Origin of the sequence: Pseudomonas sp. OG7 (genome assembly GCF_014192825.1) — a bacterium.
GTDB classification, from domain to species: domain Bacteria; phylum Pseudomonadota; class Gammaproteobacteria; order Pseudomonadales; family Pseudomonadaceae; genus Aquipseudomonas; species Aquipseudomonas monteilii.
In genome coordinates this window covers 1-115343 of record NZ_JACHYK010000007.1, presented here as the reverse complement: position 1 = coordinate 115343, position 115343 = coordinate 1, and the positions used below count along the sequence as shown (strand labels likewise).

At 62.7% G+C, this 115343-nt stretch carries 92 protein-coding genes and 5 pseudogenes (1 of these 97 running past the window's edge); 52 read left to right on the top strand and 45 right to left on the bottom strand.

The window, feature by feature from the left end; translation table 11 throughout:
• The 5 genes in view from folD to FHW75_RS18025 are tightly spaced (at most 12 nt apart) and all read left to right on the top strand, a layout consistent with a single transcriptional unit that may run on beyond the window.
• Window positions 1–448, top strand: the 3' end of a protein-coding gene (folD, locus tag FHW75_RS18045) for a bifunctional methylenetetrahydrofolate dehydrogenase/methenyltetrahydrofolate cyclohydrolase FolD (protein ID WP_019099480.1). Its footprint begins 464 nt before the window's first position; the window shows 448 of its 912 coding nt (coding positions 465–912); its start codon lies beyond the left edge, outside the window; it ends in the stop codon at window positions 446–448.
• Window positions 430–1671 (top strand): FAD-dependent oxidoreductase, encoded by a 1242-nt coding sequence (locus FHW75_RS18040; protein WP_019099481.1) that lies wholly within the window; start codon window positions 430–432, stop codon window positions 1669–1671. Before folD ends, FHW75_RS18040 begins: the two co-directional genes overlap by 19 nt.
• A 12-nt stretch (window positions 1672–1683) precedes the next feature.
• Complete coding sequence (locus FHW75_RS18035; RefSeq protein WP_027608877.1) at window positions 1684–1989, top strand: sarcosine oxidase subunit delta; 306 nt, start codon at window positions 1684–1686, stop codon at window positions 1987–1989.
• Window positions 1986–4889, top strand: a complete 2904-nt coding sequence (locus tag FHW75_RS18030) for a 2Fe-2S iron-sulfur cluster-binding protein (RefSeq protein ID WP_183674191.1) — start codon at window positions 1986–1988, stop codon at window positions 4887–4889. The genes FHW75_RS18035 and FHW75_RS18030 overlap by 4 nt, the downstream gene beginning before the upstream one ends.
• 3 nt (window positions 4890–4892) lie before the next feature.
• Window positions 4893–5516 carry a sarcosine oxidase gene (locus FHW75_RS18025; RefSeq protein WP_019099484.1) on the top strand — a complete coding sequence of 208 codons (624 nt, stop codon included), beginning with the start codon at window positions 4893–4895 and terminating at the stop codon, window positions 5514–5516.
• Here the strand turns inward: FHW75_RS18025 and FHW75_RS18020 are convergent.
• Window positions 5513–6397 carry a LysR family transcriptional regulator gene (locus FHW75_RS18020; RefSeq protein ID WP_025752695.1) on the bottom strand — a complete coding sequence of 295 codons (885 nt, stop codon included), beginning with the start codon at window positions 6395–6397 and terminating at the stop codon, window positions 5513–5515. The two genes, FHW75_RS18025 and FHW75_RS18020, sit on opposite strands and share 4 nt — an antisense overlap.
• Before the next feature lie 146 nt (window positions 6398–6543).
• Between FHW75_RS18020 and FHW75_RS18015 the strand changes: the two genes are divergently transcribed.
• A complete protein-coding gene (locus FHW75_RS18015; RefSeq protein WP_019099485.1) occupies window positions 6544–7563 on the top strand; it encodes an alpha/beta hydrolase in 1020 nt (339 codons plus the stop codon).
• Window positions 7564–7603: 40 nt separating this feature from the next.
• On the opposite strand, the gene FHW75_RS18010 is transcribed toward FHW75_RS18015, so the two are convergent.
• From FHW75_RS18010 to FHW75_RS27220, 3 genes are read right to left on the bottom strand one after another with little or no spacing between them, the layout of a single operon-like run.
• A complete protein-coding gene (locus tag FHW75_RS18010) occupies window positions 7604–7990 on the bottom strand; it encodes a hypothetical protein (protein WP_232104702.1) in 387 nt (128 codons plus the stop codon).
• Window positions 7977–8375: a polymorphic toxin type 44 domain-containing protein gene (locus tag FHW75_RS27225; protein WP_371104791.1), complete on the bottom strand. Its 399-nt coding sequence runs from the start codon at window positions 8373–8375 to the stop codon at window positions 7977–7979. The genes FHW75_RS18010 and FHW75_RS27225 overlap by 14 nt, the downstream gene beginning before the upstream one ends.
• Window positions 8350–9039 carry a PAAR domain-containing protein gene (locus FHW75_RS27220; protein WP_409347968.1) on the bottom strand — a complete coding sequence of 230 codons (690 nt, stop codon included), beginning with the start codon at window positions 9037–9039 and terminating at the stop codon, window positions 8350–8352. The genes FHW75_RS27225 and FHW75_RS27220 overlap by 26 nt, the downstream gene beginning before the upstream one ends.
• Before the next feature lie 227 nt (window positions 9040–9266).
• Between FHW75_RS27220 and FHW75_RS18000 the strand changes: the two genes are divergently transcribed.
• Complete coding sequence (locus tag FHW75_RS18000; RefSeq protein WP_019099488.1) at window positions 9267–9989, top strand: pirin family protein; 723 nt, start codon at window positions 9267–9269, stop codon at window positions 9987–9989.
• Window positions 9990–10041: 52 nt separating this feature from the next.
• Here FHW75_RS18000 and FHW75_RS17995 read toward each other — a convergent pair whose 3' ends face one another.
• Window positions 10042–10335 (bottom strand): DUF1330 domain-containing protein, encoded by a 294-nt coding sequence (locus FHW75_RS17995; protein ID WP_019099489.1) that lies wholly within the window; start codon window positions 10333–10335, stop codon window positions 10042–10044.
• Between the two features lie 78 nt (window positions 10336–10413).
• Here FHW75_RS17995 and ribBA point away from each other — a divergent pair, with 78 nt between their 5' ends.
• The 8 genes from ribBA (at window position 10414) to FHW75_RS17955 (ending at window position 19849) form a co-directional block, all read left to right on the top strand.
• Window positions 10414–11535, top strand: a complete 1122-nt coding sequence (gene ribBA / locus FHW75_RS17990; RefSeq protein WP_016711175.1) for a bifunctional 3,4-dihydroxy-2-butanone-4-phosphate synthase/GTP cyclohydrolase II — start codon at window positions 10414–10416, stop codon at window positions 11533–11535.
• Between the two features lie 263 nt (window positions 11536–11798).
• Window positions 11799–12824, top strand: coding sequence for an ABC transporter substrate-binding protein (locus FHW75_RS17985; RefSeq protein ID WP_019099490.1), 1026 nt, complete (start codon window positions 11799–11801; stop codon window positions 12822–12824).
• Window positions 12821–13738, top strand: a complete 918-nt coding sequence (locus FHW75_RS17980; RefSeq protein WP_016711177.1) for an ABC transporter permease — start codon at window positions 12821–12823, stop codon at window positions 13736–13738. Before FHW75_RS17985 ends, FHW75_RS17980 begins: the two co-directional genes overlap by 4 nt.
• A gap of 5 nt (window positions 13739–13743) precedes the next feature.
• Window positions 13744–14553 (top strand): ABC transporter permease, encoded by an 810-nt coding sequence (locus FHW75_RS17975; protein ID WP_010954645.1) that lies wholly within the window; start codon window positions 13744–13746, stop codon window positions 14551–14553.
• Window positions 14554–14572: 19 nt separating this feature from the next.
• Window positions 14573–15721 (top strand): ABC transporter ATP-binding protein, encoded by a 1149-nt coding sequence (locus FHW75_RS17970; RefSeq protein WP_019099492.1) that lies wholly within the window; start codon window positions 14573–14575, stop codon window positions 15719–15721.
• Window positions 15722–15818: 97 nt separating this feature from the next.
• Window positions 15819–17126 (top strand): substrate-binding domain-containing protein, encoded by a 1308-nt coding sequence (locus tag FHW75_RS17965; protein WP_183674189.1) that lies wholly within the window; start codon window positions 15819–15821, stop codon window positions 17124–17126.
• 166 nt (window positions 17127–17292) lie between these two features.
• Complete coding sequence (locus tag FHW75_RS17960) at window positions 17293–18354, top strand: TerC family protein (protein ID WP_019099494.1); 1062 nt, start codon at window positions 17293–17295, stop codon at window positions 18352–18354.
• Between the two features lie 142 nt (window positions 18355–18496).
• The gene (locus FHW75_RS17955) at window positions 18497–19849 is read left to right on the top strand and encodes an SPFH domain-containing protein (protein ID WP_019099495.1); all 1353 of its coding nucleotides are present in this window, start codon (window positions 18497–18499) and stop codon (window positions 19847–19849) included.
• A gap of 69 nt (window positions 19850–19918) precedes the next feature.
• Here the strand turns inward: FHW75_RS17955 and FHW75_RS17950 are convergent, their stop codons facing one another.
• Window positions 19919–21151 carry an acyl-CoA dehydrogenase gene (locus tag FHW75_RS17950; protein ID WP_019099496.1) on the bottom strand — a complete coding sequence of 411 codons (1233 nt, stop codon included), beginning with the start codon at window positions 21149–21151 and terminating at the stop codon, window positions 19919–19921.
• Window positions 21152–21291: 140 nt separating this feature from the next.
• Here FHW75_RS17950 and FHW75_RS17945 point away from each other — a divergent pair, with 140 nt between their 5' ends.
• Entirely contained in the window at window positions 21292–22218 is a 927-nt protein-coding gene (locus FHW75_RS17945) for a LysR family transcriptional regulator (RefSeq protein ID WP_019099497.1), read from the top strand.
• Window positions 22219–22405: 187 nt separating this feature from the next.
• The gene (locus tag FHW75_RS17940) at window positions 22406–23560 is read left to right on the top strand and encodes a cysteine desulfurase family protein (RefSeq protein ID WP_019099498.1); all 1155 of its coding nucleotides are present in this window, start codon (window positions 22406–22408) and stop codon (window positions 23558–23560) included.
• 60 nt (window positions 23561–23620) lie between these two features.
• Here FHW75_RS17940 and FHW75_RS17935 read toward each other — a convergent pair whose 3' ends face one another.
• Window positions 23621–24274, bottom strand: coding sequence for an oxygen-insensitive NAD(P)H-dependent nitroreductase NfsB (locus FHW75_RS17935; RefSeq protein WP_019099499.1), 654 nt, complete (start codon window positions 24272–24274; stop codon window positions 23621–23623).
• Between the two features lie 103 nt (window positions 24275–24377).
• Between FHW75_RS17935 and FHW75_RS17930 the strand changes: the two genes are divergently transcribed.
• The 5 genes and pseudogenes from FHW75_RS17930 to FHW75_RS17915 all read left to right on the top strand — a co-directional run bounded on the left by FHW75_RS17930 (window position 24378) and on the right by FHW75_RS17915 (window position 30843).
• Window positions 24378–25301, top strand: a complete 924-nt coding sequence (locus tag FHW75_RS17930; protein WP_019099500.1) for a LysR family transcriptional regulator — start codon at window positions 24378–24380, stop codon at window positions 25299–25301.
• Window positions 25302–25518: 217 nt separating this feature from the next.
• On the top strand, window positions 25519–27762 hold the full coding sequence (locus FHW75_RS17925; RefSeq protein WP_183674187.1) for a TonB-dependent receptor: 2244 nt from the start codon (window positions 25519–25521) through the stop codon (window positions 27760–27762).
• A 78-nt stretch (window positions 27763–27840) separates the two neighbouring features.
• On the top strand, window positions 27841–30288 hold the full coding sequence (locus FHW75_RS17920; RefSeq protein WP_183674185.1) for a TonB-dependent siderophore receptor: 2448 nt from the start codon (window positions 27841–27843) through the stop codon (window positions 30286–30288).
• 8 nt (window positions 30289–30296) lie between these two features.
• Window positions 30297–30380, top strand: a pseudogene (locus tag FHW75_RS27215) (ABC transporter ATP-binding protein); the annotation flags it as partial.
• Window positions 30381–30546: 166 nt separating this feature from the next.
• Window positions 30547–30843 (top strand): chorismate mutase, encoded by a 297-nt coding sequence (locus FHW75_RS17915; RefSeq protein ID WP_027608870.1) that lies wholly within the window; start codon window positions 30547–30549, stop codon window positions 30841–30843.
• Between the two features lie 56 nt (window positions 30844–30899).
• Here FHW75_RS17915 and FHW75_RS17910 read toward each other — a convergent pair whose 3' ends face one another.
• Window positions 30900–42266: a peroxidase family protein gene (locus tag FHW75_RS17910; RefSeq protein WP_183674183.1), complete on the bottom strand. Its 11367-nt coding sequence runs from the start codon at window positions 42264–42266 to the stop codon at window positions 30900–30902.
• Between the two features lie 543 nt (window positions 42267–42809).
• Here FHW75_RS17910 and FHW75_RS17905 point away from each other — a divergent pair.
• From FHW75_RS17905 to FHW75_RS17890, 5 genes and pseudogenes are all read left to right on the top strand, one after another.
• Complete coding sequence (locus tag FHW75_RS17905; RefSeq protein WP_019097807.1) at window positions 42810–44546, top strand: type I secretion system permease/ATPase; 1737 nt, start codon at window positions 42810–42812, stop codon at window positions 44544–44546.
• A gap of 6 nt (window positions 44547–44552) precedes the next feature.
• The gene (locus FHW75_RS17900; protein WP_016711195.1) at window positions 44553–45893 is read left to right on the top strand and encodes an HlyD family type I secretion periplasmic adaptor subunit; all 1341 of its coding nucleotides are present in this window, start codon (window positions 44553–44555) and stop codon (window positions 45891–45893) included.
• A 1-nt stretch (window position 45894) separates the two neighbouring features.
• Window positions 45895–47223, top strand: a complete 1329-nt coding sequence (locus FHW75_RS17895; RefSeq protein ID WP_019097809.1) for a TolC family outer membrane protein — start codon at window positions 45895–45897, stop codon at window positions 47221–47223.
• 49 nt (window positions 47224–47272) lie between these two features.
• Window positions 47273–47368, top strand: a pseudogene (locus FHW75_RS26845) (diguanylate cyclase); the annotation flags it as partial.
• A gap of 87 nt (window positions 47369–47455) precedes the next feature.
• Window positions 47456–48124 carry a bifunctional 2-polyprenyl-6-hydroxyphenol methylase/3-demethylubiquinol 3-O-methyltransferase UbiG gene (locus FHW75_RS17890; RefSeq protein WP_183674181.1) on the top strand — a complete coding sequence of 223 codons (669 nt, stop codon included), beginning with the start codon at window positions 47456–47458 and terminating at the stop codon, window positions 48122–48124.
• Window positions 48125–48153: 29 nt separating this feature from the next.
• On the opposite strand, the gene quiC is transcribed toward FHW75_RS17890, so the two are convergent.
• A complete protein-coding gene (gene quiC / locus FHW75_RS17885) occupies window positions 48154–50061 on the bottom strand; it encodes a 3-dehydroshikimate dehydratase QuiC (RefSeq protein WP_183674179.1) in 1908 nt (635 codons plus the stop codon).
• Window positions 50062–50349: 288 nt separating this feature from the next.
• On the opposite strand from quiC, the gene FHW75_RS17880 reads away from it, so the two are divergent.
• Entirely contained in the window at window positions 50350–51723 is a 1374-nt protein-coding gene (locus tag FHW75_RS17880; protein WP_016711199.1) for an MFS transporter, read from the top strand.
• Between the two features lie 35 nt (window positions 51724–51758).
• Here FHW75_RS17880 and FHW75_RS17875 read toward each other — a convergent pair whose 3' ends face one another.
• The 5 genes from FHW75_RS17875 to FHW75_RS17855 form a co-directional block, all read right to left on the bottom strand.
• The gene (locus tag FHW75_RS17875) at window positions 51759–53171 is read right to left on the bottom strand and encodes a DOPA decarboxylase (RefSeq protein WP_183674178.1); all 1413 of its coding nucleotides are present in this window, start codon (window positions 53169–53171) and stop codon (window positions 51759–51761) included.
• Window positions 53172–53252: 81 nt separating this feature from the next.
• The gene (locus FHW75_RS17870; RefSeq protein ID WP_183674176.1) at window positions 53253–54197 is read right to left on the bottom strand and encodes a LysR family transcriptional regulator; all 945 of its coding nucleotides are present in this window, start codon (window positions 54195–54197) and stop codon (window positions 53253–53255) included.
• Between the two features lie 152 nt (window positions 54198–54349).
• Entirely contained in the window at window positions 54350–55060 is a 711-nt protein-coding gene (locus FHW75_RS17865) for a YebC/PmpR family DNA-binding transcriptional regulator (RefSeq protein WP_019097814.1), read from the bottom strand.
• A 97-nt stretch (window positions 55061–55157) separates the two neighbouring features.
• Window positions 55158–56549 carry an FAD-dependent oxidoreductase gene (locus FHW75_RS17860; protein WP_027614995.1) on the bottom strand — a complete coding sequence of 464 codons (1392 nt, stop codon included), beginning with the start codon at window positions 56547–56549 and terminating at the stop codon, window positions 55158–55160.
• A gap of 14 nt (window positions 56550–56563) precedes the next feature.
• Entirely contained in the window at window positions 56564–57880 is a 1317-nt protein-coding gene (locus FHW75_RS17855; RefSeq protein ID WP_019097816.1) for an MFS transporter, read from the bottom strand.
• 243 nt (window positions 57881–58123) lie between these two features.
• On the opposite strand from FHW75_RS17855, the gene FHW75_RS17850 reads away from it, so the two are divergent.
• The gene (locus FHW75_RS17850; protein WP_025752728.1) at window positions 58124–58993 is read left to right on the top strand and encodes a LysR substrate-binding domain-containing protein; all 870 of its coding nucleotides are present in this window, start codon (window positions 58124–58126) and stop codon (window positions 58991–58993) included.
• Window positions 58994–59058: 65 nt separating this feature from the next.
• Window positions 59059–59430: a DUF2784 domain-containing protein gene (locus FHW75_RS17845; RefSeq protein ID WP_183674174.1), complete on the top strand. Its 372-nt coding sequence runs from the start codon at window positions 59059–59061 to the stop codon at window positions 59428–59430.
• Here FHW75_RS17845 and tam read toward each other — a convergent pair.
• Window positions 59420–60202, bottom strand: a complete 783-nt coding sequence (gene tam, locus FHW75_RS17840) for a trans-aconitate 2-methyltransferase (protein WP_019097818.1) — start codon at window positions 60200–60202, stop codon at window positions 59420–59422. The two genes, FHW75_RS17845 and tam, sit on opposite strands and share 11 nt — an antisense overlap.
• A 184-nt stretch (window positions 60203–60386) precedes the next feature.
• Here tam and FHW75_RS17835 point away from each other — a divergent pair, with 184 nt between their 5' ends.
• Window positions 60387–60566: a hypothetical protein gene (locus tag FHW75_RS17835; RefSeq protein ID WP_025752729.1), complete on the top strand. Its 180-nt coding sequence runs from the start codon at window positions 60387–60389 to the stop codon at window positions 60564–60566.
• Window positions 60567–60569: 3 nt separating this feature from the next.
• On the opposite strand, the gene FHW75_RS17830 is transcribed toward FHW75_RS17835, so the two are convergent.
• Window positions 60570–61982 carry an amino acid permease gene (locus tag FHW75_RS17830; protein ID WP_019097820.1) on the bottom strand — a complete coding sequence of 471 codons (1413 nt, stop codon included), beginning with the start codon at window positions 61980–61982 and terminating at the stop codon, window positions 60570–60572.
• Window positions 61983–62307: 325 nt separating this feature from the next.
• Between FHW75_RS17830 and FHW75_RS17825 the strand changes: the two genes are divergently transcribed.
• On the top strand, window positions 62308–63732 hold the full coding sequence (locus tag FHW75_RS17825; RefSeq protein ID WP_019097822.1) for a PLP-dependent aminotransferase family protein: 1425 nt from the start codon (window positions 62308–62310) through the stop codon (window positions 63730–63732).
• Between the two features lie 46 nt (window positions 63733–63778).
• Here the strand turns inward: FHW75_RS17825 and FHW75_RS17820 are convergent, their stop codons facing one another.
• Window positions 63779–64063 (bottom strand): type II toxin-antitoxin system RelE/ParE family toxin, encoded by a 285-nt coding sequence (locus FHW75_RS17820; protein ID WP_183674172.1) that lies wholly within the window; start codon window positions 64061–64063, stop codon window positions 63779–63781.
• A gap of 119 nt (window positions 64064–64182) precedes the next feature.
• On the opposite strand from FHW75_RS17820, the gene FHW75_RS17815 reads away from it, so the two are divergent.
• The gene (locus FHW75_RS17815; protein WP_019097824.1) at window positions 64183–64725 is read left to right on the top strand and encodes a WYL domain-containing protein; all 543 of its coding nucleotides are present in this window, start codon (window positions 64183–64185) and stop codon (window positions 64723–64725) included.
• Between the two features lie 9 nt (window positions 64726–64734).
• On the opposite strand, the gene FHW75_RS17810 is transcribed toward FHW75_RS17815, so the two are convergent.
• Window positions 64735–65457 carry a hypothetical protein gene (locus FHW75_RS17810; RefSeq protein WP_016711212.1) on the bottom strand — a complete coding sequence of 241 codons (723 nt, stop codon included), beginning with the start codon at window positions 65455–65457 and terminating at the stop codon, window positions 64735–64737.
• A 77-nt stretch (window positions 65458–65534) separates the two neighbouring features.
• Window positions 65535–65831 carry a DUF3077 domain-containing protein gene (locus tag FHW75_RS17805; RefSeq protein ID WP_019097825.1) on the bottom strand — a complete coding sequence of 99 codons (297 nt, stop codon included), beginning with the start codon at window positions 65829–65831 and terminating at the stop codon, window positions 65535–65537.
• Between the two features lie 198 nt (window positions 65832–66029).
• On the opposite strand from FHW75_RS17805, the gene FHW75_RS17800 reads away from it, so the two are divergent.
• On the top strand, window positions 66030–66653 hold the full coding sequence (locus tag FHW75_RS17800) for a glutathione S-transferase family protein (protein ID WP_060497248.1): 624 nt from the start codon (window positions 66030–66032) through the stop codon (window positions 66651–66653).
• A 52-nt stretch (window positions 66654–66705) separates the two neighbouring features.
• Here the strand turns inward: FHW75_RS17800 and FHW75_RS17795 are convergent, their stop codons facing one another.
• Window positions 66706–67875, bottom strand: coding sequence for an MFS transporter (locus FHW75_RS17795; protein ID WP_019097827.1), 1170 nt, complete (start codon window positions 67873–67875; stop codon window positions 66706–66708).
• 94 nt (window positions 67876–67969) lie between these two features.
• Between FHW75_RS17795 and FHW75_RS17790 the strand changes: the two genes are divergently transcribed.
• Window positions 67970–68881, top strand: a complete 912-nt coding sequence (locus tag FHW75_RS17790) for a LysR family transcriptional regulator (RefSeq protein WP_016711216.1) — start codon at window positions 67970–67972, stop codon at window positions 68879–68881.
• 6 nt (window positions 68882–68887) lie between these two features.
• Here the strand turns inward: FHW75_RS17790 and FHW75_RS17785 are convergent, their stop codons facing one another.
• A complete protein-coding gene (locus FHW75_RS17785; RefSeq protein WP_019097828.1) occupies window positions 68888–69373 on the bottom strand; it encodes a hypothetical protein in 486 nt (161 codons plus the stop codon).
• A 409-nt stretch (window positions 69374–69782) separates the two neighbouring features.
• Between FHW75_RS17785 and FHW75_RS17780 the strand changes: the two genes are divergently transcribed.
• The 5 genes from FHW75_RS17780 to FHW75_RS17760 all read left to right on the top strand — a co-directional run bounded on the left by FHW75_RS17780 (window position 69783) and on the right by FHW75_RS17760 (window position 74400).
• A complete protein-coding gene (locus tag FHW75_RS17780; RefSeq protein ID WP_019097829.1) occupies window positions 69783–70028 on the top strand; it encodes a hypothetical protein in 246 nt (81 codons plus the stop codon).
• A gap of 58 nt (window positions 70029–70086) precedes the next feature.
• Entirely contained in the window at window positions 70087–71118 is a 1032-nt protein-coding gene (locus tag FHW75_RS17775) for a 5'-nucleotidase (protein ID WP_019097830.1), read from the top strand.
• Between the two features lie 120 nt (window positions 71119–71238).
• Window positions 71239–72009 carry an SDR family NAD(P)-dependent oxidoreductase gene (locus FHW75_RS17770; RefSeq protein ID WP_183674170.1) on the top strand — a complete coding sequence of 257 codons (771 nt, stop codon included), beginning with the start codon at window positions 71239–71241 and terminating at the stop codon, window positions 72007–72009.
• A 284-nt stretch (window positions 72010–72293) separates the two neighbouring features.
• Entirely contained in the window at window positions 72294–73571 is a 1278-nt protein-coding gene (locus tag FHW75_RS17765) for a bifunctional O-acetylhomoserine aminocarboxypropyltransferase/cysteine synthase (RefSeq protein ID WP_019097832.1), read from the top strand.
• Between the two features lie 64 nt (window positions 73572–73635).
• A complete protein-coding gene (locus tag FHW75_RS17760; protein ID WP_019097833.1) occupies window positions 73636–74400 on the top strand; it encodes a hypothetical protein in 765 nt (254 codons plus the stop codon).
• Between the two features lie 29 nt (window positions 74401–74429).
• Here the strand turns inward: FHW75_RS17760 and FHW75_RS17755 are convergent, their stop codons facing one another.
• Both FHW75_RS17755 and glsB read right to left on the bottom strand, forming a co-directional pair.
• Window positions 74430–74885: an anti-virulence regulator CigR family protein gene (locus tag FHW75_RS17755; protein WP_019097834.1), complete on the bottom strand. Its 456-nt coding sequence runs from the start codon at window positions 74883–74885 to the stop codon at window positions 74430–74432.
• Window positions 74886–75027: 142 nt separating this feature from the next.
• Window positions 75028–75936: a glutaminase B gene (gene glsB / locus FHW75_RS17750; RefSeq protein ID WP_025752741.1), complete on the bottom strand. Its 909-nt coding sequence runs from the start codon at window positions 75934–75936 to the stop codon at window positions 75028–75030.
• Window positions 75937–76148: 212 nt separating this feature from the next.
• Between glsB and FHW75_RS17745 the strand changes: the two genes are divergently transcribed.
• On the top strand, window positions 76149–77186 hold the full coding sequence (locus FHW75_RS17745; protein ID WP_025752742.1) for a sensor domain-containing diguanylate cyclase: 1038 nt from the start codon (window positions 76149–76151) through the stop codon (window positions 77184–77186).
• A 66-nt stretch (window positions 77187–77252) separates the two neighbouring features.
• On the opposite strand, the gene FHW75_RS17740 is transcribed toward FHW75_RS17745, so the two are convergent.
• Window positions 77253–78122 carry a DMT family transporter gene (locus tag FHW75_RS17740; protein ID WP_025752743.1) on the bottom strand — a complete coding sequence of 290 codons (870 nt, stop codon included), beginning with the start codon at window positions 78120–78122 and terminating at the stop codon, window positions 77253–77255.
• A 121-nt stretch (window positions 78123–78243) separates the two neighbouring features.
• On the opposite strand from FHW75_RS17740, the gene FHW75_RS17735 reads away from it, so the two are divergent.
• Entirely contained in the window at window positions 78244–79626 is a 1383-nt protein-coding gene (locus FHW75_RS17735) for a PLP-dependent aminotransferase family protein (RefSeq protein ID WP_084296744.1), read from the top strand.
• Between the two features lie 8 nt (window positions 79627–79634).
• Here the strand turns inward: FHW75_RS17735 and FHW75_RS17730 are convergent, their stop codons facing one another.
• Window positions 79635–81758, bottom strand: a complete 2124-nt coding sequence (locus FHW75_RS17730) for a PAS domain-containing sensor histidine kinase (protein ID WP_025752745.1) — start codon at window positions 81756–81758, stop codon at window positions 79635–79637.
• Between the two features lie 117 nt (window positions 81759–81875).
• Between FHW75_RS17730 and FHW75_RS17725 the strand changes: the two genes are divergently transcribed.
• Window positions 81876–82019: a hypothetical protein gene (locus FHW75_RS17725; RefSeq protein WP_019097838.1), complete on the top strand. Its 144-nt coding sequence runs from the start codon at window positions 81876–81878 to the stop codon at window positions 82017–82019.
• A 121-nt stretch (window positions 82020–82140) separates the two neighbouring features.
• Window positions 82141–82488: pseudogene (locus FHW75_RS17720) on the top strand (NUDIX domain-containing protein); the annotation flags it as partial.
• A gap of 58 nt (window positions 82489–82546) precedes the next feature.
• Here FHW75_RS17720 and FHW75_RS17715 read toward each other — a convergent pair.
• The 3 genes from FHW75_RS17715 to FHW75_RS17705 all read right to left on the bottom strand — a co-directional run bounded on the left by FHW75_RS17715 (window position 82547) and on the right by FHW75_RS17705 (window position 86536).
• Window positions 82547–84121 (bottom strand): aldehyde dehydrogenase (NADP(+)), encoded by a 1575-nt coding sequence (locus FHW75_RS17715; RefSeq protein ID WP_019097840.1) that lies wholly within the window; start codon window positions 84119–84121, stop codon window positions 82547–82549.
• 89 nt (window positions 84122–84210) lie between these two features.
• Window positions 84211–85200, bottom strand: a complete 990-nt coding sequence (gene araD1 / locus FHW75_RS17710) for an AraD1 family protein (protein WP_016711231.1) — start codon at window positions 85198–85200, stop codon at window positions 84211–84213.
• A 40-nt stretch (window positions 85201–85240) separates the two neighbouring features.
• Window positions 85241–86536, bottom strand: a complete 1296-nt coding sequence (locus FHW75_RS17705) for an MFS transporter (RefSeq protein ID WP_019097842.1) — start codon at window positions 86534–86536, stop codon at window positions 85241–85243.
• A gap of 185 nt (window positions 86537–86721) precedes the next feature.
• On the opposite strand from FHW75_RS17705, the gene FHW75_RS17700 reads away from it, so the two are divergent.
• Complete coding sequence (locus tag FHW75_RS17700; protein WP_019097843.1) at window positions 86722–88455, top strand: IlvD/Edd family dehydratase; 1734 nt, start codon at window positions 86722–86724, stop codon at window positions 88453–88455.
• 415 nt (window positions 88456–88870) lie between these two features.
• Entirely contained in the window at window positions 88871–89593 is a 723-nt protein-coding gene (locus tag FHW75_RS17695) for a FadR/GntR family transcriptional regulator (RefSeq protein ID WP_016711234.1), read from the top strand.
• 452 nt (window positions 89594–90045) lie between these two features.
• Here the strand turns inward: FHW75_RS17695 and FHW75_RS17690 are convergent, their stop codons facing one another.
• From FHW75_RS17690 to FHW75_RS17680, 3 genes and pseudogenes are all read right to left on the bottom strand, one after another.
• Window positions 90046–90708: an HD domain-containing protein gene (locus tag FHW75_RS17690; RefSeq protein ID WP_183674168.1), complete on the bottom strand. Its 663-nt coding sequence runs from the start codon at window positions 90706–90708 to the stop codon at window positions 90046–90048.
• A 186-nt stretch (window positions 90709–90894) separates the two neighbouring features.
• Window positions 90895–91370: pseudogene (locus tag FHW75_RS27015) on the bottom strand (hypothetical protein); the annotation flags it as partial.
• Window positions 91371–91428: 58 nt separating this feature from the next.
• Window positions 91429–91785: pseudogene (locus FHW75_RS17680) on the bottom strand (hypothetical protein); the annotation flags it as partial.
• A gap of 181 nt (window positions 91786–91966) precedes the next feature.
• On the opposite strand from FHW75_RS17680, the gene FHW75_RS17675 reads away from it, so the two are divergent.
• Both FHW75_RS17675 and FHW75_RS17670 read left to right on the top strand, forming a co-directional pair.
• A complete protein-coding gene (locus FHW75_RS17675) occupies window positions 91967–92878 on the top strand; it encodes an HNH endonuclease (protein ID WP_025752750.1) in 912 nt (303 codons plus the stop codon).
• Window positions 92879–93486: 608 nt separating this feature from the next.
• Window positions 93487–94899 (top strand): site-specific integrase, encoded by a 1413-nt coding sequence (locus FHW75_RS17670; RefSeq protein ID WP_183674166.1) that lies wholly within the window; start codon window positions 93487–93489, stop codon window positions 94897–94899.
• Here FHW75_RS17670 and FHW75_RS17665 read toward each other — a convergent pair.
• From FHW75_RS17665 to FHW75_RS17605, 13 genes are all read right to left on the bottom strand, one after another.
• The gene (locus FHW75_RS17665; RefSeq protein ID WP_183674164.1) at window positions 94882–95286 is read right to left on the bottom strand and encodes a helix-turn-helix domain-containing protein; all 405 of its coding nucleotides are present in this window, start codon (window positions 95284–95286) and stop codon (window positions 94882–94884) included. The genes FHW75_RS17670 and FHW75_RS17665 overlap by 18 nt on opposite strands.
• A gap of 115 nt (window positions 95287–95401) precedes the next feature.
• Complete coding sequence (locus tag FHW75_RS17660) at window positions 95402–96691, bottom strand: carbohydrate porin (protein ID WP_232104716.1); 1290 nt, start codon at window positions 96689–96691, stop codon at window positions 95402–95404.
• A 131-nt stretch (window positions 96692–96822) separates the two neighbouring features.
• Window positions 96823–98142, bottom strand: a complete 1320-nt coding sequence (locus FHW75_RS17655; protein ID WP_183674161.1) for a cytochrome c — start codon at window positions 98140–98142, stop codon at window positions 96823–96825.
• A gap of 8 nt (window positions 98143–98150) precedes the next feature.
• On the bottom strand, window positions 98151–99917 hold the full coding sequence (locus tag FHW75_RS17650; RefSeq protein ID WP_183674159.1) for a GMC family oxidoreductase: 1767 nt from the start codon (window positions 99915–99917) through the stop codon (window positions 98151–98153).
• A gap of 17 nt (window positions 99918–99934) precedes the next feature.
• On the bottom strand, window positions 99935–100657 hold the full coding sequence (locus FHW75_RS17645; RefSeq protein ID WP_183674157.1) for a gluconate 2-dehydrogenase subunit 3 family protein: 723 nt from the start codon (window positions 100655–100657) through the stop codon (window positions 99935–99937).
• Window positions 100658–100899: 242 nt separating this feature from the next.
• Complete coding sequence (locus FHW75_RS17640) at window positions 100900–101922, bottom strand: LacI family DNA-binding transcriptional regulator (protein WP_183674155.1); 1023 nt, start codon at window positions 101920–101922, stop codon at window positions 100900–100902.
• Window positions 101923–101992: 70 nt separating this feature from the next.
• The gene (locus FHW75_RS17635) at window positions 101993–102892 is read right to left on the bottom strand and encodes a DoxX family protein (protein ID WP_183674154.1); all 900 of its coding nucleotides are present in this window, start codon (window positions 102890–102892) and stop codon (window positions 101993–101995) included.
• Complete coding sequence (locus FHW75_RS17630) at window positions 102889–103431, bottom strand: heme-binding protein (RefSeq protein WP_183674152.1); 543 nt, start codon at window positions 103429–103431, stop codon at window positions 102889–102891. Before FHW75_RS17630 ends, FHW75_RS17635 begins: the two co-directional genes overlap by 4 nt.
• 67 nt (window positions 103432–103498) lie before the next feature.
• The gene (locus FHW75_RS17625) at window positions 103499–103993 is read right to left on the bottom strand and encodes a heme-binding protein (protein WP_232104715.1); all 495 of its coding nucleotides are present in this window, start codon (window positions 103991–103993) and stop codon (window positions 103499–103501) included.
• 153 nt (window positions 103994–104146) lie between these two features.
• The gene (locus FHW75_RS17620; RefSeq protein WP_183674150.1) at window positions 104147–105334 is read right to left on the bottom strand and encodes an L-dopachrome tautomerase-related protein; all 1188 of its coding nucleotides are present in this window, start codon (window positions 105332–105334) and stop codon (window positions 104147–104149) included.
• 35 nt (window positions 105335–105369) lie between these two features.
• Complete coding sequence (locus FHW75_RS17615) at window positions 105370–106758, bottom strand: MFS transporter (protein WP_183674148.1); 1389 nt, start codon at window positions 106756–106758, stop codon at window positions 105370–105372.
• A 55-nt stretch (window positions 106759–106813) separates the two neighbouring features.
• A complete protein-coding gene (locus FHW75_RS17610; RefSeq protein ID WP_183674146.1) occupies window positions 106814–108019 on the bottom strand; it encodes a mandelate racemase/muconate lactonizing enzyme family protein in 1206 nt (401 codons plus the stop codon).
• 119 nt (window positions 108020–108138) lie between these two features.
• Complete coding sequence (locus FHW75_RS17605; RefSeq protein ID WP_183674144.1) at window positions 108139–109185, bottom strand: LacI family DNA-binding transcriptional regulator; 1047 nt, start codon at window positions 109183–109185, stop codon at window positions 108139–108141.
• A gap of 233 nt (window positions 109186–109418) precedes the next feature.
• Between FHW75_RS17605 and FHW75_RS17600 the strand changes: the two genes are divergently transcribed.
• The 4 genes from FHW75_RS17600 to FHW75_RS17585 all read left to right on the top strand — a co-directional run bounded on the left by FHW75_RS17600 (window position 109419) and on the right by FHW75_RS17585 (window position 114686).
• Window positions 109419–110135 (top strand): gluconate 2-dehydrogenase subunit 3 family protein, encoded by a 717-nt coding sequence (locus tag FHW75_RS17600; protein ID WP_183674142.1) that lies wholly within the window; start codon window positions 109419–109421, stop codon window positions 110133–110135.
• A 69-nt stretch (window positions 110136–110204) separates the two neighbouring features.
• On the top strand, window positions 110205–111980 hold the full coding sequence (locus FHW75_RS17595; RefSeq protein WP_183674140.1) for a GMC family oxidoreductase: 1776 nt from the start codon (window positions 110205–110207) through the stop codon (window positions 111978–111980).
• A 10-nt stretch (window positions 111981–111990) separates the two neighbouring features.
• A complete protein-coding gene (locus FHW75_RS17590; RefSeq protein WP_183674138.1) occupies window positions 111991–113298 on the top strand; it encodes a cytochrome c in 1308 nt (435 codons plus the stop codon).
• A 137-nt stretch (window positions 113299–113435) separates the two neighbouring features.
• Window positions 113436–114686, top strand: coding sequence for an amidohydrolase family protein (locus FHW75_RS17585; protein WP_232104764.1), 1251 nt, complete (start codon window positions 113436–113438; stop codon window positions 114684–114686).
• Window positions 114687–114804: 118 nt separating this feature from the next.
• On the opposite strand, the gene FHW75_RS17580 is transcribed toward FHW75_RS17585, so the two are convergent.
• Window positions 114805–115343: DMT family transporter (locus tag FHW75_RS17580; RefSeq protein ID WP_183674134.1), on the bottom strand; the 539-nt coding region annotated here is incomplete at its 5' end.

Sequence of the window (115343 nt, the reverse complement as noted above, 5' to 3'; positions counted from 1 at the left end):
CACCTGTGGCGAACTGCGCGGCAAGCACGCGGTGGTGGTGGGCCGCTCGAACATCGTCGGCAAACCCATGGCTGCCCTGCTGCTGCAGGCCGACTGCACGGTGACGGTGGTGCATTCGCGTAGCCACGACCTGCCAGCGCTGTGCCGCCAGGCCGACATTCTGGTGGCAGCCGTAGGCAAACCGCGCTTGATCGGTGCCGACTGGCTGAAACCCGGCGCAGTGGTGATCGACGTCGGTATCAACCGCATCGATGAAGGCGGCCACAGCCGCCTGGTCGGCGATGTCGACTTCGCTGCCGCCCTGCCACAGGTGGCCGGCATTACCCCGGTGCCCGGTGGCGTCGGCCCGATGACCATCGCCTATTTGATGAAAAACACCCTGCTCGCCCTCGACCTGCAGCAACAGGCCGCCCACCAGGAGCGCACCGTATGCCTTTCGCCCTGCTGAAATACGGCCTGAGCGCCGACTACCCGGTGGAGGTCGACCTGCCGCCACCGTGCGAACTCAAACCGCGCTATGACGTGGTGATCATCGGCGGCGGCGGCCACGGCCTGGCCATCGCCTACTACCTGGCCAAGTATCACGGCATCACCAATGTCGCCGTGCTGGAAAAGGCCTACCTGGGCGGCGGCAATACCGCGCGCAACACGGCGGTAATCCGCTCCAACTACCTCACCAGCGAGGGCGTGCGCTTTTATGCAGAATCGGTGCGCATGTTCCAGAACCTGTCGAACGAGTTCGATTTCAACATCATGTATTCCGAGCGCGGCCAGCTCACCCTGGCGCACACCGACGCTACCGTGCGCGCCTTCCGCCAGCGCGCCGAGGTCAACAAGCACTTTGGCGGCCGGACCGAAATGATCGACCGCCAACAGATTCGTGAACTGGTGCCCAGCCTCAACCTCGACCCCGGTCACTTGCCGGTGCTGGCGGGCCTATGGCACATAGACGGCGCCACCGCACGCCACGACGCGGTGGCCTGGGGCTACGCCAAGCAGGCGGCCAAGCGCGGCGTGGAAATCCACCAGTTGACCGAAGTACAGGACCTGCTGATTCGCAATGGCCGCATCGAAGCGGTGAAGACCAACCGTGGCACCGTGCAGTGCGGCTGCGTGGTCCAGGCCGTGGCCGGCGCCAGCTCGCTGTTGATGGCCAAGGCCGGCATCCGCGCACCGATCCACACCTACCCGTTGCAAGCCATGGTCACCCAGCCCTTCAAGCCGTTCCTCGATCCGTTGGTGAGCTCCTCGGCATTGCACTGCTACGTGCAGCAGACCAGCCGTGGCGAGATCGTCTTCGGCGGTGGCTCCGACCCGTACCCGCTGTACAACACCCGCTCCACCCTCGACCTCAAGGAAAGCCTGCTGGCCCACGCCATCGAGATGTTCCCGTTCATGGCCAACGCCAAGCTGATGCGCCAGTGGGCCGGGATGACCGACATGACCCCGGACTACAGCCCGATCATGGGCCTGTCGCCGGTCGACAACTACTACCTGGACGCCGGTTGGGGCACCTGGGGTTTCAAGGCCACGCCCATCTGCGGCAAGACCATGGCCGAGCTGGTCGCCAGCGGCGGCAAAGTACCCGAAATGATCGCGCCCTTCGCCCTGGAGCGCTTCAGCCGCTTCCAGCAAGTGAACGAAATGGGCGCCACGGCGGCCAGCCATTAGGAGCACACGACGATGAAGATCCTGACCTGCCCCTTGAACGGCCCGCGCAACATCAGCGAGTTCACCTACGGCGGCGAGTTCAAGCACATGCCCGACCCGGCCAGTTGCAGCGATGCCGAGTGGGCCGACTATGTGTTCAACAGTGACAACCTGGCCGGGGTGGTGACCGAGTGGTGGCTGCACAACGCCTCCAGCTACTGGTTCCTGGCCGAGCGTCACACGGTTAGCGACCAGGTGCTGCGCACCTTCGACCCGAAAGCACTGTTCGACCGCCGCGTCGACTTCACCCCCGCCGCCAGCCCGGAGATTACCGGATGAACAGCCACACTCGCCTCCCCGCGCCCATGGGCCTGCTGATCGACCGCGAGCGGCCCGTGCGCTTCCAGTTCGACGGCCAGGCCTGCGAGGGCTTTGCCGGTGACACCATTGCCAGCGCCCTGCTCGGCAATGGCCGCTGGCTGCTGTCGCGCTCGTTCAAATACCATCGCCCACGCGGCCCGCTGAGCATGGCCGGGCAGGATGCCAACACGTTGGTGCAGTTGCCTGAAGAACCCAACGTACTGGCCGACCTGGAGGCCGTCCGCGAAGGCCAGGTGGTCGAAGGGCAGAACTTCAACGGCAGCCTGCAGCATGACCGCGACGCCTACCTGGGCAAGTTCTCGCGCTTCATGCCGGTGGGCTTCTACTACCGCTCGTTCTACAAGCCCAAGGGCATGTGGAAAGTGTGGGAGCCGCTGATCCGCAAGAAAGCCGGCTTGGGCGTGCTCGACCTGGGTTTCAAACCGCACTACTACGACAAAGCCTATCTGTTCGTTGACGTGGCCGTTATCGGCGCCGGCCCTGCTGGCCTGCGTGCGGCCCTGGACGCGGCCAACGCCGGGGCCAAAGTGCTGCTGATCGAACAACAACCGGTGCTTGGCGGCTCGCTCACCTACGCCCGCTTCGACATCGCCGGCACCCGCGCCGCCAACCTGCGTCAAGAGCTGCTGGCCGCCGTCGAGGGCCACCCGAACATTCAGGTGCTGCTGGAGGCTACCTGCAACGGCTGGTTCACCGACAACTACCTGCCGATAATCCAGCACAAGCGTCTGTACAAGGTGCGCGCCACCCGTTGCCTGGTGGCAGCCGGCTCGTTCGACCAGCCGGTGGTGTTTCGCAACAACGACCTGCCGGGCGTGATGCTGACCAGCGCTGCCCAGCGGCTGATGAAGCTGTACGCGGTCAAGCCGGGCCAGCGCGCGGTCATCCTCACCGGCCACGATGACGGCTACCTCGCCGCCCTCGACCTGCAGGAGCAAGGCGTGGCCGTAGCCGCCGTAGTCGACATGCGCGCCGCGCCGGCCGATGACGCACTGGCTGCCGAGCTGAAGCGCCGCGATATCCCCGTACACCTGGGCAGCACCGTGTATGAAGCCCTGCATGAAGCGGGCATGCGCCATGTCAGTGGCGTGGACATTCGCCCGATCACCGGCCAGGGCAAGGTCGGCCCGCACGGGCTGCGCCTGGCGTGCGACCTGCTGTGCATGTCGGCGGGCTACATGCCGGTATACCAGTTGCTGTGCCAGGCCGGTGGCAAGCTGGCCTATGACGTCAACCGCGACGAATTCGCCATCAGCCATTTGCCGGCCGGGCTGGATATCGCCGGCTCCGTGAACAGCCGCCACGCGCTGGCCAACGTGCTGGCCGATGCCATACGCGGGGCCGCCGACGCAGTGACAGCGCTGGGCCTGCAAGCACCAGCCCTGTCGGCGTTCGGCGCCGAAGCCAAGGTCAACTTCCCTTGGCCGATCTTCCCCCACCCCAAAGGCAAGGATTTCGTCGACTTCGACGAAGACCTGCAAGTGCGCGACATCGTCAACGCTACCCGCAGCGGCTACCGTGACGTGCAACTGGTCAAGCGTTTTTCCACGGTCGGCATGGGCCCTTCCCAGGGCCGCCACTCGGCGCTGCCCACGGCGCGCCTGGTGGCCCAGGCTACCGGCCGCAGCATCAGCGAGACCGGAGTGACTACCGCCCGGCCACCGTTCCAGGCAGAAAAGCTGGCACATGTCGCCGGCCGTGCCTTCGACCCCTATCGGCAAACGCCCATGCACCGCCGTCACCTGCAAGCCGGGGCGAAGATGATGCCGGCCGGCATCTGGCAGCGCCCGGCTTATTACGGCAAACCCGAAGACCGCGAGCGGTGCATGCAGGAAGAAGCCCGCCATGTGCGCGAAAAGGTCGGCCTGATCGACGTGTCCACCCTGGGTGGCCTGGACGTGCGCGGCCCGGACGCCGCCGAGCTGCTGGAGCGCCTGTACACGTTTGGCTTTGCCAAGCTGCCCATCGGTCGCACCCGTTACGCGCTGATGACCAACGAGCACGGTGTGGTGATCGACGATGGCGTTTGTGCGCGCCTGGGCGAGCAGCACTTCTATGTCACCGCCACCACCAGCGGCGTCGACCGCATCTACCAGCAGATGCTGAAGTGGAATGCGCAGTGGCGCCTGGACGTGGACATCACCAACGTCACCGCCGCCCTGGCTGCCGTCAACCTGGCCGGGCCGCTATCGCGCCAGGTGCTGGCCAAGGTGTGTGACGATGTCGAGCTGTCGGCCGAGGCCTTCCCGTACCTGGGCGTCCGGCAGGGCAAAGTGGCTGGCATCCCGGCGCGCATCCTGCGGGTCGGTTTCGTCGGTGAGCTGGGCTATGAAGTGCATGTGCCGTCTCGCCATGCCGAGCGCCTGTGGGACGCCCTGATGCAGGCCGGCGCGGGCCTGGGCATTCGCCCGTTCGGCGTCGAGACCCAACGCCTGCTGCGCCTGGAAAAAGGCCATGTGATCATCAGCCAGGACACCGACGGCATGACCCACCCCGCAGAGATCGACATGCAGTGGGCCATTGGCCGCAAGAAACCGTTCTTCGTCGGCAAGCGCTCCATCGAAATCCTCGAAGCACAGCCGCTCAAGCGCAAGCTGGTCGGCTTCACCCTGCCCAAAGGCAGCCCACAGCCGCTGGAGGGGCACCTGGTGCTGGACGGGCCGGACATCAGCGGCAACGTCACCTCCTGCGAGTATTCGCAAACCCTGGGACAGATCATCGGCCTGGCCTATGCCGGCGCCCACCAGGCCACCCCCGGCATGCACATCCCGATCCGCGTGGAGGGCGGCGCGACGGTGCATGCCAAGGTGGTGCAACTGCCGTTCCACGACCCCGACAACCTGCGCCAGGAGCTCTGAACCATGACCCGTTTGCAAGCCAAAGCGTTTATCCCTCGCAGCCCGCGGGCCGAGCTGTTGCACGCCTGCGCGTTGACCGACCTGACCGAGGTGGCGCGGGTCGGCTTTCGCGGCGTCGACAGCGCCGCCTACCTGCAGCAACGTGGCTACCGGTTGCCACAGCAACCGAACCAGGCCGTGCGCCAGGACGACGGCGGCTGGGTAGCGCGGTTGTCGCAGACCGAGTACCTGCTGCTGGGCAGCCTGGCTGACGAAGGCGCGCAAGTGGCTGCCATAGAGGCCGAGTGGGTGCAGGATGGCCAGCGCAACTACCTGCTGCCGCGTCAGGACAGCCATGCCTGGCTGCAGCTGTCAGGGCCACATGGCAGTGCGGTGATGGCCAAGTTGTGCGGCGTTGATCTGCGTTTACAGGCATTTCCTATCGGCGCCGTGGCGCAGACCTCGGCGGCGCGGCTCAATGTGATCGTGGTGAATGTGGGGAGTGAAGAGCGGCCGGGGTTGCAGCTGTTGTTTGATCGGGCGTCGTTGGCGTATTTCCGTGAGGCAGTCCTGGATGCGATGGATGAATTCGAAGGTGGGCTGATCGAGTTGGGCGCGTTGCTGGGCGAAGTGCTGGCGCAAGCCTAAAGCTGCACCAACCGTTCACGCAGGAAGTCGACAAACCCCTGCACCGGCCGCGCCACCTGCCGGTGCTGCGGGTACACCGCCGACAGCTGCAATGACGGAGGCGTCCACGTTTCAAGCACACTGAGCAGCCGCCCGTCCGCCAACGCCTGCCCAACGATGAAGGTCGGCAGATAGGTAACCCCCATCCCGGCGATGGCTGCATCACGGAGCAACTCGCCGTTGTTCGCACGCATCCGCCCGGCCACCTGAATCGCCTGCGCCTTGCCGCCCTGGCGGAACTGCCACTGCACCTGACGCGAATGCCCATAAGGCAGGCAGTCATGCCCTGCCAGCTCGTCCGGTGCTGTCGGCACGCCCCGCGCTCGCAGGTAATCCGGGCTCGCGCAGTACACCCGCTCGACACTGGCGATGCGCCGCGCAATCAGGCTGGAATCCTCCAGCGCGCCAATGCGCAGTGCCAGGTCGTAACCCTCGCCGATCAGGTCCACGGCCCGGTCACTCAGGTCTACCTCCACATCCACCTGAGGGTGCAATTGCAGGAACTCGGTCAGCAGGCAACCCAGGTGCGCCATGGCGAACGACAGCGGCGCGCTCAGGCGCAAGGTGCCACGCAAAGCCTGGGCCTGGCCGCTGATGTCGTGCTCCACCTGCTGCACTTCACCCAGCAGGCGCAGCGCCGACTGGTAGTAGTGCTGGCCCAGCGGCGTGGCGTCCAACCGCCGGGTAGAGCGGTTCAGCAGGCGCACGCCAAGGCGCTCTTCAAGCTGCATCAGGCGCCGGCTGACCGATTGCTTGGACATCCCCAGCCGGTCGGCGGCGGCGGTGAAACTGCCGGCTTCCATGACCTGGGCAAAAATGCGCATGTCTTCGTAGGGGTTCATTGTCTCGCTCATAGTGACAGTCAAACGCTTTATAGCGGCTTTTTCCCGCGAGTGCATCTGCCTAATCTACGCACAAGTCGCAGCGATGGCCCGGCAGGCCAGGCAAGACGCCCATTACCAACACTTGCATAGAAAAGGATTCGCTCATGAACATTGTCCACAAAGCCCTCACCGCTTCCCTTCTGGCCCTGTCCGTCTCCAGCGCCTTCGCCGCTGGTAGCCCAGGTGTCGAGCAACACACCCAGGCCTTCCTCCAGGCCCTGGAACAAGGCGGCGGCAAGCCACTGGAGCAACTCAGCCCGAAAGACGCCCGCGCAGTGCTCACCGGCGCCCAGGCTTCGGTCAAAGTCGACCTTTCCGGTATCGAGGTAAAAGAGCGCACCATCCAGGCCAACGGCGAGTCGATCAAGCTGCAAGTGGTACGCCCGGCCAACGTCAAGGGCGACCTGCCGGTGTTCATGTTCTTCCACGGCGGCGGCTGGGTGCTAGGCGATTTCCCGACCCACCAGCGGCTGATCCGCGACCTGGTGGTCGGCTCAGGTGCGGTGGCGGTCTATGTGGACTACACCCCATCGCCAGAAGCGCACTACCCGACGGCGATCAACCAGGCCTATGCCGCTACCCGTTGGGTGGCCGAGCATGGCAAGGAAATCGGCGTTGACGGCAAGCGCCTGGCCGTGGCCGGCAACAGCGTGGGCGGCAACATGGCCGCGGTGGTAGCACTCAAGGCCAAAGAGGCCGGCACCCCTGCCCTGCGCTTCCAGTTGCTGCTGTGGCCGGTGACCGATGCCAGCTTCGAGACGGCATCGTACAAACAGTTTGCCGAAGGGCACTTCCTGACCACCGGGATGATGAAGTGGTTCTGGGACAACTACACCACCGATGCCAAGGCACGGGACCAGATCTACGCCTCGCCGCTGCGGGCCAGCAGTGAACAGCTGAAAGGGTTGCCGCCAGCACTGGTGCAGACCGCCGAATTCGATGTGCTGCGCGATGAAGGTGAGGCGTATGCCCGCAAGTTGAATGCGGCCGGCGTGACCGTGACTTCGGTGCGCTACAACGGGATGATTCATGACTATGGGCTGTTGAACCCGTTGAGCCAGGTGCCGGCGGTGAAGGCGGCGATGAGGCAGGCGGGTACCGAACTTAAAGTGCATCTGCAGTGAGTCGATAAGCAAAAGACCCGCCTAGGCGGGTCTTTTGCTTCTATTGCGGAAATGGCCCGCAGGCTTCAATGGATCTGCCATCGGTGCGGCTATCTATGGCACCGTCCGCCCCGATGTAGATATCGATCCTGGGCCACTTGGGTTTGGCCCGAATGCAGTGCCACTTTCCACCGTTGTTCCAATCGAGCTGCATGAAAAATTGGTCGTTCGGGAAGATGTGGCCGGGGCCGCCGGTGGTTTCACCTGGGTAGATCTCACCTTTTGATATGTCGTGCTGAACATTCAAGATATAGCCAAGGCGACCCTGGCCTTTGTCAGAAAAATGAAAACTTACCCAGGGTGTGGCGACATACCAAAAGACGATTGGGGCGAGCATTATCGCAACCACCCAGCGCCAGAGATGCCGTTTCGGTTTAGTTGCAGACATGATCACGTACGCTACCTCCCCAGCTTGACAGTGGCAATGCTAATACCTCTTCCATGAGCACCTTTGCCGTAATCCCACCGTTTGGGTGCTGCGTATACAGTTTGATGCCAATACTGATGGAAACACGATCGCCTATATCATCCCAAGCCCGCATCCCGTCGATGTCTGCGTAGCGACGAGGCCCATCTTGTTCATCCCAATCTTGAACCTTCCGAATGCTGTCTGATGCAATCTGCTCAAGCCCGGCACCATCCAGAAGAACACTTTCTGAAAGGCCCCCCGCCCGCCCTACATAGCCATAGTGGATGTTCGACCAGATGTCGTAGTAGTAGTCGACTTCACCGTGTTTATGCCAAACCCTACCAAACCGGTGTGCGATCGCCACCTTGTGATCCCAGGGCCTGTTCTGACCAACCCTCTGTCCAAAGCGCCATCGCGGCAGCAGTGTTACCCACCATCATTGCTTGAAAGTCAGGCGGCAAAAGACGTGCATACCAAGGCAGCTTTTGAAATTTTGCATGTTCCTCTGTCGCGTCAAAGCTGGTTAGCTTCCGCATTTTCAGCACGGATGGGTGTGTGATGTTGCGATTCATTTCTCCAGCAATGTAGCTGGCAACCTGCTCCATCATGTCAGGATGTTTGCAGATTACGGGCTGCGGTTTTGCTTCTGATAGCGAAGCTTTCAAGGGGGAAGTGGAGCCGGCTTGGCCTGATGTTGCCGCCTGGCTTGTCTGCTGTGCCGCCGAGGGGCTTGCCGCCAAGCCACGTCCCCCCATGGCCACGACACGGTTACTACCCTCTGGACAGCCACACTTGACCAGCGCCCCATCTACCACAGCTGGTTTTCCTTCGATGTTGAAGAACGGGACTCCCTCAACAATGACGCCGGGCCTCTTGCAATTCGGGCACTCAGTGGTGATATCTCCCAGCCTCAGCGCCCGCTGGTTGTTCGCGCGGTAGTGGGTGCTGCTGGCAATGCACACCGCACCGGTGGTGGTGAGGTCGCCATCGAGTGCCTGTCCTTTGCCGTGTATCGATACACGTGTCATAAGTAGCTCCCTGCATGGAAAGTCTGGAAGCTATCACCCATGCAATGGACGGGAACCGATCAGTCCCCAAAACAGAAATGTCCTACAAAAGGCCATGTCCGACTGTCACTTGTCACGAGACAGTAATTCAACACCAACACCGTTTTTCCAACATTCAGGTGACAGTAAAGTTATCTCCATCAACAGCACGGCAGCCCTCCCGGCCCCGGCTTTCAAGGAGAATCACCATGCTCACCCTACGCAACGCCCAAGACCGTGGCCTGGCCTTCCACGGCTGGCTGAAGTCCTTCCACACCTTCTCGTTCGGCCATTACCGCAACCCGGACGAGCAAGGTTTCTCCGACCTGCTGGTGATCAACGACGACCGCGTCATCGCTGGCAAGGGCTTTGGCCAACACCCTCACCGCGACATGGAAATTTTCAGCTACGTGCTGGAAGGCGCGTTGGAGCACAAGGACACGCTGGGTACCGGCTCGGTGATACGCCCGGGCGATGTGCAACTGATGAGCGCAGGCCACGGCGTGGCCCATAGCGAGTTCAACCACAGCCAGGCGCAGCCGGTGCACTTTCTGCAGATCTGGATCGTGCCGAACGTGCAAGGCGCAACACCGCGTTACCAGCAACAGCATTTCAGTGCGGAGGAAAAGCGCGGCAAGCTACGCCTGATCATCTCGCCGGACGGTGCCGAGGGGTCGTTGCAGGTCAGGCAGAATGCGCGGGTGTATGCCGGTTTGTTCGACGGCGACGAACGCGCCACGCTGACCTTGCCGGAAAACCGCCATGCCTATGTGCATGTGGCCCGGGGCAGCATCGAGCTCAATGGGCAACTGCTGAATGAAGGGGATGGCGTGCGGGTCAGGCAGGAACAGGTACTTGAGCTGGGCAATGGGGTAGATGCCGAGGTGCTGGTGTTTGACCTGCGTCCGCATGAATTGCCAGGTATGCCTTGAACCGAGTCGGCCCTTTCGCAGGTAAAACTGCGAAAGGGCCGACAAATGCAACTCAAGCCTCGAACCCCTCCACAATGATCACCTCGGCCTTGGCCACGCCCTGGCGATGGCTGCAGGCCTCCTGATACAGCTCCGACCGGTAGCACGCCACCGCCTGCTCGTACGAATCGAACTCGATCACCACGCTACGCTGAGGGGTATGCCGCCCTTCCATCGCCTCGCTGCGCCCGCCACGGGCCAGGAAGCGGCCGCCGAACGCCTTGAAGGCAGCCGGGGCGCGCTGGGTGTACTGCTGGTATTGCTCGGGGTCGGTCACGTCCACATGGGCGATCCAATAGGCCTTCATGCGCTGCTCTCCTGTTACGGCGATATTTGTGTATGATGGTATACCATAAAAATCACCCCACCACAGTGAGCGTGCAACATGGCTTTCAACACCATCGAGGAACTTCTCGAGGACTACCGGCAAGGCAAGATGGTCCTGCTGGTGGATGACGAGGACCGGGAAAACGAAGGCGACCTGCTGATCGCCGCCGAGCGTTGCGACGCCCAGGCCATCAATTTCATGGCCCGCGAAGCGCGTGGCCTGATCTGCCTCACCCTGACCGATGAACATTGCCAACGCCTGGGGCTGGAACAGATGGTGCCCGCCAACGGCAGCGTGTTCAGCACGGCGTTTACCGTGTCGATCGAAGCGGCCACTGGCGTCACTACCGGCATCTCCGCCGCCGACCGGGCACGCACCGTGGCCGCGGCCATGGCCCCTGACGCTCGCCCGGAAGACCTGGTGCAACCCGGCCACATTTTCCCCCTGCGCGCCCGCGAAGGCGGCGTGCTGACCCGTGCCGGCCACACCGAAGCCGGCTGCGACCTGGCCCGCCTGGCCGGCTTCAGCCCGGCCTCGGTGATTGTCGAAGTGCTCAACGACGACGGTACCATGGCCCGCCGCCCGGACCTTGAAGTATTCGCCGCGCAGCATGGCATCAAGATCGGCACCATCGCCGACCTGATCCACTACCGCCTGAGCACCGAGCAGACCATCAAGCGCATCGGTGAACGCGAGCTGCCGACCGTGCATGGCACCTTCCGCCTGGTCACCTATGAAGACCGCATCGAAGGCGGCGTGCACATGGCCATGGTCATGGGTGATATCCGCCGCGAGCAGCCGACCTTGGTGCGAGTGCATGTGATCGACCCGCTGCGCGACCTCGTAGGTGCCGAATACGCCGGGCCAGCCAACTGGACGTTATGGGCGGCCTTGCAGAAGGTGGCCGAGGAAGGGGCTGGTGTAGTGGTGATCCTGGCCAACCATGAATCCTCCCAAGCCCTGCTGGAGCGCGTACCGCAGCTGACCCAGCCGTTGCGCCCTTATCAGCGCGGGCAATCGAAGGTGTACTCCGAAGTGGGCACCGGGGCACAGATTCTGCAGGACCTGGGCGTGGGCAAGCTGCGCCATCTGGGGCCTCCGCTGAAGTATGCCGGGCTGGCGGGATATGAACTGGAGGTGGTGCAGAGCATTCCCTTCGAGCCCGGGATGCTCGGCTGAAAACACATAAGCATCTGATTTGGCGGGGCCCTGCGGGGCCCCGCAGCGTTTCTGAACGGGCGGAGTGATGGCCGGTCGCCTCATACCTCTTGCCAAAAGTTTGGAATACCATAATATGATATCCCGTAGACCTTGAATCTGCAGGCCGGCACCTACAATTACAAACGGCCACCCAGACACTTTGTTTTAGCTGCTCCCCGAACACTGTTGGCGGGCGCACCACAAGCCCCGCCTCGAATAACAAAAGCAACGAGGGCGTAACCATGCTGTTGAGCAAACGTGTAACCGCAGTGCTGTCCGCCAGCCTGCTGACCCTGGCCTGTCAAGCCGCCGTGGCCGCTGACAGCCTGAATTTCGTCAGCTGGGGCGGTACCACCCAGGACGCCCAGAAAGAAGCGTGGGCCGTCCCCTTCACCAAAGCCACCGACATCAAAGTCGTCCAGGACGGCCCAACCGACTACGGCAAGCTCAAGGCCATGGTCGAAAGCGGCAACGTGCAGTGGGACGTGGTCGATGTCGAAGCCGACTTTGCCCTGCGTGCCGCCAGCGAAGGCCTGCTGGAACCCCTCGACTTCAACCAGATAAAACGGGACAAGATCGACCCGCGTTTCGTTTCCGACCACGGCGTTGGCTCGTTCTTCTTCTCCTTCGTGCTGGGCTACAACGAAGGCAAGCTCGGTGCCAACAAGCCGGTTGACTGGACCGCGCTGTTCGACACCAAGACCTATCCCGGCAAACGCGCCCTGTACAAATGGCCGAGCCCTGGCGTGCTGGAACTGGCCCTGCTGGCCGACGGCGTAGCGCCCGACAAGCTGTATCCGCTGGACCTGGACCGCGCCTTCAAGAAACTCGACACCATCAAGAAAGACATCGTCTGGTGGGGCGGTGGCGCTCAGTCGCAACAGCTGCTGGCCTCGGGTGAGGCTTCGCTCGGCCAGTTCTGGAACGGCCGCGTCTATGCCCTGCAGCAAGATGGCGCGCCAGTGGGCGTGAGCTGGAAACAGAACCTGGTCATGGCCGACTTCCTGGTCATCCCCAAAGGCGCCAAGAACAAGGACGCGGCCATGAAGTTCCTGGCCAACGCCAGCAGCGCCGAAGGCCAGGCCGAGTTTGCCAACAAGACTGCCTACGCACCGGTGAACGTCGACAGCGTGTCCAAGCTCGACAAAGACCTGGCACCGAACCTGCCCACTGCCTACGCCCAGGACCAGGTCACCCTGGACTTCGCCTACTGGGCCAAGAACGGCCAGGCCATCGCGGCCCGCTGGAATGAGTGGTTGGTCAAATGAAAGTCGCCATCAACGCCCTGCATAACGCGCAAGGTGCCCCCACGGGTACCGGCGCCTCGGGTACCGCCCCACGCCGCGCCAGCCTGAGCCAGCGCTGGAAGGGCAGCCGCAACCTGCTGCCGGCCCTGCTGTTCCTTGGCCTGTTCTTCTTCGCCCCGCTGGTCGGCCTGTTGCTGCGCGGGGTGCTGGAGCCAACGCCGGGGCTGGGCAACTACGAGCAGTTGTTCGCCAACTCGGCCTACGCACGGGTGCTGTTCAACACCTTCTCGGTGGCCGGCGTGGTCACCCTGATCAGCGTGCTGCTGGGCTTCCCGCTGGCCTGGGCAATCACTCTGGTGCCCAAGGGCTGGGGCCGCTGGTTGCTGAACATCGTGCTGCTGTCGATGTGGACCAGCCTGCTGGCACGTACCTACTCGTGGCTGGTGCTGCTGCAAAGCTCGGGGGTGATCAACAAGGCGTTGATGGCCATGGGTATCATCGATACCCCGCTGGAAATGGTGCACAACCTCACCGGCGTGGTGATCGGCATGAGCTACATCATGATCCCGTTCATCGTGCTACCGCTGCAGGCGACCATGCACGCCATCGACCCGATGGTGCTGCAGGCCGGTTCCATCTGCGGCGCCAGCCCATGGACCAACTTCTGGAAGGTGTTCCTGCCGCTGTGCCGCTCGGGGTTGTTCTCCGGGGCGCTGATGGTGTTCGTGATGTCGCTCGGTTACTACGTCACCCCGGCGCTGCTGGGCGGGGCACAGAACATGATGCTGCCCGAATTCATCATCCAGCAGGTGCAGTCGTTCCTCAACTGGGGCCTGGCCAGCGCCGCCGCCGCACTGCTGGTGGTGATCACCCTGGTGCTCTTCTACCTGTACCTGAAGCTGCAGCCGGAATCCCCGGTTGGCAACGCGAGGTAACCGCCATGCTCCTGTCTCCCAATGCCATGGGCCGCCCGCTGCGCACGGGCCTGTACCTGACCACCGGGGTCATTGCGGCCTTCCTGCTGCTGCCGGTGGTGTTCATCGTGTTGCTGTCGTTCGGCTCGTCCCAGTGGCTGGTGTTTCCGCCACCGGGCTGGACCTTCAAGTGGTACGGCCAGTTCTTCTCCAACCCGGAGTGGATGGACGCCGCGCTGGCCAGCCTCAAGGTGGCCGTGCTGACCACCATTGCCGCCGTGCTGCTGGGCCTGCCCAGTGCATTCGCTTTGGTACGGGGCCGCTTCCCGGGCCGCGAGCTGCTGTACGGGCTGTTCACCATGCCGATGATCGTGCCACTGGTGATCATCGCCGTGGCGGTGTACGCCCTGTTCCTCAAGCTCGGCTACACCGGCACGCTGTTCGCGTTCGTGGTCAGCCATGTGATCGTTGCCCTGCCCTTCACCATCATCTCGATCATCAACTCGCTGAAACTGTTCGACCAGTCGATCGAGGATGCCGCGGTGATCTGCGGCGCCTCGCGCCTGCAGGCCATCTTCAAGGTCACCTTCCCGGCCATTCGCCCGGGGATGATCGCCGGCGGCCTGTTCGCCTTCCTGGTGTCGTGGGATGAAGTGGTGTTGAGCGTGATGATGGCCAGCCCCGACCTGCAGACCCTGCCAGTGAAGATGTGGACCACCCTGCGCCAGGACCTCAGCCCGGTCATCGCCGTGGCCTCGACCCTGCTGATCGGCTTGTCGCTGCTTGTGATGTTCATTGCCGCCGCCTTGCGCCGGCGCACCGAAACAAACGCCTGAGCGCGCGGAGAAAACAACAATGAGTGCAGTGATCAAAGACAACGCGCCCGGCAAGACCCTGGTCAGCCTGCGCGGCCTGAACAAGCACTACGGCGATTTCACCGCCGTGGACAACCTCGACCTGGAAATCCAGGACGGCGAGTTCCTGACCTTCCTCGGCTCCAGCGGCTCGGGCAAATCCACCACCCTGTCGATGCTGGCCGGCTTCGAAACGCCCAGCAGTGGCGAGATCCTGGTCGATGGCCAGTCGCTGGTGAACGTGCCGCCACACAAGCGTGATATCGGCATGGTGTTCCAGCGCTACTCGCTGTTCCCGCACCTGAACGTGCGCGACAACATTGCCTTCCCGCTGGCCATTCGCAAGCTCGACGCGACCGAAACCGCCAAGCGCGTCGATGCCATGCTCAAGCTGGTACAGCTGGAAAAGTTCGCCCACCGCAAGCCTTCGCAAATGTCCGGAGGCCAGCAACAGCGTGTGGCCATTGCCCGGGCGCTGGTGTACGAGCCGCGCATCCTGTTGATGGACGAACCGCTCGGTGCGCTGGACAAGAAACTGCGCGAAGACCTGCAGGACGAGCTGCGCCAGCTGCACCGTCGGCTCGGCATCACCATCGTCTACGTCACCCACGACCAGGAAGAAGCCATGCGCCTGTCCCAGCGCATCGCCATTTTCAGCCATGGCAAGATCGTCGGCCTGGGCACCGGTTACGACCTGTACCAGAACCCGCCGAATGCCTTTGTCGCGTCGTTCCTGGGCAACTCCAACTTCCTGCGTATCAAGGCCAGCAGCAATGGCGCGGGCAGTTTCGAGGGCCAGCCGGTGGCCATTCGCCTGACCCCGGGCCTCACTGCCTCGCAGGATGCCCTGATCATGGTGCGCCCGGAAAAAGCCCTGGCCTTGACCGCCGAACAGGCTGCACGCGAGCCGCTGCCGGCGGGCTGGAACGAAGTCAGTGCCAAGGTTGGCGAAGTGCTGTTCCTGGGTGAGAGCCAGACCTGCCATGTGGTGACGGCGGGTGGTACCGAACTGACAGTGAAGGCGCTGTCGGCTGCGGGTATGCCTATGCAACCTGGCGACAGCGTGAAAGTGCGCTGGGCGGTGGCGGATGCATGTATCTATACCGAGTGGGCCGAAAGTGATTTGAGCAAGTCGGCCGGGGCGCATTGAGATCGCGGGGGCCGCTTTGCGGCCCCTACCACTGTCACATTATCATCACGCCACTGTCGTAATCTGCCGGCCAACTCTATGCCATAGGCCACCCGGCATGCTGCGCCTGCTTGTCTTGCTGCTCACCCTGCTACCGCTAGCGACCCCGGCCGAGCCCGCTCACCTGCGCGTCCAGGGCTCCAACACCATCGGCGCCGCCTTGCTGCCGGCACTGGTGCAGGGGCAATTGCGTGCGCAGCAAGCCACCGCCATCCAACAGCAACCGGGCAACGTCGCCAACGAGACCGTAATCACCGCGCAGGACGATCATGGCCAGCCAATACGCATCGATGTTGCCGCTCACGGGTCCAGCACCGGTTTCATCGCCCTCGGCCGTGGCCACGCCGACCTGGCGGCCGCCTCGCGGCCGATCAACGACAGCGAATTGCATCAGTTACGTGCTCTGGGCGACCTGCGCGCTGCCAGCGCCGAACAAGTCATCGGCCTGGACGGCGTGGCGGTCATCGTCCACCCTGACAACCCGCTGCCACAACTGAACACCCAGCAACTGGCGCAGATTTTTTCCGGGCAGATCCAGCGCTGGGAACAATTGGGCATTGCTGGCGGCGCCATCCACCTCTATGCCCGTGACGACCGGTCCGGCACGTACGAGACGTTCAAGGCGCTTGTGCTGGAGCCGCTGCACGACGAACTATCAGCCAAGGCGCGGCGCTTCGAGTCCAGCGACGAGCTGGCTTCGCAAGTAGCCACCGACCGTCAGGCCATCGGCTTCAGTAGCCTGGCCGCAGTGCACGGTGCCAAGGTGCTAGCGGTGGCCGAAGGCGACGCACCCGCCATGCTGCCAGAGCGCGCGCTGGTGGCCAGCGAAGACTACCCGCTGTCACGGCGCCTGTACTTCTACCTGCCGGCCAACCCCAAGCCACAGGCCAAGGCCCTGGCCGATTTCGCCCAAAGCCCGGCTGGCCAGGCGATCGTTGCCCAGCAGGGTTTCGTGTCACAGCAGATCAAGGCTCAGCCGATTCCGCCCCTGGCCGACATGCCGCCACGCTATCGCACCCTGGCCCAGAAAGCGCAGCGGCTGAGCGTGAACTTCCGCTTTCAGGAAGGCAGTGCCAGCCTCGACAACAAGGCACTGCGCGATGTGCAGCGGGTGGTCGAATACCTGCGCCAGGCCGGCAAGTTGCAGAGCAAGGCCGTGCTGGTAGGGTTTGGCGACCCCAAGGAAACGCCCGGGCGCGCTGCCCTGCTCTCCCGCCTTCGCGCCCAGGCCGTGCGCCGCGAGCTGGCACGCGATGGTGTCGAGGTGCTTGAGGTAACGGGCATGGGCGATGAACTGCCAGTGGCCGGCAATGAACTGGAGCAAGGGCGCCTGCGTAACCGTCGGGTAGAGGTGTGGGTGTATTGAAGGTGTGATTGCGGCCTTGGCAAAGAAATGTAACAGCTCCCCATTCGGCACCCATGGCAAACGGGTCTAGGCTCAAGTTCATGTGATACCGGGCCCCTCTGACGGCTGCCAAGCCGCCATGTCGGATCACTGTTGCCTTGCAACGTCGACATTCAAGGAGGGGCTCATGACAGCTCTGCACGCATTCCTCACCACCCCCGTTCTCGGTACCAGCGCCTGGTTGTGGCTGGTGTTCATGGCCATCGTCATCGGTTTGCTGGTGCTCGACCTGGGCGTGCTGCACCGGCACGACCGGGAAATCGAAATGCGCGAAAGCCTGCTGCTGTATTCGGGCTATTTCAGCGTCGGTGTACTGTTCGGCGCCGGCGTCTGGTACCAGCTGGGCGCCCAGTCGGCGCTGGAGTTCTACACCGGCTTCCTGGTCGAGCAGTCGCTGTCGATGGACAACGTGTTCGTCATGGCGATGATCTTCAGCTACTTCGCCATCCCCCGCCGCTACCAGCACCGCGTACTGTTCTGGGGCATCCTGGGGGTGGTGTTCCTGCGGGCGATCATGATCGGCGTGGGCGCGGCGCTGGTGCAGAACTTTGCCTGGGTGCTGTACCTGTTCGGCGCCTTCCTGCTGTTCACCGGGGTGAAGATGGCGCTGTCAAAAGAAGACAGCCGCCCGGACCTGGCCAACAACCCGATCATCAAGTTCGTACGCCGGCACATGCGGGTCACCGACCAGATCCACGGCTCGCACTTCTTCGTGCGCAAGACCCCGCCTGGGCACAGTAAAGCCCTGCGCTATGCCACCCCGTTGTTTCTGGCGCTGGTGCTGATCGAACTGGCCGACCTGGTGTTCGCCGTCGACAGCGTGCCGGCGATCTTCGCCATTACCCAGGACCCGTTCATTGTCTACACCTCCAACATCTTCGCCATCCTTGGGCTGCGCTCGCTGTACTTCGCGCTGTCGGCGCTGATGCACCGGTTCGTTTACCTCAAGTACGCGCTGGCGTTGGTGTTGATCTTTATTGGCTGCAAGATTTTCTACCACGGCATGGTGGGCAAGGTGCCGGCGTTGCTGTCGTTAGGGGTGACATTCGGGTTGCTGCTGGGTGGGGTGGTGGTTTCGTTGGTCAAGACCAGAGGACAGAAAGTGGCGGCCGAGTCTGAGCAACCGAATCCTGTTTCGAATGCGACCATGGCACGAGAAAAAGACGAAGACCCGCAACTGCGGGTCTGAGTTGCTGTCATGCAGCCTAACCAGGGTGGATTTTTTCCTAATCAATCCAACGATTTTTCCTAAGCAAGGTATGCGAGTGGTCTGATTGTGAACACAGGCACAGCTTCGCCAGCATGGTGACTTTCCGCACAAGGAGTGCTCCATGCAAAAGCTGTCTATTCCTGACCTTTCCCAATTTCGTATCAACCGCAAGCTGGTTACAGTCGTTGGCATCCCGATCCTGGCCGCTGGCGTACTCGCAGGAATGTTCAATGAAGTGTTTTTCTATAACGAAGCGGGTCAGATGACCCACGTACGTACGATCTTTGGCGAAGAGAAAGTGGTTGAAGACGTTGGCTACGCCACAAAATGGTTCGGCCGCAGTACAGCCTGGCGCCGTACCATCGGCGTCCAATCTTCCTTGCGCATGGACAACCCGGAAGACACTCGCGGCGGCCATCCGTCCATCACACTGGACAATCTGCCCATCGTGTTTCTGGGCAATGTCGATGCGAAGGCAGAATTCAGTACCCAGTTTCGCCTGCCTTCGGGTGAAGCCTTCTTGAAAATCGCCCAAGAGTACCGCACGCCAGACAACTTCCTGCAACGTGCATTATTGCCGGCGGTAAAGGAAACACTGCAAGCCACGGCCTCACTGATGAGTGCCGACGATTACTATGCGGGTAACCGTAGCCACTTCGGTGCCGAGTTCGAGAATCAGCTGCGCAACGGCCTGTACTTGACCAGCCGCAAGGAGATCCGCGTTCAACGTGATAATCATCCGGCCCAAACCGCGATTCTGCAGGCTGGCACCGAACAGGGTAGTTTTGGGGACAACAGCGCTACGCGTTTCGTCATCGAAAAGAAGCTCGACAAAGATGGTCGGGAGTTGCGCAAGCAACAGCAATTCCGCCTGTTTGGCGTTGAAGTAGTCGACGCGCGGGTCACTCATATCGACCCCAACCCGCAGTATCAGCAACGTATGGTCCGCGTACAACAGGCGCTGGCCGAACTGGCCGTGGCTCGTCAAAACCGGCTCAAGGAAGAAGAAGAGAAGGAACTGGTCTCTGCTCGTGGTGCCAAGGACGTCGAGGCCAAACGTCAGGAAAGCCTGCGCCAGCAGATTGAACGTACCACCGAAGCCGAGACCGAAAAGCAGCTTGCGCTAATCAACGCGGAACGGGAGAAGCGGCGCGCCGAGATCGACAAACAGACGGCCGAGTTGCTTCGGGACAAGGCCCGTGTCACTGCAGAAGCGACCAAGATCACGGCCGATGCCGAAGCCTACGCCCGTGAGGCCACGCTCAAGGCGGATGGTGCCCTGCAAACCAAACTGGATGCGATGGTGAAGATCAACCGGGCCTGGGCAGAGGCTGCTGCAAGGGCGCCAGTGCCGAGCGTGATGATGGGGGGACCCGAATCAGGCGTTGGGCGGCAGGATGAAATGAGCAAGCTCATGAGTGTACTGGCTACGAAGGCCGCCAAAGATCTGGTGATTGACCTGAAAACCAAGTAAGCCCTCACCGGCCTCTTCGCGGCTAAAGCCGCGAAGAGGCCGGTACAGGCTAACAACAATCAACGCCTGTCACCGCCCGCTGGTACGCAACATCTCCACCGGCACATACTTGCCAATCTCATACTTGCCAATTGCCGCCCGGTGCACTTCATCCGGCCCGTCAGCCAGGCGCAGGGTGCGTTGCATGGCGTACATGTAGGCCAGTGGGAAATCGCCGCTCACCCCTGCCCCGCCATGTATCTGGATCGCCCGGTCGATCACTTTCAAGGCCACGTTCGGCGCCACCACCTTGATCTGCGCGATCTCGCTGCGGGCCACCTTGTTGCCGACGGTGTCCATCATGTAGGCCGCTTTCAGCGTCAGCAGCCGGGCCATGTCGATCTCCATACGCGAGTCGGCAATCTTGTCGACGTTGCCACCCAGCCGTGCCAGCGGCCGACCAAAGGCGGTGCGTTCCACCGAGCGCTTGCACATCAGTTCCAACGCACGTTCGGCCATGCCGATCGAACGCATGCAGTGGTGGATACGGCCCGGGCCAAGGCGACCCTGGGCAATCTCGAAACCGCGGCCCTCACCAAGGATTACGTTTTCATACGGCACCCGCACGTTTTCGAAGAGCACTTCGGCGTGACCATGCGGGGCATCGTCATAGCCGAACACCGGCAGCGGGCGGACGATCTTCACACCGGGCGCATCGGTGGGCACCAGCACCATCGAATGCTGCTGGTGGCGCGGGCCTTCGGGGTCGGACAGGCCCATGAAGATCATCACCTTGCAACGCGGGTCGCAGGCGCCGGAGGTCCACCACTTGCGGCCGTTGATCACCCACTCGTCACCGTCACGCACGGCCGTGGCGGCCATGTTGGTGGCGTCCGAGGAGGCCACGTCCGGCTCGGTCATGGCGAACGCCGAGCGGATCTCGCCACGCAGCAGCGGCTCCAGCCATTGGCGTTTCTGCGCTTCACTGCCGTAACGCACCAGCACTTCCATGTTGCCGGTATCCGGCGCCGAGCAGTTGAACGGCTCCGGGCCAAGCAACGAGCGGCCCATGATTTCCGCCAGCGGGGCGTATTCCAGGTTGCTCAGGCCGGCGCCGTATTCCGATTCAGGCAAGAACAGGTTCCATAGCCCTTCGGCGCGGGCCTTGGCCTTGAGCTCTTCCATGATTGCAGTGGGCTGCCAGCGGTCGCCCTCGGCGACCTGGCGCTCGAACACCGCTTCGGCGGGGTAGACATAGGCGTCCATGAACGCAGTAACGCGCTCGCGCAGTGCCTGGACCTTGGGCGAATAGGCGAAATCCATCGGGGCTACCTTCACGGTTCGGGGTACATGGGCCAGAGCCTAGAGCAGCATGCGCCCATCCATCTAGTCTATTTTCCGCGTGTATAAACATTCATAACCGATATATGATCCGCCAATAACTCCAACAAAGAGCGGCGCCCATGAACCTCAGCAAGGTCGACCTCAACCTGTTCATCGTGTTCGATGCGATCTACACCGAAGCCAACCTGACCCGCGCCGGGCAGATTGTAGGTATCACGCAGCCAGCGGTATCCAACGCCCTTTCGCGGTTGCGCGAAACCTTCAACGACCCGCTGTTCGTGCGCACCGCGCAGGGCATGGTGCCCACGCCCATGGCACAGAACATCATCGGCCCGGTGCGCAACGCCCTGGCGCTGTTGCGTACGTCGGTGCAGGAAAGCCGTATCTTCAACCCGCAACAAGCCAACAAGACCTTCCGCATCAGCATGACCGACCTGACCGAGGCGGTAATCCTGCCGCCGCTGTTTCAGCGCCTGCGCCGCCTGGCGCCGGCGGTGCTGATCGAGAGTTTCCTGTGCAAGCGCCGCGAAACCACCAAGGAGCTCGCCGCCGGCCGCCTGGACTTCGCCATCGATGCCCCCCTGAACACCGACCCGCAGGTACGCCACGTCAAGCTGATGCAAGACCATTATGTCTGTGCCTTGCGCCAGGGCCACCCGCTGGCCGACAGCAAGCTGACCCTCGACAGCTACCTGGGCATGACCCACATCCATATCTCCAGCCGCCGTAACGGCCTGGGCTATGTCGACCTGGCGCTGGGCAAGATGGGCGTACAGCGCAAAGTGGCCTTGCGCTCGCAGCACTACCTGATGGCTTCGCAGGTATTGCAGCAAACCGACATGGCGATGACCGTGCCCGAGCGCTTCGCCCGCCGCCATCAGCTGCGCTATCACCCCCTGCCGGTGGAAGTACCCGCGCTCGAAACGCACCTGTACTGGCATGAAAGCACCGACCAAGACCCGGCCAACCGGTGGATGCGTGAGCAAATCACCGAACTGTGCGAACGCGTGGTGGCTGAGGAAGAAAGAGCCTCGGAGCCCGCCTGAAGATACGCACAAGGGATCGCTCATGGCCACCAAGGAGAAAAAAATCCTACAAAGCTACAAATAAATAGAAAATCTATGTGGAGGCACCCAAAAATGCACTGTGGGAAGTAAAAAATTTCTCTCGGATGGCGGATACGCTTACTCCATCAATCGCCGATTTCACGGCGACAGACATGGACCTGCCTCAATGCCTAGCGCCCCGCTCTACTTTGATTACGCCGCCACCACTCCAGTCGACGACCGGGTCATCGAAACCATGCTCGCCAGCCTTGGCAGCCAAGCCAACTTCGGCAACCCGGCGTCCAGTGGTCATGCCTTCGGCCAGGCTGCCCGACAAGCCGTGGAGCAAGCCCGCCAGCAAGTGGCCGAGCGCGTCGGCGCACACGTCGAGCGCCTGGTCTGGACCTCGGGCGCGACCGAGTCCAACAACCTGGCGCTAAAAGGCATTGCTCAAGGCGCCGGCCAGCCTGGGCACCTGATCACCAGCCAACTTGAACACAAAGCCGTGCTCGACACCGTGGCCGAACTGGAGCGCCAAGGCTGGGCCGTTACCCGCCTGGCCCCGGATGCCGCCGGCCTGATCCAGCCCGCCAGCGTACAGGCCGCACTGCGCCCCGATACCCGCCTGGTATCGTTGATGGCGGTCAACAATGAGCTGGGCACGGTCACCGACTTTGCCGCCATTGGTGAGCAGGTGCGTGCCCACGGTGCCTTGCTGCACGTGGACGCAGCGCAGGCCGTGGGCAAGCTGGCCATCGACCTGAACACGATGGCCGTGGACCTGATGTCGTTTTCGGCACACAAGGTTTACGGGCCAAAAGGCATCGGCGCGCTATACGTCGGGCCACGCGCCCGTGCGCTGATGCGTGCGCAGATGCACGGCGGCGGCCATGAACAGGGCCTGCGCTCCGGCACCCTGGCGACCCACCAGATCGCCGGCATGGGTAGCGCTTTTGCCTTGGCCGGCCAACCCGGTGACAGTGAGTACCAGCACCTGGAACAACTGGCAAAGCGTCTGCGCGAAGGCCTGCTGGCCTTGCCCGGCGTCAGCCTGAACGGCTGCGCCAGCCAACGCATTCCCCATACCCTGAACCTGTGCATCGACAGCAAGGGCTTCAACAGTGCGGCGCTGGCCAATGAGTTGGCGTTATCGACCACCTCGGCCTGCAACTCGGCCAGCCATGCAGCCTCACATGTGCTGATGGCGCTGGGGCTGGACGAGCACCAGGCACGCAACAGTGTGCGCTTGAGCATCGGGCGCTTCAGCACCGAGGCCGAAGTGGACAAAGCGATCGACGTATTTGCCCGGGTACTGACAGCAGCATCCGCAGCGTTGTGGTAAGCCGCGCCCTGGCGCGGCCTGCCGCACGGCGTCACCGGGGCACCCAGCGCCCCGGTAACCTCACAGGAAGGTGAACACCTGCGACGCCGGCAAGCGTGACTTGTTCAGCCCGGCGTTAAAGTCCGTTTCAGCACGATAGCCCAGGCTGAGGATCACCACGCTGGTGAAGCCACGTTCACGCAGCCCCAGCTCGGCATCCAGGATCTTGCTGTCGAAGCCCTCGATGGGCGTGGCGTCCAGGCCATGTGCCGCAGCCCCCAGCAATGCAGTACCCAATGCCAGATAGGTCTGCTTCTCCATCCAGTGCTGCACGTCCTTCTGGTCATGACGGTGCAGGTCGACGTAGTGACGGCGGCTCTGGTTCTGCGCGGCTCGCGCCTGCTCATCGCGGAAACGGCCATCGGCAGCTTCCTGCTCGAGCACGGCATTGAGGTGCGCTTCGGGCATTTCGGTACGGGTGCAGAACACAATCACGTGCGAAGCATCGAGCAGTTTAGGCGTGTTGTAAGCAAAGCGCTCCGTGGTGCTCTTGGCCAGGCGGGCCTTGCCTTCGGCCGTGTCGGCGACGATGAAGTGCCAGGGTTGGGAATTGACCGAGGACGGGCTGTGGCGCAGTTGCTCGAGCAGGGCATCGACAGTGGACTGGGGAATGCGGCGCGAGGCATCGTAGGCTTTGGTGGTGTAGCGGCGCTTGGCCAGCGAGACGGTATCCATGCAACAACTCCGGAATGTACAGGGGATTTGCCGGGCATCTTATCTTTCCTGCCGCAAAGAAAAACCGGCACAATGCAGCAACACTTTCACACCTGGAGTGAAGATGCTGCGCATCACCGACCTCGAACTGTTCGTGCGCAGCAGCGTACTGGGCAGCTTCACGGCCGCCGCCCATGAAGCCGGTCTGCTGCCGGGGCAAGTGGCTGCTGCGATCAAACGCCTCGAACGCGACCTCGATGTGCGCTTGTTTGCCCGTACCACCCGTAGCCTGCGCCTTACCGCCGAAGGCGAGCGCTACTTGCCGACCGCCCTGAACGTGCTGGATAGCCTTCGCCAGGGGCGCGAAGACCTGCATGGCAACCCTGGCACCCTGCGTGGCACCCTGCAGGTGTCGGCGCCTTCCGACCTGGGCCGCAACATGCTGTTGCCCTGGCTGAGCGCCTTTCGCCGGGAGCACCCGGCCCTGCACCTGCGCTTCTTTCTGTCCGACCAGATTGCCGACCTGAACCGTGACCCGGTGGATGTGGCCATCCGCTATGGCCTCAACCAGGATGCCAACTACATCGCCCTGCCCTTGGCCAGCTGGAATCGCCGGGTGCTGGTGGCATCGCCCGAGTACCTGGCCCGCCACGGCCACCCGGTCACGCCCGAAGCCCTGCAAGAGCATGCCTGCCTGCTGTACATGCAGCACAACCGGGTCTACGACAAGTGGCGGGTGGGCAACCGCACCGTGCAGGTCAGCGGGCCGCTGGTCAGCGACGATGCCGACGTAATCCGCCGTCTGGCCCTGCAAGGTGAAGGCATCGTCTACAAATCGTGGCTGGACGTAAGCGCCAATATTGCAGCCGGCGAACTGCAGATCATCCTGCCCGAATACCTGGGTGAATCCGTGCCTGTAACCCTGGTTTGCCCACACCGCAAACAACTCACGCCTGCGGTGTCGCAACTGCACCTGTGCCTGCGCGACCACTTCGAGGTCCTGCGTGCTCGCGCACTGAACAACGGTTGCACAATCGTCCCGAACTGAGTGCCAGCAGGCAGCGAGCAGAGCACAAAAATGCTCGCAACAGGTTGCACGCCACCACTGCTGCCCCAGCAGCACCCGCCCAGCACCCGACTGCTGCGCAACCTGCAACACCGCCGGAACAATCCAAAAAAAACCATATATATCAATAAGTTAGAAAAATGGCACAGTCCCTGCTCTAGCCCTCCCCAACAACGCTTTACATACGGGGAGATCCACCATGCATCCGCTCAATCCACTGGCCCGCCAGATCAGCCTTGCGCTGCTGTTGGCCGGTACCGGCAGCCAGGCCATCGCCGCCGACGAAGACAACAAGAACGAACCCGCCCTTGAAACCGTAACGGTCACCGCTCAGCACCGAGAGCAGACCTTGCAGGAAGTACCGGTTGCCGTGTCGGCCATCAAGGGCACCAGCATCACCGCCGATGGCGTGCGCTCGATGGGCGACATTACCACCTTCGTGCCCAACGCCTCGGCCAAGAACCCCGATGGCGACGGTCGCCCGCGTTGGTATATCCGCGGTCTGGGCACCGGCGATACCGGCGCGGCAACCGTCTTCCCGGTGGGCATCTACGCGGACGATGTCTACCTCAACGCGCCCATCGCCGGTGGCGGGCCGCTGTTCGACCTGGAACGCATCGAAATCCTGCGCGGGCCGCAAGGCACCCTGTATGGCAAGAACACCACGGCCGGCGCAGTGAACGTGATCTCGAAGAAGCCCACCTTCGACACCGACGGCTATGGCACTGTCGGCTTCGGCAGCAAGAACGAGCGTATTGTCACCGGTGCCATCGGCGGTGCGCTGGTCGATGAAAGACTGGCCGGGCGAGTAGCGCTGTATTCCGAAGAGCGTGACGGTTTCCAGAACAACGACTTCGACGGCAACACCTACGGTGATGTGAACAAGAAAGCTATCCGTCTGCAGTTCCTGGCCCAGCTCAACCCGGACCTAGACGCCCTGCTCAAACTGCACAGCCGCCAGTTCAAAGGCGATGGCAGCAACGGCTCGCTGCCGGTTGGCCGCTACTACAACGTCGGCTACGAACGCCCGCACGGCCGCGATATCTCGCTGAACGTCAACGAAGACTATCGCCTGGACCACGACGGCGCCTCGCTGACCTTCAACTGGTACCTCGGCGATTACACCCTGACCTCGATCAGCGCCTACGACTACATCCGCAACCGCTCCACCAGCGATGCCGACTACACCCCCTACGAGGTCAACGGCGCGGCCATCACCGACAACAGCTACCGCCAGTGGTCGCAAGAGCTGCGCCTGGCCTCGCCGGCAGACCGCCCGCTGCACTGGCTGGTGGGTGCACACTACTTCCATGAAGACCTGGACAGCTCGGCGCAACGCATCGTCACCCCCGGGCCGACGCCCAACGGCACCGGCTCGAACCAGGTGGGCACCACCGCGTTCCGTGACCTGGGTTACGACCACCGCACCGACAGCTATGCGCTGTTTGGCAACCTGACCTACGACTTTACCGATGATTTCAGCGTCACCGGCGGCCTGCGCTGGACCCAGGAGAAGAAAGACATCGACCTGGACCTAGTGCAACTGACCCGCGCCACCGCCAGCGGTCCGCTGATCCCGCTGGGCGGTGTGGGCACCAACGGTAACCGCCAGGAAGACAAGACCTGGGAGGCCTGGACCTACGACCTGACGCCCGAGTACCGCATCAATGACAACCTACGGGTGTTCTTCCGCTACGCCCACGGTTTCCGCTCGGGCGGTTTCAACACCGGGCTTTCGACCAGCCTGGCACAGCTGACCACGGTCGACCCGGAAGAGCTGGATGCCTACGAGCTGGGGCTGAAGTCGGAGTGGTTCGATCGCCGCCTGACCGTCAACGCCAACCTCTTCTACTACGACTACTCCGACATCCAGGTGAACCTGCTGACGGTGAACAACGGCGTGCTCACCACCGCACTGACCAACGGCGCCAAGGGCAAGGTCAAAGGCGCAGAACTGGAAATCGAAGGCCAGCCGACCGAGCGCCTGCACCTGCGCGCGGCGGTGTCGTTCCTCGACACCGAGTACACCGACTTCAAGAACACCAACCCCAACACCGGCGCGGTGACCGGCGACTACAGCGGCAACAGCTTCGTACGTTCGCCGCGCAACGTGGTGTCGCTGGGTGCCGACTACACCATCCCGCTGGAAGTGGGGGGCAAGCTGGTGGCCGGTGGCGACGTGAGCTTCCGTGACAAGGAGTACTTCCTGGCCGACCGCCAGAGTAGCGCCGACGAAACCCTCAGCCAGCCCCACTACACCTTGGCCAACGCCCGCCTGAGCTGGTTCAGCCACGACGACAAGCTGAGCGTGACCGGTTTCGTCAACAACCTCACCGACCGCCGCTACCAGGTACACGGCCGACCCAACGGCACCGCCGGGCAGTACGTGATCACCTATGGCGACCCACGCACCGTCGGGCTGAGCGTTACCAGCCGGTTCTAGGTTGCCCTTTCGGGCCTCATCGCCGGCTCGCCGGCGATGAGGCCAGTACTGCCAATACATCATTCAGCAGGAACACCCATGCCCCACCACACCCCCTTGGCCAGCGCCATTGCCCTGGCCATCGCCGGCCTCGCCGTGCCCGCCTTCGCCGCCGAACCCAACGACCGCCTCGACACCGTGGTCGTGGTCGGTACCCACCGCAGCGACGTCACCGCCCTGCAAAGCGCCGCGCCGGTCGATGTGCTGAGCGGTGAAAAACTCCAGGAAACCGGCGCCAGCGACCTGTCCGCGGCACTCACCGCGCTTTCGCCCTCGTTCAGCTTCCCGCAGTCGCCCCAGGGCGCCTTTGCTGGCTCGATTGCCCAGGGCGCCTCGCTGCGCGGCCTGGCCTCGGACCAGGTGCTGGTGCTGGTCAACAGCAAGCGCCGCCACACCAGTGCCAACGTCACCCGCCAAGGCCTGGTCAACGCCCGTGGCGCGGCAGCCGTGGACCTCAGCCTGATCCCGCTGTCGGCCATCGAACGGGTGGAAATCCTGCGCGACGGCGCGGCAGCCCAGTACGGCTCGGACGCCATCGCCGGGGTGATCAACATCGTGCTCAAGGAGCGTGACGAAGGGGGTAACGCCGGCTACCGCTTCGGCGGCTACAAGAAAGGCGACGGCCTGCAACGCAAGCTCAGCGGCTGGAAGGGCTTTGCCTTGCCCAACGACGGCTTCCTGACCCTGGCCTTCGACGCCGGCAGCCAGGACCCGGCGAGCGACACCCGCGACGACAACCGCATCTTCTACCCCGGTTCCACCAGCATCGACACCGCGCGCGAGCAGAACAACCGCTACCGCAACTGGCGCTGGGGTTCGGGCAATGTCTCGGACCAGTACAACTTCACCGCCAACGCCGAGATGGGTCTGAGCGAGGGGCTGAGCGCCTACGGTTTTGCCACCTACGCGCACAAGAATACGGATGCCGAGAACTTCTTCGACCCGCCCACCACGTTGCGCAACAACTACGGCAGCGTAGCCCTGGCGCGCTACCCGGACGGCCGCCTGCCGGTCACCCGCTATGGCCTGGAGGACTTTGCCGTCACCGGTGGGCTGCGCTTTGAAAACGAAACCCTGGGCAACTTCGACCTGGCGTTGAACTACGGCGACAACCGGGTCGATTCCACCGACCACGACGCGATCAACCCCAGCTGGGGCAGCGCCAGCCCATCGACCATCTACACCGGCCGCCGCGAAGCCGACCAGACCAACCTGACCCTGGACTGGACCCGCGACTTCGCCAACGGCTGGCTGTTCAAGCCGCTGACCGTTTCCGCCGGGCTGGCCTGGCGCCAGGAAAACTACGACCTCAGCGAAGGTGACGCCGCCGGCTGGTCAAACGGGCCGCTGTTCAACACGATCGACCCCATCACCGGCAGGCGCATACCCGGTTACTACTCGGGTATCACCCAGGTCGATGCCGTGTCGCTGGACCGCCGCGTGATCGGTGCCTACTTCGATGTCGAAGCCCAGCTGACCGAGAAATTCCAGGCCGGCGTCGCCGTGCGCAGCGAGCACTATTCGGACTTTGGCGACACCACCAACGGCAAGCTGTCGTTGCGCTACGACTTCACCCCGCAGATTGCCGCGCGCGCCAGCGCCAGCACCGGCTATCGTGCGCCCTCGCTGGTGCAGAGCGGGTTGTCGTCGTTCAGCGTACAGGTGGTGGAACAGCCCCCAGGCAGTGGCAACTGGGTGGAGGTGCAGCAGCGCACCCTGCGCGCCGACAGCCCGGAAGCCGCTTTGCTGGGCGGCAAGGCGCTGAAGCCGGAAGAGTCGACCAACTTCTCCGTGGGCCTGGTCTGGCGGCCGTTGCCCAATGCCTCGGTCACCTTCGACGCTTACCGCATCGACATCGACAACCGCATCACCCTGTCCGATCAGTTGCCGGCCTCGGTGGTGGGCCCGATCTTCGCCGGCACCCCCTATGCCAACATCCAGAGTGCGGCGTTCTATACCAACATCGCCGACACCCGCACCGACGGTTTCGAGTTGGCTGGCCATTATCAGCTGGACGTGGGCCGCTGGGGGCGCGTGGACTTCAACGGCGGCTATGCGCGCAACAACACCCGAATCACCGGGCTGGATGATGTGGGCAACATCCCCGGCAACCAGATCATCGGCCGCAATACCCAAGGGCTGATCGAGGACGGCACGCCCAAGGACAAGCTCACGCTCAGCGCCAACTGGCTGTATGACAACTGGAGCGTCACCGTGGCCCAGCGCCGTTATGGCGAGTGGAAAAACCGCAACGCCGCAAACCCCACGCTGGACCAGACCTTCAGCCCGCAGTGGGTAACCGACCTGGATGTGTCGTACCGCTTCGACCTGGGCCTGACCTTGTCGGCGGGCGCGATCAACCTGTTCGACAGCCACCCGGACAAGCTCAAGGGCGCGCAGTTGTATGGCGTGCCTAAATACTCCATCACCAGCCCGGAGGGGGCGCAGGGAGCGTTCTACTACACCAGCGTGAGTTACGATTTCTGATCTGAAACCGCCGCCCTGCGGTGATCATGGTGTCCCACGATAGTGAAGAGGCGCTGTACCTTGGTGACCGGGTGATCATGCTTCCTGCGCACGTTGAGCCCGGTGCCAGCCCGCAACCGGGCAGAAGTACTGTGCTGGCCTGGCGGGCAACTACGGGCATTACGGGGCCCCCAGGAACGCTACGTTGAACGTGCGCTACGACTTCTAAGGCTCAGCACCTGTGGTACTGTCCAGCATCCCCCCCAAGGAGCTTCACACATGGACGTACGCTACACATCGATTGAAGACGTTCGCGCGCGCATCGACCACATCGATCAGAACCTGGTCGCCCTGCTCGCCCAACGCGGCCAGTTGGTGGCCCAGGCGGCCGCTTTCAAAAAGACCACCGATGACGTGCGCGCACCGGCGCGGGTCGAGCAGGTAATTGCCAAGGTGAGGGGGGTTGCCGAAGAAACGGGGGCTTCGCCAGAGGTGGTGGAGCGGGTTTATCGGGCGATGATTGCAGTGTTCATCGATGAAGAGTTGAGCGTGCATGCCAGTTTGGCCGGCAAATAAACCGGGGCTGCATAGCAGCCCCGGTATTTGAAGACAACACCTTACCCCTGGGCTCCTCAACCCGCCAAGGTGAAGTCCGCTGCCGTTACTGTGGTTGCATCCGCCACCCCTACCAGGCGGATGGAGTCGGTGGCGCCAATGCTGACCAGCGTATCGTCGCCAACATCGGCGATGGTGACGCTGGCGGCAAAGGTCGCCGCAGTGATGTTGAAGGCCGTGATATCCAGCCGGTCCTGGCCACCCACCGCGTTGCTGTCGAAGTTGATGATCAGGTCATTGCCGAAGCCAGCGGCGAACTGGAAGACATCATTGCCGTCAGTGGCCATCATCGTGTCATCCCCGGCACCGCCGTTGACCGTGTCGTCGCCAACATCACCGTTGAGGAAGTCGTTGCCACTGCCACCGGACAGGATATCGTTGCCAGCATCACCGAACAGCGTGTCGCTGCCTGTGCCACCGTTCAGAATGTCGTTGCCAAGGCCACCATCGAGGCTGTCGTTGTCGTCACCGCCGTTCAAGGTGTCGTTGCCACTGCCACCCCGCAGCTGATCGTTACCCGCGCTACCGTTGATCACGTCGTTGCCACCGCCTGCAATGATGAGGTTGTCCATGGTGTTACCGCTACCGATGAAGTTACCAGCCCCGGTGTAGACCAGGTTCTCGATGTTGCTGCCCATACCATAGATTGCCAGCGTGGTACGCACGGTATCCGTACCAGCCCCGCTGGCTTCGATCACCACATCTCCGACGTTATCCACTACGTAAGTATCGTTGCCGAGCCCCCCCACCAAACGGTCCGCGCCTGCACCGCCATTGAGCAGGTCGTTGCCAACGCCACCGGTGATGATGTTATCCAGCGTATTACCGCCACCGATGAAGTTGCCTGCCCCGGTATAGACGAGGTTCTCGATGTTGCTGCTCATGCCGTAGCTCGCCAGCGTAGTACGCACGGTATCCGTACCTGCACCAGTCGCCTCGATCACCACATCTGCGGCGTTATCCACCACGTAGATGTCGTTGCCAAGGCCACCCACCAGGCGGTCAGCACCCGCACCGCCATTGAGCAAGTCGTCGCCAGCGCCGCTGGTGATGATGTTGTCCAGCGTGTTACCACCACCGATGAAGTTGCCCGTGCCGGTGTAAACCAGATTCTCGATGTTGATGCTCATGCCATAACTGGCCAGAGTGGTACGCACGGAATCCGTACCGGCACCCGCGCCCTCGATCACCACATCTGTGGCGTTATCCACCACGTAGATGTCGTTGCCGAGGCCACCCACCAAGCGGTCAGCACCCGCACCGCCATTGAGCAAGTCGTCACCCGCGCCACCGGTGATGATGTTGTCAAGCGTGTTACCACCACCGATGAAGTTGCCCGTGCCGGTATAGACGAGGTTCTCGATGTTGCTGCTCATACCATAACTGGCCAACGTTGTACGCACGCTATCCGTACCCGCCCCCGCCGCCTCAATCACCACATCCCCAGCGTTATCCACCACGTAGGTGTCGTTGCCGAGACCACCCAGCAAGCGGTCAGCACCTGCACCGCCATTGAGCAGGTCATTGCCAGCGCCGCCGATAATGACGTTGGCCAGCGTGTTACCGCCACCGATGAAGTTGCCCACCCCGGTATAGGTCAGGTTTTCGACATTGGCACCCAGGTTGTAGCTGGCCAGGATGGTCTGCACCAGATCTACACCGCCGTTAAGCGCTTCGCTTACCGTGTCGCCGACGTTGTCGACCACGAAGGTGTCGTTGCCAGCACCGCCGGTCATGGCATCCGCGCCAAGCCCGCCGTTGAGGATGTCGTTACCAAGCCCGCCGTCAAGAACGTCGTTGCCAAGCCCGCCAAACAGCTGGTCGGCGCCGTCCAGGCCCGAGATCACGTCATTGCCTGCACTCCCAATCAGGATATCGGCACCGTTGGTGCCGACCAGCGTCAACCCTGGTACTGCAGCAGTCGCCGCCGAGGTGAGTGTCTCCACGGTGCCGAAAGCATCGGTGTAGCGCACGATCACCTGCAATTGCTGGCCTCCCTGGTTGAGGCCTGGCGTGAAGGTGGCCGCAGTGGCGCCAACGATGTCGGTGAAGACGCCACCGGTACCTTGCTGCCACTGGAAGCTGAACGCCCCCAGCCCGTCAATGTCGGCAATACTGCCGGTGAGTGCCGTCAGCGTCTGCCCGATGTCTGGCGTGGTGTCGCTGATCAGCAGCGCACCGGTCGGGGCATCATTGACGTTGGCCACAGGGTCGAGGATGTCGGAGGCGATGCTTTCCTGCACACCAAAGTCATCCACGTAGCTGACCACCACCCGCATGTTCTGCCCCACTTGCGCCTGGGTCAGGACAAAGGTGCTGCTGATGGCGCCAACAATGTTGACCCAGCCCAGACCCCGGTTGGACTGCCACTGGAAGGTGAACTGCGGGTTGCTCAGGCCGTCGGCATCGACGATGGTTGCCGTGTTGGCCGTCAGTGTCTGGTTCTGCACCAGCAACCCGGTCACGGTCGGGCCAGCACTCGGCGCGCTGTTCGCCGACGAGTCGACGATTTCCAGCGTGCCCTTGGCGTCCTGATACACCGCGCGAACGCGGATGCTCAGGCCGGCCACGTCGTCCGTTACGCGGTAAGTGGTGCCAATGGCCCGCGAGACCTCCCCTGCGGCAACGAAGGTGATGTCTTCGTAAACCCCCGAACCCGGCAGCGTTTCGACTTGCCAGTAGTACGCTACCGGGCCGTTGACTGCACCGGTAGGGTTGGCCGCACTGACGTTGTCCGCATCGCGCACGGCCAGCGGTGTTACACGCAGCAGCTGACCACTGACGGGGGTATCGTCACGCAAACCGGTGGCCGCATCGAGAATCGCCAGGTGCCCCGTAGGGCCGGCGTTCACGGCAGTGCCCACACCCGACGCCTGCGAGCGGTCAGAGAACTGCAGCCGCTCGATACCGGTCAGGCGGTCGACACCATCACGCCCGGCCACCAGGTCGGTGACGATCACCGCGTTGCCATCGACCACCACGCTGTAGTCGGTGGCCACCCCCGAGAACACCGCCGTGTCATAGCTGTCGGTGCCATTGAGGATTTCCCGGATGATCACCAGCTGGCCCGGGTTGTAGGTGCCATTGAGCATCAGCGGCACCATCGGCTCCATGCTGTCGAAACTGGCGATTTCCGGGCCGGTGCCGTCGCTGTTGGCGCGCACGCTGATGCGCACGTTCAGCCACTTGTCACCGTCGAGGATGTCGTCGCCACCACGGCCTTCGATCAGGTCGCTGCCGCTGCCGCCGAGGATGATGTTGCCGCCATCGTAGAACGTCGCCCCGGCAGCCAGCAGGCTGGACAGGCCGTTGATCAGGTTGATGTTGGTCAGCACGCTGCCCGTGGCGCCATTGGTCGGCAGGCTGGCGGCGTCTTCGTTGTCACCGCGCAGGAAGTCGCCATGGGACGAGCCGGAAAGGCCTTCCATGATGTCGAAGCGCACCAGCGCCGACGCGCCCGAGCCCGGTACCGGCGGCACATCGAAGAAGCGGTCGCTGTAGTCGACGGTCACGCCCTGGGCCAGGTCCTTGAAGGTCGCCCAGTCGTAGCCGGAGCCGCCGATATAGCGGTCGCCGAAGCCCAGGCTGCCGACCATGATGTCGTCGCCGCCTTCACCGTTGAACTTGTCGTTCTCGTTGCCGCCGATGAACACGTCGTGGCCGATGATCGGGTCGTTGCCGAGTGGGTCGAAGTTGTCGCCAGGCGCACCGTCCGAGGTGCCCTTCTCGATCCAGTCGTCGCCTTCGTTACCCATATCCTGTTCGTTGGCCTTGCTGCCCAGGATAAAGTCGTTGCCCTGGCCGCCAATGGCTTCGGAAGCGTCCTCACCGGTGACGATGAAGTCGTTGCCGAAACCGCCGATGATCAGGTTGACGCCATTACCGCCGTGCAGCACATCGTTGCCGTCGCCGCCCTGGATGTTGTCGTCACCGCCCATGTCGCTGATGATGTCGTCGCCGGCGCCACCGCGCAGCTGGTCGTTGCCGTCGCCACCCTCGATGCGGTCGTTGCCGCCATCGCCCCAGACCGTGTCGTCACCCTCGCTGGACACCAGGATGTCGTCACCGTTGGTGCCGCCCAGCACGATGTGCTCGACACCGGCATAGCGGATGTAGTTGGTGTCCGGGCCAACCGTCAGCGGGCTGTCGCGGAACACCACCTGCTCGCCGTTCTCGCCCAGCGGGTCGGCATTGCCCAGGCCGTCGTTGTATTGCTTGCTCTGGTCCAGTTCCAGGTAGAAGCCCGGGTCGGAGAACACCAGGCCCGGCAGGTGGGTGGCCGAGGTGTTGGCCATGATCAGCTTGGCGAACGAGTTGCTCTCCAGCTCGGCGTTCATCGACAGGCCAGAGGTGCGCTCCAGGTAGTAGAAGCGGTCACCGTCCTGCAGTTTCTCCATCTGGTTTTCGAACACGAAGTTGAAGGTACTGCCGAGCATGCCGCCGAACGGGGTTTTCGCCTCGGCCAGGCCGCCGATCCACAGGTCGATGGCATCGACACCGGTCACGGTCACAGCCTTCAGGTCATCGGCCGTACCCAGCACGCCATCCTTGCCCGGCAGGGTCACATTGGCCCAGGCACCACTGCTGTTGAGGAAGTCCAGGCGATCGGCCGGCGCACCATCGCCGCCGAACACCAGGGCCATGGCCGCAGCGCGTTTTTCGAGCAGGGTGGTGGCACCGGTGATGCTGCTGTGGGTGCCGTAAGCCGCGATGAAGTTGATCAGCGACTCGGGGTGCTTCAGGTGCTGCACCAGGTCGACCCAGCTGGTGTACGGTTTGAGCTGGGTGTCGCCGGTTTGCCCGAAGATGTCGCGGCGCACAGCGTTCAGCGAGGGGATGCCGACATCCCGGCCACGGGCGATGTTGATCGCCGGCAGGTCGAGCGGCAGGCCAAGCAGGTTGTTGCGCAGCGCCTCGGTGACGAACTCGTCGATTTCGTTACCGGCCTGGCGAGTAACCCCGCGCACGATGGCGCTGGTGGCATCCTCGGGGGTGACGCCACTGGCGGCATACGCCAGCGGGTTGAGGAACGCCGCGATCAAGCCCAGTTGCTGTTCGGGGTTGGCGCTGGCCGGGTCCTGGATGACGTTGAAGTCGACGTCAAAGCGGTCGACAGTCTCGGTCAGCATCGAGTGGCCAAAGCGGTACACGGTGTGGGCGAACTCGGCCACGATCGACGCATCGAGGTCTACGTCATACACCTGGGTCGGGGCGAAGAACAGGTCGACCCGTGGTTGCACGGTACGGGCGAACTCTTCGAACACCAGGTGCTGATACTGCATCTCGGTACCGAACTTGGCCGCTTGGAACAGGCGTTCGCCGTTCCATACCAGGGCATCGATCTCGGCCGGGGTGACCGGCAAAGCGGTGACCGGGTTGAGCAGCCACTCATTGAGGAACGCCAGGTCGCCCGAGTCGAGCACGGTGTCCATGGTCTGCGCCACCAGCCGGTTGTGCTCGGCGTGGAAGACGGCATGCACGGCGGTCAGGCCGATGTTCTCGTTGACCCGGCCGTCGCCGGCAATGTAGTGCGCATCCAGCAGTTCGTTGTCGTAGGCCAGGTTGGCCCCGGTCTGCGGGTTGACGGGCACAGCGTTGCCGGCCACGTCGTCGGCATCCGGCGCCAGCACACCACCGCTGAACACCGGCACGGCATTGTGTGCAATGTCGGCGAGGAACTGGTGCCCCGTGCGCACGGCATTGGTCAGGTCGAGCGGCGCCAGCGGGTTGCCTTCGACCTGCTGGTCATCGGCCGTGCCGGCAATGCCGTCCAGGCCCTTCATCACCACCATCGGGTAGCCGTTCGGCCCCTTGATGAAGTTGCCGTAGGCGTCGGTGGCGAGCAAAGGCACGTTGTCGACGTCGGCGTCGGTCAGGTTGATGCCGAGCAGGTCGCGGGCCTGGGCCTTGACCACCTTCCAGGTGGCCATGCCACCGATTTCGGTGTCGTCGCCGGTGCCGAACTTGCCATCGGCGCCCAGGTCACGGTTGGTGATCAGGCGGCCTGTAGCGACAGGGCCATCATCGGTCATGATGTAGGCGCGCAGGAACACTTGGTGCGAGGGGTGCGAGCTGTAGGTCTGGTTCTGGTCCACGAACGGCGTGGTGGTGTTGGTGTGCTCGTGAATGTCATCGGCGTTGCCGAGGATGCCATCCGGCCCTGGCAGGTTGGTGGCACGGGTTACCACCATGAAGTTGGTGAAACCACCCTCCACGTACAGCGGGTCATCCGGCTGCAGCGGGATGTAGATGGTACCCGAGCCGCCCTTGGTGACCAGGTCCAGACCATGGTCGAAGAACTGTCCGAAGAAGGTCATCCACGCGTTGAACGGCGCGGACAACCCGGCATCGGCTGCAGTGTTTTCGAACAGGTACACATCGTGGTCGTCGGTGGTGCCGAACTGGCCATCCATGCCGGGGCTGGCAACGATGCGCACGCCGTCCTTGAGCACATCGTCGTTGCCTGGCGTGCCGAAGTTGAGCACGCCGTCCGCGCCCGGGTCATACGCGGTGGCATAAGCCGCCGGGTTGTTGGAGGTCTGGTCGACCACCAGGTTACTGATGGTACGCGGCTGCGAGTCGAACACCGGGCCGCTGGTTTGCTGGTACGACGTCCCCGGAATGGCTGGCGAGCCAGGCCCGAAGAACCCGGCCGGGGCACCCTCTGCCGGGTTGAATACCGGGTCGGTCACGCGTGGGAAGACGTTGTCGGCGGCACCGAACTGGGTGTTGTTGGTGCCGTTGAGGTTCATCAGGTTGTTGTTCGAGCCATCTACCGCACGTAGCCCCAAGGGCGCGCGGATGTTGGGGATCAACGAAAGGATGTCCTGCCCGGCGGCATCGGCTTCGGCGATCTTGATCTGGGCCAGGATGAAGTTCAGGTCGGAGCGCACCATGTGCAGCCCTTCCCCCCCAGCGGTGGCATCCACGACCGGGGTGGCCGGCGTCGGCACCACCGGTGCGCCCGGCTGTACCACGGCCGTGGGCTGCGAGAAGAGCACTTCGGTAGTGCCATGGGCGTCCTGGTAGATCGCCTTGACCCGCAGGCTTAGCCCGGCCAGGTCTGGCGATACCTTGAACGACGTACCGTCGGCGCTCTGGAACGCCAGGTCGCCGGCCGGCAGCAGGATGATGTCCTGGAACACACCACTGCCCGGGTCGGCCTCGAACTGCCAGTAGTACGAAACCGAACGGTCGGCAAGTGTGCCGGTCAGGTTGCCCGCGCTGACGTTGTCGGCGTCGAGCACGCCCGCCACGCTCACTGTCAGCATGTCACCCACAGTGATCGCACCGCCGTTGCCATCGAGCACGGTCGGGCTGCCGGTGGGTTGCGCGTTCACCCCTTCCACCAGCACGCGCTGGCTGTCGGCGAACTGCAGGCGTTCGATGTGCAGGAGGGTATCCACGCCATCGCGGCCGGCCACGGTATCGGTCACCGTCCACACGTCATCGGCAACGTCAGCCGTGCCTTTGGTGTTCTGGGTCACCACATATTCGCTCTGCACCCCCGCGTATATGGCAGTGTCAAAGGCCGCGCCGCCGGTCGAGGTACCCGGCAGGATTTCCCGCACGGCTTTGAGCTGACCTGGGTTGTAAGTGCGGTCGAGCATGAACGGGATCATGTCGACCATGCTGTCGAAGCTGGCGATCTCTGGCCCGGTGTGGTTGACGTCGCCTGGGGCATACACCGCAATGCGCACGTTCAGCCATTTATCGCCATCGATCAGGTCATCGCCGCCACGGCCTTCGATCAGGTCGCTACCATTGCCGCCGAGCATGATGTTGCCGGTGGCAAAGCCGGTGGTCGGCAACCCGGCATCGGCCAGGAACTGCTGCAGGCCGCGGATCAATGCCACGTTGGTCAGTGCGCTGCCGGTGGCACCGCCATGGTTGAGGATGGTCACGGCATCGACGTCATCGCCCTTGAGCACATCGGCGTAGTTCGAGCCGGACACCCCTTCCACCTCGGCGAAGCGGTCGAGGATGCTGGCCGGCGAGGCGCCGACCGGGTTGAATACCCCGGCGTTCTGGTTTGGTGCATTGCCATGGGGCTGGGCCAGCGCGGCCAGGCTCAGGTCAACGGTAACGCCGACCTTGTCGTTCTTGTTGGTGATCCAGTCGAAGCCGGACATGCCGTCCATCTTGTCCTGGGCATCGCTGCCGACAAAGATGTCGTCGCCGCCTTCACCGATCATTTCATCAAAACCACCGCCCCCGACGAAGATGTCGTTGCCGACCACCTCATCACCCAGCAGCGGCGCAAAGTTGTCGCCGGGCGCACCGTCCTGGGTGCCCTTCTCGATCCAGTCGTCGCCCTCGTTGCCGGTGGGTGGCAGGTTGGTCTTGGCACCGAGGATGAAGTCGTCGCCCTGGCCGCCGAAGGTGGTGGAAATATCCTCGGTGGTGATGATGAAGTCCTGACCGTCGCCGCCCAGAATCAGGTTGCCGGCCACCAGCATGCTGCCAGCGACGATCACGTCGTTACCGGCGTTGCCCTCCAGGCGGTTGTCGCCGAACGAGTCGGTGATGATGTCGTCACCTGCACCGCCCAGCACGGCATCGTTGCCAGCACCACCTTCAAGCACGTCGTCGCCGGCATCGCCGTAAACGGTATCGTCACCTTCGCCGGAAATGATGATGTCGTTGCCGGCAGTGCCGCCGAGCACCACATGGTCTTCACCGGTGTAGTGCAGGAAGTTGCTGTCGGGCCCAACAGTGTCAGGGTTGTCGCGAATCACCAGCGGTACGATTTCCACGCCGTTGATTTCGATGCCGCCCGTTGGGTCGGCCTTGCCGTCGGCCCCCAGCCCGGTGAACTGGTTGGCCTGGTTCACTTCCAGGGTGAAGGTGGGCGTGAGGAACACGGTGTTGGACAGGTGGGTGACGTCGGAGTTGGCCATGATCAGCTTGGCAAAGGAGTTGTTCTCCAGTTCCGTGCCGAAGTTCATGCCCGCCGTGCGCGACAGGTAGTAGAAGCGGTCGCCGTTCTGCAACGCTTCCAGCTGGGTTTCGAAGACAAAGTTGAAGCTAGAACCCAGCATGCCGCCGAAGGGCATTTTTTTCTCGGCCAGGCCGCCGACCCAGAAGTCGATGGCATCGACACCTGTCACCGTCACGCCGGCAATGTCGTCGGCCGTGCCGGCGATACCGTCTTTGCCGGCCAGCGTCACGTTGGCATAGGCGCCGGTGCTGTTGAGGAAGTCCAGGCGATCGGCAGGCGCGCCGTCGCCGCCAAGCACCAGCGCCACTGCGGCGGCGCGCTTGGCCGCTTCGGTGGTGGCCCCGGTGATGGTGGCGTGGGTGCCGTAGGCGGCGATGAAGTTGATCAGCGACGCCGGGTGCTTGAGGTGGTCGGCAAAATCGACCCAGCTGATGTAGGCCTTGAGCTGGCTGTCACCGGTTGCGGCATAGAACTCGCGGCGCGCCTCGTTCAGGCTGGGGATACCGGTGTCACGGCCACGGGCGATGTTCAGCGCGGGCAGGTCCAGCGGCAGGCCAAGCAGGTTGTTGCGCAGCGCCTCGGTGACGAACTCGTCGATTTCGTTGCCCAGCTGGCGGGTCACGCCGCGAATGATCGCACCGGCTGCCTCGTCGGCGGTGGCACCGCTGCCGGCGAAGGCCAGCGGGTTGAGGAAGGCGGCAATCAGGCCCAGTTGCTGATCCGGGTTGGCGGGGTCGCCCGACACCGGGTTGAAGTCGGGGTCGAAGCGGTCGACGGTTTCGGTCAGCATCGAGTGGCCGAAGCGGTACACCACATGGGCGAACTCGGCGAGGATGGCCGGGTTGATCGACGTGTCGTAGCCGTTGGGGGCGAGGAACTCGTCGATCTGCGGCTGAATGGTGCGCGCGAACTCTTCGAACACCAGGTGCTGGTACTGCATTTCGGTGCCGAACTTGGCGGCCTGGAACAACCGCTCGCCGTCCCATACCAGTGCGGCGATGCCGGCTGGCGTGGTGGGGATGGCGGTGACATCGTCGATCAGCCACTCGTTGAGGAACGCCAGGTCACCGGCGGCCAGCAAGGTGTCCTTGGTCTGCTGCACCAAGCGGTTGTGCTCGGAGTGGAACACATGGTGCACGGCAGTAAGGCCGATGTTTTCGTTCACCCGGCCATCACCGGCGATGTAGTGGGCGTCGAGCAGTTCGTTGTCGTAGGTCAGGTTGTTGCCGCCTGGGCCAACTGGCTGGGCGTTGCCTACTGCGGTGTCGGCATCGGCCTGCAACACACCGCCCACCACCACGGGCGCGGCGTTGTGGGCAATGTCGTCAAGGAAGCCATGCCCGGTGCTCACGGCGTTGGCCAGGCTGATCGGCGCGTTGCGGTCGCCTTCGACCAGTTGGGTGACGTCGTCGGCCGTGCCGGCAATACCATCGGCGCCATTGTTCACCCGCATCACCACTTGCGGCATGCCGTTGGGCCCACGCAGGAAGTTGCCATAGGCATCGGTGGCCAGCAGCGGCACGCTGTGCACGTCGGCGTCGGTCAGGTTGATACCCAGCATGTCACGGGCCTGAGCCTTGACCACCGCCCAGGTGGCCATGCCGCCATTCTCGCTGTTGCCATCGTCAGCTGTGCCGAACTTGCCGTCCGCGCCCAGGTCGCGGTTGGTGATCAACCGCCCGGTGGCCACCGGGTCGCCTGCGGCATTCAACGCATATTCGCGCAGAAACACCTGATGCGAGGGGTGCGAGCTGTAGGTCTGGCTCTGGTCGACGAACGGCGAGGTGGTGTTGGGCTGGCTATCGTCGGCCGTGCCCACTACACCATCGGCACCGGCGGTACGTACGGCACGTGAAAGCACCATGAAGTTGGTCGGGCTGCCAGCCACGAACAGCGGATCGTCGGGGCGCAGCGGAATGAACACGATATCGGTGCTGCTCTTGCTCACCAGGTCAAGACCGTGGTCAAAGAACTGGCCGAAGAAGGTCATCCAGGCGTTGAAGCCAGCCGTCAGGCCCACGTCGGGCGAGACGTTGGGGATGAAGAACACAGGCTTGTCATCAGCGGTGCCGAACACCCCATCGATCCCCGGGCTCATCACCGGAGCAGCACCGCCATTGGCCTCGACCGCAGCCGGGTTGTTCGCCGTCTGGTCGACGATCAGGTTGCTGATGGTGCGCGGTTGTGAATCGACGACATTGCCGGTGCCCACATAGTTGGCGCGGTAGGAGGCATCGAGCAAGCGCAGGAACGCGTTGTCAGAAGCGCCGAACTCGCTTTGCCCGGCGACCAGGTTGTTGAAGCTGCCATCCACGGTGCGCAGGCCGAACGGCACCTGACTGTTGGGCAGCAGGTCGATCAGGCTGGCGCCATCTGCGTGGGCTTCGGCGATGAAGATCTGTTTGAGGATGAATTCCAGGTCTGACTTGCTGAAATTGGCCATTTCAATTGCCCTCGATCATTCAAGAGAAATCACAGGGCAACAGGGTCCTTCCCGCGCCCAGTCAGTGTTGACGTGCGCAGTATCTGGTTCTTTTTTAAGGGCTCGGCGGCTCAATGCTGTTGTGTTGGCGCCTCAGCCTCATTACTCGAAAGCCGGCCCCACCGCTCCGGGAGGGCCTGTTAACCGTGCGATACAGGTGTAACGCACGTGCATCGACCCCAGCTTGCACAGGGCCCGAATACTTCAGACTAAAGTCGCAGGGCAAAAGCTTGTCAATATCCCGTCAAAAAAATCGTTCGATGATGATAATGCGATGCAAATAGCTGTTTTTCTGGCACTTATAAAAAGTTCAAAGTATTAATAGAGCAAAATGATATTACCGAATGTTTCGTTGCAACCTACGCTCGTGCATGTGGGAGCAACGCAGCGTTTTGGACTATTCGCCATAAGAGCGACCCGCCTGCGAGCCGACCAAGAAGCCACAACTACCGTTGTACGGGGCGCCGCAAGGGCTTCCCGACTTGTAACGAAGGGAGGCCCCCGATGCCTAAGCCACCACGCACCCGCTCCGAGCTGGCCGACGTGCTCTTTCGCTTGCGCCGCAGCTTCTATGCCCTGGCCGCCTTTAGCGGCGTGATAAACGTCATGATGTTGACGCCAGCTATTTATATGCTGCAGGTGTATGACCGCGCGCTGGTCAGCCGCAACGTCACCACGCTGGGCATGCTCACGCTGCTGGTGGTCGGGTTGTTCCTGTTGATGTCGGCATTGGAGATGACCCGTACCCGCGTGCTGATCCGGGTGGGCAACTGCCTGGACATGGACCTCAACCGGCGCATCTTCAGCGCCGCGTTCGAGCGCAACCTGAGCCGCGCCGGCGGCAACCCGGCCCAGGCCCTGCAGGACCTGGCGCAAGTGCGGCAGTTTCTGACCGGCAACGGTTTGTTCGCCTTTTTCGATGCACCATGGACGCCGATCTACCTGGTGGTCTGCTACCTGATCCACCCTTGGCTCGGGCTGGTCACGATGATTGGCTCGCTGATCCTGGTGGGCCTGGCCTACCTCACCGAGAAGGCTACGCAAAAGCCACTGGCCGAAGCCAATCAGGCCGCCATGACGTCGGCCAGCTACGCCAACAACAACCTGCGCAACGCCGAAGTGATCGAGGCCATGGGCATGCTGCCGTCAATCGGCAAGCGCTGGTACCAAGGGCACTTGCGCATCCTGCAGATGCAGACCCTGGCCTCCGACCGCGCGGCGCTGATCAGCAGCACCGGGCGTTTCGTGCGCATCACCTTGCAGTCGCTGATCCTCGGTACCGGTGCGTTGCTGGCAATAGAAGGCAAGATCACCCCCGGCATGATGATCGCGTGTTCGATCCTGACCGGCCGCGCCCTGGGCCCGGTGGAACAGGTGATTGCCTCCTGGAAGCAGTTGCTCGGTTGCCGCTTGGCCTGGGGCCGGCTCAACGACCTGCTGCAAGACTATCCGCAGCGGCCACCGAGCATGTCGCTGCAGCGGCCGATGGGCATGCTGGCCGTGGAAAACGTGATCGCCGGTGCCCCCGGCACCACCACCAGCATCGTGCGCGGGGTCAGCTTCAGCCTGGTGCCGGGTGAAAGCTTAGGCATCATCGGCCCTTCGGCTTCGGGCAAGTCTACTCTCGCCCGCCTGCTGGTGGGTGTGTGGCCGGCACAGGCCGGCAAGGTGCGCCTGGATGGTGCCGACATCTTCACCTGGAACAAGGCCGAACTCGGCCCTTGGCTGGGCTACCTGCCGCAAGACGTGGAGCTGTTCGAGGGCACCATCGCCGAAAACATCGCGCGCTTTGCCGAGGTGGACAGCGATGCGGTGATCCGTGCTGCCCGCAGCAGCGGCGTACACGACATGATCCTGCACTTCCCGCAGGGCTACGACACGCGCCTGGCCGCCGACGGCACCCCACTGTCCGGCGGCCAGAAGCAGCGTATCGCCCTGGCCCGCGCCCTGTATGGCGAGCCCAACCTGGTCGTGCTGGACGAACCCAACGCCAACCTCGATGACGTCGGCGAGAAGGCCCTGGTGGATGCGCTGGCCGAGTTGAAGGCGCGCGGCGCCACGGTGATCCTGATTTCCCATCGGCCCAATGTGCTGTGTGCAGTCGACAAGATACTCATGTTGCGCGACGGCGCTGTGCACATGCTCGGCAGCCGCGACGAAGTATTCGCGGCGCTGCGCAAGGCTGCCGTGATTCCAGCGGCCGGTGCAGCACCGCTGGCTTCGGTCAAAGTAAGGGAGTAGCCGATCATGCAGATGACTCAACACGCTGAGTTGATCCCCGCCGAAGCCAAGAACCTGATCGACCTGGATGCGGCCCGGCCAGTACGCTGGGGCGTATGGATGGTGATTGCCGGTTTTGGCGGTTTCTTGCTGTGGTCTTGCCTGGCGCCACTGGACGCAGGCGTGGTAGCCACCGGCACGGTCAAGGTCACCAGCAACCGCAAGGCGGTACAGCACCTGACCGGCGGCACGGTCGAGGCGATCCTGGTGCGCGAAGGCGATCTGGTAAAAAAAGGCCAGGAAGTGGTGCGGCTCGACGCCCTGCGCGCAGTCGCTGAGCAAGGCGCGCTCAGCGCGCAGTACATCGTCAGCAAAACCGTGGAAAACCGCCTGGAAGCCGAACGCGACGGCCGCGACACGGTCACCTTCGACCCTGCCCTGCTCCAGCATTACGCCAATGACCCTCGCTTGCTGGCCGCCATGGACTTGCAACAGCGCCTGCTCGACACCCGCCGCGCCGGCCTGGCGGGGGAACTGAGCATCCTTGAGGAAAACCTCACCGCTTCGGCGGTGCAGCTCAAGGGCCTGCAGCAGGTGTACGGTGCCCGCGCCTCACAGATCGGCTTCCTCAACCAGGAACTGCAAGGCACACGGGTGCTGGCCGCCGAAGGTTACGTACCGCGCAACCGCCTGCTGGAGCTGGAGCGCAGCAATGCCGACCTGTCCGCCGGCCAGGCAGAAAACCTCAACAACATAGCCCGGGCACGCAGCCAGGCCACCGAGATCAAGCTGCGCATCCTGCAGCGCCAGCACGACTACCTGAAAGAAGTGGAATCGCAACTGACCGACACCGCCAAGGAAAACACCACCCTGGCCGACCGCTTGCGCGCACTGGACTACGAAGTGACCCACACGGTGATCCGCTCGCCGATCGATGGCATGGTCCAGGGCCTGAGCATTGCCACGGTCGGCGGCATCATCCAGCCCGGTGCCAAGATCATGGAGGTGGTGCCACTCGACCAGCCCCTGCAGGTAGACGCAATGATCCCGGTGCAGGCTATCGACAAGATGGTGCCGGGCCTGGACGTGGACATCGCCTTCCCGGCCTTCAACCACGCACAGACGCCGAACATTCCGGGGCGGGTGAAGACCATTTCCGCCGACCGCCTGCTCGACGAAGAAAGCAAGCAGCCGTTCTACCTGGCCCAGGTGGAAGTGACGCCCGCCGGCATGGGCCTGCTGGGCAGCAACCACATCCGCCCCGGCATGCCCGCCACCGTCACCATCAAGACCGGCGAGCGCAACCTGCTCAGCTACTTGCTCAAACCCATGCTCGAACGCGTCGACGCCGCGTTCAAGGAGCAATGACATGAAACGCCCGTGCCTGATGTTGTGCCTGCTGGGGGTTGCCGTGCAGGCCAGTGCCATGGACCTGAAGCAAGCGTGGGACCTGTTGCAATACCAGGGCCCGATCTACCAGGCCGCCGTGCATGAGAAACAGGCCGGCAGCGAAAACCGCGCTATCGGCGAAGCTGGCTTGCTGCCACAGATCAACGCTTCGGCCTATTTCAACAGGGTCAATGGCAGCCAGCGCCAGAATGGCCAGGACAACGACCTGGACTATGACTCCAAAGGTGCCAACGTGCGCCTGCGCCAACCGCTGTTCAACAAACAGAAGATGGCCGAGTACCGCCAGGGCCAGCAACGGGCCGACTACAGCGTGGCGGTGTTCGATGCCAAGAGCCAGGACGCCGCGGTACGTCTGGCCGACGCCTACTTCGACGTGCTGCTGGCCAGCGAAACCATCACCCTGGCCAAAGCCAAGCTGAACGCTTTCGAAGAGCAACTGGCTTCGGCGAAGCGCCGCAAGGAACTGGGCGCTGGCACCATCACCGATGTCGACGAGTCGGTCGCTCGCCGCGACCTGGCCGAGGCCGACCTGATCGACGCCCAGGACAACCTGGTCAATACCCGGCGCAAGCTGGAGGAGTACATTGGTGAAACCCCACAGTCTCTGACCACCTTGCAGCCAGGCTTCAGTACACCGCCGCTGATGCCAGGCAACCTGCAGGACTGGCTGGTCAAGGCCCAGGCAGACAGCCCGTTGATTCATGCACGCCGGCACAGCTACGAGCTGGCCGAAGAAGAAGTGAAACGTGCCCGCGCCGGGCACTGGCCAACACTGGATTTCGTGGCCGGCTACACCGCCGGCAGCAGCCAGTCGATTTCCGAGATCAACCAGCGTAACCACTACAGCTCGATCGGGCTGGAGCTGAACATTCCGCTGTACAGCGGTGGCAGCACCAGCGCCCTTACTCGCCAGGCCAGCGCCAACAGCTCAAAGGCCTTGGACGAGCTGGACGCAACACGCCAGGAGGTGATTTCCGACACCACCCGCGAGTACCGCGGTGTGCAGAGTGGTGCCTTGCGCATTCAGGCGCTGGAAAAGGCCGTGGCTTCCAACGAGCGCTCGCTGTCCTCCACCCGCAAGGGCTTCAAGGAAGGCGGTACCAGCACCAACTCGGATGTACTCAATGCCGAAGAGTTGCTGTACGACGCCCGTCACGACCTGTTCGAGGCGAAGCTGAACTACCTGATGTCACGGCTGCGGCTGGCCTCGTCGGTGGGTAGCCTGGGTGATGACGACATCGAACAGATCAACAATTACCTGGGGCCGGAACTGATGGTAAGCAATTGATCGGAGCACACACGGTAGCGGTGGCCGGTTTATTGACGTCAGGCTATTCACCGACTGCATGCACCCGGACGACCTGGCCATCACCCGCCCGTCGCTTGCAAAGGTGATGAACGGGCAGCCCCATTACGACTCCCGCAACCGCCATGCCTGTTGCTGAGACACGCGGATGGAAACAGCTACCAGGTCAAGCGACAGAGGACCGCAGCCGGCTGATCAAGAAAGGACCATCATCATGCTCAACCCTGAAAACGCGTTGCTCGACAGTTGGCAGCACAACGCGCAAGCCTGGATCGGCGCCGTGCGCAGCGGCGCCATCGAAAGCCGCCGCCAGGTCACCGACCAGGCGATCCTGCTGGCCATTCTTGGCCGCCAGCCCGAACGGGTGCTGGACCTGGGCTGCGGTGAGGGCTGGCTGCTGCGCGCCCTGGGTGATCGCGGGATCGAAGCGGTGGGTGTCGACGGTGACAGGACATTGGTGGATGCCGCGCAGGCTGCGGGCTCGGCCGAGGTGCACCTGGCCAGCTATGCGCAGTTGGCCGAGGGCCACGTCTACGTAGGCAAAGGTTATGACCTGATCTGTGCCAATTTTGCGTTGTTGCACCAGGACATCATTCCGCTACTGGCGGCGATGCACGACCTAATGGTGCCTGGCGGTGCGCTGATGATCCAGACGCTGCACCCTTGGAGCATGGCGGGTGGGGACTATCACGATGGCTGGCGGGAGGAGTCATTTGCCGGGTTTGCCGGGGATTGGCAGCCAATGCCCTGGTATTTTCGTACCCTGGCCAGCTGGCTGAATGCACTGGACATGGCGGGGTTGCGGCTGGTCAGCCTGCAGGAGCCGCAGCACCCGCAGAGTGCGATGCCGGAGTCATTGTTGATGGTGGCTGAGCGCCCTTGAGGCGCTCAAGCCCCCACACAGCTCAAGCTTCAGAGCACAGGCTTGCGCGCCGCCCCGCTGCGGGCTTTGGCCATGGCGGCCAGACGCACCGCGACGTTGGCCGCGCCGTAACCGGCATAGCCACCCTTACGCTGGATGATCTCGAAGAAGAATCGCTCCTCGAACGGTTCGGTGTACACGTGGAACAGCTCGCCGCCCTGGGCATCGCGGTCGTACAGCACGTTGTAATACGCCAGCTCGCTGAGGAACTCGTCGTCGAAATCGAAGCGTGCTGCCAGGTCGTCGTAGTAGTTCAGCGGGATTTCCAGCAACGGCACACCAGCCAGCTTGGCGCGCGCCACTTCGTGGAAGATATCGTCACAATCGAAGGCGATGTGATGCACGCCCGAACCGCGGTAGCTGGACAGCGCATGAGCGATGGCGGTGTTGCGGTTTTCCGAAATGTTAAGCGGCAAGCGCAACGTGCCGCACTGGCTACGCAGCGCGCGGCTCTTGACCAGGCCGTATGGGTCGGGCAGCACCACTTCGTCATCCGCGGCGAAATCGAACAGGCTCTTGTAGAACAGCACCCAGCTGTCCAGCGACTCGGCCGGCAAGGCCAGGGCCATGTGATCGATGCGGCGCAGGCCACCGGTGGCGGTGGCGCTCTTGTCCAGGCTGAAATCGGTATCGTACAGGGTCTGGCCGGCAGTGCCCTGTTCTACCAGGTACAGCAGGCTACCATCCGGGGCACGCACCGCCGGTACTTCACATTCGTTAGGGCCGACCAAGCCCCGGAACGGCTGGCCACGGTAGGCAGTCGCGCGCTTCAGGGCTGCTTGCTGGTCCTTGACCCGCAGCGCGGTGGCGCACAGCGACGGGCCGTGGGCCTCGAAGAAGTTGTGGCCGAAGGAATACGGTTCGGCGTTCAACACAATGTTGATATCGCCCTGGCGCAGCAACTGCACTTCTTTACTGCGGTGTTTGCCGGCTTCGGCAAAACCCAGGCGCTTCAGCCAACTGGCCAGACGCGCGCCAACAGCTTCGTCAACCGCGAATTCGAGGAACTCCACACCGTCATAGGTGCTCGCCGCTGGCGGGGTGAACAGCACGCCAGGTTCGATCGGCGTGTTTTCCTGTTCCAGGCGCAGGCGGGTCTGCTCTTCGAGGTACAACAGCGAGCGCAGGCCATCAGCGGCATTTTGCCGTGGCGGCGCAGCGCGGAACCCGTCATTGAAGATTTCCAGCGATAGCGGGCCACGGTAACCGGTGGCGAGGATCGGCGCCAGAAAGCCGGCCATGTCCATTTCACCCTGCCCCGGGAAGCACCGGAAGTGGCGGCTCCACTCCAGCACATCCATGGCCAGAATCGGCGCGTCGGCCATCTGCACGAAGAAAATCTTGTCACCGGGGATGTCGCGGATCGCGCTGGGGTCACCCTTCAGGGACAAGGTATGGAAACTGTCGAGGATCACCCCGAGGGCCGGGTGGTCGGCCTGGCGCACCAGGTTCCACACCTGCTGGTAGGTGTTGACGTGGCGGCCCCAGGCCAGCGCTTCGTAACCAATGCGCAGGCCGCGCTTGCCGGCGTGCTCGGCCAGCAGGCGCAGGTCATCGACCAGCAACTGCTCTTCGCCCAGGGCATCGGCCTGGACGTTACTGCACACCAGCACCAGGTCGGTGCCCAGCTCCTGCATCAGGTCGAACTTGCGTTCGGCGCGGTCGAGGTTTTTCTGCAGCCGGTCGCGGCGGCAGCCTTCAAAGTCGCGAAACGGCTGGAACAGGGTAATGGCAATGCCAAGATCAGCGCACATCTGGCGCACCTGGCGCGGGCTGCCGGCGTAATAGAGCAGGTCGTTTTCGAAGATCTCGACGCCGTCAAAACCGGCGGCGGCGATGGCTTCGAGCTTTTCCGGCAGGGTGCCGCTCAAGGACACGGTAGCGATCGAACGCTGCATGGCGGGAGTTCCTTGTTGTTAGAAAATGACGGTGCCAGTCAGGTAAAAACCACTGTCACAGTTTATGGCACGATCGATTATTCGCAGGTAAAGTCGCCGCTTCAATCTCTTTGTACGGAATGGTTAGTTTTGCGTTCGATTATCGCACAAAACCCAATTTAGCGAATTGCTAGACCGCTGGCCCTGCGGTCAACATGAGACCCAGACGCAGGCACACCGACCACTGCCTCCTGCCTTGGTGAACCGATGGCGGAACCTGCGCAAACAACAATAACAACGGAGACAACGATGGCTCACTCCAGCTCGCAAGCCAAAAAAGCGACCGCCAGTGGATGGATAGGCTCGGCACTCGAGTACTACGACTTCTTCATCTACGCCCAGGCCGCTGCGCTGATTTTCCCGCAGATCTTCTTCCCCAATACCGACCCGAAAATGGCCATCATTGCCTCGTTGGCCACGTACGGCGTGGGCTACCTGGCGCGCCCGGTCGGTGCCTTCGTACTGGGCCACTGGGGTGACACTCGCGGGCGCAAGAACGTCCTGCTGCTGTGCATGTTCCTGATGGGCTTGTCGACCATGGCCGTCGGCCTGCTGCCCACCTACCACGACATCGGTTACCTCGCCCCGGCCTTGCTGGTGGTGCTGCGCCTGATCCAGGGCTTTGCCGTGGCCGGGGAAATTTCCGGTGCCAGTTCCATGATCATGGAGCACGCGCCATTCGGCCGAAGAGGCTATTACGCCAGCTTTACCCTGCAAGGCGTGCAGGCTGGCCAGGTGCTGGCCGCGGCGGTGTTCCTGCCACTGGCCTACTTCATGCCTAGCGAAGCCTTCACCGAATGGGGCTGGCGCATTCCGTTCCTGATGAGCGCCATCGTGCTGATTGCCGGTTTCATCATCCGTAAGGAAGTGCACGAAACCCCGGCGTTCGTGAAGGAAGAGAAGCAGGACAAGGTTGCCAAGTCGCCCATCAGCGAGGCCTTCCGCCACAGCTGGAAGCACATGGTGCTGGTGATGTTCATGGCCCTGATGAACGTGATCCCGGTGGTGGCCACCATCTTCGGTGCGGCCTACGCGGTGCAGCCAGCCTATGGCATCGGCTTCGACAAGAGCGTGTACCTGTGGATCCCGGTGGTCGGCAACATCGTCGCGGTGCTGGTGATTCCGTTCGTGGGTAACCTGTCGGACAAGATCGGCCGTCGCCCGACCATGATCGCCGGTTGCCTGGGCTCTGGCCTGCTGGCGTTCGTCTACCTGTACGCAATCAGCATCCAGAACGTGCCCATGGCGTTCGCCGCATCGATCATCATGTGGGGCATGGTCTACCAGGGTTACAACGCGGTGTTCCCAAGCTTCTACCCAGAGCTGTTCCACACCCGCTACCGCGTTTCGGCCATGGCCATCGCACAGAACATCGGCACCATGCTGACCGCCATGCTGCCAGCGCTGTTCGCCCTGGTCGCACCGCCTGGCTCGGACAACATCCCGCTGGTGGTGGGTAGCCTGGCGTTCTTCATTACCTGCGTGTGCGCCCTGGCGGCCTACATTGCCCCGGAAACCCATCGCCTGGCGATGGAAGACCTGGGTAACCCGGATGCCAAGCCGATGGAAAAGGATGCTTACGAGGCTAGCCGTAAAGGTAGCTTTCAGGCAGTGAGCCACTGACAGATTGTCGGGGCCGCGTTGCGGCCCCGGCACTTTCAACCTTCAACCACTTCCTGCAAGCGCGCCCACAGTCGCTCGACATCCCCTCGCTCAGTCGGCAGCGCACCAATCGAAACCCGCACCATCCACCGCCCATCCAGTGTCGCTGGCGTCACATAGGCATCGCCAGAAGCATTCAGTCGGTCGGCCCACCCCTTGGTATGCGCATCCAGCGCCTCCCCTTCCAGCCCTGCCGGCCGATGGCGAATGCACAGGGTCTGCAACTGCACCGGCGCCAGCACCTCCCACTCAGCCGCCGCCCCAACCTGCCCCGCCAACCATCGGGCATTGTCCAGATCGCGCCGCAACCGCGCCTGCAATGCGTCAACGCCCTCGCTGCGCAGCATGAACCACAGCTTCAACGCGCGGAACCGTCGGCCCAGCGGGATGCCCCAGTCACGCAGGTTCTTCACCTCGCCATCCACCGCCGATTGCAGGTAGCTGGGGTTGGTGCTCATCACCCGAATCAGGTGCTGCGGATCGCGCACGTAATAGATCGAGCAATCGAAGGCCACACCCAGCCACTTGTGCGCATTGACCACCACCGAATCGGCCAGCTCGATGCCATCCCACATCCAGCGGCACTCAGGCAGGATCATCGCGGAACCGGCCATGGCCGAGTCCACATGCAGCCACAAGCCATGGGCCTGGGCGATTTCACCGATCGGGCGCAGCGGGTCAAGGGCGGTGGTGGCCGTGGTGCCAGTGGTGGCCACGACCGCGCAAGGTTGGTTGCCTGCAGCCAGGTCCTGCTCGATCGCCGCCCGCAAGGCCTCTGGACGCAAGGCGTAATGTTCGTCTGTGGGGATGAGGCGGATATTGTCGCGGCCAAAACCTGCCAGCAGCGCGGCCTTGTCTACCGAGCTGTGGGCATGGGCACTGACATACACGATCAAAGGCCTGGCTTCGGCCTGGAGGCCGCCGCGTACCAAGGCGTAGTCGGTCGCGCGTTCACGGGCACTGATCAGCGCCACCAGGGTGCTGGTCGACGCGGTGTCCTGGATCACCCCGCTCCAATGGCCAGACAGGCCCAGCAGCTGACGCAGCCAGTCGAGGGTGGTTTCTTCCAGCTCGCTCAGTGCCGGGCTGGATTGCCAAGACAGACCCAGCACGCCCAAACCGGTGCTGAGGAAATCGCCCAACACGGAAGACAGGGTGCCATTGGAGGGGAAGTAGCCGTAGAAGTCCGGGTGCTGCCAATGGGACAGGCCGGGCATGACCAGCTGGTTGACGTCATCGAGGATGGCCTCGAAGGGTTCGCCTTGCCGGGGCGCCGTTGCGGGTAAGGCAGCCTTGAGGTAGCCGGGTTCAACCTGGGCCATGACCGGGCGCTCGCCGACGGTTTGGCGGTAGTCGGCGATCAGGTCGATCAATTGATGGCCGTACTGACGAAATTGTTCGGGGGTCACGTGGGGGCTCCTGTGGTTTTTCCACTGCCCCCAGTCTAGGCACCTGTGCCGACGCGAATAACCCCGCCTTGCGCATACCAGCTATGGTAAACCCGCATGCCCACCCTGCACGCCAAACTGCGACTGTCGCCACAGCTCGAACACCCGGTTGCGCAACCAGCGGTGCTCGGCCGAGGCCTGCAGGCGCTGGTGCCACACCACCCAGTAGCGCTGGCTGTGGTCGATAAAACCTAGCGGCCGCCAGGCCAGATCATGCAAGCGGCACAGTTGCCGGGCAATGTGCTCGGGCACGGTTGCCACGGCCTGGCTGTTGGCGATCACCTGCACAGTAGCGGAGAAAAACGGCACTTCCAGGCTGACCCGCCGCTGCAAGCCTTGGGCGCGCAGGTGGCGGTCGATGAAGCTGTCCTTGTCGCCGCCGCCGGAAATACGCACATGCTTGTGCGCCAGGTAATCGGCCTGGCTGAGTGCGGCATGGGCAGCTAGGGGGTGGTCGTGACGCATCAGGCACACGGCGCGGTCCTCGCCCAGCAGACGCCCGTGCAGGTTGGGCGGCGACTCGTCGAACAGGGTGGTGGCCAGGTCAATCTCGCCGCTGGCCAGCAAGGCGTACTGGCCGGCCTGCCAGGTACGGTACTCCAGCGATACGCCCGGTGCTTCACGCTCCAGCGCGGCCACCAGTAGCGGCAACATGTGCTCGGCCACGTAGTCCGAAGCAGCCAGGCAGAAACGCCGCTCGCAGCGTGCCGGGTCGAACACTGCGGGCTGACGCAGAGCCTGTAGTTCTTCGAGCACCTGGCGAAGGGGTTCGACAAGGGCTTCGGCGTGTTCGCTCAATACGTAGCCGCGGCCTTGGCGTACCAGCAGCGGATCGTCGAAGGCTTCGCGCAGGTGGGCCAGCTGGCGGCTCAGAGCCGACTGGCTGACGCCCAGGCGCTCGGCGGCGTGGCTGAGGTTTTTCAGCTGTAGCAGGTAGTCGAGGGTGCGCAGGTGGGCGAGGCTGAGGGAGGCGAAGGTGGGGTTCATCGGGTTCGGCTCCAGACCGCAGGCGAGGGCTTCGACCTCGTTTGCGACACAAGGCCGCTCCTACAGGGACCGCACCTGCCCATGGCCTGCGCGGTCCCTGTAGGAGCGGCCTTGTGTCGCGATGGGCCGCAAAGCGGCCCCTGAAAAGCAGATCAGTCAGTCAGACCAACGTACACGTTCTGTACGTCATCGTTCTCGTCGATCGCCTCGAGGAACGCTTCCACCTCAGCCAATGCGTCAGCGCTCAGGCTGGCCGCACTCACCGGGTTTTTCGGGGTGTAGCCAATCTTCGCCGAGGTCACGGTGAAGCCATGCTCCGGCAGGGCCTTCTGTACCGCGTCCAGGTCGGTGGTGTCGGTAATGAACAGGGTCGAGCCCTCTTCTTCACCTTCCTCGAAATCCTGGGCGCCGGCTTCGATGGCTGCCATTTCCGGGTCGGCATCGCCTTCCGGAGTGGCTTCGATCAGGCCGACGTGGTTAAAGTCCCAAGCCACCGAACCGCTGGCACCCAGCTGGCCTTTACGGAACAGTACGCGGATTTGCGCGACGGTACGGTTGACGTTGTCGGTCAGGCACTCGACGATCAGTGGCACCTGGTGCGGGGCAAAGCCTTCGTAGCTGACGGCGTGGTACTGCACGGCATCACCATCCAGGCCCGCGCCCTTGCGAATCGCACGCTCCAGCGTCTCGCGGGTCATCGAGGCCTTTTTGGCTTGCACGATGGCCAGGCGCAGGCGCGGGTTCATATCAGGATCGGCGCCCGACTTGGCCGCGATCTGGATTTCCTTGGACAGCTTGCCCATGACCTTGCCTTTGGCATTGGCCGCTGTTTCTCTATGTTTGGCTTTCCACTGTGCGCCCATGTCGACTCTCTTGTTTCAGCGGCCGGTTCAGGAAGCGACCGGCCAAAAGTGGGTGCATTTTATACGCCCTCACGCATGGGATCGACAAGAAATCTCATCAGCCTTTATCGGCCTTTCCTGCTGCCGCGGCAAACCGCGCCAGGCGCACATCCAGCCGTCGCGGCCGCATGCCGAGGTCTTCGGCGCGCTCCTTGCGGCGGATGGCATTGCGCACCATCAGCGAACCCAGGTAGCGCACAGGCTCGGGCGGGAACAGCCCCAGCGGCCCCTTGACCAGCGGCGAACGGGTCCAAGGGTTGTCGAGCCCCAGCGCCAGCGACGACAGAATCTGCCCGCCCATATGGCAAGGCCCCACACCACTGCCCGAATAGCCAAAGCCATAGAAAACGTTGCCCTGCCCGTCCAGCCGGCCAAAAAACGGCAAGCCGGTCACCGAGCGGTCCGACGGCCCGTTCCAGCTGGCCGCCAGCGGCACTTCGGCCAAGGCCGGGAAAAACCCGCCCAGGCTTTCGCGCAGCAGCGGCCGGTATGGCGACGGCTGGTCGAACACCGGCAGCATGCGCCCACCATAGGCAAAGGTATTGCCGCCTTTGCCAAGCATCAGCCGTCCATCGGAGGTGTTGTGGTAGTAGTGCACGAAAATGCGCGAGTCGAGCACGCTGATGCCGCTGTCCAGGCCGATCTCGCGCAGCAGCTCGGGGCACGGCTCGGTGATTACCATGTCACTGGAAACGATCGCCACGCTGCGCTCGAACTGCGGGAAAGCCCGCGCCATCCAGGCATTGAGGCCCAACACCACGCGGTCGGCGCGCACCGTGCCATGGGCCGTGCGCACCTGCACCGGGGCGCCGTGCTCCAGGCCACTCATGGCCGTGCCTTCATGAATGCGCACGCCGCGCTGTAACGCCACCCGGCGCAGGCCACGCACCAGCTTGCCCGGCTGCACCGTGGCGGCAGCTGGCGAGAACCAGCCCTCCAGGTGCCTTGCCGAACCCGCCAGACGCTGGACTAGGTCCAGCGGCAGGCGGCGAAACGAGTTGATGCCCTTCTGCTCCAGCGCCGCGATCACTGCATCGGTGGCGCCGACCTGAGCGGCGTTGGTGGCGGTGTACAACGTGCCATCCAGGCGGTAGTCGCAGTCGATGCCATTGGCCGCGCAGAACGTACCGATATCACCGATGCTGCGCTCCGACTCGCGCACCAGGCGTACCGCCTCGGCCACCCCGAACAGGCGTTCGAGGGTGAAGTACTTGGCCGACCAGGACAATGCGCAACCGCCGTTGCGGCCACTGGCGCCGGCGCCGCAGATATCGGCTTCGATCAGCACGATATCCAGCGCCGGCACCGCCTCCTTGAGCATCAGTGCTGTCCACAGGCCGGTGTAGCCGCCGCCGACGATGCACACATCGCAACGGGTATCGCCCTGCAGCGGTGGGCACACCGCCTCCTGCGCCGAATCCAGGGCCTGTTGCAGCCAGAAGGGTCTCATTCGCTTGCTTTCCTTTAGGTACGCAGTGGCTTGATTGCCATGCTGGTATTCGGTGCCACGTCAGCGCTTTGCGGAGTGCTGGCCGGGCGGCTGTTCCAGTGCGGCAGCAGCACCAACGCCGAGAACAGCGCGCAGCCGGCGAACACGATGAACACCGTGACACCATCGAAGTACCCCGGCAGGAGCCCACCCAGCACCGCCCCCACCGAGCCACAGCCGTTGACGAAGCCCGCGGCTGTCGCACCGGCCTTGGCAGTACCGAAGTCGATGGCCGCCGCGCCGCTGATCATCGAATCTGGCCCGTACAGGGTCAGGCCCATGACGAACAGCAACGCCACCACCAGCATCACGCTGCCGGTGTGCATGGCCGCCATGAAGGCCGCCAGGGTCACCGTCAGCAACACCAGGCTGATCACGCAAGCCGGCATGCGGCGGGCGCCGAACAGTTTGTCGGAGGCCAGGCCAATGATGATCGGGCCCAGCAGCCCGGCCAGTTCAAAGGCGGTCGGGATGATTGCCGCACCCACCTTGCCCACCGAAGGCATCTGCTCGAAAACGATTACCGGCCCCCACAGCAGGATGGCGTAGCGCGCAGGTTTGAGCAGGAAGTACGCCAGGCCTAGCGTCAGCACGGTGCGGTTGCGCAGGATCTCTTTCAGCGGCGCCCACACACTGCACAGGTTGCCGGCCGGGGCCATGCTCTGCGGCTCGGGCTCTACCGCCGGCAGGCCGACATCTTCAGGTTTGTTGCGCTGCAGGATGAAGAACAGCACGGCCACCAGCGCCACCACGGCGGCACTGGAGAAGAACGCCGCGTGCCAGGTGCCGACCAGTGTGTAGGCCCACCAACCCGCGAACGGCGAAGCCACCAGGCCGCCGAAGGCATAGCAGGAACTCCACAAACCCAGTACCCGCCCGCGCTGCGAAGCCGGGAAGAAGCTGCCGATGTTCTTGCACAACCCGGCCCAACCGGTGGATTGCGCCAGGCCTTGCACCAGCATGCAGGTGGCAAAGATCGGGAAGGTGGCGTAGCTGCCCATCACCACCGCCGCCACGGCGGAAATCAGCAACCCGCCCAGCACCACCACACGCGGGCCAAAGCGGTCGGCGAGCATGCCCCAGGTGAACTGGCCCACGGCGTAAGCGGCGAGGTAGATGGCGTCGAGATTGGCCATGGCGGCCTTGTCGAGCATGAAGTTGGGGTCTTCGGCGATGCCCAGCTTGGCCACCGAGAAGGCTTTACGGGTGAAGTAGAAGGCGGCGTAGGCCAGCCAGGTGATGGCGAAAATCTGGATGCGCCAGCGTTTGAACGCGGCTAGTGATTGATTCATGTACGTCTGACCTCTTGCTCAAGTGTGCCGGCAGAATGTGAAGAAACGCCTGTCTTGTTCTTGTGTTACGCACAGCGATGACGAGGCTGTCATCGGGTCAGATGGCACCGTGTGGGCACCATGGCCCTGGCGGCATTCGTGGTGCCAGCGTCGGGCTGACATGCATGGAAACAGTTGCGCTAAGATAAATAAAATCGATTTATCGTATTTCACACATAAGCTCAGCTTGTTACTGAGGTGGTCATGTCGGTTTCCCACGCACAACTGAAGGCCTTCCATGCGGTGGCCGTGCACGGCAGCTTTACCCGCGCGGCAGAAAAGCTGTTTCTTACCCAGCCTGCGGTGTCGGACCAGGTGCGCAAGCTGGAGGAACGCTTCGGCGTTTTGCTGTTCCACCGCAACAAGCGTTCGGTGCAGTTGACCGACCTCGGTGAGCGCTTGCTGGGCATCAGCCAGCGCCTGTTCGCCTGCGAAGCCGAAGCCCATGACCTGCTGCAGGATTCGCGTGCCCTGCACACCGGCAGTCTGGTGCTGGCGGTGGATGCGCCGGTGCACGTGCTGCCGCAGATCGCTCGCTTCTGCCAGCGCTACCCGGGCATCCAGGTGAAAATCGAGACCGGCAACACCGATGAGTCACTGGCCCGGCTGTTCAGCTACCAGGCCGACCTGGCGCTGCTGGGCCGGGATGTGGACGATGAGCGGCTGCATTGCCTGCCCCTGCGCCGCGACCCGATGGTGGCGTTCGTTTCCCACCACCACCCGTGGGCCAGCCGTGGTTCGATCAGCCTGGCCGACCTGGACGACACACCGCTGGTGCTGCGCGAGCCTGGCTCGGTGACGCGCCAGACCCTGGAAGAAGAAATGCAGCGGGCCGGGCTGCGGATTCGCCCGGCGATCCAGGTGGAAGGCCGCGAGGCGGCGCGGGAAGCGGTGGTGGTGGGGATTGGCGTGGGGGTGGTGTCGGCGGCAGAGTTTGGCGCCGATGCGCGGGTGTGTGCGCTGCCGATTGTGGATTGCCAACGGCATTTGACCGAGACGCTGGTTTGCCTTAGCGAACAGCGCACGCGACGGGTGGTGGCGACCTTTTTGCAGATGGTCGAGGAAGGGATGTAGCCCGCGAAGAGGCCAGAACAGGCAACCAACTATGCTGGGGTAAATTCAACCTAGGCACACTGCCCATGCTCTACCGCCTTGCCGCCGACACCCTGGTCCTGCTGCACCTGGCCTTCATTCTGCTGGTGCTGTTCGGCGGCCTGCTGGTGCTCAAGTGGCGCCCCGCCCTGCTCGTCCACTTGCCAGCCCTGGCCTGGGGCCTTGCGGTGGAATGCCTGCACCTGGGCTGCCCGCTCACCACCTGGGAAAACCGCATGCGTAGCGCGGCCGGTGACGCAGGCTACCAAGGCGGTTTCGTCGAGCACTATATCTGGCTGCTGATCTACCCCGCCGGGCTGACGCCGCACATTCAGCTGCTGCTGGGTTGCGTTGTGCTGCTGCTCAACCTCGGCGTTTACAGTTACGTGGCCTGGCGCTGTCGCCACCCTAGCGGGTAGCGATCACGAACAAGCGCGGGAACGGCAGCAGTACCTTGCCATCGGTGGCCGGTGGGTAGTCTCGCTGCATGGCCTGCAGGTACATCTGCAGGAAGTCGGCCTGCTCCTGTTCATCAAGCCTGGCCAGATAAGGTCGCAGGGCCGAACCCTTGAACCACTCCACCACCGCTTCGGCGCCACCCGGCAACGGGTGGTGATAGGTGGTGCGCCACACATCCACCCTCGCGCACAGTGGGCTGAGCAGGTCGTAGTAGAACGCTGCGCTGTGCCGTGGTGGCAGCTGGAAATCGGCGAACTTCGCCGCCCAGGGGCCTTGGCTGGCAATCTCGCGCAATTGCCGGTGGGCCGGTTCGTCAAGGTTGTCCGGGGTCTGCACGGCCAGGCTGGCGCCTTCGCTCAGCTGGCGCACCAGGTGCGGGTACAGCGAAGCGTGGTCGGGTACCCACTGCAGCGAGGCATTGGCCAGGATCAGGTCTTGCGGTTCCGGGGCGGACCAGCCGGCAATGTCCGCGACGGCCGTGCGTACCCGGGGGATGCACAACCGTTTGCGCTCACGGGCCTTGTCGATCATGTCCGGGTCGCTGTCCAGGGCGGTTACCTGGGCATCGGGGTAACGTTGCAGCAGCACTTCGGTGGAGTTGCCCGGGCCGCAGCCCAGGTCGGTAGCGTGGCGCACCGGACGCGGCGGAGTCGGGATGGCAGCAAGCAGGTCGCGCACAGCGCGGGTACGTTCATCTTCGAACAGGGAATACTGGGTGGCGGACCAAGCCATGTCGGGCTCCTTGGGCGGGCGATGTGTCTAGCATATGCCATCTGCCGACTGTAGGAGCCCTATCGCCGGCAAGCCAGCTTCCACAGGTACGGCGCAGAGCCTGATGTTGGTGCAGTATCTGTGGGAGCTGGCTTGCCGGCGATGAGGCCGGAACTGACCACCTATGCTTGAAGTCAGTCCATTTATGCGCACACCCATGAAAACCTACATCGCCCTCGCCATCCTGGCCCTGATTGCCGCCGCCGCCCTGCTCGGCTCGCCCTGGATGAACCAGCGTTTCCACATGCCCGCAGAAAAAGCCCAGGCCCAGCAACGCGAAACGGCCGGGTCCCCAGGGGAGCCGGCCGTTTCGAAAAGCGAGTGACGCTTAGTGCTGCTTGCTGCCAGAACGGATCTGGTGCACCACACCCATCGCCACTACGATCGCCGCAGCGATACCGGTGGAGATCACCAGGATCTGGTAGTCAGGCATGAAGGCCATGGTCACCAGGGCTGCCACGATGAACGCGATCACCAGGTAGGTCAGCCACGGGAACAGCCACATCTTCAGGCGCACTTCCTTGCCTTCGGCAATCAGCTTGCGGCGCATGCGCAGCTGCGAGAAGGCGATGACCAGGTACACCAACAGGGCGATCATGCCGGTGGTGTTCATCAGGGTTTCCAGTACGTCTTTCGGGCGCAGGGTCTCGCTGAAGTTGATCAGCGCACACACCACGGCCACGGCGCACGAACCCATGATCGCGTATACCGGTACACCGGTGCCGGCGCGGGTAATCTTGAAGAACGACGGCGCATCGCCACGCTGGGCCAGGGAGAACAGCATGCGCGAAGCGGTGTAGTGGCCGGAGATCAGGCAGCTGCTCACCGAGGTCAGCACCACGAAGTTCATCAGCAGCTCGGCATACGGCACGCCCAGCAGCTCCAGGGTACGGCGGTAGGCGCCATAGCCGGAAACGCCCAGGTGCGGGTCGTTCCACGGTACCAGGCAGACGATCAGGAAGATCGAACCCACGTAGAACAGGCACACACGCCAGACTACCGAGTTGGTGGCCTTGACGATCTGTGCGGCCGGGTCTTTGGCTTCGGAAGCAGCGATGGTAACGATTTCAGCACCCAGGAAGGCAAACATCACCCCGAGCAAGGCACCGATCACGGTGGTGATGCCATTGGGCATGAAGCCTTCGGCGGTAAGGTGGCTGATGCCACGCACTTCACCGAACTGCCAGACGTTCAGCACGGCAGCGGTACACACGATCAGGAAACAGACGATCGCGATCACCTTGATCAAGGCGAACCAGAACTCGAACTCACCGTAGTGTTTGACGTTGAAGAAGTTGACGGTGATCAGCAACAGGGTCGTGGCCAGCACGAACACGTTGACGCTGACGTCGGGGAAGAAGCCATGCAGGATCTTGCCCGCCACATAGGCTTCCCAGGCCATGAGGATGACCCAGTACCACCAGTACAGCCAGCCGATGGTGAAACCGGCCCAGCGGCCGATGGCGCGGTCGGCGTAGGTGGAAAACGAGCCGGTGTCTGGCGAGGAAGTCGCCATTTCACCCAGCATGCGCATGATCAGTACCACCAGGATGCCGCCCGCCAGGTAGGCCAGGACAGCGGCTGGGCCGGCGCTGTGGATCACGCTGCCGGAACCGACGAACAAGGCGCCGCCAATAACCCCGGCGATGGACATCATCGTCAGGTGGCGCGACTTCAGCGAGGCACTGAGCTTGCTCTCGTGCCCGCTTTTCGCGGTGGTGGTTGTGGATGTTGCGTCCATCAGTTGTGTACCCCGTGCTTCTTTTTATCCAAGGAAAACCGTGAAACCCCGATGGCTGGCGGTTTCACCTGTACATCAGTGCTAATGCGGGCAGGAAGGTGTGAACGAACACACGCAGGCCTTCCATGGCGGCCTGCTGACGCGCCCCAGGGCGGCTGCCTGGGGCGAACTGAACATGCTTTATGTGGCGATATCCGACACCTAATGTAAAAATGTCCGACGCAGAGAGCCATGCACAGTGGCATGAAACTCGCACTGCACTGTACAGGTCGCCCATGCAGTACACCCTGCAAACGCCAGGCGATACGCACCCTGAAGGCCCCGAATGTTCGAATTACATCCAGACTCCTCAACCCCGCTGGTCAACCAGATCATTGACGGGCTGCGCGAGCTGATCGATAACCAGACCCTCAAGCCAGGCGCCAAGGTGCCGTCGATCCGCGCCTTTGCCGCGAGCTATTCGGTGAGCACCTTCACCGTGGTCGAGGCCTACGACCGCCTGGTCGCCCAAGGGCTGCTGGTAAGCCGTGGCAATGCGGGGTTCTTCGTCAACCGCGCGGCGGGCGAACTGCTGGACACGCACAACGCCGAGGCTGATACCAGTCGACCAACGTTCAACTCCGAGTGGTACCTGCAGCAGATCTTCGAAATCCGCCAGTTGCCGTACAAACCGGGGTGCGGGTGGCTGCCCAACGACTGGATGTACGAAGACGGCCTGCGTCGCGGCCTGCGCCAGGTGGCCGGCAGCCCGCTGGAATTGTCAGGCTACGGCGACCCCATGGGCCTTATGGAGCTGCGTGCACTGACCGCGCAGAACCTGCAGCAAGAGCTGTCGATCGTCGCCAACCCTGCGCAACTGATGCTCACTCACGGCGCCAGCCAGGCCCTGGACCTGGCCGCCCGCACGCTGGTGCGCCCAGGCGATGTGGTGCTGGTGGACGACCCTGGCTACCCCAACCTGATGAGCATTCTGCGCACCCAGGGCGCAACACTGATCGGCGTGCCACGCACCCCGGCCGGTTACGACCTGAACCAACTGGAGCAGTTGCTCACCCACCACCGCCCGACCGCGTTCTTCACCCAGCCGCACCTGCACAGCCCGACCTGCTCCCGCACCCCGCTGCCGCAGTTGCACCGTTTGCTGCAACTGGCCAGCCAGCACGGCTTCCGCCTGGTGGAAAACAACCTGTACGCCGACATGGTCGCCGAACCGCAGCCCTGCCTGGCCAGCCTCGACCACCTGCAGCAGGTGGTGTACGTGGGCAGCTACTCCAAGAGCATTTCGCCCAACGTGCGGGTCGGCTACATGCTGGCCAACCCCGAGCTGATGCAGAAACTGTTGCACCTGAAGATGCGTTCGGGCCTGACCACCTCACAGGTGATGGAGCGCGTGGTGTACGCCGCGATCATCGACGGCCGCTGGCGCAAACACCTCAAGCGCCTGCGCCAACGCCTGGCCGAGGCGCATCAGGAAGTTGGCCGGCATTTGCATCGATTGGGCTTTGAACTGTTCATCGAATCGGATGAAGGCATGTACATCTGGACCCGCCACCCGGCCATTCCGGACAGCGCGGCGCTGCTGGATGATGCGCTGGAGAAAGGCATCATGCTTGGGCCTGGGCAGTTGTTCATGGTGGATGCCAAGGCGACCGGGTGGATGCGGTTCAATGTGGCGTTCAGCACGGAGCCTGCGATGTGGGAGCTGCTGGAGAAGGTGCTGGTGAAGCATGTGCGACGGGGTGGGGTGTAGTGTGTATGGCGGGCGCTGAGCATATTGTGAATGCACCAGCGTGCCATCATCTAACGCTTTGAGCCGCAGGGTAGACCCCACTGCGCTCGCGCTTACCAACCGAAACCACTACGACAACGATTCGCTCGTCCTCAACCCGATACACCAGGCGATACCCGGAGGCCCTGAGCTTGATTGTGTAGTGGTTCGGCAAGTCACGCAGCACATCGGCCTGTACCTTGGGCGATTGTAAACGCTCGCCGAGTTTTTTCTTGATCTGCTCACGCACAGTGTGGCCAAGCTTGCTCCACTCCTTTAATGCCGAAGGGAGAAATTCTAGCTTATAGGTCATCCAGAGACACTGAATGCCTCGACCGAAAACTTGGATCCCATTCAGCAAAAGGGTATGCTGAGGCAATAGCCATACGCCATCACTCGACAGGTTTGGCGCCTGCTTCAAGGACGAGCCCTTTGCCCAGCCACCCCACCCGCCATACCATCGCCCGCCAGTGGCAGCTCCTCAAGTTACTGCCCGGCCGCCACCCGGGAATGAGCTCCACCCAGTTGCAGGCCGCCCTGAAGACCGTGGGGCATACCACCAGCAAACGCACTGTTGAGCGCGACCTGGTCGAGCTCGCTGCGCTGTTCCCACTGCAATGCAACAGCAAAGGCATACCTTACGGCTGGTACTGGCAACCGGGCCTGGACCTGAACGAAGCACAACATTTGCAGCCCGACGTACTTGTCTCGCCGCCGCGCATTGAACTGCACGCCTGGGTCGATGACGTACTGGCCCGGCGCCTGGAAGCGCAGCCACTGTCTACGGATATGCAACTGACGCCACAAGAAAATGGCGGTGCCACGCTGCAGGCGAGCGTCGACGACAACCGCGCGCTGATGACCTGGCTGCTGTCCCAGGCCGGTTCGATCCGGGTGCATGCGCCCCACGTGCTGCGCGTGGCCATGCTGGAACAGTTGCGCCAGAGCCTGGCGCTGCACGATGGCGAATGTTGACCGGCGCAGTCAAACCGCGCGACGTCGCGAGAGGCAGGCATACCCAAGGCCCAACACACTGAGCCCCAACACCCCCAGCAACACCATCAGCTCACGGCTGTAGCGGGCCACCGTGGCAGGGAAACCGATGACCTCGTGGTACACCTGTACATTGGCTACACCGTCGGCGTGGCTGATGCTGACCCCGCCTTGGCGGATCTGCGAAAAGTCGGCGTCGAAATACACCCATACCTTGCAGGTGCCACCAGGTTCGATGGCCGGGATATCTACCTGCGCGGTGGCGTTTTCCAGCAGCGTGTCGTTACCGGCAGCATCGCGCACTTGCACCAGCCCTTTGGCTGGCAAGCGAATGCGCACCTGACGTACCTGAGCGTCTCCACTGTTGAGCAACTCGATGAGCAACCCCGTACGGTGATCGACCAGCCCGGCCTCGAACGGTTTGGCGAACAGCTGGGCATAAGGTGCCTGGGCCATTTCGATCAGCCGCTCGACCTGATCATGGCTCAGCCCGCCTTGGTCGATGCTGTTGATACGCCCCTGCAACTGCTCGTACTTGAGCTGTTCGCTGGCCTTGCTGATACGCTCGCTGAACTGGCTGGGGTAAGTGAGGTAAGCATAGGTCAGTGACGCCTCCAGGCGCGGGTTGCCCCTGAGCAGCGCGTAGGCGGCCAACAGGACCATCAGGCCAATCAGCACGGCGACGAGAAGCTTCCCCACCTTGTCCCAGCTCAATGCATGCTTCCTTCTGTGGTGATACGCGTTTCAAACCGCTCAAGGTTGCCAAGTTCGTGGCCCCCAGGCAAGCCTGGCTAGGCGTCACCTTCGCCTTCGCGCGCCTGACGCATCTGCAGCAACTGGCCATCGATCAGTGCCTTGGCCATGCCTGCCAGATAGAACGTGGCTTGCATCATCGCTTTGCGATCACCTGGCCTGTCGATGGCCTTGCGGGTGATTTCGGTGATGCAACCCATGATGCTGGAAGCTTCCATCAGTGCGGTGCGCAATGGCAGCTGAGGTTTCATTTGCACCAGTTCGGCATTGCCAAACCGGCTTGCCGCGCACACGACATTGAGCTTGCTGCTGTTTTGGGGCGTGTCGTTGTCCATGTCCATTCCTCGGGGTTACGAGCGTGCCGAGACTAGGGGGCTACCGGCGCGACCACAATGACCAATGGGGTGGAAAGGGTTACTTTCGGAAATGGACTACAAGAACCGGCTAAAGGGGCGCTCAGTCACTGATCTGCCCCTTGACCAGCCCGTGGGCAGTGGCGGACGATCAACTCCCCCTCTACAAGGACGAATACCATGCTACGGATACTGGGCCGAGCCTCTTCCATCAACGTGCGGAAAGTCCTGTGGGCCTGTGCCGAGTTCGAAGTCGCGTTCGAGCGTGAAGACTGGGGCTCGGGCTTCCAGCCTACCGACCGTGCCGAGTTCCTTGCGCTTAACCCCAACGCCATGATCCCGGTGATCCAGGATGGCGACTTTACGCTGTGGGAGTCCAACAGCATCATCCGCTACCTGGCCAACCGCTACGGTGCCACTGCGTTCTACCCGAGCGAGGCGCAGGCACGGGCCAGGATCGACCAGTGGATCGACTGGCAGGCCTCGGACCTGAACCGCTCCTGGAGCTATGCATTCATGTCGCTGGTCAGGCATTCGCCCGCCCACCAGGACCCACAGGCACTCGCCGCCGGCTGCGCCGAGTGGTCGCGTTACATGCACATCCTTGACCGCCAGCTGGCCAGCACCGGTGCCTATGTGGCCGGCAGCCAGTTCACCCTGGCCGACATTCCTATCGGCCTGTCGGTCAACCGCTGGTTCGAAACACCGTTCGAGCACCCGCACTTGCCGGCCGTACGTGATTACTACGAACGCCTGAGCGAGCGCCCGGCCTATCACCTGCATGGTCGCAACGGCACGCCCTGACAGCAAAAAGGAAGACGCCGGGGCTGCGTGCAGCCCCGGCGATACAGGCTTGTTACACCGCAACCTGGCCCGCCACCATCCGACCACGCCAGGCAAACAGCAGCACCATCACCAGCCCCAACGCCGCCATCGCCGCGCCTGCCAGGGCAATCGCCGGGTAACCCAACCCTGCATTGATCACCGCGCCACCGAGCGCCGCGCCAATCGCATTGCCCAGGTTGAACGCACCAATGTTCACCGCCGACGCCAGGTTGGGCGCATCCTTGGCCGCTTCCATCACCCGCATCTGCAACGGCGGCACCAGGGCAAAGCTGGCGGCCCCCCAGACCAGCACCGCCAAAGCCGTCGGCAGTGGCCAGGCCAGAACCAGCGGAAACACCAGCAGCACCGCAATCAGCACCGCCAACGACAGGATCAGGGTGCGATCGATCGAACGGTCCGCCGCCTTGCCACCCCACATATTCCCCAAGGTCAGGCCCACCCCGAACAGCACCAGCATGACTGTCACGAAGGTGGTAGACGCCGCCGCCTCGTTCTGCAGGATTGGCGCGATGTAGGTGAACACAGTAAACATTGCACTGGAACCCACCACGGTCAGCAGCAAGGCCGCCAATACCGGGCCGCGGCCCAACACGCGGATTTCTGCCATGGCCCCATCACCCTTGGGCAATGCAACATTGGGCAGCGCATACCAGAGCGTGGTCATCGCCACCAGGCCAAGCCCGGCAATACCCCAGAACGCTGTGCGCCAGCCCAGCATTTCACCAAACCAGGTCGCCAGCGGCACCCCTCCGATGGTGGCCAGGGTCAAGCCCATGAACATCGCCGCCACGGCACCAGCGCGCTTTTCGGGCGGCACCACACTGGCCGCAACGATCGAGCCGATGCCGAAAAATGCGCCGTGGTTCAACGAAGTGACCACCCGGGCCACCAGCAGGCTGGCGTAGTCACTGGCCAGCGCGGACATCAGGTTGCCCAAGGTGAAAATGGCCATCAGCCCGATCAACAGGTAACGTCGCGGGATCTTCACCGTGGCCAGGGTCATCAGCGGCGCGCCAATCAGCACACCGATGGCATAGGCGCTGACCAACAGCCCTGCAGCAGGAATGGAAACGCCAAGGTCGGTGGCGATACTGGGCAACATGCCCATGGGGGCGAACTCGGTGACACCGATGCCGAAGGCACCGATGGCGAGTGCGACCAGAGGTGGATTGATACGCATGGCAAGCTCCTTATCTATGCCGCAAATGCTACAAAGTGTTTAAAAACCGCACTAGACTGCGTTTTTGCGAATCACCTTTGCCTGCGAGACACAAATGGACTTCAGTGGAAGATCCGGAGAGATGGAGATTTTTGCCAGGGTGGCGCAAGAAGGCAGCCTGTCCGCCGCCGCCCGGGCACTGGGCCTGACACCTTCTGCTGTCAGCCGCATCCTCGCCCGCACCGAACAGCGCCTGGGCACGCGCCTGCTGCTGCGCACCACCCGGGCGATCACCCTCACCCCCGAGGGTGAGGCCTACCTGCGCGGTGCGCGGCGGGTGCTGGCCGACATGCTGGAGCTAGAGGACGCCATCACCGACCAAGGCGTGCCACGCGGACGTTTGCGGGTCAGCGCGGCGCTTGGCCATGGCCGCCTGACCGTGGTGCCGCTGCTGGCAGCGTTCAGCGCGCGTTATCCTCAAGTGCTGGTCGACCTGACCCTCAGCGACGAGGTTGCCGACATTCTCGGCGGCCAGACCGACGTGGCGCTGCGCTTCGGTCACCTGCCAGACAGCTCGTTGAGTGCGCGTGCCATTGGCGAAACCGGCCAGGTAGTGGTCGCCTCGCCCGAGTACCTGCAACGCTGCGGTACCCCATTGGTGCCTGAGGACCTGGCCCGGCACAACTGCCTGCGCTTCAACTTTCGCCGCGCCGCGCCCGACTGGCCGTTTCGCCGCAATGGCGAAGTGTTTTCACTGAAGGTGACCGGCAATATCGAATGCAGCAGCGGTGAAGCCCTGGCGCAACTGGCCAGGCTGGGGGCTGGCATAGCGCGCATCGGTACCTTCACCGTGGTCGATGACCTGGCCAGCGGGCAGCTGGTACCGCTGCTGGAGGCGTACAACCCTGACGATCGCGAGCCGATTCATGCGGTGTTCGTTGGCGGCTCTGCGATGCCGGCGCGGGTGCGGGTGTTTGTGGACTTTCTGGTAGAGCAGCTGTCGTGCAGCGTGCGCAGGCCCCTGTAGCGGGCATTAACCAAGCACGTGCAGCCCCAGCGTGAACACCGCCACAGCCAAGGCCACCAACGACACCGCATGACGCTCCAGGTACGCTGGCCAACCGTTCGCTCGCTGGCTCTCGCACTCACACTGGCGTTCGGCCAGGCTGGCCAACCGCGCCTCCACGCTGTCCACGCGGTCTGCCTGGGTGTTTGTCGCCTGTGCGAGCTTCTTCAGCGCCGTGGTCACCGTGTTCGACAGGCCCTCCCTGGCCAGGTTGCCTTCTGCCAGTTGCTGCTGGTGCTGTTCAAGGCGCTTGCGGATAACCCCTTCCTTCTGCACCCGGGCCAGGGTACTGGCCACAAGCTTCTGGTTCAGTGCATCGATACTGGCCTGCAACGTGCCTTGCTCAGCGGCCTGCTGAGGCGAAGTGTCTGCCTGAGCGGTGCTTTCGATCACCTTGTCCACCGTCGGCTTCGCGAGCGGGGTCAAAGTGCTGTGTTCGTGTGGCTGGTTCATCAATTCCTGTCCGGATACAGCGGTAATGGGCGGCAAGCTATCAAAATGGCATCACCGGATCCACTGATGCGTCGCGCATTTGAGTGGTTGGTCAGCATCTAGGAAGCCTGACCGGCTTGCTCGAAGCCACGTAAAGCCTCCTGTATATGTCAACTAACCAGCCATATTTGGGCAAAACTGCCCTTCTTCTGCCAACAACAGGCCGATTGCAGGCAAAGCCTTGGCAGAATGGTGCTGCATCCATAACGTGACATCAGATTGCCTTGATTCTGCAGGCTGCCGCACCCAACAAGCCCCGCGGAACCTGCACCATTCCTTTACCTGTACAAGTCACCAATATCGACATGTATTCATAATAGACATATCGTCTCGCTTACCGGCTTGTTGCCACGTCCCAAGGAAACATTAAATGGAAGCGCTGGAAATCTCCCTGTTGTGTGTCTGCGGGATCACCCTGCTGCTTGTATGCCTGCAATCCGTCCGCCAAGGCGAGATGTGGAACTTGCTGCAGAGCGACCGTGAGCTGGAGCAAACCGCCCGCCTTCACAAACAGGAGAACAGTACGTTGCACGCGGCCCTGCGCGCAGAGCGCGAACATGTGAGCCAGTTGCAGTACCAGATTCAAGTGCTGCTCGGGCTGACGCCGCAGGCCTGAGGGCTTTACACACAGCGTACGCGTACACTTGCCCCAGGCCACTTGCAGGAGCAGCTTCATGCCTTACCCCATTGAACAGAAACTGGTCATCGGCGTTGCCTCAAGTGCGCTGTTCGACCTCACTGTCTCGGACGACATCTACAAGACCCAAGGGGTCGAGGCCTACCGTCAGCACCAGGAAGACAACCTGGACGAACCGTTTCCCCGGGGAGTGGCGTTCCCGTTCATTCGCCGCTTCCTGAGCATCAACCAGGCCTTCCCCGACCAATTGCCAGTGGAAGTGGTGCTGCTCTCACGCAACTCGCCGGCAACCGGCCTGCGGGTGTTTCGCTCGATAAGCCACTACCAGCTGGACATTACCCGCGCGGCGTTCATGTCGGGCCGCTCGCCCTATGAATACATCCCGGCGTTCAATGCCTCGCTGTTCCTCAGTGCCAACGAGGAAGATGTGCAAAAGGCCATCGACGCCAACTACCCGGCTGGGCGGGTGCTGCCAACACGCATCTACGACGATGAAATAGATACCGAGCTACGGGTGGCCTTCGACTTCGATGGCGTGATTGCCGATGACGAGGCAGAGAGCGTGTACAAGCGCAACGACAACCTGAACGACTTTCAGGAACATGAGCGCGTACACAAAGGCACCCCGCACTCGCCAGGGCCCTTGGCAGACTTGTACCGCAAACTTTCACTGATTCGCATGCTGGAGGATCGCAAGCTGGCAGAAGACCCGAACTACAAGCGGATTCTGCGCATCGCCATCGTCACGGCACGCAACGCCCCCTCGCATGAGCGTGTGGTGACGACCTTGAAGGATTGGGGCGTGTCGCCGGATGAATGCTTCTTTCTAGGCGGGATGGAAAAGCCCAGGGTGCTGTCGATCCTCAAGCCGCATGTGTTCTTTGACGACCAGCGCACTCACTTGCAATCGCCTGCCGGGAATCTGCCAATGGTGCATGTGCCATTCGGGGTGGCCAACAGGCACGCGACGCCGAAGCTTTCTCACACAATCACGGCACCTGCTGAAACTGTGCAAGCTGAACACTCAGCGCAAGATGCGCCAGTAGCCACTATTTTGCCGGCAACGTAGACTAGCTGTGCTGCGCTACGCAGCCGTCACAACCTCGGACCCGGAAAGGCAGAACTCCAGTAGCAGGACTGTGAAACGAACCTGCAAGGGTGATCAAAAGTGTCTCACGAAGCGCGCTCAATGGCTTTGATCCCCGGACTGGCCGGCAAAGCCAGTGTGTTGGTCTGCGGTGCAAGCCGAGGCATAGGCCTGGCGCTGTGCACGGCATTGCTGGCCCGCGACGATGTAAGCCGGGTCTGGGCCGTGGCGCGGCACGCCAGCGCCGCTGACGGGCTGCTTGCACTTGCCCAGGCACATGGCGAACGCGTGGTACTCCTGGACTACGATGCGCGCGACGAGCTGGCACTTACCGCGCTTGCAAGCGAGGTGGGCATTGCCTGCACGCACCTTCATCTGGTGATCAGCACACTCGGCCTCCTCCACCAGGAGGGGGCCAAAGCCGAGAAGTCGCTGGGCCAATTGGACCTCGCCAGTTTGCAGGCCAGCTTCGCCACCAATGCGTTCGCCCCCATCCTGTTGCTCAAGCACCTGCTGCCATTGCTGCGCAAACAGCCCGCAACCTTTGCAGCGCTGTCGGCCAGGGTTGGCTCGATCGGCGACAACCGACTGGGTGGCTGGTACAGCTATCGTGCGAGCAAGGCGGCGCTGAATCAGCTACTGCACACGGCAAGCATCGAGCTGAAACGCGTCAACCCTGCGGCTACCCTGTTGGCACTGCATCCGGGAACCACCGATACCGAACTGTCGCGACCGTTTCAGGGGAACGTGCCGGAAGGGAGGCTGTTTGAGCCGGCATTTGCCGCACAGTGCGTGATCGAGCAGGTGGGGCGGCTTGGGCCGGCAGAGAGTGGAAGCTTTTGGGGGTGGGACGGCGAGCGGATCGTGTGGTGAGTGCACTCGCGCCGGGTGCACTGTTGCAGCCCGGCCGAGGCAGTGCGTTCCGCGGAAAAGGTGTTTCGACTTCATTGGAACGCTCCACAAGGCTAGATCTGCCGCCCACCGTGGGCCGGTGCGGCAGCGGGCGGATTCTAGAGCGGCGGCATGATGGCCCGGGGAATCCTTGCCTATCTTTACAATCTGCCCAGGCCCAGTGAGCGCCGGCACGACGCCCTTGACCCACGCCCTCGCACCACCGCATGCTCGAACGCTTCCACCCACGCTCAAGGAACGATTGCATGAAGCTGGAAACCCTCGCCGTCCATGCGGGCTTCAGCCCCGACCCGACCACCCGGGCGGTGGCCGTACCCATTTACCAGACCACCTCCTTCGCCTTCGACGACACCCAGCACGGTGCCGACCTGTTCGACCTGAAGGTGGCCGGCAACATCTACTCGCGCATCATGAACCCCACCAACGACGTGCTGGAGCAGCGCATGGCCGCCCTCGAAGGCGGGGTTGGCGCGCTGGCGGTGGCCTCGGGCATGGCAGCCATCACCTACGCCATCCAGACGGTCGCCGAGGCCGGCGACAATATTGTCTCGGTGGCCAAGCTGTACGGTGGTACCTACAACCTGCTGGCCCATACCCTGCCACGCATGGGCATCCATACCCGCTTCGCCGCCCATGACGACATCGCGGCCCTCGAAGCGTTGATTGACCCACGCACCAAGGCGGTGTTCTGCGAGTCCATCGGCAACCCCGCCGGCAATATCGTCGATATCGCTGCACTGGCCGAAGCCGCCCACCGCCATGGTGTGCCACTGATCGTCGACAACACCGTGGCCACCCCAGTGCTGTGCCGCCCATTCGAACATGGTGCGGACATTGTCGTGCATTCGCTGACCAAGTACATCGGCGGCCACGGCACCAGCATCGGCGGCATCGTCATCGACTCCGGCAAGTTCCCCTGGGCGGACAACAAGGAGCGTTTCGCCCTGCTCAACACCCCCGACCCTTCCTACCACGGCGTCACCTATACCGAAGCCTTCGGCCCCGCCGCCTTCATAGGCCGCTGCCGCGTGGTGCCGTTGCGCAACACCGGCGCCGCGCTGTCGCCGTTCAACGCCTTCCTGATCCTGCAAGGCCTGGAAACGTTGGCCCTGCGCATGGAACGCCACACCGAAAACGCGCTGAAGGTCGCCCATTACCTGCAGGCTCACGAACAGGTGGCCTGGGTGAAGTATGCCGGGCTGCCGGACCACCCCGAGCATGAACTGGCCCAGCGTTACACCGGTGGCAAGCCCGCCTCGATCTTGTCGTTTGGCATCAAGGGAGGCCAGGCGGCCGGTGCACGCTTCATCGATGCGCTGCAACTGGTGGTGCGCCTGGTGAACATCGGCGACGCCAAGTCGCTGGCCTGCCACCCCGCCTCCACCACCCACCGCCAGCTCAACGATGAAGAGCTGGAAAGGGCCGGCGTGCCACGGGACATGGTACGTTTGTCGATCGGCATCGAGCACAGTGACGACATCATCGCCGACCTCGCCCAGGCCCTGGAGGCCAGCCGCACCTGATTCATCCGCGCCCCACCCAATGCTGACGGCGGGCGCACCTTTACCGAGCCTGGACACCCCCGCAATGACCCTGTTCTACCTGAAGCTGATTGTCACGCCCCTGCTGATGTGGGCCATTTCCCTTGCCTCGCGGCGCTGGGGCGGCCTGCTGGGTGGGCTGCTGTCCGGCCTCCCGATCACCTCCGCGCTGGTGATGACCTTCCTGTGCCTGGAACAGGGCACAGCCTTCGCCTTGGGCGCATTGCCCGGCGCGCTGGGCGGCCTGGCGGCGGTGCAAGCCACCTATATGATTTACCTGTTGGCCACACGCAGTCTCGGCCTCGCCCAGGCCGTGCCGCTGGCTTTGCTGTTTTACGGGCTGGCTGCCTATGCGTTTACTCACTGGGGCAACCTGTACCTGTCGATTGCCGTGGCGCTGGTGCTGATCGGCGTGCTGATACGCGCCAGCGGTCACGAGCCCAAACCCGATACCCTGGCCCGCCCCCGGCACCGGTACTGGGAGATCCCACTGCGAATGGTAGCTGCCACGTCCCTGCTGATGATCACCACCCGCCTGGCCAGCTGGCTGGGCCCGGCAACCAGCGGGATGCTGGCGCCGATTCCAGTGATTGCCTGGCCGCTGGTGGTGTTCGCCCATGTGCAGAATGGCCGGGCCGGCATGGCGGCCATGGTGCGGGGCAATGCGATTGGGGCGGTGGGCGTAATTGCGTTTTACCTGGTGCTGGCAGCATTGCTCGACACGTGGGGCGTTACCGTCGCCATCAGCCTGGCCATGCTCTGCGCCGTGGCGCTGACCGTTGGGCTGGCCACGGTATTGCGGCGGCGCTGACTAGCCTGCGCGGGGTGGCTCAGCACTGCTCAGTCGAACGCCCCGTTCAACACTTCGTAAATAATCCCGGTTGCCGCAGCGACAAGTATCAGGTCCGCACCCGCCTGCATCCACTCGTAGCCATCGTAGTGAGGCAACTGCCCCAGCAGGCGACCATCCAGCTTCTTGGCGATGCCTGGCGGTAGTGGCTTGCCACGCGCCAGGTTCTTCTGAATGCCGGGCGGCAATGCAGGCCCTGGGCTCCAGTAACTGCGGTGACCGCCAAGAATAGCCAGCACATCGCCGCGGTCGATGGACGGGCCACCATGCCAATCGTTGCCGCCCTTCCCCTGCTTGTGGCTACCTGCATTGCCCTGGCCTTGAGCATGCTGTGCCTTGCCGTGCCCCTGCCCTTTGCCGTTACCTGGGTCGGCAAAGGTCGGGCCAGCGGCAAATGCCACTGCCAACGCAGTCAGCAGGGCTGTCAGGTGTGATGTTTTGGCCATGGGAGCATCCTTCGCAAATGAGCGTTGCCCAAACTATAGACGGTGAACAGCGCTAACCGGCACTGCTCGCCCACATCGAACTCCGCACAACCGGGCCTCGTCACGCATGGCTACGGGGTTGCCCTGCGCATCCGCCCACTGATCAAAACACCGACCAGCCAATCCGCGAACTCAGCAACTCCAGCGCCGCCATCCCGGCGAGGGAGTTGCCCGCCGCATTCAACTCCGGCGACCACACGCACACCGTGAATTGCCCCGGCACGATCGCCACAATCCCGCCCCCCACGCCACTCTTGCCAGGCAACCCCACCCGATAGGCGAAATTCCCTGCTTCGTCATACAGTCCGCTGGTGGCCATGATCGAGTTCACCTGTTGCGTCTGGCGTCGGGTCAGAATCTGCTCACCGCTGTGCTTGCAGAATCCATCGTTGGCCAAAAAGCAGAACGCCCGGGCCAGATCCAGGCAGTTCATTTGCAGCGCGCAGTAACTGAAGTAACTGCGCAGCACAGCTTCCACCTCGTTATGGAAGTTGCCAAAGGACTGCATCAGGTAAGCCATGGCCGCGTTGCGCGCGCGGAATTGATATTCAGAATCTGCAACACGGGCATCGATCGAGATGTGGGGGTTGCCCGAGAGCCGTCGTACGAAATCGCGCATCGACAACGTGGGTGCTGCAAAGCGCGACTGGTTGATATCACAGATCACCAACGCACCCGCATTGATAAAGGGGTTGCGCGGGCGACCGCGCTCGAACTCCAGCTGTACCAGCGAGTTGAACGGCTGCCCCGACGGCTCATGGCCAAGCCGCTGCCAAATGGCTTCACCGGAGTGCCCGATCGCCTGAACCAGGCTGAACACCTTGGAAATACTCTGCACCGAAAATGGCACTAGGGCGTCGCCCGCGCAGTGATAGCTGCCATCATTGCCGTAGACTGCGATGCCCAACTGGTTCGCCGGCACATCGGCCAGCGCAGGAATGTAGTCCGCCACTTTGCCCTTGCCGATCAAGGGACGTACTTCTTCAAGAATCTCATTCAACAGCGTTTGCATGGAAAGCCCTGTTTCAGTCCCCTGACGACGGCTAAGGGGTAGCCTTCTTGACGAAGGTCGAGCGGAAGAAATCACACATCCGGCAAGAAATGCCGCTTTACCCTGTGGCCTATGGCTCGATGCCCTAACCTATGCTGTGCTTGGTTCGCCGATGCACAGAACGTGCAACCGCCAGGTGCAGTGGCCGCTAACCAAGGAATGGAGGACCAACGATGCCAGCTTGCCCCCTACCCGCTGACGAAGTGCTTCGCCAGCGCACGCTCGATGACATGAACCTGGTCGATACACCCGCCGAGCATTACCTCGATACCTTGGTACGGCTCACCCAGGACCTGGCCCATGTGGACACCGTGCTTATCAGCCTCATCGACCAGGACCGGCAGTGGTTCAAGGCCCGGATAGGGCTTGAGGCAAGTGAGACGACGCGCAGTGTTTCATTCTGCGGCTACGCCATTCTCGGTGACGATACGTTGATGGTCCCCGATGCCACGTGCGATACGCGATTCGTCGACAATCCGCTCGTGCTCAACGCGCCCTATATCCGCTTTTACGCCGGCCACCCGTTGCGCGCCGGCAACGGCAAAGCCATCGGTACGCTGTGCATGTTCGACCCCCAGCCACGCGTGCTCAGCGAGGCACAACAAGCGAACTTCAGGGACCTGGCCACGCTTGCCGAGGGATATCTGCAGCTGCGCACCCTGGCACAGGTGAACCGCGACCTGCGCCTTGAAATGGATCGCGAGCAGCGCAAAGCCCTGCTCGACCCTTTGACACAACTCTGGAACCGCGGCGCGTTGTCCGCGTTTGAAGCACATGAACGGCGCTTGGCCGAGGTGAACGGCTTACAGTTGGGGGCGGTTTATGCCGACCTCGATCATTTCAAAGCCATCAACGACAAGCACGGCCATGGCGGTGGTGACAAGGTGCTGTGCGAAACTGCCCGCCGCCTGCGCGCTGCACTGCGCCCCGAAGACCTGCTCGTGCGCCATGGGGGTGAGGAGTTCGTCGCGATTTTGCAGGTCAAGGACAGCGAAGAGCTCCAGCGGATTGCTGAGCGCATTCGGGAACAGGTGGGTGCAGGGGCGATGCAGATGCCCAGTGGTCAATTGAAGGTAAGCCTGAGCATAGGGTGCACCCTGTTTGCCAAAGGTGAAACGCTGGATGACGCACTGGAGCGCGCCGATAAGGGGCTCTATACCGCCAAACAGAACGGGCGTGATCGGGTTGTTTATGTAGCGCCGCCTTGTTGAGACGAGCACGGTCCGGGCTGTGTGGCGGTATGCTCGCCCTGCTTGCAACGCCCCAGGCGTAATCACTTATTGGGCGTACTTCCTGGCCCCGGCCACGCAGATCACAGCCCCCAGCGTCACCACCAGCATCAACCAGCTGACCTGCTCGTGCAGCAGCAACGCCGCCAGCCCAAGCCCCATGAACGGCTGAAACAGTTGCAGCTGCCCCACAGCCGCAATGCCCCCCTGGACAAGCCCCCGGTACCAGAACACAAAGCCAATCAGCATGCTGAACAGCGAAACGTAGCCAAAGCTGAACCACGCCGGCGCACTTACCTTGGCAAAGGCATCAGGTGCCGGAAAATTAACGACCGTCAGCAGCAGCATGAACGGCAACGCCACCAGCAATGCCCAACTGATCACCTGCCACCCGCCCAATGTGCGCGACAGCCGCGCCCCTTCTGCATACCCCAAGCCACACACCACCACCGCTGCCGTCATCAGCAGGTCGCCCACCAACGACCCTTCGCCGCCATTCATCAACGCATAGCCCGCGACCAGCCCGGCCCCCATGAACGAGAACAGCCAGAACAACGGCCGAGGCCGCTCACCGCCCCGCAAAACGGCAAACCCAGCGGTACACAGCGGCAGCAGCCCGACGAAAACAATGGAATGGGCAGAGGTGACATGCTGGAGCGCCAGTGCCGTCAGCATCGGGAATCCGATGACAACGCCCAGCGCTGTTACCGCCAATGACGCCAAATCACCCCGCTTCGGCCGAGGCTGGCGCAGCACGATCAAGAACAGCGCACCCAACAAGGCGGCAATGGTGGCCCTGGCACAGGTCAGAAACGTCGGTTCAAAGTCCGCCACGGCCACGCGGGTTGCCGGCAACGAGCCCGCAAAAATGGCGACGCCTATGAAGCCATTGATCCACCCGCTTGTTGATCTTTCCATCGTTCATTCCTCGATAAGCCAGGCGTCAGTACATCACTGACGGGCTCACCCAGGCCATGTACAATCCAATACAGTTAAACCGAACTGTTATGCATATTAATCCAGCACAGTTGAGGGCGCGATGAAACGCAGCGGCACGCGAATTCGAACGGTCATGGCCGAGATCCAGTCCAGGATCGCCTCTCGCACCTACACCCCCGGCGCAAGAATTCCATCCGTCCGCGCCATGGCCCAGACCATGCAGGTGTCGGTTTCTACCGTGCTTGAGGCCTATGAACGGTTAATGGCCGAGGGTGTACTCAGCGCTCGCCCCGGCTCCGGCTTTTACGTCGCGGGCCCAGTGGCGCCATTGGCGCTGACCGAACTTGGCCCCAAACTGGATCGTGTCGTCGACCCGCTGTGGATCTCGCGCCAGTCGCTTGAAACCTCCCTCGATGCGTTGAAACCCGGTTGCGGGTGGCTACCGCCTTCCTGGATGTACGAAGCGGGTGTGCGTAAAGCGCTTCGCATGGTTGCCCGCTCTGACGCGTCAAAACTGACGGAGTACGCTTCACCGCTTGGCTATCCACCGCTCCGGCAGTTCCTGTCGCGGCGGCTGGCAGGCATCGGGGTCGAAGCCCCGCCTGAACAGATCATGCTCACCGAGTCCGGCACCCACGCCATCGACCTGATTTGCCGTTTTCTGCTGGAACCAGGCGACACGGTGCTGGTTGACGACCCCTGCTATTTCAACTTTCACGCATTGCTGAAGGCACATCGGGTGGAGGTTGTAGGCGTGCCCTACACACCGACCGGCCCGGACATCGATGCATTCGGCGCTGCCCTGCTCGCGCATGCGCCCCGGTTGTACATCACAAATTCCGGCATCCACAACCCGACCGGGGCCACCCTGTCGCCGGTCACGGCACACAGGCTGCTGAAGCTGGCCGACACCTCCAACCTGGTGATTGTCGAGGACGACATTTTCGGCGACTTCGAACATACACCCGCGCCACGCCTGTCTGCGTTCGATGGCTTCTCACGTGTCATCCAGATCGGCAGCTTTTCCAAAACCATTTCCGCTTCAATCCGCTGCGGCTACATTGCTGCGCGCGGTGAATGGATCGAGGGCCTGGTCGACCTCAAGATTGCGACCACCTTCGGCGGTGGGCGCCTGGCGGCCGACATCATCCACCACGCGATTACCGATAGCGGGTACCGAAAGCACATGGAGAGCGTGCGCGTTCGGTTGGCCGAGCAAATGGACAAAACAGTAGCCAGGCTTCAGGCGCTTGGTATCAAGCCCTGGATCATACCCCAGGCTGGCCTGTACGCCTGGTGCCAGCTGCCGCAAGGCAAGGATGCAGCAACGCTGGCCAAGGCTTGCCTGAATGAAGGGGTGGTGCTGGCGCCCGGGAATGCCTTTAGCCAGTCCATGACTGCGGGGGATTTTCTGCGGTTCAACGTTGCGCAGTCGGGGGACGCCAGAATCTATGACGTGTTGAAACGGGCACTGGGTGCCTAGTGGCCCGATCAAACCATCTCGCTACCTCGGTCATCCGTTACCGAAGGCCTGCCCAGATTGATCCGAGCGCCAAACATCGCGTGAACGTTGGCGATCAACTCCTCCATCGCGAATGGCTTGATCAACACGGCCGATGCGTTGCGCAATACCTCATCCTCAAACACTGAAGGGCTGGCGTAACCGGTCATGAAAATGACCGGTAACGCTACACGCGTTTGTCGCCCGAATTTCGCCATCTCCCGGCCGTCGAGCCCTCCCGGCAGGCCGATATCAGTCACCAGCAAATCGATGCGAGTGTCAGAAGCCAGCAGTTGCAGCCCGGCCTGGCTATCAGCAGCCTCGATAACCGTGCACCCCAAACCACTGAGCACTTCACTGACAAACAAACGCACAGAGGGCTCGTCATCCACAATCAGCACATTGCGGTCAGACCATTGGGGTGAAAAATCGGGGTGGGTCTCTGCCGGGCCGGTGTTTTCAGGCTGCCCTTGATCGATTGGCAGAAAAAGCTGCACCCGGGTTCCTGCCCCTTCTTCGGAAACAATCCTGACTTGCCCGCCCGACTGCTTGGCAAAGCCATATACCATCGACAACCCCAGCCCTGTGCCTTCGCCCATCGCTTTGGTAGTGAAGAACGGCTCGCACGCTTTCGACAGTGTTTCGGCCGACATTCCCATGCCATTGTCCGCCACACTGATGGCCAGGTACGAACCCGGCTGCAGCTCGGCATCCAGGCCCGGGCCTGCCTCAAGGGCCTCGTTTGCAGTGGTGATGATGATATTGCCTGCACGATTGCCAATGGCATCCCGTGCATTGATGCAGAGGTTCAGCAGCGAGTTCTCGACCTGAACCGGGTCTACCAGGCAGGTGGAAAGCTGCGCTTTCAAATCGACTTTCAGATGAATCATTGGTCCGACGGTGCGCCGCACAAGGTCCTCCAGGCCGCCTATCAGGCCATTGACCTCCATACGGGTGGCCTGCAAAGGCTGGCGGCGTGAAAATGCCAGCAACCGATGGGTCAGGGCCGCCGCCTTGTGCGCTGCCCGGTGCGCGACCTCAATGTAGCGCTCGACGTCCGCCAGCCGCCCTTGCTTGCCCCGCAGCCTGGCCAGGTCCAGGCTGCCGGTGATGCCTGCCAGCAGATTATTGAAGTCGTGTGCGATACCGCCCGTGAGCTGGCCTATCGCTTCCATTTTTTGCGATTGGCGCAGCGCCTCTTGCGCGGCCTCACGCTGGGCCACGGCTTCGCTGATGCGCTCTTCCAGCGTGCGGTTGAGGTTCAAAAGCGCGGCCTCGGCCTGTTTTCTTGCGGTAACGTCTATGGAAGAACCGATGAGCCCTATGACGTTTCCCGCCTCATCGAGCAAGGGGGCCTTGACGGAGAGCCATGTCGTTGCAGAACCGTCCGGCATGTCGACCCGCTCCTCGACCTGCACAGCCTTGCCGCCACGCATGATCTGCTGGTCGGTCTGCATCACCTGGCGCGCCTGCGCCTTGTCTTCGAGGAATTCGAGGTCCGTCTTGCCCAGGTAGAATTCTGGCGGTTTGCCGATCAGTTGCGTTGCCCCATGGTTGGCAATGAGCATCCTGCCTTCCAGGTCTTTTGCATACACAACCCCAGGCACTGCGGCAGTAAAGGTACGCAACAACGCCGATACGCGGTCTCGCTCAGCCTCAGCTGCCCTTCGCGACTCGATGTCCATGAGCACGCCAGGGAAGCGTATGGCCTGCCCTTCGGCATCCAGCTCGGCATGCCCGTTGGCCTCGATCCAGTGATACAGCCCGGCTTCGTTACGGACGCGATATTCACAACGGAACGTACCACCTCGAGAAATCGCTTCATGGATATCCCGGGAAACGCGCTCACGATCACCCGGGTAGATCGAGTTGAAGGCTTCGGCGATTGGAATGCCCGCTTCACACTTTTGAGCAGGAATGCCGAAGGACCGGGAGAAACGTTCGTCTGCCGTTACCCGGTCGTTCGGAATATCCCAGACCCACGTACCCACGACCGCAGCGGCGTCCAGCACCAGACGCAGTTGTTCGGACGAATGTTCCGTAACAACCTCGTTCGCAGACCGCACACCTGCTGCTGGCAGTGGGCCCAGCGGGTCGATCCCATCTTTATCCATGACTCACCTCTGTGGCTTGCTCCACATCATAGTCTCACGGACGACAGAAACCGAATTGAACAGCCTGCCCGGTCACACGGCCTAATGCTTTGCAGCCCATTTGCGAGGAGCCAGATCATGATCGACCCCAAACATCCCGACCCGTACGTTGACGAGGTGCCACACAACCCTGGCGAACCGATACCCAAGCCTGAACCGGAGCAGGAGGCCCCTGATTGGCCAGACGGCCAGGTACCGCCGGAAGAGCAGTCCGACGGCTGAGCCTTGGGGCACACGCAAAAGGCCCGCGCCAAGGACGCGGGCCGTTCAGCGAAATGCCAGGCCGGTGAACAGTGGAGTATTCGCCTTCATCCCCAATTTCCTTTTGCTGTGAAGGTGAACATGCGACCAGGCCGGCAAGGTCTTGCTTGTACGCAAAGAGGCACTGGAATGGTCGCTGCCCGGCGGCAACATCGACCCTTGGGAAACCCAGCTTGAAGCCGCACGCCGTAAGCTGCAGGAAGAAACCTGCTTGCCGCTTAGCGATGCCCAGTTTCTGGGCCATCACGTGCTTCAAGCAGCAGAGCACTGGGTGTACCGGATGGCTGTACCCTCGTCCCGGGTTCCCCAGCCATCACACGAGACAGTGGAGTGTCGCTGGTTCCTGATTCAGGAGGTGTCGCAACTCCAGGTAAAACCGAGCAACCTCGAGCTGCTCCGGCGTGAAGGTTTCATCGCTGTCAAAGGGTGATTCATCGGTCGCCCCCCGCCGGGCTGGGCCCGGCAGGTATACCGCGATAGCACCTGCGTCAGGCAAGCGCCTCACGGCTGTGTTGACCGTCTACCAACCGCTGCAGGCCTAGCGGGTTAGCGTTTTTCAGGGCATCGGGCAGCAGCGCGTCCGGGTAGTCCTGGTAGCACACCGGGCGCAGGAACCGGTCGATGGCCAGGGTGCCGACCGAGGTACCGCGGGCATCGGAAGTGGCTGGGTAAGGCCCGCCATGTACCATCGCATCGCAAACTTCGACACCGGTCGGGTAGCCGTTGACCAACAGGCGCCCCGCCTTGCGCTGCAGAACCGGCACCAGCGCAGCAAAGCGCTGGAAGTCTTCCGGCTCGGCAATGAGGGTGGCGGTCAGTTGCCCGTGCAGGGCTTGCAGAGCGCGACGCAGTTCGGCTTCGTCGGCCACTTCGACCACCACCGTGGCAGGCCCGAATACCTCCTCCTGAAGCAACGCATCGCCGTTGAGCAGCAGGCTCACATCGGCCTGGAACAGCTGGGCGTGGGCCTGGTCGCCGGCCTGTTCGGCGCCGGCCAGGTGGCGTACGCCCGGGTGCTGGTGCAGGCGCTGCACACCGCTGGCATAACTGCGCAAGGTACCGGCATTGAGCATGGTCTGCGCGGGCTGGTCTGCCAGTTGCGCGCCCAGTACCGCAACGAAGGCGCTGAACGCTTCGCCAGCGATGCCGATGACCAGCCCGGGGTTGGTGCAGAACTGCCCGCAACCCAGCACCACCGAGGCGGCCAGTTCCTTGGCCACCTGCTCGCCACGGGCCTGCAACGCCGCGGGCAACACCAGCACCGGGTTGATGCTGCTCATTTCAGCGAACACCGGGATCGGTTGCGGGCGCGCCGCCGCCAGGTCGCACAGGGCACGGCCGCCCTTGAGCGAACCGGTAAAGCCCACGGCCTGGATCGCCGGGTGGCGTACCAGCGCTTCGCCGACACCGGCACCGTAGATCATGTTGAACACACCAGCTGGCATGCCGGTGGCTACCGCTGCACGCTCGACGGCCTCGGCTACCCGCTCGGCAGTGGCCATATGGCCGCTGTGCGCCTTGACCACGACCGGGCAGCCGGCAGCCAGCGCTGCTGCGGTGTCACCGCCGGCGGTGGAGAAAGCCAGTGGGAAGTTGCTGGCGCCGAACACGGCCACCGGACCAACACCGGTACGGTACTGGCGCAGGTCAGGGCGTGGCAGCGGTTGGCGCTGTGGCTGCGCGCGATCAATGCGCGCCCCCAGGTAGTCGCCACGGCGCAGCACCTTGGCGAACAGGCGCATCTGGTTGCTGGTACGGCCACGCTCGCCCTGAATGCGCCCAGCCGGCAACGCGGTCTCGCGGCACACGGTGGCGACGAAGGTATCGTCCAGCGCATCCAGCTGCTCGGCAATGGCATCAAGAAACTGCGCGCGGCGCTCTGGCACCAAGGCGTTGTACTCGGCAAATGCCGCTTCGGCGGCCTGTGCCGCGGCAGCCACTTCCTCAGGGGTGGCCTGGGCAAAGGCTATAGGCAATGCTTCGCCGGTGCGCGCATCGAGGCTGTGCAGGCGCACACTGCCGGCAGCACTGCGCTGGCCGCCAATGAAGTTGCTTCCAGACATGGTTGACTCCTGTAACAAAAGAAAGAGGGCGCAAGGGCGCATGGCAGTCGGTCAGCGATCCCAGCTTCATTGACTGACCGGCGACTCGTTCAAAGGCTTTTCACCAGGCCCGGGCGAACCTGCCCGGACGCTGCTGCAATGCCGTTGCGCAGCGGCTGGCCAAAGGCGTCAAGGCTGACCTCGAAGGTATCGCCCGGGCGGGCCTGGATGCCGTCGGCAAACGACAGCGTGGCGGTGCCGAAATAGTGCACATGGATATCGCCAGCACGCAGGAACTGGGCGTACTTGAAATGATGGAACTCAAGGTTCTCGAAGCTGTGGCACATGTTCTGCTCGCCCGAAAGAAACGGCTTGCTCCACAGTTCCTGGCCATCTCGCAAGATGCGGCTGGTGCCTTCCAGATGGGCCGGTAAAGCACCCAGGCGCAGCTCTGGGCCGAAGCTGCAGGCGCGCAGCTTGGAGTGCGCCAGGTACAGGTAATTGCGCCGTTCCATGACATGGTCGGAGAACTCGTTGCCCAGGGCGTAGCCGAGGCGGTAAGGCGTGCCGTCGGCACCGATCAGGTACAGCCCGACCAGCTCTGGCTCCTCGCCCGCATCTTCGGCAAAGGCCGGCAGCGGCAGGTCGGCGCCGGGGCGCACGACGATGCCGCCATCGCCTTTGTAGAACCACTCCGGCTGCGCCCCCTCTTCACCCGCTGGCGGTCGCCCGCCCTCCAGGCCCCACTGGAACATGCGCATACTGTCGGTCACGGCACCTTCGGCTTGCTGCTGGTGCATCTTGTCGCGCGTGGCCGCGCTGCCCAGATGGGTAAGCCCGGTACCGGTCACCAGGCAGTGAGCCGGGTCCGGATGGTCCAGCGGTGGCAACACACGGCCTTCGGCCAACAGGGCCAAGTAGTCGTGGCGCTCGCCCAGGCCTGCGGCCTGTACTTCGCTGGCCAGGTCACGGCCGGCGGCAATGGCCTGCAACGCCAGTTCACGTGTGCTGTTGGCGCCCAATACTTCAAGGGCGTACTCGCCTTCCACCACGCCCACACGGCGCTGGCCGCCAGCGGTTTCGAATTGAATCAGTCGCATGCTTGTGCTCGCTTATCGGTTGCAAGGATTAGCGGGAGGCCTAGGCCGCCCGCGTGGAAGCCAGGCGCTGGCGGCGCTCCAGGCGGTTGTAGACCACGCCCGTGAGCAACACCCCGCACAGCATCACCAGCGCCAGGAAATACAGGCCCGACGACAGCTGCCCGGTGTATTCCTTGAGCGCGCCGATGCCGAACGGGCCAAGGTAGCCGCCGAGGTTGCCGATCGAGTTGATCAAGGCGATGCCCGCCGCCGCGCTGGCACCGGAGAAGAACCGCCCCGGCAGCGTCCAGAAGATGGCCGTGCAGGAGAACAGCGCGAACGCCACCAGGCACAGCGCGGCCAACTGCAGCACAGGCATGGTCAGCCAGGCGCTGAAGAACAGGCCGATGGCACCCAGTGCGTACAGCAGGCCAAGGTGGCCGTAGCGATCGTTCAGGCGGTCGGAGCTGCGTGGCACGATCAACAGGCCGATGATGCCGAACAGGTAAGGCACCGCCGAGACAAAACCGGTGACCAGGTCACTGCCGCCAAACTGGTGGATCAGCGTGGGCAGCCACAGGCCCAGGCCATAAATGCTCAGGGTCATTGGCAAGTAGAACAGCGCCAGCAACAGCACCCGGCCATCTTTCAGGGCATGCAGCGGATTGCCATGACGGGTCTGGCCGAACTCGCGCAGGTCGTTGGCCAACTGCTCCTGCAGCCAGTTGCGTTGCTCGTCGCTGAGCCAGCGCACCTTGGCAGGCCCGTCCGGTAGCAGGCGCAGTGTGGGCCATGCCAACAACACCGCCGGCGTGCCGATGCAGATGAACAGCCACTGCCAGCCATGCAGGCCGTAGATGCCCTCAAGCCCCAACAGCGCGCCGGACAACGGCCCGGTGACCAGCATGGCCAGTGGCTGCGAGAGGATGAAGAAGCCCAGGATCTTGCCGCGGTGGCGCACCGGGTACCACTGGGTGATGTAGTACAGCACGCCAGGGAAGAAGCCCGCCTCGGCCGCCCCCAGCAAGAAGCGCATCACGTAGAAGCCGTTAGGCCCGGTGACAAACGCCATGCCAACGGTGATCGCGCCCCAGGTTACCAGGATGCGGGCGAACCACCGACGTGCGCCAAAGCGGTCAAGCAACAGATTGCTGGGCACCTCGAACAGAAAATAACCGATGAAGAACAGCCCGGCGCCAAGGCCATAGGCAGCGTCACCCAGGCCGATGTCGGCGCCCATGTGCAGCTTGGCAAAGCCCACCGCCGAGCGATCGACATAGGCCACCAGGTAAAGCAGAACCAGAAAAGGGATGAGTTTCAGTGTGATCAGGCGGACGAGCCGCTGCTCCTGAATCATGGCGATGTCTCCAATTGTTCTTGTAATGGGCACAGCACCTGGCCGGGGCTTTATGGCAGACCTCTAACCTGGCGAAACGATCATATAGTATTACTATTTAGAACAACAAGCCTTCACAAATGCCTTTTTAGCCGGTAGAGTCAGCCATATAACGACAAATAGTAATACTAATTAGGTGTCCCGCCATGTCTGATAAACAACACCCCCTGCGCTCTGCCCAATGGTTTGGTACCGCCGACAAGAACGGCTTCATGTACCGCAGCTGGATGAAGAACCAGGGCATCCCGGACCACGAATTCCAGGGCAAGCCGATCATTGGCATCTGCAACACCTGGTCGGAGCTGACCCCGTGCAACGCCCACTTCCGCAAGATTGCCGAGCACGTAAAAAAGGGCGTGCTGGAGGCTGGCGGCTTCCCGGTGGAGTTCCCGGTGTTCTCCAGCGGCGAGTCCAACCTGCGCCCCACTGCCATGCTCACCCGCAACCTGGCGAGCATGGATGTGGAAGAAGCGATTCGCGGCAACCCGGTAGACGCCGTGGTGCTGCTGACCGGCTGCGACAAGACCACCCCGGCGCTGCTGATGGGCGCTGCGAGCTGCGACGTGCCAGCGATCGTGGTCACCGGTGGGCCGATGCTCAACGGCAAGCACAAAGGCAAGGACATTGGCGCCGGCACCATCGTCTGGCAGATGCACGAGGCCTATAAAGCCGGCCAGATCGACCTCAACGAGTTCCTCTCGGCCGAGGCCGGCATGTCGCGCTCGGCGGGCACCTGCAACACCATGGGCACCGCGTCGACCATGGCCTGCATGGCCGAGGCGCTGGGCACTTCGCTGCCGCACAACGCCGCCATCCCGGCGGTGGATTCACGGCGCTATGTACTCGCCCACCTGTCGGGCATGCGCATTGTCGACATGGTCCGCGAAGACCTGCGCCTCTCGAAGATCCTCACCCGCGAAGCTTTTGAGAACGCCATCCGCGTCAACGCCGCCATTGGTGGTTCGACCAACGCCGTGATCCACCTGAAGGCGATTGCCGGGCGCATTGGCGTAGACCTGCAACTGGAAGACTGGACCCGCGTCGGCCGTGGCACCCCGACCTTGGTCGACCTGCAGCCCTCGGGCCGCTTCCTGATGGAAGAGTTCTACTACGCTGGCGGCCTGCCGGCGGTCATCCGTCGCCTGGGCGAACACGGCCTGCTGCCCAACCCAACCGCGCTGACCGCCAATGGCAAGAGCCTGTGGGACAACTGCCAGGCCGCGCCGCTGTATGACGAAGAAGTCATCCGCCCGATCGACAAACCGCTGGTGGCCGATGGCGGCATCTGCATCCTGCGCGGCAACCTGGCGCCCAAGGGCGCGGTACTCAAGCCATCGGCGGCAACACCGGCACTGATGCAGCACCGTGGCCGCGCCGTAGTGTTTGAAAACTTCGAGGACTACAAGGCACGCATCAACGACCCTGAGCTGGAGGTGGACGCCAACTCGGTGCTGGTGATGAAGTACTGTGGGCCCAAGGGCTACCCGGGCATGGCCGAGGTCGGCAACATGGGCTTGCCCGCCAAGCTGCTGGCCCAGGGCGTGACCGACATGGTGCGTATTTCCGACGCCCGCATGAGCGGCACCGCCTACGGCACCGTGGTGCTGCACGTGGCGCCCGAGGCGGCGGCAGGCGGGCCATTGGCAGCGGTACGCGAAGGTGACTGGATCGAGCTGGATTGCAAGGAAGGCCGGCTGCACCTGGACATTTGCGCCGAGGAACTGGCCGGCCGCCTGGCCGACCTGCAAGCCCCGCCGCAGTTGATCAGCGGCGGTTATGCGAAGTTGTACCTGGACCACGTGATGCAGGCGGATGAAGGGTGCGACTTCGACTTCCTGGTCGGTTGCCGTGGCGCGGCAGTGCCCAAGCATTCGCACTGAGGCTGAGGGTGGTGGGGGCTTCAAAGGGTTTGGCTGTGGATACTTTGCGCCTGTGAGATCGAGCGCCGCCCGCGCGGCGCATCGCGAGCTGCGCTCGCTCCTACGTTTGTTTCGGGCCAATTATTCCTGTGGGATTTGCGCGCGTACGCCTTGGCGCATGGCTCGATATCACGTCGTACAAACAAGGCGGTCGCGCGCGCCTGTCACAGGCGTTACTGGCCCGAAACAAACGTAGGAGCGAGCGCAGCTCGCGATGCGCCGCGCGGGCGGCGCTCGATCTCATCGGCGCTGCACATGCCACGTCGAACCACCTGCCGCCCAAACATCTCAAAACAGCGCCCCCCCGAACACAGGGCCGCCCCTCACCCACTAATGCTATGATGCCCACCCCGCCCGAAGGACCACCCGCGCCCCCATGAACTACCGCCAGCCCACCACGCGCAAAAGCATGCATGCCACCCTGGTCCAGGACCTCGGCCTGCAAATCGTATCCGGCCAACTCGCACCTGGGCAAAAGCTGCCCTCCGAAGCCAGCCTGTGCGAAAGCTATGCGATCAGCCGGCCGGTGTTTCGCGAAGCGATGCGCGCCCTTACCGCCAAGGGCCTGGTCGAAGCCCGCCCGCGTGTCGGCACCCTGGTGCGGCCCCGCCATGACTGGCACATGCTCGACCCCGACGTGCTGCACTGGCTGATGCAGGCCACCCCGCAGAAAGACTTCTTCAACACCTTGTCCAGCGTACGCTGGGTCATCGAACCCGCCGCCGCCGCACTGGCCGCCACCAACGCCACTGCCGAGGATGTCGAGTCGATCGGCGAGGCCTACCAGCGCATGGAAGCCGCGCGAACCCATGAAGAGCGCCTGCAACCCGACCTGGACTTCCACGCCCGCATCGCCGACGCCACCCACAACGACTTGCTGGCCTACCTGTGCAACATGCTGTCGATGGCCCTGCGCGAATCGGTGCGCTATTCCAACCAGCGGCCGAACTTTGATCAGCTCGCCCTGCCCCGGCACAAGGCGATTCTTACGGCTATCCAGAACGGCGACGCGCTCGGGGCGCGGCATGCATCGCTGGTACAGCTTGAAGATGCACGCGTGGCGTTGAGCAAGGTGTTGGGGCAAGACCCTACGAGTTGAAATTCAACCTGTAGCCCACGGGATCGGCGGCTCCCCACGCGTGGGATGGATCGATGGGCGCTGGCGGTCCTTGTAGCAGGCAATCTTCTGCACGAAGACTTCCGGCGCGGGTCAGTTTCGAGGCCTGTCATGTTCGGCACGTTACAACAAATGTGGGAGCGAGTTTGCCCCGCGAAGCGCCGTGAGGGCGGCGCTAGATGTCAGCAGCCCCACACGACTCAAGGCAGGCGCATGCAGGCCACTGATCAATCCCCGAAAGCCCTCTGGAAACTGAAGAAAAAGTCGGCGTAATCGTCAGATCTCAAGATTTTGTGAGCTCAGTGAAGAAAATCTCGTCGCTCAAGATAAAACTGAAGGAAATGGCCTTTCTGGAAAACCATGACGCCGTCTACAAGGCCGTGGAGCAAGCACGTTCCAGAGGCACATCAAAATCCACAGGAACTCACGCACGTCTAGCCATATCCCCCAGTTCCGACCTCCTCCATGAAGTCCGCAAGATACGCCTCAACCCGCGCATGCCGCTTAGCCGCAAGGCGAGCGCCTTCACAGGTTTTAAAGCCTGAAGCAAGCTTGAGCAGCTTGGTATGGAAGTGCTCGATCGCATAAGTCGTGTCCTGATATTCCCGACCCAGTGCAGCGGGGCTCTCGAAATCGTACAGCGCCGAGCCCATGCCCCCGGATACGTAAAAGCACCGAGCGATACCCACTGCACCGATGGCGTCCAGGCGATCACTGTCCTGGAGAATTCTGGCCTCAAGGGTGAGTGGTTCGATGCCTGCCGAGTAGCTGTGGGTTTTGATTGCATGCGCTACCTGCTCGATTCGCTGCGTGGGCCATCCCATATCAGCCAGGATTGACGTCGCCTTCTGTGCCGACAGCGTTGACGCCTGCCCGCGCAAGGGCGAGTTCTTTTCTACTGCGACACAGTCATGCAGCAGAACCGCTGCAAGCAGCACTTCCAGGTCGCCGCCTTCTACATGCTGTATCCGTTGCGCGTTGACCCACACGCGATAGATGTGGGACAGGTCGTGGGAGCCGTCTGGGTGGTCAGCGGGTAAATGCTTCAGTAAGTCAGCAGCCAAATGCTGGAAAGGGGCAAAAGCTTCGTTAGTCATCGTGGGTACGTTCCACTATCATCGTGAGGCATCAAATTGACACTACCTCAGCAGTTTGCAGACAAGGCGAACCGCATGGTGCGTCTGGTATACCCAATCTTGAACGGGTTGCTGGCATGCGGGATGGCTGGACCGGGGTTGCGCAGCTAAACCAATAAGGTACCCGCTACCTTTCAAGCCTTGCGATCAAGGCCGCATCAGAGGCTCGATGCCGATCCATTTCTTCACCGGGTGATAAAAAGCTGCAGCGGCGGGATCTCCATCTTGCGCCCCTGCACCTGCAGGCTGCCCAGGTGAATGGTCCACTTGGAATCGGCGTTCAGCTTGTCCGTCTGGAAGATTACATAAGCCGAGCCCTAGCGTTTGTTGTTGGTGAGCTTGGGAATGAGCCGGTGCACTTCATCGCTGTTGATGTCGTACGGCGATGGCCTGGCAGCCCGCTCAGTCACAGACGGAAAGTCGTTGATATCGTTGAGGCCCACGTACACCTCGGGCCGTGCATTCAGGCGCGAGCCGTCTTAAAAGGTGATGTAGGCCTGACGGCTGTCGTAGAGCACCGGGATTGGCGCTTCGCCACGTTTGGAATCTGTCGACGGGCGCTGGCGGTCCTTGTTGTAGGCGATCATCTGCACGAAGAATTCCGGGCGTGGGTATTCCTCGCCCGCGACTTTCAGCCCAATCAATAGCACTTGCCAGCAGAGCCCGGCCGGCTCCAATACCACGCGAGACAGGGTCTACCCCCATCTGAAAAACCTCAACGACATCTGGCTCAGCTTCTGACGATTTGCACCACACCAAACCACAAGGCTCGCCGTGTTGAAAAGCAAAAAACGCCTGTGCGCCGGGAGATGTTGCCGCAGCAGCGATACGGGCCTCCCAATCATCGTAGCTTCTAATTGCCTCACGCTCGTAGGTACTTGCGAACGCATCCGGTGACTCACGCAGGGCCCGCAAACGCAGACTCCGATAAAGCCGCCACTCATTTGCGGCTATGGGGCGAACAAACACGATATTACCTCCAGCTGTTTTCCTCCCGTCAGCCGGAGCGCTGGCTTGCAGGGGCTGCGCATACCTCATTTCATATTATTCCCACCTCTTCCCCTAATCTCGTCCATTCTGGCTTATGGTCTACGCGCAACACGGAATTTTCCTACGCTCTTTCACATTTTTTCTGAAGAAAGTAAGGTGTTGGGCATCTCTGAAAGAGGCGAAAGCGGTCATCCGCCCTTCGCATACTCCTGACGCAAGGAAGCTGCTCGTGCCCACCCCTACCACTTCAACGCCAAACACAAAACCGCACGGGCTTTTGGCATCGGAGCGGCTGGAGCCAGGCTCCGTTTACACACGAGACGACCTTAGGGCGCTTTTCGAGATAACAGATGCCACGCTCAACACCGGCATATTTCGGCCTAAGGGATTAAACTCCGTTTGGCTGTTCATCACCGAGCATAAAACATCCGATAGAACTCAGTACGAAGATGCGTTGGAAGGCGATACCCTCCACATGCAAGGCCAACCCATGGGGCGAACCGATGCACTCATTTCGGACCACCGCCAGCTCGGGCTGGAGCTACTTCTCTTCTATCGGAAAGCAAAGTACGAATATCCACACGCCGGCTTTAAGTACGAAGGTATCTTCACCTACCAGCAACATTCTGGCAGCGCTCCTACCTCCTTTGTATTGAATCGCAATCAGGCTAAGGCAGATGAAGCGCTGTCAGCCAAGATCGAGCAGCAGCTCAGCACCCAAGGCGAGTTCAACCCCGAAGACCTCAGTGATGCACGCACACGCACAGTATCGTCCATCGTTGGTAGACGGGGTCAGCCTCAATTCAGAAAGCAATTGCTAAAGGCCTACCAAGGACGATGTGCCATCACCGCCTGCTCGTTACAGCAGGTGCTGGAGGCCGCTCATATCCACCCCTACCTAGGCGATGCAACGAATGTCGTATCCAATGGCCTGTTGCTCAGAGCCGATGTGCATACTCTATTCGACTTAGGTTTGTTGTGGGTCAACCCAGATGATTTGCGAATCGAGATATCCGAGATGCTGAGGGATAGCGAGTATGAATCAATCGAAGGGCAAGCGCTGTACTTACCGGAGAATGAGGCAGAGCGCCCGAGTCGCCTGGCGCTTGAGTTTCGATTCAACTCTATTGCCAATCGTTAATCAGGCTCACGTGAGACATAGCATTGTCGAGATACAAACGTGCAGCCAATTCATGATCGCCGCGCCATCGGAGATCGGGGAACTGAGCGTTAGCCGAGCAAACTGATGCTTCGAGCTGACCTCGTACAATACCGCCTCCATCGCCGAATCGCTCAGCCCAAACCAGTTTTGGTAAGTGAATGCGCAGGATCATTTCCATTTGATAAAGGTATGACGCCACCGAACTTTGCATAGTGCGGTGCGATCAACGCGACCAACCCAATCGACGGCACGTCCTACTCCATCTCATACTGGAACCGTACAGCACGCACAGAAAACTGCCGCCCATAAAAAAATCCAGTCACCGCTAGGTGACTGGATTTTTTAGGGATTTTTGGTCGGGACGGAGTGATTCGAACACTCGACCCCTTGCACCCCATGCGTATTATCCACGGTTTTCAGTGGATGTCAATGAATGTCACTGGATCGATATTGCCCAGTAAATTCAATGGCTTCAGATGTAATCAGCGCCCATTACGATCCGCTCAATTCCTCCGACAGCCGAGCAATTCGGTGGGGTAAAAGTGGGGTAAAATTCTTCTGTGACCGACTAATGCAAGGGGTAGGACATGCCCAAGCTGACAGTAAAATTGTTGGAAGCGTTCACCGCCGACGATGATGGAGCGATCCTCCGCGAGGATGGTGGACTGGTAGGCAAGGTTCGCGCGGGTGTGCGTGGCGTGACAGTACTTTTTCGTTACGAATTCAAGCAACAAGGGGAGAAGCGCGACTATAGCCTAGGTAGCTGGCCCAAAAAGTCACTCGCCCAAATCCGTGCGGAACGCGACGAAGTGAGGGCGATCGCCGCAAAGGGCATAATACCAAGCGTCGCGCGCAGAGCCGCCAAGATCGAAGCACAGGTTGCGGTGGCAGCGACCCTTGCAGATGCCGAACGTCAGATCGCTGAAAACAAGACGGTAGCAGAGCTTTTTCAAGAATGGCTTCGCGATGGTGTTGCGCGTAAGGATGGTAATGCCGAATTGCGGCGAAGTTTCACCAAGGACGTCCTTCCCATCATTGGAAATAAGCCCCTGCGAATTCTTTCCGAGAAGGACTTGCTAACTGTTCTGCGCTCAGTCAAAGCCCGCGGCCTCAACCGTACCGTTGTGATTCGCAATAACGATATCGGTCAGATGCTGCGCTGGGCAGAAAAACGCAAGCCGTGGCGCACTCTACTGGCTGACGGCAACCCAGCGGACTTGATAGACATCAAAAACCTTCTGGATCACGACTACCAAGAGCAACGCGACCGCCTGCTCAATCCAGATGAGATTCGGGAGTTGCGCGATATTTTCTCCCGGCTTGAACACGACTATGACACGTTGGACGTTGGCCAGAAATACTCAGGCATTCGTCCAGTCAACCAGCGTGTTCAATGCGCCGTATGGATATGCCTGAGCACGCTCTGCCGGATTGGCGAGCTGCTGAAATCTGAATGGAGGAACGTGGATCTGGTTAAGGGTACCTGGTTCATACCGGCTACCGCAACAAAGGGACACAAAGGTAAACGACAGGATCATCATGTGTTTCTGTCACCTTTTGCACTGGAACAGTTTCAACGACTAAAAGCAGAAACCGGACATACGCCTTTCTGCTTTCCCGGTAAGGACCAGAAGAGCCATGTCGACACCAAGACAGTCAGCAAATTGATCGGTGATCGCCAGTGCAGCTTCAAGAATCGAAGCAAAGCATTGTCAGGACGCCATCATGACGACTCGCTGGTGCTTAGCCAGGGCCGCAGAGGTGAATGGACCCCGCACGATTTGCGCCGCACTGGAGCGACGCTAATGCAGGAACTGGGAGTGACTCTTGAAATCATCGACCGCTGCCAGAACCACCTACTGGGTGGTTCAAGAGTGCGCAGGCATTATCTACATTACGACTATGCGAAAGAAAAAAAAGACGCATGGTGTAGGCTGGGAGGGGAACTTGTGAATATCTTGTCAGCCTTTAGCGACCCATCACTAACGAGCAGTGGGTGATGCGTAACGAGAGTTGACGGGTCGAGGGCTTTCGGTCCGGGGCGGCGAATGGCGTATTAAATAGCGGGTCGGCGAGCACCCCGCCCAACGCTTGAACACCTTGCGAAAAGAATGCTCATCGCAAAATCCCATGTCGTCAGAGACCTCCCCAATGCTCCGGTAGGATCCACTGCTCAGCAGATGAAGCGCCCGCGTCATGCGCACCTCTTGCTTCAGTGCCCTATAAGAAGCACCTTCTAGCTGCAACTGGTAACGATAGAATTGTTCGCTGATCGCTAGTCGTTTGGTGAGCTCGCGCTGCGTTGGCCAGTCCTTGACCGGCAGGCGGCTCAGATATTCCAGAGTGGCGTCCTTCCAGCCCGGTTCATTTGATGAAATATTAGCCATTCATGCCCTCCTCGTCCGAGCCATCATGTGCGTCTGCTCGTTCCTCCGACAGGCCTGCGATGACCGACCCTTGCCTGCCCAAGCGGGGCGCAAAAAGCGACCCGCGTGACAAAGGTCAGAAGGTGGCTTGGACTTTCACCCCACCTACCCAAGCATCATCCACCTCCCTCACCCCACCAGGGTGTCGAACGAACTGCAGGTTTGGGCGGACTGTCAGCCAGTCTGTGAAATGAATGCCATAGTTGAGCTCGGCGTTGTATTCGGTCTCCTGCACCGGCAGGTAATCGGGATCCGCGTAATCATCAACACCGTTGACCACGTTGGTCAGAGCCGCGTTCTTGCGATAGGCCGGGTTCACGTGCACTTCGGAGATCGCCAGACCGATATCATCTTCGGAGCGTGCGTCGAACAGGCCCTTGTAGATCGCCCCGACGGAAACGTAGTGGTCGACCTTGCTGGTCTTGTGGTCGTGCGCGGTAGCCATGGCGAACAGGCTCAGCCCGCGCGCGGCGTCGCCAGCGTGCCGGGTAACCTGCTGCATAGCGCCGAACCACACCCCGTGCTTGCTCGATGCACTGCGGTAGGCTGCGCCGCTGATCACCGCTGGCTGGCCATTGCTGTCCTTGAGCACGTCGTTGGCGTTCGAGGTGCTGTAGTAATAACCCACGCGGTATTCACCTGGCAGGCCGTCGATGCGCGGCTTCCACAGCAATTCCACCGGCAGCACCGCACCTTTGGTGCCGCTGCCGCTGAGCTTGAAGCCGTTGGTATTTTCGGTATTCGACGGGTTCTGCTCGTATACCCCGATTTGTGCGAACAGCTCAGGCGTCAGCGCGTACTTGACCCGCAGCGCCCACTGGGTGATCGGCCAGTTGTACCAGATACCTCCCCAGTTACCGACTTGCGAACCGCAGAAGGTCAGGTTCTGGAAGTTGCAGTCGAAGCTGTTGAAATCCTCGCCCTCGCCGAAGCGGCCGGCCTTGATGTCCAGGCGCCGGTCGAAGAACGCCTGCTGGTAATAAAGCTGGGTCATGCGCCAATGCGAGCCGCGGCCCCAGACTTCCTGGGACGAACTCAGGGTGCCGACGCGCGGGTCGCCGACACGCTCGTTGGAAATGTTTTCTCCGTTGCGGTTGGCCACGGTCAGCTGGAAGCGAGCATCGTGCCAGCCGAGCAGCTTCTGGAGGTCGAAACGCGCGCCAAGGGAGTATTGGTCGCTGTAGCTGGCGCTACGATCATTGTCGTAGCTGCCACCCAGGTTGGCGCCGATTTCGCCGACGTAGGCGAATTCAAAGTCGATGCCCTGCTGGGCCAGATCGCTGCGGGTGCCGTTCCAGTCGCCCAGCGCCCATGGCGAATCGCTGGCAAAGGGTTCGGTAGCGTGGGCCAGCGGTGCGCAGGCCATGGCGGCGAGCAGGGCTCGGTATTTGAAAGGGAGCATGGGATTCTCTTTGTTATTGGTCTGCAGACTGACAGGAAGCTGTCGCCGGCAAGCCGGCTCCTTCCGGAGCACTGCGGCTTGCCGACGACGGGTATTTACTGAACGCTGGCGCGCATCTGCTCAGGCAGCTCAAGCTGCTTGCGCATCCTGACCACTTCTTCGGCTGTCACCGCTGCGGCGCTGTTGCCCCAGCTATTGCGCATGAAGGTCAGGATGTCGGCGATCTCGGCATCACTGAGTTTCCAGTCGAACGCCGGCATGCCGGCCCCGGTGACATAGGTGTGCGTGTGCACCGCCCGCGCGCCACCCAGCACCACGCTGGTCAAGGTGTCGGTGTTGCCGGCCAGGATCGCCTTGTTGCCGGCAAAGCCGGTGATCATGTGGCTGACGCCCTCGCCTGCCGTGCCGTGGCACGCCGAGCAATGCACCTCATACCCTTGCGCGCCACGCTGCATGCGCGGCTCGGAGGCTGCCAGCGCCTCGGGTGCCGGCAGCCCGCTGCCCGGTAGCGACTTTAGATAGATGGCAATTGCGCGCAGATCGGCATCGGTCAGATGCTGGGTCGAGTTCTCGATGGCTTCGGCCATCGGCCCGCTGGCGACGGCCACCCCGTCACTGCCGGTTTTCAGATAGTCGACGATCTGCTCTACCGAGCTGTCGCCCAACCCGAGGTGCCGATCATTGGTAATGTTGGGGGCGAACCAGGTACCCACCAACCCGCCATACAGCGCTTCGCTGACCACTGGCCCACCCAGCCCGTTGCGCGGGCTGTGGCAAGCGGCGCAGTGCCCCGCGCCGTCGACCAGGTAACGCCCACGGTTCCATTCCGGGCTTTGTGCCGGGTCAGGCACGAATGGCTTGTTGTCGAAGAACATCCAGTTCCAGCCAGCCATCAGCAGGCGCTGGTTGAACGGAAAGTTCATCCCCGCCAGTTCATCGACTACGTGCACCTTGGGCTCGAGCGTGCTGAAGAATGCCCACAATGCATGCAGGTCATCGTCGCTCATGCGCGTGTAGTCGGTGTACGGCATCGCCGGGAACAGCATGCCGTGCCGGCCACGCCCCTGGCGCACCGCGTTGAAGAAGTCGCGCTCGGTGTAATTGCCGATACCGGTTTCACGGTCGGGGGTGACGTTAGACGACTGGATGTCACCAAACGGCGTGCCGATCACGTAGCCACCGGCAAAATCACCGTGCTTGGCGGTATGGCAGGCCGCGCAGTCAGCCGAACGCATGACGTATTCGCCGCGCTTGACCAAGGCCGCGTCAGACGAACGAAAGTCGCTCAGGCGTACCGAATCATCGGCCATGTCCGAACGCGCGGTAGAGTTGGCCTGGATCACCAGGCCGAGGATGACGGCGCCGGCCAGGGCCAGGACAGCGCCGCCGATCAGGGCAGTTTTCTTGTTGATCATCGCAGGCCTCACACCAGGGAACCGGGGTTGTGCTGGTACTTCTCATGGATCGCCCGGGCCGTGCGGATGGCCAGGGCGCCCACGGTGCTGGTGGGGTTGTAGCCGGCGTTGGTGGGGAACGCCGAGGCGCCGACCACGAACACGTTGTGCGCGTCCCAGCTCTGCAGGTAGGTGTTGACCGCGCTGGTACGCGGGTCTTCGCCCATGATCATGCCGCCCTGGGTGTGGTTGGAGTTCTCGTCGTACGGGGTCCAGGACTTGGCCGCCGAGTTGAAGGTGTGCACGTGCTTGGCGCCCATCTTCTTGCCGATGTCCACCGCGCGCTGCTCGATGAAACGCGCCATGTTGCGGTCGTTCTGGTTCCAGTCGAAGGTCATGCGCAGCAGCGGCGTACCCCAGCGGTCCTTGTAGTTCGGGTCCAGCGACAGGTAAGCATCACGGGCCGGCATCGAGGTGCCCTGGCCGAAGATGATGCCGTAGTTCTGGTAGTTGTCCTTGTAGGTCTGCTTGAAGCCTTTGCCCCAACGCGGGCTACCCGGCGGCAGCAGCCCTGCGCGACCGATCGGCATGCCCTCGCGGGATACGGTGAGCAAACCGGCACCGCCGATGAAGTCGAGCTGGCTGTGGTCGAAGTTGTCACCGTTGTAGTCGTCGACCTGGATGCCCAGGCCGCCGGCACCAATGAACGGGTTGAGGGTTTCGTCCTCGAACCACACATGCGCGCCGGCGCAGGTCTGGTAATTGTAGGCGCGGCCGATGGTGCCGGTCTGGGTGACCGGGTCGTACTGCTTGCCGATGTCGCTGAGCAGCATCAGGCGGGCGTTGTCGTAGGTGAACGAGCACAGCGCGACGACATCGGCCGGCTGGATCACCTCGCGACCCTGCTCGTCGAAGTAGCTCACGCCGGTGGCAGTCTTGCCGTCGTCGGCCTTGTGGATCTTGGTCACGTAACCCTGGGTAATCAGGGTGAAGTTCTTGCGGCGCATCAGCGCTGGGATCACACAGGCCTGGGGCGAGGACTTGGAGTAGTTGCCGCAGCCGTGGAACATGCAGTAGCCGCAGTAGGTGCACGGCGCCATGCTCACGCCCAGCGGGTTCACGTAGGCGGAGCCGACGTGAGCGACCGGGATGTAAAACGGATGCAAGCCCATTTGCTCGGTGCTTGCGCGGTACATCTGCATCAACTGCGAGTCTTTCAGCGCCGGGGTTGGGAATTCGCGGCTGCGCGGCCCTTCGAACGGGTTGCCGCCGGGGCGGATCTCACCGTTGATATTGCCGGCGACACCCGAAATCCCCGCAATGCGCTCGAAGCGGTCATAAAACGGTTCGAGATCGGCGTAGGTAATGCCCCAGTCCTGCACCTGCTCCAGGCCTTTGAGCTTGCTGGCGCCATAGCGCTCGAGGGTCGCCGAACGCACGCGGAAGTCCCACTCGGAGAAACGCCAGGCCATCCCGGCCCAGTGGAAGCCGGCGCCGCCGACCGACTTGCCCATCTGGAAGGCTTTCAGTTCGCGGGTTGGCACTGCTGTCTGGCCGGAATGGTTGCGGAAGGTCAGCGTGTAGTCGCCCGGTTGCAGCAGCAGTTCGCGGCGGATAGTCCAGCGCAGCTCATCGGGATCGACGGCCGGCGGCGTGTCGGTGGAGGTGTCCAGCCACGGGCCACGGTCGATGGCGACCACTTCCAGCCCAGCGCGGGTCAGTTCTTCGGCCATCAGTGAGCCGGCCCAGCCCAGGCCGACGATCACTACGTCAGCTTTTTTACGTGTAATTGCCATGTTGTTTTCCTCTGGCCTCAGCTCACCGGGATCAGGCTGATGGGCTCCAGGCCCAGGTTCTGACCGCGACGGTCAATGTACTGACGGTAGTCGTAACGGGCGCCGGGGAAGCCCACCAGCTTCCAGCCGACCATGCCGCGATTGCCGCCATAGAGCGGGTCGGCGAAGTAGCCTTCGCGTACGCTGAGTAGCAGGAACTCGAACAGGCGGCTGCCACTACCTGTGCCTTCCCAGTCGAGACGACCTTCCTCCAGCTGCCGCAGGATCGCGTCCATCTGCTCGCCGTCGAGTTCTGCGAAGGCGCGGCCATGGGCTTTGCGCGCGTGGCTGTCGATAAACTCGAGGCCGGCCAGGGTGTACTCGCGGCGGGTGCGCAGGCTGATGGTCAGCCCCATCAACTGCGACTCGTCGGCACGCAGTGGGCGGTCCAGGTACAGGTCCTTCGACTCGCCATACGGGCCGTTCATCTGCGCGTCGAGGTAGTCGACGCAGCCGGCCTCGCTGGCCGATGCACCCAGCTCGTCATGCGGGATCAGGCGGTCGAACACGGCGGTCAGGGTGGCACGCGCCTGGCCCTTGAAGACATTGCCCTGGCCGCCGCTCATGACCGGGGATGGCAGCATTTCGCGGTTCAGGCCGGTTTCTCGCGGCACTGACTTGAGTTCCACCGCGCCGACCTTGGCCAGGCCGGCGGCGGCAAACAACGCGCCCATTGAACGCAAGGCGTCCCTACGTTTCATGGAGTTCTCCTTATCGACAATCACGGGGACCGTGCGACAGGTGGCTGTTTTTCGCGCACGCAACAGCTCATGGCAGGCACAGGCGTGCTCACCAGGGGCTTGGGAATCAGGCGGGGATACGAAAAAGCACGGCGCGAACCGGATTACCCGGTCGGCCTACTGACGACGGCGGCGCAGATCTTAGGGTGCGGCATTGCGCCACGCCATCACGGCTTTGACGTGTTTACGTCAAAACGTGTCATCTAGCGCAGGTCTTCGACGGTTTCATCGATCACGATACGTAACTGCGGGCGCACCTGGGGCGGCGCGTCGAGGTCGCCGTTGGCGTAAAGCAGGTGTTGAATCGCCGCCTCCGCCTGGCCTTCGGGGTCCTGGTCGAGCACCAGCGAGAGCAGCCCTTCACGCAACATCGCCGCATGCGCGGCGGTGGCTTCATGGCTGACCCACACCGGGCGCTGGGCCTGCCTGGCCAGGGCGCGGTAGACCCCCGCCGAACCGCTACCGGTGCTATACAGCCCGCTTACCGGGCCTTGCTGCAGATAGTCGTTGAGCTTCGCTGCATTGAGGTCGTCATCATCGAAGCATTCGACCGGCCCCACCACCTCGACCTGCTGCGCGCGTTCGGCCATCACATCGAGAAAGCCTTGCACGCGCTGCTGATGAGCGTGATAGAGCAGCGAATTGGTCAACAGCACCACCCTGCCCTCGCGGCCGTGCACCCATTGGCTCATGAGCCGGCCGGCGGCCCGGCCCGCAGCCTGGTTGTCGATCCCCACATAGGTGGTGCCGGCAAGCGCCGGCAGGCTGGTGGTCAGCAATACCACCGGAACACCCGCAGCCACCTGCGCATGCAAGGCAGCGCGGACATCCGGGGTGTCCTGAGCCACCACGATCAGGCCCTGACGCGGCACCCGCGGATGATTGATCAGGTCCGGCAACTGCTGGGGGGCGCGCTCCTGCCAGGTGTGGCGCTGCAGGATCAGGCGCGAGCGATGGATCTGCGCCTGCCGACCGAAGGCCGCAGCCAGGCGCTTGAAATGGTCGGTGGCGCTATCGACCAACACCAGGTCAAAGCGCAACAGCCCATGCACGGCCGAGGGCAGCAGGCGCTTGAGCCCAAGCGCCTGGGCAGCTTGCAACACCTTGCGGCGTTTGGCGTCGGACACGCTGCCGCGCTCGTTGAGCACTCGGTCGACGGTACTCAGGCTGACGCCGGCGCGCTCGGCGACGTCAGCCATGCCTTGACGACGGTCAGACCTGTCCATGGCGAAACATCCGGTTACCAAAACCGCGAAGTCTGCCACGCCGCTGGTGTTTCGCCTACTCCGGCTAGCCCTAGGGCTGATCGCTGCCTTGGGCGTTCACCGCCAGCGGCAGCAGCCGTCGAGGCATGCGCCCGCTGCGGATCAACCAGCCATCGAGGGAGAACTTGCCGGCACCGGTGAACATCACGCCGGCAAACACCACCATCAGCAGCATCACATACTCCCAGCCGCCTCCACCCGCCGAGGCCCAGGCATAGCCGCGGCTCCATTCGCCGCCAAAGCCGACCGTCGCCACCAGGAAATACACCAGGCTGAGCACCGCGCCGAGCCTGGCGAACAAACCCAGCCCGACACTCACGGCGCTGGCCAGCTCGATGAGGCCGCCCAGCACGACGAACGCGGCTGCGGCCTCCCCCAGGCCGAAGCCCTGGAAGCCGGCTTCCAGCCGATGAAACCAGTCCATTCCGGCAAAAATCTTCTCCGAACTGTGGCACAGCTCGTTCAGACCGAAATACATGCGAACCAGGGTGGCCTGCCACAGCAGGGTGCCCAACCAGGCGCTCGATTTTCCCCGGTCGCGGCGCAGGTCGCTGGCCACGCAGTCGACGAACTGCAGGAACAACGGCACGGCGGCGATGCTTGCGACCCACACCATCACCCGCGCATCGGTCATCGCCGCGACTCGCCAGGCGATCAGAAACGGCAGCAGCGACAGCAGGAACCCGGGGGCGAATACCCGAGGCGTCATGAACGTAGCGCTGAACAAGGCCACGCACATCCACAGCGTGCTGGACCAGGCGGCGAAGTCGGGCAGCGAATGATCGACCCAACCGCAGTAGATCGAAGCGAGCAGCGTCGCCGCCAAGCCTGCTACGCCGAGCGCGTTGGGCACCGACGCGGGCTTGAGCACGTTGTAGTCGCGCGCGTAGGCGCCGTCGACGGTGTCCAGGGTCAATAGCGGATTGTTCATGGTCGGCCTCCGTCGGCAATGGAGGTAGGCAGGGTCTTTTCAAAGGCCCGCACAAGGTCAGTGGCGAAGCGCTGTTCCTGGGCATCGCTCGCGCCGCCGGCAACCCCCAGCGCAGCCACTGCCTGGCCGTGCTGGCGCACCACCACTCCCGCTACCGCCGGCAAGATCCCCGGGATGCTGCCCAACTGCAGGTTTTCCTTGCGTGCCAGGTCGTAGAACACGACGGTGTCGACATCATTGATGGCGGCTGAATTGGCTTTTCTGATTGCCGCCTCGACGCAACCCGGTGCCGCGCCATCCATGCGTTTGAACGCGAGCAGGTAGCCGCTGGCGTCTGTCACTGCGATACAGGGATGCACGCCTTCCTGGCTTGCCGCAGCCACCGCCCTGTCGAGCAATGCCGCAGCCCCCTCGAGAGACAGCGTATGGGTGCCACGCAAAGCACCTTCGGACGCCATCGCCCAGGGCGCACAGAGTGTCGCGATGCACAGGATCGACGGCAGGCGCATCGATGCGCCCAGTCTGGAACTCAAGCCCATGGTTCATTCCTTTGTTTGATCAGGGTCCTGGCCCCCTGCCCGGCTGCCGCGCAGGAGGCCATGCGGGTCAGCGCAGGCTCGCGGCGACATCCACGGCAAGCTGCTGTTCGGTGAGGTCGGTTGCACCGCTGATGCCGACACTGCCGACCACGCTGTCGGCGTGTTTGATCACCACGCCGCCCACCGCGGGCAGGATGCCGGGGATGGTGCCGATGGCCAGGTTTTCCTTACGCGCCAGGTCATAGAACGTGATGGTGTCGATGGCGAAGCGCGCGGCGGATTTCGCCTTGGCGATCGACGCCTCGACGCAGCCCGCGTAAGCCCCCTGCATGCGGGTGAACGCCAGCAGGTGGCCGTCAGCGTCGGTCACGGCAATGCAGATTTTCATGTCGCGGCTGCGGGCGATGTCAGTGGCTTTCTGCGCCAGCTGCAACGCCGCTGCGGTGGACAGGTTCTGCTGGGCCACCACCGATGCGCTCACTGCGTCTGCGGCATGCGCCGCTGGAATGGCAGCAACGCTGAGGGCGAGGGACAAAGCGGCCATGGTCATTGTTGTTTTCATGGGTACATCTCCTTGGGTTTATGACCTGTGCTCACTGCACAGGGCTGGCGAAACGGTTTTTGCGGGCGAGCGCAACCTGCGCGCGCCTTGGCAATCGCGTTTTGGGCGAAGGGTGGGAGTCGGCCTTGCGGTTGACCCGCAAGGCTAGGTTGATCAGCGCTCGGCAGTCGCCAGCGGCTTGCCTGCCACTGCCGGCACGTGCGCACGGGCACCCAGATCGTCCGGCAACTGGACCTTGTAGATCATGAACGGCTTGACCAGCGCATCCTGGCCGCCAGGGCCGCGGTTGGAGGCCATACGCGCGCTCTGTGGCACCGGGATATACAGCTGGCGCTGATCGCTGACGATCATCGCATCGGGGTTCCACAGCCGCGTGTCCTGGGCAACCACACGCAAGGTGCCGTCCGGGCTCAGCACTGTCACCCTTGGTTTGTCGTATTCGCCCAGGTAGAGGTTGCCGGCGCTGTCCATCGCAGTGCCGGTCAGCGGGCTGGTGTCGTAGACGAATTCGACCTTTTCAGCCAGAGCCGCCTCGCTCAGACGGGTGTCACGCAGCGCCTCGGTCGGCACCCGCCACAGCGGGCCACTCAGCGGCTGGTAGTACAACCACTGGCCGTCCGGGCTCAATTCGATAGGGTCGGAATGCACCTGATGGTCGCTGCCATCGGCCAGCAGCAAAGGCTGGCCGTTCTCGCCGAACGGCCGGCGCTGGGGATTCATCTGCGTAGAAGGGTGCCCGGCCAGACGGCGCACGGCATCACCTGTGCGCAGGTTGACGACGATGATGGCGCCGAGCCCCGAATCGGTGATGTAGGCATGCTCGCGGTCCAGGCGCAGGTCGTTGAGGTTGGCGCCGGCCGGCAACACCTTTTCAGGCAGGCTGATGCTGCGCAGCAGCCTGCCGCTGCGGGTGTCGAACTGCAGGATCTTCTGCCCCGGGTTGATGCCCTTGGGGCCGGCGTCCTCGCCCTGGTCGATGGCCCACAGCGTGTCGTCGTCGAAGATGTGAATGGTGTTGATCTTCACCAGCGCCTGGGCGCTGGGCTTGCCTGGGGCCCACTCGTTCCACTGCCCGCCGGGGAACGGTTTGAGGCTGCCGTCGGGCAGCACCTCGGCGATCGAAGGGGTTTTCTCGAAGCCCGGCCAGCGTGGCAAACCGACGAACAGGCGGCCATCGGAGGTCAGCGCGACGGCGTTGCAGAGCCAGTCAAGCCTGGCGACTTCGATCAAGGGTTGGCCGCTGGGCGGAATGTCATACGCCTGCACCAGCGAAGCGCAGGACAACCCGAGCGCAAGACCGGCAGTGCGAAGGGTACGGGTAAAGGTCCTTGGAAAAATCATTGTCGTTATCCTTTTCGTCATGGTCCGAAGTGCAATCAATGGGCGCCGAGGGTGTTCAGCGCAGGCTTGTCCGGGCTGTTGCCGGGCGCGGCCGGGGCATCGCCCGGCCGGCGCAGCGGGCCGACGATGAACAGGTAGCTGACGAAGGCGCCGACCGCGTTCAGCGCGACATACACCAGGGCGCCATTGAACGACTGCATCGACTGCACCATGTAGCCGATCACCACGGGCGTGACGATCCCCGCCAGGCTGCCGAAGGTGTTGAAGATCGCCCCGTTCATGCCAATGCTGTCCTTGGGCGAAACGTCGGCGATGATCGCCCAGCCCAGCGCCCCCACGCCCTTGCCGAAAAACGCCAGGGCCATGAACAGCACCACCAGCAAGTCGGTCGATACGTAGTTGCACAGGATCATGCTCATCGACAAGGTCATGCCGATGAAGATCGGCAGCTTGCGCGCCAGGGTCAGCGACAGCCCTTTGCGCAGCATCCAGTCCGACAGCATGCCGCCGGTGATGCCGCCAATGAAGCCGAAGATCGCCGGCACTGCCGCCAGCAAGCCGGCATCCAGTAGCGACAGCCCGCGCTGCTGCACCAGGTACACCGGGAACCAGGTAAGAAAGAAGAATGTCAGCGTGCTGATGCAGAACTGCGCCAGGTAGATCCCCAGAAACATGCGTTGGCGCAGCAACCCACGGGCGCGCGCCCAGGTATCGCGCCAACCCTGTTGCGGAGGACGGTCACCCGTATGTTCACGCAGGCTGGCGCCACCGGCTTGCATCGTCTGCAGCTCTACCGGCGTGAGCGACGGATGCTCGATCGGTGCCTTGATCCGGCGGATGAATACCACGCCCATGGCGACCCCGGCCGCACCCATCACATAGAACACCCACGGCCAGCCCCAGCGCGTCGAGACCCAGGCCAGCAATGGCGTGAACACCACGGCGGCAAAGTACTGCGAAGAGTTGAAGATAGCCGTGGCGGTGCCCCTTTCGGCAGTCGGGAACCACATCGACACGATCTTGCTGTTGGCCGGGAAACACGGCGCCTCGGCCGCCCCCACCAGGAAGCGAAAGGCGAACACCGCGACGAAGGCCAACCCGACCGGCATCATCGCCACCGTGCCGATCAGGCCGGTGAACACCGACCAGGCAACGATGGCCAGGCCCAGCACACGGATGCTGCCGAAGCGGTCGATGGCAAGGCCACCGGGCAGCTGCAACAGCATGTACGCCCAGGCAAACGCGGAAAACAGCCAGCCCATCTGGGCGTGGCCCAGCCCCATTTCGTCGGCCAGGCTGGCGCCGGCGATGGACAGCGTGGCACGGTCGCCCTGGTTGATGATCATCATCACGAACAGCAGGGCGATGACTTCATGGCGCCGATGCTCGGCGATGTAACGGCGCAGAGAATGTATTTTTTTCATTGTATTCTCGATACCCGGTCGGCATGGCGGCTCGCACGGAGCCGCGGCCGGGAGGTCAATGGGCGGTGGTTTCTCGCACGATGGCATCGGCGAGCCTACGCACTTCAGGCCGCAGCGCGGTACCCAGGCCGGGCGCTCGCGGAGCCAAGGCATGGCCTGCCTCGATGCGTGGCAGTTGCGTTACCAGCTCGCCATACCAGGTCGCCAACGAGGCCCTGACCACTTCCTGCAGCACTGCCGTAGGGGCATGCAGCCCCAGATGCAAGCCTGCGAACAGCGCGACAGGGCCAGTGCAGTCGTGTGGGGCCAGTGGCTTGTTGTAGGCCTGGGCCAACGCGGCGATCTTGCGCGCCTCGGTGAATCCGCCGCACCACACCAGGTCGAGCATCAGGTAATCGAGGCTGCCGGCATTGAGCAGGTCGCGGTAGGCCGTGCTGCCGCCCAGGGTCTCGCTGGCACAGATCGGTACGCGGGTGCGATTGCGCAGGTCGGCCAGTGCATGGGCGTCGTCCATCTTGCACAGCGGGTCCTCGACCCAGTACACATCGAAGGCTTCCAACGCCTGGCAGATGCGCAGCGCGGCCGTGCTGTCCCACAGGCTGTGCAGCTCGACCATGATCTCGATGCGATCGCCTACCGCGTCGCGGATCTGGCGCAACGCTTCGCAGCCCTTGCGTACTTCGTCGAGGCTGATGCTGTTGGCCCCGGGCTGGCGGGCGAACTGGTCGAATGGCCAGATCTTCATGGCCGTGTAGCCCTCCTCGACCAGGCTCACGGCCAAGGCGCCGGCATCGCGGTGGAAAGCCAGCTGGTCGTCGTAAGGGCCTTGGGCGCGGTCGGCCGTAGTGATCTCGCGGCGTGCGCCTTGCTGGGTATTGAAGTCGTAGCCGGCGCAGGTGTTGTACACACGGATGCGATCGCGGCAGGCACCGCCAAGCGCTTCGTGGACAGGCACGCCATGGCGCTGGCCCTTGAGATCCCACAGGGCGATGTCCACGGCGCTGGCTGCTCGAATCTCCGCGCTGGCGCTGTGGTAGCCGATATAGGGGGTGGTCAGCTCCAGCGAAATCGCCTCGATCTGGCGTGAGTCGCGGCCGATCAAGCCGGGGGCGATGAGCTCGTGCACCGCAGCTTCGACCGTGGCCGCGCCACGGAAGGTTTCACCCAGGCCGATCAGGCCTTCATCGGTTTCGATCTCCAGCCAAAGCAGCTTGGGGCGTTCGGGCAGGCGCAGCGTTCTAACACAGGTAATCTTCGACATTGTTCTTGTCCTGAGTCCTTTCCAGCAAATGGTATCGTTACCATTTCTGCTAAAAAACCTATCGCATTGCTCAATGGACGACAAGGGGATGCGGAAAATTAATTGCGCGACCGCGAATGTTAACGCTCGCTCGCGGTATCCATGGTGCTGTCACGCTGCACCAGGCTGAAGCCGATGTCCACCGTGGTCTGCGCCTGCTCGCCGCCGGCCAGGCGCTCCAGCAGCAGCGCGGCCGCCGTGTCGCCCATCAACTTGCCGTCGATGCGCACCGTGGACAACGCAGGGAAGGTATGCGCCGCGAAGGCCATGTCACCGAACCCCATCACCGCCAGTTGCTGCGGTACTCGCAAGCCACGGGCTGCGGCCTCGGTCAGCACGCCCTGGGCAATGGTGTCGGAGGTGCAAACCACCATCCACGGCTCGTGCCCGCCTGGGTTTTCCAGCAGCAGTTGCCGGAGCCCATTACGGCCTTGCTCCAGCGCCGGCAAACCCTGCCAGGTCTGGCGATGCACATCGGTGATGCCCTGCTCGGCCAGGGTCTCGACGAAGCTCTCGGCCCGGCGCAGCCCGCGTGGGTCATCCACCGCGAACAAGGCAAAGCGCCGATAGCCCTGCCCGGCCAGCACGCGCGCCACCTCGCGCCCAGCCCGCTCGTGGGAGAAGCCGACCAGCATGTCGATAGGCTCATCCGACAGGTCCCAGGTTTCCACCACCGGTATGCCCGTTGCCCGCAAGCGATTACGGCTGGTGCTGGTGTGCAGGGTGCCGGTGAGGATGATGCCATCCGGGCGACGGCTCAGGATCACCTCGAGCAGCTCCTGTTCCTGCTGGCTCTGGTACCCGGATACCCCGAGCAGCACCTGGTAGCCGGCCTTCGCCAGGCGCTCGTTGATGGCCTGGAAGGTGTCGGAGAACAGCGGGTTGGTCACCATCGGCACCACCAGGGCCACCAGCCGCGTGCGGCTCGACTTGAGCGAACCGGCCAGGCGGTTGTGCACGTAGCCGGTCTGCTCGATGGCCCGCCGCACCTTGAGGCGGGTGGCTTCGCGTACCGCCTCCGGCTGGTTCAGGTAGCGCGACACGGTCATCGGCGCGACGCCGGCCAGGCGCGCCACATCAGTCAGGGTGACCGCCGTGCGTGTGTGTTGCTTGCCCTGTGCCGCCATGCCTGCCCTACCCCGACGCTGATCGATAGTTGAAGTGGCGCCAGAGTAGCTTGTGAAAATCTTGAAGGAAACCCGTCAAAACGGCCGTGGCGCGATTCGCGCCACGGCCAATAGACTCGGCCCGCCAGCGTCGAGCCGCCTTTGCGCTGCGCCCATAAAAACAACTCGAGCGTCACGCAAGCGCGGTGTGCCTGCACCGGCTCTGGTGAACGCGCGTCCTGAGGATGATGGACATGAACAGACGTGAAGCGCTGATATCACTCGTTCAATTGAGCGCCCTTGGTGCGATCGGCAGCGCCAGCGCGGGCGTGTTGAGCACTGCCCCCCACCCTGCCACCGGCACCCGCGCCGATGCCTTGCCCATTCCGGCCAAGGCCGGTGGCCTGACCTACCTGACCGAAGCCGAGGCGCACGAAGTGGCCGCGCTGTTCGATCGCCTGATCCCCGAAGACGAACTGGGCATGAGCGCCAGCCAGGCCGGCTGCGTGACGTTCATCGATCGGCAGCTGGCTGGCCCGTATGGCCAGGCTGCCAGCAGTTATCGTCTTGGCCCGTTCAGCCAGGGCACCCCCGAGCAAGGGCCGCAGTTCGCTCACACGCCTGCGCAGCGCTACCGCTTGGGGCTCGAGCGCCTTGGTCAGTATTGCCAAAGCCGCTATGGCCGGGCATTCAGCGCACTGCACGGCGATCAGCAGGACGCCCTGCTCAGGGCGATGGAGGGGGCCGACCCCGCCTTGCCGTCAGAGATCGGTGCCGAATTCTTCGCCCTGCTGCTGCAGAACGTGCGCGAAGGCTACCTGGCCGACCCCATGTACGGCGGCAATCGTGACATGGTCGGCTGGCGGCTGATCGGCTTCCCAGGGGCGCGCTACGACTATCGCCCCTACCTCCATCGCAAGGGCCTGCCCTTGGACCTGGAACCGGTGAGCTTGCTCGACCGGGCCAGCTGAAACCCTTCTTCGAACATGCACGCGGCAGCCACGGGCCTGCCGGCAGCCGGCTGCGCGCAAGGAAGCTCCATGAGAACAACAAGATCTAAAGCAGATGTGGTCGTTATCGGCCTCGGCTGGTCAGGCTCGGTGATTGCCGAGGAACTGGCCAGGGCGGGCCTGCGCGTAGTCGCCATCGAGCGCGGTGCCTGGCGCGACACCGCCAGCGATTTCCCGCCGTCGGTGGATACCGACGAACTGCGCTGGGCGACGCGCAAGGAGATCCTCCAGCCGCCCAGCCTCGAGACCTATACCGTACGCAACAACGCCCGTCAGGTGGCCTTGCCGGTGCGTGAGTGGAGCAACCTGACGCTGGGCAACAACGTCGGTGGCGCAGGGACCCACTGGGCAGCGGCCTCCTGGCGCTTCAACCCGTTCGACTTCCAGCCCTACAGCAAGACCATCGAGCGTTATGGCAAGCAGCAGCTGGTACCCGGTCTGCAAGTCCAGGACTGGGGCGTGACCTATGAAGAGCTCGAACCATTCTACGACCGCTTCGAGCGCATCGCCGGCACCAGCGGCAAGGCAGGCGTCATCCAGGGCCAGGTGGTGCCGGGCGGCAACCCCTTCGAAGGCTCGCGCAGCCGTGAATTCCCGACTCCGCCCTTGGTGCCCAGCCACTGGAACGACATCTTCAGCAAGAAAACCAGCGAGATGGGTTACCACCCCTTCCCCGTGCCCGCAGGTACGATCTCCCAGGCTTACGTCAACCCGCTGGGCGTGCGCATGGGGCCGTGCACCTATTGCGGCTACTGCCAGCTGTTCGGCTGCGGCAACTGGTCCAAGAGCAGCCCCAATGCCTGCGTGGTCCCGGCGCTGATGCGCCACCCGAGCTTCGAATTGCTCACCGAAACCGAAGTGCTGCACATCAACAAATCGGCCGACGGCAAGACCGCCACGGGCGTCAGCTTCATCGACAAGCATGGCCAGCGCGGTGAGCAGCCGGCCGATATCGTCATCCTGGCCGCCTACCAGCTGGACAACGTCAGGCTCATGCTGCTGTCGGGCATCGGCGAGCCTTACGATCCGCGCACCCGGCGCGGGGTGATCGGGCGCAACTACAGCTTCCAGACACTTTCCTACGCCTACCTGTGGTTCGAAAACGAGCACCTCAACCCGTTCATGAACACCGGTTGCCTGGCCATCCAGATCGATGACTTCAACGCCGACAACTTCGACCACAGCGGCCTTGGCTTCATCGGCGGTGCGGGCATCCAGTCGCTGTCCAACAGCGGCCTGCCCATCGGCATGGCGGGGGTACTGCCCAAGGGTGCCCCGACCTGGGGCAAAGGCTGGAAGCAGGCCTTCCGGCACAGCTACCAGAACTGGGCGATGATCCAGGGCCAGGGCACCAGCTATGCGCATGAAGACGCCTATTTCGACCTCGACCCCACCTACAAGGACAACTACGGTCGCCCGCTGATGCGCATGACCTTCGACTACAACCTCAACGACCAGCGCTCGGGCGAGTTCATCCGCCGCAAGTGCGAGCAGATCGCGCGTGAGGTGGGCGGCACGCGCATCGAGTCCTACAACTTCGCCGCGGACCATTACACCCCGTTCCGCGCCAACGACTCTTCGCACACCAATGGCGGCGTGGTCATGGGTACCGACCCGCGCACCAGCGCGCTCAACCGCTACCAGCAGTGCTGGGCCGCGCACAACGTGTTCGTCCTGGGCGCCTCGTCATTCCCGAACAACGGTGGCTACAACCCCACGGTGACCATCGGTGCCCTAGCACTGTGGACGGCCAAGGCCATCCTCGAGCAGTACGTGAAGAACCCCGGCCCGCTGGTACAGGCATGAGAGAAGGCATATGAACAAGAAAATCGCTCTGTCGGCGCTGGCCGTGGTGATGCTCGCAGGCCTGGGTGGTGCTTTGCTGGTCAATGGCGACACCAGCTCGGTCAACGTCGCCGATGACCGGGTCGCTGCGGCCGATGCCGAGCCGGTCGACCCGGCCGCTGCCGCCCGCGGCGCCTATGTCGCGCGACAAGCCGACTGCGCCGCCTGCCACACCGCGCCAGGCGGCAAAGCCTACGCCGGCGGGTATGGCCTGGAGACGCCATTCGGCATCATCTACTCGACCAACATCACCCCCGAGCGCAGCAGCGGTATCGGCAACTGGACCGAGCGGGACTTCTTCCGTGCGGTGCGCCATGGCCAGCACCGCAACGGCCAGCTGCTGTATCCAGCCATGCCCTACAACGCCTACGTCAACATCAATGATGCCGACATGCATGACCTGTGGGCGTACATGCGAACCCTGCAGCCGGTCAAACAGGTGGCACCGAGCAACACACTCGGTTTCCCCTACAACATCCGCCTGAGCCTGCTTGGCTGGAACCTGCTGCATTTCGACAACAAGCCTTTCGTGCCCCAGGCTGAGCAGTCCGCGCAATGGAACCGCGGCCGCTATCTGGTCGAGGGCGCCGGCCACTGCGGCGCCTGCCATACCCCGAAGAACTGGCTTGGCGGCGATACCGATCAATACCTGCAAGGCGCCGAGCTGCTTGGCAGCCATGCGCCGGAGATCACCAACGATGCCTATCGCGGCCTTGGCACCTGGAGCAATGAACAGATCCAGGCGTACCTGAAGACGGGTGCGAACCACCAGGCGATCGCCTCCGGCGCCATGGGTGAAGCGGTCGAGTTCTCGACCCAGCATCTGACCGACCCCGATCTGGCCGCCATCGCCGAGTACCTCAAGTCGCTGCCCGGCTCAGGCGCCCAGCCGCCGAAGCCGTTGGCCGCCAGCGAACCCGTCATGCAGCGCGGCGCGCAGGTCTACGAGTACAACTGCATGGCCTGCCACAACCTCAAAGGCGAAGGGATCAACGGCATGGTGACCGCGTTCGCCGACAACCCTGGAGTGCGCACCCCCAGCGGTTCGAATCTTATCGCCACGGTACTCAAAGGAGGCAAGGCGGTGGTGACCGAGCATAACCTGACCGGTGCCGGCATGCCTTCGTTCGACTGGAAGCTGAGCGATGCGGATATCGCTGCTGTGCTTACCTATGTACGCAACAGCTGGGGCAACGCAGCGCCGACCATCCAGGCGGAGCAGGTTGCCCGGGCCAGACACACCCTGAATGCGGCAACGCAAATGCACGCCGAGCATTAACCCGCCGTTACTTCATCACAAGGATGAGACGCATGAAATTACCGATAGTCGCGCTGCTGTTCTTGCTCTGCTCACCCTGGCAACTGGTATCCGCAAAGGAGCCCTCGGCTTCGATACTGATTCAAGGAGGGTGGATCATGACGATGGATCCGACCCTGGGCGATATCGAGCAAGGGGACGTGCTGATTAGGGACGGCCGCATCGTGGCGGTGGGGCGCAATCTGCAGGCCGCTGATGCAGACCCTGTAGATGCCCGCGGGCAGATCGTCATGCCAGGCTTCGTCGATACGCACAACCATCTCTATGTCACGACCATGCGCGGGCAGTTCAGGAACCACCAAGGCCAGTTCTTCCATGTCAGCTCGCGCCTGGCTGCGCAGATGAGCGCCGACGATACCTACACCGCCATGCGCCTGGGAGCGCTGGAGCTGCTGGCGGGCGGCATCACCACCACGGGCGATTACTTCGACAACGTACTGTCGCCAGCGCACGGCGAGGCCGGTCTTCGCGCCTTGCAGGACGCGGGAATTCGCGCCACGTTGTTCTACGGCGGCCCCGACAAGACTACCCGCTACCCCATCGATGTCGAACAGCTCAAGACGCTTGTCCAGCAGGGCGACGGCCTGGTGCGGATGGGCCTGGCATGGCGCCTGCCCCGCAATCGCGAGGATGCCGACAACTGGGCGATGCGCCAGCGTGAATACGATACCGCTCGCCGCCTTGAACTACCGATTCAGGTGCATGTCAGCGGCGAATCGAAACCCATGTTCGACGCGCTCATCACACGTGATTACCTCTATCCTGGCCTTACGGTGGTACATGCCACCGACGCTACGCCAGAACAACTTCAGGCGCTGGAGAAGGCCGGAGGCAGTCTGTCGCTTACCCCGGTAAGCGAGCAGCGGGTCGGCTATGGCCTGACCCGTCTGGACCACTTCAGTGCAGTCACACGCCAAGGGCTGGGCATCGATGGCAATGCGCTGGCAGGCAGCGCTGACATGTTCGCCAGCCTTCGCCTGGTGGCCCTGACCTGGAGCGGCGGGCTGCGCCAAGAAGCAGCGCCAGACCCTCGCGCCCTGTTACGCCTGGCGACACGCGGCGGCGCCGAAGCGCTGGGGCGTGCAGACGAAATAGGCTCGATCACCCCCGGCAAGCGCGCCGACCTGCAGATCATCGCTCTTGACGGCGTCAATACCTCGGGTTTCGCCGGTGGCGATCCGGCAGCCCTGCTGGTTTACTCGGCCCGGCCGGAAAACGTAAGCACCGTGATGGTCGATGGCAGGCTGGTCAAACAGAACGGCAAGCTGCTGGCTCCTGATCTACCCGACCTGTTGCAACGTGCAGCAGTATCAGCATCACAGATGCAAGCGCGCACCGAGCAGCCGTGAACCCGACGTGCGGCACGCACCAGGAGCACCTGGGGCCTCGATCCGCCTATGCGCCTGGCGCTTGGCGCTTGGCGCTTGGGCAAGGTAGCTCCGCCAAGCGACCGCGCTGCGGATTATTTCAGCATCCAGCATCTGCTGGTCCGCAGCCGTCTGTGGCGGTGAGCTTGGGGTGCGGTGTGGCAACACCAGCTCGACAGCCACATCCCCCCAACAGGCCCAAGCCTGCCAAGGCAATGACAGCTCCTGCGAGCTGGAGGGCACTGGTCTTTTCACCACTCACGAAATACAGGATCAGAGGAGTGAAAACCACTGCAAGCCCGGTTATGAATCCAGCATTCGAGGGCGACGTGAGCTGGATGCCTGTCGTTTGAAATGCAAACGCAACGAACAGCACACCACCCGCCGCCACGCCGACTAACCAATCCTTTCGTCCTATTCTGAGCAACGAGTTCAAAGCGAACGGCAGCAGGCTGGCCCCTCCAAGCAAGAATAACCAGCTATTGAGGCACGAGGCCGCCATGCCTTGGAAATTATGCTTTGCGACAAAGCTCCAGCCCCAAATTGAATCGCCCCTGGTTTCGTAGACACCTCCAAGCCTCATAATGAGGCCCAAATAGGAGGTGCCATGAGTCGTCAGCGTTACCCTGAAGAATTCAA

Excerpts from the sequence above, each read along its gene's own strand:
- quiC (WP_183674179.1), bottom strand. The coding sequence starts at position 50,061 with ATGCAGCGTTCGATCGCTACCGTGTCCTTGAGCGGCACCCTGCCGGAA.
- FHW75_RS17600 (WP_183674142.1), top strand. The coding sequence starts at position 109,419 with ATGAACAGACGTGAAGCGCTGATATCACTCGTTCAATTGAGCGCCCTT.
- FHW75_RS17585 (WP_232104764.1), top strand. The coding sequence starts at position 113,436 with ATGACGATGGATCCGACCCTGGGCGATATCGAGCAAGGGGACGTGCTG.
- FHW75_RS17845 (WP_183674174.1), top strand. The coding sequence starts at position 59,059 with ATGCTCTACCGCCTTGCCGCCGACACCCTGGTCCTGCTGCACCTGGCC.
- FHW75_RS18015 (WP_019099485.1), top strand. The coding sequence starts at position 6,544 with ATGAACATTGTCCACAAAGCCCTCACCGCTTCCCTTCTGGCCCTGTCC.
- FHW75_RS17655 (WP_183674161.1), bottom strand. The coding sequence starts at position 98,142 with ATGATCAACAAGAAAACTGCCCTGATCGGCGGCGCTGTCCTGGCCCTG.
- FHW75_RS17820 (WP_183674172.1), bottom strand. The coding sequence starts at position 64,063 with ATGACCTATAAGCTAGAATTTCTCCCTTCGGCATTAAAGGAGTGGAGC.
- FHW75_RS17670 (WP_183674166.1), top strand. The coding sequence starts at position 93,487 with ATGCCCAAGCTGACAGTAAAATTGTTGGAAGCGTTCACCGCCGACGAT.
- FHW75_RS17895 (WP_019097809.1), top strand. The coding sequence starts at position 45,895 with ATGAAACGCCCGTGCCTGATGTTGTGCCTGCTGGGGGTTGCCGTGCAG.
- FHW75_RS17890 (WP_183674181.1), top strand. The coding sequence starts at position 47,456 with ATGCTCAACCCTGAAAACGCGTTGCTCGACAGTTGGCAGCACAACGCG.
- FHW75_RS17610 (WP_183674146.1), bottom strand. The coding sequence starts at position 108,019 with ATGTCGAAGATTACCTGTGTTAGAACGCTGCGCCTGCCCGAACGCCCC.
- FHW75_RS17930 (WP_019099500.1), top strand. The coding sequence starts at position 24,378 with ATGCTGCGCATCACCGACCTCGAACTGTTCGTGCGCAGCAGCGTACTG.
- FHW75_RS17625 (WP_232104715.1), bottom strand. The coding sequence starts at position 103,993 with ATGAAAACAACAATGACCATGGCCGCTTTGTCCCTCGCCCTCAGCGTT.
- FHW75_RS17940 (WP_019099498.1), top strand. The coding sequence starts at position 22,406 with ATGCCTAGCGCCCCGCTCTACTTTGATTACGCCGCCACCACTCCAGTC.
- FHW75_RS17640 (WP_183674155.1), bottom strand. The coding sequence starts at position 101,922 with ATGGACAGGTCTGACCGTCGTCAAGGCATGGCTGACGTCGCCGAGCGC.
- FHW75_RS18035 (WP_027608877.1), top strand. The coding sequence starts at position 1,684 with ATGAAGATCCTGACCTGCCCCTTGAACGGCCCGCGCAACATCAGCGAG.
- FHW75_RS17765 (WP_019097832.1), top strand. The coding sequence starts at position 72,294 with ATGAAGCTGGAAACCCTCGCCGTCCATGCGGGCTTCAGCCCCGACCCG.
- FHW75_RS17705 (WP_019097842.1), bottom strand. The coding sequence starts at position 86,536 with ATGATTCAGGAGCAGCGGCTCGTCCGCCTGATCACACTGAAACTCATC.
- FHW75_RS17725 (WP_019097838.1), top strand. The coding sequence starts at position 81,876 with ATGATCGACCCCAAACATCCCGACCCGTACGTTGACGAGGTGCCACAC.
- FHW75_RS17800 (WP_060497248.1), top strand. The coding sequence starts at position 66,030 with ATGCTACGGATACTGGGCCGAGCCTCTTCCATCAACGTGCGGAAAGTC.
- FHW75_RS17650 (WP_183674159.1), bottom strand. The coding sequence starts at position 99,917 with ATGGCAATTACACGTAAAAAAGCTGACGTAGTGATCGTCGGCCTGGGC.
- FHW75_RS17950 (WP_019099496.1), bottom strand. The coding sequence starts at position 21,151 with ATGGATTTCGCCTATTCGCCCAAGGTCCAGGCACTGCGCGAGCGCGTT.
- FHW75_RS17735 (WP_084296744.1), top strand. The coding sequence starts at position 78,244 with ATGAAACGCAGCGGCACGCGAATTCGAACGGTCATGGCCGAGATCCAG.
- FHW75_RS17660 (WP_232104716.1), bottom strand. The coding sequence starts at position 96,691 with ATGGCCTGCGCACCGCTGGCCCACGCTACCGAACCCTTTGCCAGCGAT.
- FHW75_RS17635 (WP_183674154.1), bottom strand. The coding sequence starts at position 102,892 with ATGAACAATCCGCTATTGACCCTGGACACCGTCGACGGCGCCTACGCG.
- FHW75_RS17785 (WP_019097828.1), bottom strand. The coding sequence starts at position 69,373 with ATGAACCAGCCACACGAACACAGCACTTTGACCCCGCTCGCGAAGCCG.
- araD1 (WP_016711231.1), bottom strand. The coding sequence starts at position 85,200 with ATGCGACTGATTCAATTCGAAACCGCTGGCGGCCAGCGCCGTGTGGGC.
- FHW75_RS17905 (WP_019097807.1), top strand. The coding sequence starts at position 42,810 with ATGCCTAAGCCACCACGCACCCGCTCCGAGCTGGCCGACGTGCTCTTT.
- FHW75_RS18000 (WP_019099488.1), top strand. The coding sequence starts at position 9,267 with ATGCTCACCCTACGCAACGCCCAAGACCGTGGCCTGGCCTTCCACGGC.
- FHW75_RS17665 (WP_183674164.1), bottom strand. The coding sequence starts at position 95,286 with ATGGCTAATATTTCATCAAATGAACCGGGCTGGAAGGACGCCACTCTG.
- FHW75_RS17865 (WP_019097814.1), bottom strand. The coding sequence starts at position 55,060 with ATGGGCGCACAGTGGAAAGCCAAACATAGAGAAACAGCGGCCAATGCC.
- FHW75_RS17630 (WP_183674152.1), bottom strand. The coding sequence starts at position 103,431 with ATGGGCTTGAGTTCCAGACTGGGCGCATCGATGCGCCTGCCGTCGATC.
- FHW75_RS17755 (WP_019097834.1), bottom strand. The coding sequence starts at position 74,885 with ATGGCCAAAACATCACACCTGACAGCCCTGCTGACTGCGTTGGCAGTG.
- FHW75_RS17730 (WP_025752745.1), bottom strand. The coding sequence starts at position 81,758 with ATGGATAAAGATGGGATCGACCCGCTGGGCCCACTGCCAGCAGCAGGT.
- FHW75_RS18025 (WP_019099484.1), top strand. The coding sequence starts at position 4,893 with ATGACCCGTTTGCAAGCCAAAGCGTTTATCCCTCGCAGCCCGCGGGCC.
- FHW75_RS17615 (WP_183674148.1), bottom strand. The coding sequence starts at position 106,758 with ATGAAAAAAATACATTCTCTGCGCCGTTACATCGCCGAGCATCGGCGC.
- FHW75_RS17790 (WP_016711216.1), top strand. The coding sequence starts at position 67,970 with ATGGACTTCAGTGGAAGATCCGGAGAGATGGAGATTTTTGCCAGGGTG.
- FHW75_RS17590 (WP_183674138.1), top strand. The coding sequence starts at position 111,991 with ATGAACAAGAAAATCGCTCTGTCGGCGCTGGCCGTGGTGATGCTCGCA.
- FHW75_RS17825 (WP_019097822.1), top strand. The coding sequence starts at position 62,308 with ATGTTCGAATTACATCCAGACTCCTCAACCCCGCTGGTCAACCAGATC.
- FHW75_RS17975 (WP_010954645.1), top strand. The coding sequence starts at position 13,744 with ATGCTCCTGTCTCCCAATGCCATGGGCCGCCCGCTGCGCACGGGCCTG.
- FHW75_RS17770 (WP_183674170.1), top strand. The coding sequence starts at position 71,239 with ATGGCTTTGATCCCCGGACTGGCCGGCAAAGCCAGTGTGTTGGTCTGC.
- FHW75_RS17700 (WP_019097843.1), top strand. The coding sequence starts at position 86,722 with ATGTCTGATAAACAACACCCCCTGCGCTCTGCCCAATGGTTTGGTACC.
- FHW75_RS17745 (WP_025752742.1), top strand. The coding sequence starts at position 76,149 with ATGCCAGCTTGCCCCCTACCCGCTGACGAAGTGCTTCGCCAGCGCACG.
- FHW75_RS17900 (WP_016711195.1), top strand. The coding sequence starts at position 44,553 with ATGCAGATGACTCAACACGCTGAGTTGATCCCCGCCGAAGCCAAGAAC.
- glsB (WP_025752741.1), bottom strand. The coding sequence starts at position 75,936 with ATGCAAACGCTGTTGAATGAGATTCTTGAAGAAGTACGTCCCTTGATC.
- FHW75_RS17970 (WP_019099492.1), top strand. The coding sequence starts at position 14,573 with ATGAGTGCAGTGATCAAAGACAACGCGCCCGGCAAGACCCTGGTCAGC.
- FHW75_RS17965 (WP_183674189.1), top strand. The coding sequence starts at position 15,819 with ATGCTGCGCCTGCTTGTCTTGCTGCTCACCCTGCTACCGCTAGCGACC.
- FHW75_RS17775 (WP_019097830.1), top strand. The coding sequence starts at position 70,087 with ATGCCTTACCCCATTGAACAGAAACTGGTCATCGGCGTTGCCTCAAGT.
- tam (WP_019097818.1), bottom strand. The coding sequence starts at position 60,202 with ATGGCTTGGTCCGCCACCCAGTATTCCCTGTTCGAAGATGAACGTACC.
- FHW75_RS17860 (WP_027614995.1), bottom strand. The coding sequence starts at position 56,549 with ATGAGACCCTTCTGGCTGCAACAGGCCCTGGATTCGGCGCAGGAGGCG.
- FHW75_RS17605 (WP_183674144.1), bottom strand. The coding sequence starts at position 109,185 with ATGGCGGCACAGGGCAAGCAACACACACGCACGGCGGTCACCCTGACT.
- FHW75_RS17850 (WP_025752728.1), top strand. The coding sequence starts at position 58,124 with ATGTCGGTTTCCCACGCACAACTGAAGGCCTTCCATGCGGTGGCCGTG.
- FHW75_RS17695 (WP_016711234.1), top strand. The coding sequence starts at position 88,871 with ATGAACTACCGCCAGCCCACCACGCGCAAAAGCATGCATGCCACCCTG.
- FHW75_RS17780 (WP_019097829.1), top strand. The coding sequence starts at position 69,783 with ATGGAAGCGCTGGAAATCTCCCTGTTGTGTGTCTGCGGGATCACCCTG.
- FHW75_RS17980 (WP_016711177.1), top strand. The coding sequence starts at position 12,821 with ATGAAAGTCGCCATCAACGCCCTGCATAACGCGCAAGGTGCCCCCACG.
- FHW75_RS17805 (WP_019097825.1), bottom strand. The coding sequence starts at position 65,831 with ATGGACAACGACACGCCCCAAAACAGCAGCAAGCTCAATGTCGTGTGC.
- FHW75_RS17595 (WP_183674140.1), top strand. The coding sequence starts at position 110,205 with ATGAGAACAACAAGATCTAAAGCAGATGTGGTCGTTATCGGCCTCGGC.
- FHW75_RS17880 (WP_016711199.1), top strand. The coding sequence starts at position 50,350 with ATGGCTCACTCCAGCTCGCAAGCCAAAAAAGCGACCGCCAGTGGATGG.
- FHW75_RS17620 (WP_183674150.1), bottom strand. The coding sequence starts at position 105,334 with ATGATTTTTCCAAGGACCTTTACCCGTACCCTTCGCACTGCCGGTCTT.
- FHW75_RS17960 (WP_019099494.1), top strand. The coding sequence starts at position 17,293 with ATGACAGCTCTGCACGCATTCCTCACCACCCCCGTTCTCGGTACCAGC.
- FHW75_RS17870 (WP_183674176.1), bottom strand. The coding sequence starts at position 54,197 with ATGAACCCCACCTTCGCCTCCCTCAGCCTCGCCCACCTGCGCACCCTC.
- FHW75_RS17760 (WP_019097833.1), top strand. The coding sequence starts at position 73,636 with ATGACCCTGTTCTACCTGAAGCTGATTGTCACGCCCCTGCTGATGTGG.
- FHW75_RS18040 (WP_019099481.1), top strand. The coding sequence starts at position 430 with ATGCCTTTCGCCCTGCTGAAATACGGCCTGAGCGCCGACTACCCGGTG.
- FHW75_RS18030 (WP_183674191.1), top strand. The coding sequence starts at position 1,986 with ATGAACAGCCACACTCGCCTCCCCGCGCCCATGGGCCTGCTGATCGAC.
- FHW75_RS17855 (WP_019097816.1), bottom strand. The coding sequence starts at position 57,880 with ATGAATCAATCACTAGCCGCGTTCAAACGCTGGCGCATCCAGATTTTC.
- FHW75_RS17945 (WP_019099497.1), top strand. The coding sequence starts at position 21,292 with ATGAACCTCAGCAAGGTCGACCTCAACCTGTTCATCGTGTTCGATGCG.
- FHW75_RS17935 (WP_019099499.1), bottom strand. The coding sequence starts at position 24,274 with ATGGATACCGTCTCGCTGGCCAAGCGCCGCTACACCACCAAAGCCTAC.
- FHW75_RS17835 (WP_025752729.1), top strand. The coding sequence starts at position 60,387 with ATGCGCACACCCATGAAAACCTACATCGCCCTCGCCATCCTGGCCCTG.
- FHW75_RS17925 (WP_183674187.1), top strand. The coding sequence starts at position 25,519 with ATGCATCCGCTCAATCCACTGGCCCGCCAGATCAGCCTTGCGCTGCTG.
- FHW75_RS17955 (WP_019099495.1), top strand. The coding sequence starts at position 18,497 with ATGCAAAAGCTGTCTATTCCTGACCTTTCCCAATTTCGTATCAACCGC.
- FHW75_RS27220 (WP_409347968.1), bottom strand. The coding sequence starts at position 9,039 with ATGACACGTGTATCGATACACGGCAAAGGACAGGCACTCGATGGCGAC.
- FHW75_RS18020 (WP_025752695.1), bottom strand. The coding sequence starts at position 6,397 with ATGAACCCCTACGAAGACATGCGCATTTTTGCCCAGGTCATGGAAGCC.
- FHW75_RS18010 (WP_232104702.1), bottom strand. The coding sequence starts at position 7,990 with ATGTCTGCAACTAAACCGAAACGGCATCTCTGGCGCTGGGTGGTTGCG.
- FHW75_RS17740 (WP_025752743.1), bottom strand. The coding sequence starts at position 78,122 with ATGGAAAGATCAACAAGCGGGTGGATCAATGGCTTCATAGGCGTCGCC.
- FHW75_RS17795 (WP_019097827.1), bottom strand. The coding sequence starts at position 67,875 with ATGCGTATCAATCCACCTCTGGTCGCACTCGCCATCGGTGCCTTCGGC.
- FHW75_RS17715 (WP_019097840.1), bottom strand. The coding sequence starts at position 84,121 with ATGTCTGGAAGCAACTTCATTGGCGGCCAGCGCAGTGCTGCCGGCAGT.
- FHW75_RS17995 (WP_019099489.1), bottom strand. The coding sequence starts at position 10,335 with ATGAAGGCCTATTGGATCGCCCATGTGGACGTGACCGACCCCGAGCAA.
- FHW75_RS17915 (WP_027608870.1), top strand. The coding sequence starts at position 30,547 with ATGGACGTACGCTACACATCGATTGAAGACGTTCGCGCGCGCATCGAC.
- FHW75_RS17910 (WP_183674183.1), bottom strand. The coding sequence starts at position 42,266 with ATGGCCAATTTCAGCAAGTCAGACCTGGAATTCATCCTCAAACAGATC.
- FHW75_RS17690 (WP_183674168.1), bottom strand. The coding sequence starts at position 90,708 with ATGACTAACGAAGCTTTTGCCCCTTTCCAGCATTTGGCTGCTGACTTA.
- FHW75_RS17920 (WP_183674185.1), top strand. The coding sequence starts at position 27,841 with ATGCCCCACCACACCCCCTTGGCCAGCGCCATTGCCCTGGCCATCGCC.
- FHW75_RS17985 (WP_019099490.1), top strand. The coding sequence starts at position 11,799 with ATGCTGTTGAGCAAACGTGTAACCGCAGTGCTGTCCGCCAGCCTGCTG.
- ribBA (WP_016711175.1), top strand. The coding sequence starts at position 10,414 with ATGGCTTTCAACACCATCGAGGAACTTCTCGAGGACTACCGGCAAGGC.
- FHW75_RS17645 (WP_183674157.1), bottom strand. The coding sequence starts at position 100,657 with ATGAAACGTAGGGACGCCTTGCGTTCAATGGGCGCGTTGTTTGCCGCC.
- FHW75_RS17830 (WP_019097820.1), bottom strand. The coding sequence starts at position 61,982 with ATGGACGCAACATCCACAACCACCACCGCGAAAAGCGGGCACGAGAGC.